Annotated in this window: 103 protein-coding genes, 3 tRNA genes and 2 pseudogenes (1 of these 108 running past the window's edge); 43 read left to right on the top strand and 65 right to left on the bottom strand. The window is 32.9% G+C overall.

From position 1 onward, the window contains the following. From EV196_RS11915 to nagB, 4 genes are all read left to right on the top strand, one after another. Positions 1 to 1,744, top strand: partial view of a SusC/RagA family TonB-linked outer membrane protein gene (locus EV196_RS11915; RefSeq protein WP_132217986.1) — the 3' portion only. The gene continues 1,592 nt to the left of window position 1, outside the view; 1,744 of the gene's 3,336 nt are visible here — the last part of the coding sequence; the start codon falls outside the window, past its left edge; the stop codon is at positions 1,742 to 1,744. A gap of 12 nt (positions 1,745 to 1,756) precedes the next feature. Continuing rightward, positions 1,757 to 3,472: a RagB/SusD family nutrient uptake outer membrane protein gene (locus EV196_RS11920; RefSeq protein WP_132217987.1), complete on the top strand. Its 1,716-nt coding sequence runs from the start codon at positions 1,757 to 1,759 to the stop codon at positions 3,470 to 3,472. Between the two features lie 199 nt (positions 3,473 to 3,671). After that, positions 3,672 to 5,000, top strand: a complete 1,329-nt coding sequence (locus EV196_RS11925) for a sugar MFS transporter (protein ID WP_132217988.1) — start codon at positions 3,672 to 3,674, stop codon at positions 4,998 to 5,000. A gap of 46 nt (positions 5,001 to 5,046) precedes the next feature. Then, complete coding sequence (gene nagB / locus EV196_RS11930) at positions 5,047 to 6,975, top strand: glucosamine-6-phosphate deaminase (RefSeq protein ID WP_132217989.1); 1,929 nt, start codon at positions 5,047 to 5,049, stop codon at positions 6,973 to 6,975. 130 nt (positions 6,976 to 7,105) lie between these two features. On the opposite strand, the gene EV196_RS11935 is transcribed toward nagB, so the two are convergent. From EV196_RS11935 to EV196_RS11980, 10 genes are all read right to left on the bottom strand, one after another. Further along, complete coding sequence (locus EV196_RS11935) at positions 7,106 to 7,996, bottom strand: universal stress protein (protein WP_165876157.1); 891 nt, start codon at positions 7,994 to 7,996, stop codon at positions 7,106 to 7,108. A 79-nt stretch (positions 7,997 to 8,075) separates the two neighbouring features. Continuing rightward, positions 8,076 to 8,315, bottom strand: a complete 240-nt coding sequence (locus EV196_RS11940) for a hypothetical protein (protein ID WP_132217991.1) — start codon at positions 8,313 to 8,315, stop codon at positions 8,076 to 8,078. Between the two features lie 26 nt (positions 8,316 to 8,341). Next, complete coding sequence (locus EV196_RS11945) at positions 8,342 to 8,800, bottom strand: pyridoxamine 5'-phosphate oxidase family protein (protein ID WP_132217992.1); 459 nt, start codon at positions 8,798 to 8,800, stop codon at positions 8,342 to 8,344. 314 nt (positions 8,801 to 9,114) lie between these two features. Beyond that, complete coding sequence (locus tag EV196_RS11950) at positions 9,115 to 10,020, bottom strand: mechanosensitive ion channel family protein (protein WP_132217993.1); 906 nt, start codon at positions 10,018 to 10,020, stop codon at positions 9,115 to 9,117. Between the two features lie 8 nt (positions 10,021 to 10,028). Then, on the bottom strand, positions 10,029 to 10,325 hold the full coding sequence (locus EV196_RS11955) for a chaperone modulator CbpM (protein WP_132217994.1): 297 nt from the start codon (positions 10,323 to 10,325) through the stop codon (positions 10,029 to 10,031). A gap of 2 nt (positions 10,326 to 10,327) precedes the next feature. Next, a complete protein-coding gene (locus EV196_RS11960; protein WP_132217995.1) occupies positions 10,328 to 11,215 on the bottom strand; it encodes a DnaJ C-terminal domain-containing protein in 888 nt (295 codons plus the stop codon). Between the two features lie 134 nt (positions 11,216 to 11,349). Continuing rightward, positions 11,350 to 12,024, bottom strand: coding sequence for an ABC transporter ATP-binding protein (locus EV196_RS11965; RefSeq protein WP_132217996.1), 675 nt, complete (start codon positions 12,022 to 12,024; stop codon positions 11,350 to 11,352). A gap of 1 nt (position 12,025) precedes the next feature. Beyond that, entirely contained in the window at positions 12,026 to 13,288 is a 1,263-nt protein-coding gene (locus EV196_RS11970; protein WP_132217997.1) for an ABC transporter permease, read from the bottom strand. Next, entirely contained in the window at positions 13,288 to 14,367 is a 1,080-nt protein-coding gene (locus tag EV196_RS11975; RefSeq protein WP_243652234.1) for an efflux RND transporter periplasmic adaptor subunit, read from the bottom strand. Before EV196_RS11975 ends, EV196_RS11970 begins: the two co-directional genes overlap by 1 nt. A 50-nt stretch (positions 14,368 to 14,417) precedes the next feature. Next, positions 14,418 to 14,804: a hypothetical protein gene (locus EV196_RS11980; protein WP_132217998.1), complete on the bottom strand. Its 387-nt coding sequence runs from the start codon at positions 14,802 to 14,804 to the stop codon at positions 14,418 to 14,420. A 148-nt stretch (positions 14,805 to 14,952) separates the two neighbouring features. On the opposite strand from EV196_RS11980, the gene EV196_RS11985 reads away from it, so the two are divergent. From EV196_RS11985 to EV196_RS12040, 12 genes are all read left to right on the top strand, one after another. Then, positions 14,953 to 16,839, top strand: a complete 1,887-nt coding sequence (locus tag EV196_RS11985; protein WP_132217999.1) for a sensor histidine kinase — start codon at positions 14,953 to 14,955, stop codon at positions 16,837 to 16,839. 62 nt (positions 16,840 to 16,901) lie between these two features. Continuing rightward, the gene (locus tag EV196_RS11990) at positions 16,902 to 17,954 is read left to right on the top strand and encodes a response regulator (RefSeq protein ID WP_132218000.1); all 1,053 of its coding nucleotides are present in this window, start codon (positions 16,902 to 16,904) and stop codon (positions 17,952 to 17,954) included. Positions 17,955 to 18,030: 76 nt separating this feature from the next. Next, complete coding sequence (locus EV196_RS11995; protein WP_132218001.1) at positions 18,031 to 18,882, top strand: universal stress protein; 852 nt, start codon at positions 18,031 to 18,033, stop codon at positions 18,880 to 18,882. A gap of 6 nt (positions 18,883 to 18,888) precedes the next feature. Beyond that, the gene (locus EV196_RS12000; protein ID WP_132218002.1) at positions 18,889 to 19,275 is read left to right on the top strand and encodes a hypothetical protein; all 387 of its coding nucleotides are present in this window, start codon (positions 18,889 to 18,891) and stop codon (positions 19,273 to 19,275) included. Between the two features lie 438 nt (positions 19,276 to 19,713). Continuing rightward, complete coding sequence (locus EV196_RS12005) at positions 19,714 to 20,571, top strand: universal stress protein (protein WP_132218003.1); 858 nt, start codon at positions 19,714 to 19,716, stop codon at positions 20,569 to 20,571. Between the two features lie 16 nt (positions 20,572 to 20,587). Further along, entirely contained in the window at positions 20,588 to 21,430 is an 843-nt protein-coding gene (locus EV196_RS12010; RefSeq protein ID WP_132218004.1) for a universal stress protein, read from the top strand. A 12-nt stretch (positions 21,431 to 21,442) separates the two neighbouring features. Continuing rightward, positions 21,443 to 22,267, top strand: coding sequence for a universal stress protein (locus tag EV196_RS12015; protein ID WP_132218005.1), 825 nt, complete (start codon positions 21,443 to 21,445; stop codon positions 22,265 to 22,267). A gap of 68 nt (positions 22,268 to 22,335) precedes the next feature. After that, complete coding sequence (locus EV196_RS12020; protein WP_132218006.1) at positions 22,336 to 23,178, top strand: restriction endonuclease; 843 nt, start codon at positions 22,336 to 22,338, stop codon at positions 23,176 to 23,178. A 6-nt stretch (positions 23,179 to 23,184) separates the two neighbouring features. Then, positions 23,185 to 24,558, top strand: a complete 1,374-nt coding sequence (locus tag EV196_RS12025) for an MBL fold metallo-hydrolase RNA specificity domain-containing protein (protein ID WP_132218007.1) — start codon at positions 23,185 to 23,187, stop codon at positions 24,556 to 24,558. 164 nt (positions 24,559 to 24,722) lie between these two features. Continuing rightward, positions 24,723 to 25,250 carry an Hsp20/alpha crystallin family protein gene (locus EV196_RS12030; RefSeq protein WP_165876158.1) on the top strand — a complete coding sequence of 176 codons (528 nt, stop codon included), beginning with the start codon at positions 24,723 to 24,725 and terminating at the stop codon, positions 25,248 to 25,250. 66 nt (positions 25,251 to 25,316) lie between these two features. Beyond that, positions 25,317 to 25,760 (top strand): hypothetical protein, encoded by a 444-nt coding sequence (locus EV196_RS12035; protein ID WP_132218008.1) that lies wholly within the window; start codon positions 25,317 to 25,319, stop codon positions 25,758 to 25,760. A 294-nt stretch (positions 25,761 to 26,054) separates the two neighbouring features. Next, positions 26,055 to 27,269, top strand: coding sequence for a site-specific integrase (locus EV196_RS12040; protein WP_132218009.1), 1,215 nt, complete (start codon positions 26,055 to 26,057; stop codon positions 27,267 to 27,269). 207 nt (positions 27,270 to 27,476) lie between these two features. Here EV196_RS12040 and EV196_RS12045 read toward each other — a convergent pair whose 3' ends face one another. From EV196_RS12045 to EV196_RS12100, 12 genes are all read right to left on the bottom strand, one after another. Continuing rightward, entirely contained in the window at positions 27,477 to 28,562 is a 1,086-nt protein-coding gene (locus EV196_RS12045) for a PepSY-associated TM helix domain-containing protein (protein ID WP_132218010.1), read from the bottom strand. Positions 28,563 to 28,629: 67 nt separating this feature from the next. Next, on the bottom strand, positions 28,630 to 31,014 hold the full coding sequence (locus tag EV196_RS12050) for a TonB-dependent receptor (protein WP_132218011.1): 2,385 nt from the start codon (positions 31,012 to 31,014) through the stop codon (positions 28,630 to 28,632). Positions 31,015 to 31,169: 155 nt separating this feature from the next. Next, the gene (locus EV196_RS12055; RefSeq protein WP_132218012.1) at positions 31,170 to 31,484 is read right to left on the bottom strand and encodes a DUF6730 family protein; all 315 of its coding nucleotides are present in this window, start codon (positions 31,482 to 31,484) and stop codon (positions 31,170 to 31,172) included. 16 nt (positions 31,485 to 31,500) lie between these two features. Beyond that, positions 31,501 to 32,364 carry a relaxase/mobilization nuclease domain-containing protein gene (locus EV196_RS12060; RefSeq protein WP_132218013.1) on the bottom strand — a complete coding sequence of 288 codons (864 nt, stop codon included), beginning with the start codon at positions 32,362 to 32,364 and terminating at the stop codon, positions 31,501 to 31,503. Next, positions 32,361 to 32,879, bottom strand: coding sequence for a mobilization protein MbpA (mbpA, locus tag EV196_RS20155; protein ID WP_243652235.1), 519 nt, complete (start codon positions 32,877 to 32,879; stop codon positions 32,361 to 32,363). Before mbpA ends, EV196_RS12060 begins: the two co-directional genes overlap by 4 nt. Next, positions 32,863 to 33,735: a toprim domain-containing protein gene (locus tag EV196_RS12070; RefSeq protein WP_132218014.1), complete on the bottom strand. Its 873-nt coding sequence runs from the start codon at positions 33,733 to 33,735 to the stop codon at positions 32,863 to 32,865. Before EV196_RS12070 ends, mbpA begins: the two co-directional genes overlap by 17 nt. Positions 33,736 to 33,942: 207 nt before the next feature. Beyond that, positions 33,943 to 35,148, bottom strand: a complete 1,206-nt coding sequence (locus EV196_RS12075; protein ID WP_132218015.1) for a primase-helicase family protein — start codon at positions 35,146 to 35,148, stop codon at positions 33,943 to 33,945. A gap of 69 nt (positions 35,149 to 35,217) precedes the next feature. Continuing rightward, positions 35,218 to 35,490, bottom strand: coding sequence for a helix-turn-helix domain-containing protein (locus EV196_RS12080; protein WP_132218016.1), 273 nt, complete (start codon positions 35,488 to 35,490; stop codon positions 35,218 to 35,220). A 533-nt stretch (positions 35,491 to 36,023) separates the two neighbouring features. Beyond that, positions 36,024 to 36,107, bottom strand: a tRNA-Leu gene (locus tag EV196_RS12085). A gap of 29 nt (positions 36,108 to 36,136) precedes the next feature. After that, positions 36,137 to 36,208, bottom strand: a tRNA-Gly gene (locus EV196_RS12090). Positions 36,209 to 36,303: 95 nt separating this feature from the next. After that, a complete protein-coding gene (gene mutS, locus EV196_RS12095; protein ID WP_132218017.1) occupies positions 36,304 to 38,883 on the bottom strand; it encodes a DNA mismatch repair protein MutS in 2,580 nt (859 codons plus the stop codon). Between the two features lie 229 nt (positions 38,884 to 39,112). After that, positions 39,113 to 41,125 (bottom strand): LruC domain-containing protein, encoded by a 2,013-nt coding sequence (locus EV196_RS12100; protein ID WP_132218018.1) that lies wholly within the window; start codon positions 41,123 to 41,125, stop codon positions 39,113 to 39,115. A gap of 261 nt (positions 41,126 to 41,386) precedes the next feature. Here EV196_RS12100 and EV196_RS12105 point away from each other — a divergent pair, with 261 nt between their 5' ends. The 7 genes from EV196_RS12105 to EV196_RS12135 all read left to right on the top strand — a co-directional run bounded on the left by EV196_RS12105 (position 41,387) and on the right by EV196_RS12135 (position 47,808). Further along, entirely contained in the window at positions 41,387 to 41,917 is a 531-nt protein-coding gene (locus EV196_RS12105) for an RNA methyltransferase (RefSeq protein ID WP_132218019.1), read from the top strand. Positions 41,918 to 42,020: 103 nt separating this feature from the next. Further along, positions 42,021 to 42,845, top strand: a complete 825-nt coding sequence (locus EV196_RS12110) for a hypothetical protein (protein WP_132218020.1) — start codon at positions 42,021 to 42,023, stop codon at positions 42,843 to 42,845. Positions 42,846 to 42,921: 76 nt separating this feature from the next. Further along, positions 42,922 to 43,578, top strand: a complete 657-nt coding sequence (locus EV196_RS12115) for a class I SAM-dependent methyltransferase (RefSeq protein WP_243652236.1) — start codon at positions 42,922 to 42,924, stop codon at positions 43,576 to 43,578. Between the two features lie 260 nt (positions 43,579 to 43,838). Further along, complete coding sequence (locus EV196_RS20045; protein WP_132218021.1) at positions 43,839 to 44,246, top strand: hypothetical protein; 408 nt, start codon at positions 43,839 to 43,841, stop codon at positions 44,244 to 44,246. Between the two features lie 437 nt (positions 44,247 to 44,683). Next, positions 44,684 to 45,166 (top strand): Crp/Fnr family transcriptional regulator, encoded by a 483-nt coding sequence (locus EV196_RS12125; protein WP_243652237.1) that lies wholly within the window; start codon positions 44,684 to 44,686, stop codon positions 45,164 to 45,166. A 57-nt stretch (positions 45,167 to 45,223) separates the two neighbouring features. Further along, on the top strand, positions 45,224 to 46,915 hold the full coding sequence (gene ilvD, locus EV196_RS12130; RefSeq protein WP_132218023.1) for a dihydroxy-acid dehydratase: 1,692 nt from the start codon (positions 45,224 to 45,226) through the stop codon (positions 46,913 to 46,915). A gap of 179 nt (positions 46,916 to 47,094) precedes the next feature. Then, the gene (locus tag EV196_RS12135) at positions 47,095 to 47,808 is read left to right on the top strand and encodes a DUF3667 domain-containing protein (protein WP_132218024.1); all 714 of its coding nucleotides are present in this window, start codon (positions 47,095 to 47,097) and stop codon (positions 47,806 to 47,808) included. A gap of 181 nt (positions 47,809 to 47,989) precedes the next feature. Here EV196_RS12135 and folK read toward each other — a convergent pair whose 3' ends face one another. Then, entirely contained in the window at positions 47,990 to 49,120 is a 1,131-nt protein-coding gene (folK, locus tag EV196_RS12140; RefSeq protein ID WP_132218025.1) for a 2-amino-4-hydroxy-6-hydroxymethyldihydropteridine diphosphokinase, read from the bottom strand. Between the two features lie 72 nt (positions 49,121 to 49,192). Here folK and EV196_RS12145 point away from each other — a divergent pair, with 72 nt between their 5' ends. The 4 genes from EV196_RS12145 to rpsU all read left to right on the top strand — a co-directional run bounded on the left by EV196_RS12145 (position 49,193) and on the right by rpsU (position 53,883). Then, positions 49,193 to 49,897: a queuosine precursor transporter gene (locus tag EV196_RS12145; protein ID WP_132218026.1), complete on the top strand. Its 705-nt coding sequence runs from the start codon at positions 49,193 to 49,195 to the stop codon at positions 49,895 to 49,897. Positions 49,898 to 49,977: 80 nt separating this feature from the next. Then, entirely contained in the window at positions 49,978 to 52,677 is a 2,700-nt protein-coding gene (locus EV196_RS12150) for an AsmA family protein (protein WP_132218027.1), read from the top strand. A gap of 111 nt (positions 52,678 to 52,788) precedes the next feature. Continuing rightward, positions 52,789 to 53,652: a sigma-70 family RNA polymerase sigma factor gene (locus tag EV196_RS12155; RefSeq protein ID WP_132218028.1), complete on the top strand. Its 864-nt coding sequence runs from the start codon at positions 52,789 to 52,791 to the stop codon at positions 53,650 to 53,652. Positions 53,653 to 53,688: 36 nt separating this feature from the next. Beyond that, complete coding sequence (gene rpsU / locus EV196_RS12160) at positions 53,689 to 53,883, top strand: 30S ribosomal protein S21 (protein ID WP_132218029.1); 195 nt, start codon at positions 53,689 to 53,691, stop codon at positions 53,881 to 53,883. Between the two features lie 345 nt (positions 53,884 to 54,228). Here the strand turns inward: rpsU and EV196_RS12165 are convergent, their stop codons facing one another. Further along, the gene (locus tag EV196_RS12165) at positions 54,229 to 55,023 is read right to left on the bottom strand and encodes a DUF2797 domain-containing protein (RefSeq protein ID WP_132218030.1); all 795 of its coding nucleotides are present in this window, start codon (positions 55,021 to 55,023) and stop codon (positions 54,229 to 54,231) included. A 42-nt stretch (positions 55,024 to 55,065) separates the two neighbouring features. Between EV196_RS12165 and EV196_RS12170 the strand changes: the two genes are divergently transcribed. Beyond that, on the top strand, positions 55,066 to 56,580 hold the full coding sequence (locus EV196_RS12170; RefSeq protein WP_132218031.1) for a GH3 auxin-responsive promoter family protein: 1,515 nt from the start codon (positions 55,066 to 55,068) through the stop codon (positions 56,578 to 56,580). Positions 56,581 to 56,592: 12 nt separating this feature from the next. On the opposite strand, the pseudogene EV196_RS12180 reads toward EV196_RS12170, so the two are convergent. The 8 genes and pseudogenes from EV196_RS12180 to EV196_RS12215 form a co-directional block, all read right to left on the bottom strand. Next, positions 56,593 to 58,940: pseudogene (locus EV196_RS12180) on the bottom strand (TonB-dependent receptor domain-containing protein). Positions 58,941 to 59,310: 370 nt separating this feature from the next. Continuing rightward, the gene (gene clpX, locus EV196_RS12185) at positions 59,311 to 60,543 is read right to left on the bottom strand and encodes an ATP-dependent Clp protease ATP-binding subunit ClpX (RefSeq protein ID WP_132218033.1); all 1,233 of its coding nucleotides are present in this window, start codon (positions 60,541 to 60,543) and stop codon (positions 59,311 to 59,313) included. 73 nt (positions 60,544 to 60,616) lie between these two features. Beyond that, positions 60,617 to 61,291, bottom strand: coding sequence for an ATP-dependent Clp endopeptidase proteolytic subunit ClpP (clpP, locus tag EV196_RS12190; RefSeq protein ID WP_132218034.1), 675 nt, complete (start codon positions 61,289 to 61,291; stop codon positions 60,617 to 60,619). A gap of 177 nt (positions 61,292 to 61,468) precedes the next feature. Further along, the gene (gene tig, locus EV196_RS12195) at positions 61,469 to 62,797 is read right to left on the bottom strand and encodes a trigger factor (protein WP_132218035.1); all 1,329 of its coding nucleotides are present in this window, start codon (positions 62,795 to 62,797) and stop codon (positions 61,469 to 61,471) included. A 131-nt stretch (positions 62,798 to 62,928) separates the two neighbouring features. Next, positions 62,929 to 63,288: pseudogene (locus tag EV196_RS12200) on the bottom strand (phage holin family protein). 17 nt (positions 63,289 to 63,305) lie between these two features. After that, on the bottom strand, positions 63,306 to 64,418 hold the full coding sequence (locus tag EV196_RS12205; RefSeq protein WP_132218036.1) for a hypothetical protein: 1,113 nt from the start codon (positions 64,416 to 64,418) through the stop codon (positions 63,306 to 63,308). 41 nt (positions 64,419 to 64,459) lie between these two features. Then, positions 64,460 to 65,224, bottom strand: a complete 765-nt coding sequence (locus EV196_RS12210; RefSeq protein ID WP_132218037.1) for an alpha/beta fold hydrolase — start codon at positions 65,222 to 65,224, stop codon at positions 64,460 to 64,462. Between the two features lie 36 nt (positions 65,225 to 65,260). Further along, positions 65,261 to 65,974: a pyridoxine 5'-phosphate synthase gene (locus tag EV196_RS12215; RefSeq protein WP_132218038.1), complete on the bottom strand. Its 714-nt coding sequence runs from the start codon at positions 65,972 to 65,974 to the stop codon at positions 65,261 to 65,263. 88 nt (positions 65,975 to 66,062) lie between these two features. On the opposite strand from EV196_RS12215, the gene EV196_RS12220 reads away from it, so the two are divergent. From EV196_RS12220 to EV196_RS12260, 9 genes are all read left to right on the top strand, one after another. Continuing rightward, positions 66,063 to 66,722 carry a CBS domain-containing protein gene (locus EV196_RS12220; RefSeq protein WP_132218039.1) on the top strand — a complete coding sequence of 220 codons (660 nt, stop codon included), beginning with the start codon at positions 66,063 to 66,065 and terminating at the stop codon, positions 66,720 to 66,722. Then, positions 66,719 to 67,603, top strand: coding sequence for an NAD kinase (locus EV196_RS12225; RefSeq protein ID WP_132218040.1), 885 nt, complete (start codon positions 66,719 to 66,721; stop codon positions 67,601 to 67,603). The genes EV196_RS12220 and EV196_RS12225 overlap by 4 nt, the downstream gene beginning before the upstream one ends. A gap of 99 nt (positions 67,604 to 67,702) precedes the next feature. Beyond that, positions 67,703 to 68,389 (top strand): type IX secretion system protein PorG, encoded by a 687-nt coding sequence (gene porG, locus EV196_RS12230; protein ID WP_132218041.1) that lies wholly within the window; start codon positions 67,703 to 67,705, stop codon positions 68,387 to 68,389. 1 nt (position 68,390) lies between these two features. After that, entirely contained in the window at positions 68,391 to 69,131 is a 741-nt protein-coding gene (locus EV196_RS12235) for an isoprenyl transferase (protein WP_132218042.1), read from the top strand. Continuing rightward, complete coding sequence (locus EV196_RS12240) at positions 69,064 to 71,685, top strand: BamA/OMP85 family outer membrane protein (RefSeq protein ID WP_132218043.1); 2,622 nt, start codon at positions 69,064 to 69,066, stop codon at positions 71,683 to 71,685. The genes EV196_RS12235 and EV196_RS12240 overlap by 68 nt, the downstream gene beginning before the upstream one ends. 351 nt (positions 71,686 to 72,036) lie before the next feature. Continuing rightward, complete coding sequence (locus EV196_RS12245) at positions 72,037 to 73,056, top strand: OmpH family outer membrane protein (protein ID WP_132218044.1); 1,020 nt, start codon at positions 72,037 to 72,039, stop codon at positions 73,054 to 73,056. 31 nt (positions 73,057 to 73,087) lie between these two features. Next, positions 73,088 to 73,594 (top strand): OmpH family outer membrane protein, encoded by a 507-nt coding sequence (locus EV196_RS12250; RefSeq protein ID WP_132218045.1) that lies wholly within the window; start codon positions 73,088 to 73,090, stop codon positions 73,592 to 73,594. Between the two features lie 217 nt (positions 73,595 to 73,811). Next, positions 73,812 to 74,591, top strand: a complete 780-nt coding sequence (gene murI / locus EV196_RS12255; RefSeq protein ID WP_132218046.1) for a glutamate racemase — start codon at positions 73,812 to 73,814, stop codon at positions 74,589 to 74,591. 254 nt (positions 74,592 to 74,845) lie between these two features. Beyond that, entirely contained in the window at positions 74,846 to 75,565 is a 720-nt protein-coding gene (locus EV196_RS12260) for a 3-ketoacyl-ACP reductase (RefSeq protein ID WP_132218047.1), read from the top strand. Between the two features lie 236 nt (positions 75,566 to 75,801). On the opposite strand, the gene mgtE is transcribed toward EV196_RS12260, so the two are convergent. From mgtE to EV196_RS12295, 8 genes are all read right to left on the bottom strand, one after another. Further along, entirely contained in the window at positions 75,802 to 77,175 is a 1,374-nt protein-coding gene (mgtE, locus tag EV196_RS12265) for a magnesium transporter (RefSeq protein WP_132218048.1), read from the bottom strand. A 12-nt stretch (positions 77,176 to 77,187) separates the two neighbouring features. Further along, entirely contained in the window at positions 77,188 to 77,961 is a 774-nt protein-coding gene (rsmA, locus tag EV196_RS12270; RefSeq protein WP_132218049.1) for a 16S rRNA (adenine(1518)-N(6)/adenine(1519)-N(6))-dimethyltransferase RsmA, read from the bottom strand. 120 nt (positions 77,962 to 78,081) lie between these two features. After that, positions 78,082 to 78,969: a ThuA domain-containing protein gene (locus EV196_RS12275; protein ID WP_165876161.1), complete on the bottom strand. Its 888-nt coding sequence runs from the start codon at positions 78,967 to 78,969 to the stop codon at positions 78,082 to 78,084. A gap of 6 nt (positions 78,970 to 78,975) precedes the next feature. Next, on the bottom strand, positions 78,976 to 79,302 hold the full coding sequence (locus EV196_RS12280) for a DUF4286 family protein (RefSeq protein ID WP_132218051.1): 327 nt from the start codon (positions 79,300 to 79,302) through the stop codon (positions 78,976 to 78,978). Between the two features lie 56 nt (positions 79,303 to 79,358). Continuing rightward, complete coding sequence (locus tag EV196_RS12285) at positions 79,359 to 81,134, bottom strand: tetratricopeptide repeat protein (protein ID WP_132218052.1); 1,776 nt, start codon at positions 81,132 to 81,134, stop codon at positions 79,359 to 79,361. A 275-nt stretch (positions 81,135 to 81,409) separates the two neighbouring features. Further along, positions 81,410 to 81,532: a hypothetical protein gene (locus EV196_RS20240; RefSeq protein WP_262711340.1), complete on the bottom strand. Its 123-nt coding sequence runs from the start codon at positions 81,530 to 81,532 to the stop codon at positions 81,410 to 81,412. Positions 81,533 to 81,791: 259 nt separating this feature from the next. Then, positions 81,792 to 83,063, bottom strand: coding sequence for a serine--tRNA ligase (gene serS, locus EV196_RS12290; RefSeq protein WP_132218053.1), 1,272 nt, complete (start codon positions 83,061 to 83,063; stop codon positions 81,792 to 81,794). 73 nt (positions 83,064 to 83,136) lie between these two features. After that, positions 83,137 to 84,072 (bottom strand): bifunctional riboflavin kinase/FAD synthetase, encoded by a 936-nt coding sequence (locus EV196_RS12295; protein WP_132218054.1) that lies wholly within the window; start codon positions 84,070 to 84,072, stop codon positions 83,137 to 83,139. Positions 84,073 to 84,154: 82 nt separating this feature from the next. Here EV196_RS12295 and EV196_RS12300 point away from each other — a divergent pair, with 82 nt between their 5' ends. Then, positions 84,155 to 87,235, top strand: coding sequence for a zinc-dependent metalloprotease (locus EV196_RS12300; protein ID WP_132218055.1), 3,081 nt, complete (start codon positions 84,155 to 84,157; stop codon positions 87,233 to 87,235). Between the two features lie 47 nt (positions 87,236 to 87,282). Here the strand turns inward: EV196_RS12300 and pth are convergent, their stop codons facing one another. Both pth and EV196_RS12310 read right to left on the bottom strand, forming a co-directional pair. Continuing rightward, positions 87,283 to 87,909: an aminoacyl-tRNA hydrolase gene (pth, locus tag EV196_RS12305; protein WP_132218056.1), complete on the bottom strand. Its 627-nt coding sequence runs from the start codon at positions 87,907 to 87,909 to the stop codon at positions 87,283 to 87,285. A 171-nt stretch (positions 87,910 to 88,080) separates the two neighbouring features. Beyond that, positions 88,081 to 88,533, bottom strand: a complete 453-nt coding sequence (locus EV196_RS12310) for a 6-pyruvoyl trahydropterin synthase family protein (RefSeq protein ID WP_132218057.1) — start codon at positions 88,531 to 88,533, stop codon at positions 88,081 to 88,083. 114 nt (positions 88,534 to 88,647) lie between these two features. On the opposite strand from EV196_RS12310, the gene EV196_RS12315 reads away from it, so the two are divergent. Next, the gene (locus EV196_RS12315) at positions 88,648 to 89,289 is read left to right on the top strand and encodes a 2OG-Fe(II) oxygenase (RefSeq protein WP_132218058.1); all 642 of its coding nucleotides are present in this window, start codon (positions 88,648 to 88,650) and stop codon (positions 89,287 to 89,289) included. 100 nt (positions 89,290 to 89,389) lie between these two features. Here EV196_RS12315 and EV196_RS19920 read toward each other — a convergent pair whose 3' ends face one another. The 3 genes from EV196_RS19920 to EV196_RS12325 are packed head-to-tail and all read right to left on the bottom strand — an operon-like array spanning position 89,390 to position 91,426. Then, positions 89,390 to 89,566, bottom strand: a complete 177-nt coding sequence (locus EV196_RS19920) for a hypothetical protein (RefSeq protein ID WP_165876162.1) — start codon at positions 89,564 to 89,566, stop codon at positions 89,390 to 89,392. A 28-nt stretch (positions 89,567 to 89,594) separates the two neighbouring features. Continuing rightward, a complete protein-coding gene (locus tag EV196_RS12320; protein WP_132218059.1) occupies positions 89,595 to 90,929 on the bottom strand; it encodes an MATE family efflux transporter in 1,335 nt (444 codons plus the stop codon). Further along, positions 90,926 to 91,426: a GNAT family N-acetyltransferase gene (locus EV196_RS12325; RefSeq protein ID WP_132218060.1), complete on the bottom strand. Its 501-nt coding sequence runs from the start codon at positions 91,424 to 91,426 to the stop codon at positions 90,926 to 90,928. Before EV196_RS12325 ends, EV196_RS12320 begins: the two co-directional genes overlap by 4 nt. Positions 91,427 to 91,471: 45 nt before the next feature. Here EV196_RS12325 and EV196_RS12330 point away from each other — a divergent pair, with 45 nt between their 5' ends. The 3 genes from EV196_RS12330 to EV196_RS12340 all read left to right on the top strand — a co-directional run bounded on the left by EV196_RS12330 (position 91,472) and on the right by EV196_RS12340 (position 93,798). After that, positions 91,472 to 92,266 carry a universal stress protein gene (locus EV196_RS12330; RefSeq protein ID WP_132218061.1) on the top strand — a complete coding sequence of 265 codons (795 nt, stop codon included), beginning with the start codon at positions 91,472 to 91,474 and terminating at the stop codon, positions 92,264 to 92,266. Between the two features lie 6 nt (positions 92,267 to 92,272). Next, positions 92,273 to 92,346 (top strand) — tRNA-Ala (locus EV196_RS12335). Between the two features lie 240 nt (positions 92,347 to 92,586). After that, positions 92,587 to 93,798: a site-specific integrase gene (locus EV196_RS12340; RefSeq protein WP_132218062.1), complete on the top strand. Its 1,212-nt coding sequence runs from the start codon at positions 92,587 to 92,589 to the stop codon at positions 93,796 to 93,798. 4 nt (positions 93,799 to 93,802) lie between these two features. Here the strand turns inward: EV196_RS12340 and EV196_RS12345 are convergent, their stop codons facing one another. The 14 genes from EV196_RS12345 to EV196_RS12410 all read right to left on the bottom strand — a co-directional run bounded on the left by EV196_RS12345 (position 93,803) and on the right by EV196_RS12410 (position 106,201). Beyond that, complete coding sequence (locus EV196_RS12345) at positions 93,803 to 94,492, bottom strand: hypothetical protein (protein WP_132218063.1); 690 nt, start codon at positions 94,490 to 94,492, stop codon at positions 93,803 to 93,805. Then, on the bottom strand, positions 94,492 to 94,902 hold the full coding sequence (locus EV196_RS12350) for a BfmA/BtgA family mobilization protein (RefSeq protein WP_317128016.1): 411 nt from the start codon (positions 94,900 to 94,902) through the stop codon (positions 94,492 to 94,494). Before EV196_RS12350 ends, EV196_RS12345 begins: the two co-directional genes overlap by 1 nt. Before the next feature lie 1,133 nt (positions 94,903 to 96,035). Further along, positions 96,036 to 96,611, bottom strand: a complete 576-nt coding sequence (locus EV196_RS12355; RefSeq protein ID WP_132218064.1) for a hypothetical protein — start codon at positions 96,609 to 96,611, stop codon at positions 96,036 to 96,038. Between the two features lie 27 nt (positions 96,612 to 96,638). Then, complete coding sequence (locus EV196_RS12360; RefSeq protein WP_165876163.1) at positions 96,639 to 97,079, bottom strand: thioredoxin family protein; 441 nt, start codon at positions 97,077 to 97,079, stop codon at positions 96,639 to 96,641. Between the two features lie 33 nt (positions 97,080 to 97,112). Further along, the gene (locus tag EV196_RS12365; protein ID WP_132218066.1) at positions 97,113 to 98,192 is read right to left on the bottom strand and encodes a DUF3179 domain-containing protein; all 1,080 of its coding nucleotides are present in this window, start codon (positions 98,190 to 98,192) and stop codon (positions 97,113 to 97,115) included. Then, positions 98,189 to 99,160 (bottom strand): hypothetical protein, encoded by a 972-nt coding sequence (locus tag EV196_RS12370; RefSeq protein WP_132218067.1) that lies wholly within the window; start codon positions 99,158 to 99,160, stop codon positions 98,189 to 98,191. The genes EV196_RS12365 and EV196_RS12370 overlap by 4 nt, the downstream gene beginning before the upstream one ends. A 168-nt stretch (positions 99,161 to 99,328) precedes the next feature. Then, positions 99,329 to 99,541, bottom strand: coding sequence for a GDCCVxC domain-containing (seleno)protein (locus EV196_RS12375; RefSeq protein WP_132218068.1), 213 nt, complete (start codon positions 99,539 to 99,541; stop codon positions 99,329 to 99,331). A 100-nt stretch (positions 99,542 to 99,641) separates the two neighbouring features. Next, positions 99,642 to 101,048 (bottom strand): FAD-dependent oxidoreductase, encoded by a 1,407-nt coding sequence (locus EV196_RS12380; RefSeq protein ID WP_132218069.1) that lies wholly within the window; start codon positions 101,046 to 101,048, stop codon positions 99,642 to 99,644. 53 nt (positions 101,049 to 101,101) lie between these two features. Next, on the bottom strand, positions 101,102 to 101,482 hold the full coding sequence (locus tag EV196_RS12385) for a hypothetical protein (protein ID WP_132218070.1): 381 nt from the start codon (positions 101,480 to 101,482) through the stop codon (positions 101,102 to 101,104). Between the two features lie 16 nt (positions 101,483 to 101,498). After that, complete coding sequence (locus tag EV196_RS12390; RefSeq protein ID WP_132218071.1) at positions 101,499 to 103,178, bottom strand: CRTAC1 family protein; 1,680 nt, start codon at positions 103,176 to 103,178, stop codon at positions 101,499 to 101,501. After that, complete coding sequence (locus tag EV196_RS12395; protein ID WP_132218072.1) at positions 103,168 to 103,836, bottom strand: DUF6796 family protein; 669 nt, start codon at positions 103,834 to 103,836, stop codon at positions 103,168 to 103,170. Before EV196_RS12395 ends, EV196_RS12390 begins: the two co-directional genes overlap by 11 nt. Positions 103,837 to 103,930: 94 nt before the next feature. Then, entirely contained in the window at positions 103,931 to 104,389 is a 459-nt protein-coding gene (locus EV196_RS12400; RefSeq protein ID WP_132218099.1) for a DUF2062 domain-containing protein, read from the bottom strand. Between the two features lie 200 nt (positions 104,390 to 104,589). Beyond that, on the bottom strand, positions 104,590 to 105,279 hold the full coding sequence (locus tag EV196_RS12405) for a DUF547 domain-containing protein (RefSeq protein WP_165876164.1): 690 nt from the start codon (positions 105,277 to 105,279) through the stop codon (positions 104,590 to 104,592). Between the two features lie 7 nt (positions 105,280 to 105,286). Then, the gene (locus tag EV196_RS12410) at positions 105,287 to 106,201 is read right to left on the bottom strand and encodes a patatin-like phospholipase family protein (protein ID WP_132218074.1); all 915 of its coding nucleotides are present in this window, start codon (positions 106,199 to 106,201) and stop codon (positions 105,287 to 105,289) included. 174 nt (positions 106,202 to 106,375) lie between these two features. Here EV196_RS12410 and EV196_RS12415 point away from each other — a divergent pair, with 174 nt between their 5' ends. Continuing rightward, positions 106,376 to 107,500, top strand: coding sequence for an inorganic phosphate transporter (locus tag EV196_RS12415; RefSeq protein WP_132218075.1), 1,125 nt, complete (start codon positions 106,376 to 106,378; stop codon positions 107,498 to 107,500). A 40-nt stretch (positions 107,501 to 107,540) separates the two neighbouring features. On the opposite strand, the gene EV196_RS12420 is transcribed toward EV196_RS12415, so the two are convergent. The 6 genes from EV196_RS12420 to EV196_RS19925 form a co-directional block, all read right to left on the bottom strand. Continuing rightward, a complete protein-coding gene (locus tag EV196_RS12420) occupies positions 107,541 to 108,299 on the bottom strand; it encodes an alpha/beta hydrolase family protein (RefSeq protein ID WP_132218076.1) in 759 nt (252 codons plus the stop codon). Next, positions 108,296 to 109,465, bottom strand: a complete 1,170-nt coding sequence (locus tag EV196_RS12425; RefSeq protein WP_132218077.1) for a Pycsar system effector family protein — start codon at positions 109,463 to 109,465, stop codon at positions 108,296 to 108,298. The genes EV196_RS12420 and EV196_RS12425 overlap by 4 nt, the downstream gene beginning before the upstream one ends. After that, a complete protein-coding gene (locus EV196_RS12430) occupies positions 109,458 to 110,531 on the bottom strand; it encodes a DUF2652 domain-containing protein (RefSeq protein ID WP_132218078.1) in 1,074 nt (357 codons plus the stop codon). Before EV196_RS12430 ends, EV196_RS12425 begins: the two co-directional genes overlap by 8 nt. A gap of 8 nt (positions 110,532 to 110,539) precedes the next feature. Next, positions 110,540 to 111,517: a DUF6268 family outer membrane beta-barrel protein gene (locus EV196_RS12435; RefSeq protein ID WP_132218079.1), complete on the bottom strand. Its 978-nt coding sequence runs from the start codon at positions 111,515 to 111,517 to the stop codon at positions 110,540 to 110,542. An 8-nt stretch (positions 111,518 to 111,525) separates the two neighbouring features. After that, a complete protein-coding gene (locus tag EV196_RS12440; RefSeq protein ID WP_132218080.1) occupies positions 111,526 to 113,034 on the bottom strand; it encodes an FMN-binding glutamate synthase family protein in 1,509 nt (502 codons plus the stop codon). 51 nt (positions 113,035 to 113,085) lie between these two features. Continuing rightward, a partial coding sequence (locus EV196_RS19925; RefSeq protein ID WP_317128017.1) for a ShlB/FhaC/HecB family hemolysin secretion/activation protein occupies positions 113,086 to 113,493 on the bottom strand: 408 nt, incomplete at its 5' end.

Genomic DNA, 113,493 nt, shown 5'->3' on the forward strand with positions numbered 1-113,493 from the left:
GGCGCATCAAATGATAGTTCCAAATGGCCTTGTTGATAGGGTTTCTCAAAAAGAATCGTCGTATTCACCAACGGTCTCAAGGACCGAATATTTTTCGCCAAATTTCTACGCCACGTATGATAAATCTATAAATAATCACAATTTTAATGTAACCACAGGTATTACGTCCGAGTTAAATAATTTTTATTCGCTTAATGGGAACACGGGCAATACTTATTTAATTTCTAACAGCATAGTCTCCTTAAATGCAACTGCAACAGATGCAGATACTCCAATTCAAGAAGTTAATGAATCCATAACCAACTGGTCAACCGTGGGTTATTTTGGTAGATTCAGATATAATTATAAAGAAAAATATTTACTGGAATTTACCTACAGAAGGGATGCGGCTTCACGATTTGCGCCAGAAGATAGGTGGGTAGGTTTACCTAGTTTTTCTGCTGGTTACAACATTGCTAAAGAAGATTTTTGGCCTATCGATGCCATCAATACCTTTAAACTAAGAGGTTCTTATGGGTCTCTTGGTAATCAAAATGTAGCGAATTACCTGTATCTGTCATTAATAAATACAGGCAATACAACAGGATTCTTATTCGATGGTCAACAAGCCAATTTTTCTCAAACACCCGGCTTATTAAGTGAAAGCTTAACTTGGGAAACAGTAAAAACCACAGATATCGGTTTTGATTTAGGTGCTTTTAATAATAAGTTAAGCATGGCGTTTTCTTGGTATAGAGTAGATACTGAAGACATGGCTGGTCCAGGTCTTGATTTACCCGCACAATTAGGAACAGCTCCTCCATTACGTAATGTTGGAACTTCTAGAGTACAAGGTTTTGATTTTGAAGTAAATTGGAGACAACAACTGGGAGACTTTGGCTATAATATTAGAGCTGTTTTAAATGATTATAAGCAGACTATTACAGAGTATCCAAATGATACCAATAACCTTAATAATTATTATGAAGGACAAAATTTAGGAGAAATCTATGGGTATGAAACAGACGGCTTATTTCAAACTAATGAAGAAGCTACGGCATATACTGATATGGTAGACCAATCATTCGTTAACGGTTTTGCCTACACCGCTGGAGATTTGAAATATGTAGATCAAAATGGAGATGGTGTCATTGATAATGGCAGTAATACTTTAGGCGATAGTGGAGACCTTAAAGTTATAGGTAACACGACGCCTCGTTACCAATATGGGATTACGCTTGGTTTTAATTATAAAAATTTTGATTTTAATGCCTTTGTACAAGGTGTGGGAAAGCGCGATGTTAATATGGTTCAAGGTAATTCTCAAGGGTTTAGAGGGCCATCTAACGGGCCATTCCACGCCTTTGTTTGGGAAGGTCATTTAGATTATTTTAGAGGAGAAGATACCGTAAACCCACTAGGCCCAAATTTAGATGCCTATTTCCCAAAACCTTATTTGAATGGTGGCGGTAGAACCAATAAAAACTATAGACTAAATACAACGCACTTTATACAAAGTGGTGCTTATACGAGACTTAAAAGTTTACAAATAGGATATACCATCCCTAAGAATGTTACAAAAGATCTCAACATCGATAATATAAGAATGTACGTTACAGGTGAAAATTTATTTACTGTAACTGATTTAATGTTTTTCGACCCCGAACAGGTAAGAGATTTTCCGGGTAATAATGATCTTTTAGGTAGTGCATCATCCTATCCATTATCTAGAATAGTTTCATTTGGAGTAAATGTATCATTTTAAAAAAGAATAATTATGAAAAATATATTAAAATTACTTATTCTAAGTTCAATTTTTACTTTAACATCTTGTGAAGATTTCTTAGATAAAATTCCCTTAGATACCGTTTCTGAAGCATCTTTTTATCAAAATGCTTCAGACCTACAAGCAGCCGTTAATGGCTTTTATAATGATTTACCGGGTTGGGCAAGTCTTGGTGTCGGTTATAATATTTTACCAGATAGCAATACTGACATGGGCTTGACCGAAGATCCTAGCAATAGACTCAGTGGCTTAAGTTATGACGTACCAAGCTCTGCTAATGCCTCTACATGGAGTTGGGATGAAGTAAGGGAAGTAAACTGGCTCATAGATCATTTAGATCAAGCATCAGCAAGTAGTGGCTCAGAGCAAACTTTAATTGACCAATACTCTGGTGAAGCTTATTTTTTTAGAGCGTATTATTATTTTGAATTATTAACGAGGTATGGGGATTTACCAATATTTGCTGAATATTTTGACAATAATGATACAGAATATGTTTTTGCAGGACGAGACCCTAGAAATGAAGTTGTAGATTTTATGCTTTCAGATTTAGACAAAGCGATAAGTCTCATGCAGTCCTTCCCAGAAATCTCAGGTCACCCCAGAATTAGTAAAGAAGTCGCTCAACTATTTAAAGCAAGAGTAGCCTTATATGAAGGTACTTGGGAAAAATACCATAACGGTACCCCTTTTGGTGTTGCTGGATCAGACGGAACCCGTTTTCTTCAAATAGCGGCAAGTGCTGCTGAAGCTGTAATGAATAGTGGTGTGTTTTCTTTACATGGCGACTATAGTTCCTTATTTAATCAAGTTGGATTAAGTGGTAATAGTGAGGTGATGTTGTGGAGAGATTTTAATTCTGTTACTCTAGGTATTGCTAATGTGTTACAAAAATCATGGCCTAATAGGTGTGGGTACACGAAGTTTGCTGTTGATAGTTATTTGGCTGCGGATGGCCTCCCTACTGCGATTAGTGCTGTCGACGGAAGCAATAAAGACTTAAATACTATCGAAATTGGTAGAGATCCTAGATTAGCTGCCTTAATAATGGTTCCAGGAGATGTAGTGGAAGTACGTGATGGTGTCACTACTGTATGGGAGTACCCAAACTTTAATGACGCTAACACCGGTAATACGGGTTATGAAAGCCAAAAGTATAGAAACGTAAACTATGTTGCTGCTTTTAACGATTTTACTGAGGATACATCAAAAATTATATTTCGTTACGCTGAGGCCTTATTGATTTTTGCTGAAGCAAAAGCTGAATTAGGTACTATTACACAAACAGATTTAAATAAATCTATTAACTTATTACGTGCTCGTGTTAATATGCCTGGAATTACTTTAGGAGCTATTGTTACAGACCCTAATTGGCCAAATTATGGTCACACATTAACACCTATTATCTACGAAGTACGTAGAGAACGTACTGTTGAATTAATGGCTGAAGGTTTTAGAGATGACGATTTGTATCGATGGAGAGCTCATACTTTATTTGATGGCGATCAACCAAGAGGTGCATTTTATAATGATGGTGTCGTAAATACCATTTCCATTACAACACCTGTAGATTCTGATGGGTTTCTACTACCTTTTTCAAACTTTGGAAATTACAATTTTGATGAAACCAAAGCTTATCTAAACCCTCTACCATTAGATGAATTACAGCTTAACCCTAACCTAACACAAAACCCAGGTTGGGAATAAATAAAAATATAACTTTTTAGTAAATATTAACCTGTTAAGTTAAATTTTATGAATTGCCCATGAGTTAGGTTCTATATGTATTATTTTTTATACGAAAACCTGATTTTTGGGCAATTCTTTTTTAAAAATTAGAATTTTAGTTTCTCAATAAACGAACAACAAAATAATATTTTACTAAAATTCATTTTAAATAAATTATATGACAGAACCTCAAAACCCATCAACAAAAAAGAATAATCTAGTTCCCATAATCATCATAGCCAGTTTATTCTTCATCTTCGGTTTTGTAACCTGGATAAACGGTGCGCTAATACCCTTCATGAAAACCATTAACGAGTTGACCGATGCGCAGTCCTATTTGGTAGCCTCTGCTTCGTATATATCATTTGTGGTGATGGCATTACCAGCTTCGTGGATTTTAAACAAAATAGGCTACAAAAAAGGCATGTCTCTAGGACTTATCATTATGGCCATAGGTGCGTTAGTTTTTATTCCAGCGGCCGAAGCAAGAACCTATTGGGTATTTTTAACTGGCATATTCATACAAGGTATAGGCATGACCTTATTACAAACAGCAGCCAATCCCTATATTACCATTTTAGGCCCCATAGAAAGCGGCGCAAAACGTATTGCCATTATGGGAATAGCAAACAAAGTAGCTGGTGCATTGGGATCTTTAATTTTTGGTGCTTTGCTCCTTTCGGGCATAGATAAAGTAAAAGAACAACTGGAAACGGCATCCGCAGAAGAAAAGGGCGTGCTTTTGGACACCATGGCAGATAGTGTTTTTATGCCTTATTTAATCATGGCTATTGTACTAGTCGTATTAGGGCTTTTGATTAGAAAAGCACCATTACCCCATGTGGAAGCAGCTGAAGTTGACGAACCCAAAAAAGGTACAACAGCAAAAACAAGCATTTTTCAATTTCCACATTTATGGTTGGGTGTATTAACTCTATTTGTATATGTAGGTGCCGAGGTTATTGCTGGCGATACTATTATAGCCTACGGTATATCCTTAGGTTTTCCTGCTGCCGATGCAAAGTTTTTTACCACATTAACGCTGTTTGCTATGGTATGCACCTATGCAGTAGGTGTTATATTAATACCAAAATATTTAAAACAGGTAACAGCCCTTAAAATCAGTGCTGTATTAGGAATCATTTTTAGTATTTGCATCCTGCTTACTACCGGATTTACATCTGTTTTGTTTGTAGCTGCATTAGGCATTTCCAATGCATTGGTTTGGCCGGCAGTATGGCCTTTAACTTTAGAGGGCTTGGGGAAATTCACAAAAACAGGTTCTGCATTATTAATTATGGCCATTTCAGGCGGTGCCATTATTCCGCCACTTTATGGCAGAATGGTAGACGCTAATAAACATACACTTATTTCCAATGGTATAAATGAAGTAGATGCTATTGCAACATCTTCCACACAAAGCTACTGGATCCTAATACCATGCTACGCTTTAATTTTATTCTTTGCCATGTGGGGTCATAAATATAAAAGTTGGTCAACAAAATAAGTTTTAAGAAAATAGGATATATAATTAAAAACACAAAACGAACACCATGTTACAAAGTAATATAGACAAATCGACAGATTTTGAAAAAAGGTTTGAGAACGCAGGAACTATTGTTTTTGAAAACTCCACGAGCGCATCAAAAGCAGTTGCAAAACAAATTGCAGACCTAATACGCGTTAAACAAGCCCAAAAACAACCTTGTATATTAGGGTTAGCAACCGGTTCATCTCCTAAAGGTTTGTATGCGGAATTAGTACGTTTGCATAAAGAAGAAGGGTTAAGTTTTAAAAACGTGATAGCTTTCAATCTAGATGAATACTATCCTATGGAGCCCGACTCCATAAATAGTTACGTGCGTTTTATGAAAGAATTATTGTTTAACCACGTAGATATTTTGCCAGAAAACTATCATATACCAGACGGCACCTTATCTAAAGATGATATTGCCGATTATTGCAGTAAATATGAAGCAAAAATAGAAGCTTTAGGTGGAATTGATTTACAAGTACTAGGCATTGGTGGTAATGGGCATATTGGGTTTAACGAATCTGGCTCATTACAAAACTCAAAAACGCGCTTAGTAGCCCTAGACCATATTACAAGAGTTGCAGCAAGTGGTGATTTTTCAGGATTGAATAATACGCCAAGAACCGCCATAACATTAGGTGTAAAAAAAATAATGGAAGCCAAAAGAGTGATACTTATGGCTTGGGGAGAAAGCAAATCCAACATCATCAGAGCATCTGTAGAGGGTCCCGTAACAAACCAAGTACCTGCTTCATTTTTGCAAGAACATAATAATGCCACTTTTGTACTAGATAAAGAAGCCGCATCTAAACTAACCCGTATTAACAGACCTTGGTTAGTTGAAAAAATTAATTGGACAGACAAACTGATAAGAAAAGCCGTATTAGGTTTAGCGCTTGACCTAAAGAAACCTATTTTAATGCTTACTGATGCCGATTATATAGAAAACGGTATGAGTGATTTGTTGGCAGATTCTGGGCCAGCTTACGATATTAACATTAAAATTTTCAACAGGCTACAAAACACCATTACCGGATGGCCGGGAGGCAAGCCAAATGCTGATGATAGCAAACGACCAGAGCGCGCAGAACCAGCCAAAAAACGTGTGCTTATTTTTAGTCCGCACCCAGATGATGATATCATTAGTATGGGAGGTACTTTTAGACGTTTACATGAACAAGAGCACGAAGTACATATAGGTTATCAAACCTCAGGAAACATAGCTGTAGCCGATGATGAAGCATTGCGTTTTGCAAGTTTTGTATGCGATTACAACACTAAATTTGGTATAGAAAGTAAAGAAGCCGAAGATATCTACAAAAAAGCGTTAACCTTCTTAAAAAACAAGAAAGCTAGCGAAATAGATATTCCAGAGGTGCGATACATTAAAGGGATTATTAGGCAAGGGGAAGCACGCTCTACCTGCCATTTTATAGGGATACCAGACGCTCAAATTCATTTTATGGAACTTCCGTTTTATGAAACAGGTACTATTGAGAAAAAACCTTTAGGCGAAGAAGACATCCAGATAACGATGGATCTTATCAAACAAATAAAACCACATCAAATATTTGCGGCAGGTGATTTAGCCGATCCACACGGCACACACAAAGTTTGTTTAGATGCTATTTTTGCAGCTGTAAAACAATTAAAACCAGAAAAGTTTATGAAAGACTGTTGGGTTTGGTTATACCGTGGTGCATGGCAAGAATGGAGTATTGACGATATTGAAATGGCAGTACCTATGAGTCCAGACCAAGTATTAGAAAAACGCAAAGGTATTTTTAAACATCAATCTCAAAAAGATGGTGTGGTATTTCAAGGAACCGATAGTAGAGAGTTCTGGCAACGTGCCGAAGATAGAAATAGAGAAACAGCCGATTTATACCACCAACTCGGGTTGTCTCGATACGCTGCTATGGAAGCCTTTGTAAGGTGGGAATATTAATAAATTAGGTATAACAAATTATTATATATTAACTAAAATAGCTTGGGTAAAAACCCAAGCTATTTTTTTATGGTTTATTGAGTGATAATACCGTGCAAAATTCTCAAACATCAAAATTTCGGAAGCAAATCTAATACGTTACTTCATTTTTAACGTTAGTTGTCTTTACCACTTTAAGTTTAGCACTTTGCTTATTAAAAGCAAGTACTGGAATTGTTACCACTGCCTCTAACTCTTTTACTAAATCTTTGTGAAATAGTCCGTTAAAGCTATTTTTGTTCGTGCGCTCTAGCATTACCAACATATTGGCATTTTCTTTTTTTAGAAAAGCCAATAACCCTGATTTAATTTTACCCGATGCAATGGTTCTAAAAGTGATTTCTGGATAAGAAACTTGTTTCAAAATAAGGTTTTTGAATATTTCCATACTTTTTTTTATGGAATCTTCATCATTTTCATATACATGTATTACTTCAATCAATGCGGAAAATGGCTTAGCAATTTCTACTAGTTTTTTAATGGATAAAATGTCTTCTTGTTCAAAAGCCGTAGCATATACTATGGTTGAAAGACTATTGCAACCAAAACTATTTGGAACGATTAATATAGGGACTTCAACTCTATCTAATAAAGCGTTAGCAATATTGCCAGAAAAATAGCCTCTTGTACTTTCAGGGTCTTTCATACCCAAAACAACTAAATCTGGTGACAGTTTTTTAGAAAGCTTAATAATACCATTAGTAATTGAATCATTTTCAACGGCATGAATGGTAATAGGTTTTTTTCGAAATTCATTTTTAAGATGTGTAGTACAATACTTGGTCACCATATCTTTTTGTTCATCATGTATGCGCTTACTCAAGGTCTCTTTGGGGTGAATAGTTGAAAGATTAATTGGCGGCATATCATAAACATGTATTACATGTAAATCGGCTTTCATCATAGAACTGAAACGATACGCGTAGCACAAAGATGATGAGGCATTGGTGCTACAATCTGTTGCATATATAATTGTTTTCATAATACCTTTTTTTAGGGACATAAAATTAAGAATATATATCATTTTTAGTAATGATAAATATCATAAAAACAAGATCTATTTATTTAATTTTAAAGTCCTTAGTACTCTTATCTTGATTTCTTACTTTTTTAATTCGAATATTAAGAATAGCCCCTACAATAAGCCCTATACTGAGTCCTAAAATCCCACCAGCTGTCATACCAACCGAACAATCTACTTTTATAATCATACTAACAATTATTCCTATAATACTACCGAGCGGTATGCCTATGGCAATTGCTAATGGTATTTTACTTTGTTGTTTATAAACATCATTCATAACCCTTGCTTTTAGTAGAAACTGTTCTAAATTGGCTTCCTTATTTTTCCAGTTATTTCTTCTATTTTTAAAATGTAAACTATAGGAACCGCTTCAAAATTAACTTTACCCGAAAATTCGTTAATAAAATTAAGATCTTTATCTTCTTTTTTAGAGACAAGTTTTTTTACTCCAAGTGAAAACTGATGTAATTGATATTTTGCAGTAGCTCCATCCAATTCATGAAAAGTTCCTTGTATTAATATAGATTGCCAATTATTAATTGATTGTATTTCGCAAACTTCAAGTGCAATAGCATTATTTAATCGTAATGCTTTTGTTTTGTGTCCTTCACCAGAATAACCTATAACCGTAATGTTTTTTTGGTCGTAATAATAAGTAATGGGAATTACAAAAGGTGAATTATTATATACGTATGCCAAGTGGCCAATGTAATTCTCACTTAGCATTTTTAAACATTCTTTTTTATTTAAATCTCTTATCATGGCTTCTAATAAATTTAATTTTTATAAGCACTGCTTCGGTATTTTTTCGTTTATCTCGATAGTTTTTTAGGGATGCATAAAGATAAACTCCGTTGAAATATGAAGATATTTATTATTTCAACAAAAAACCATGATAAAAATCAGTTTATAAGTTTAAAACTACAATATTGGTAATTTAAATCTGCAATTTTAATTCTCAAAGCTTAATATTCGGATGTACCGAAAAAGCATCAAAATATTGTTTTGTTGATTACTTTTTAATTCCTGTAAGTTGGAATGTGTAAGAGTAAAATTTTAAAACTTATTTTATGATGCTAAATTTTATTTTTAACATCAACTTTCAACTCAGGTATTTTAATAAGTTCAAAAGTTGTTGATGCCAAAGTAACTTTACCTTTGGTTTTTTCAACTTCCAAAAGAATTTTATCATTTAAAATATGTTTTGTTAAACGTCTTTTCTTATAGTCAACAATAAATCTTAAATTGAATTGTATCCAGTTATCTGTTAATGTAACGGCAAGTGTTGGGTCCACAACGGCATCTTCTATGTAATATTTATTTACTATTTCCGTCCATTGCGATTTTGAATTTGCAGTATATTCAGAAAGGGTTTCAGAAGCAATTTTAATGACGATGGATTTCGCCAATTCTATATCGGAACCATATTTAATGGGTAAATTAAATTCATCCCAAATAAAAGGAAAATCTTGCGAATAGTTGTAAATAGGTCCTTTAAAAACAAACGCGTTACTCAATTTTACGATGCGACCGCTATAATTATCGCTGCTTACCCACTGGCCAATTTCCATCATGGTGGTGTAGGTGCTATTTACATCTATAACATCGCCTTTAATACCGTTAATTTCAATACGGTCTCCAGGTTTGTAAACTTTAACTATAAATATAAAAAATGAACCTGCAATACTTAAAATAAGTTCTTGTAATGTAAAAGCGATGCCGGCTGAAAACAAACCTATGGCAAGGGTAAAATCTTCAATGCTTCCCGTAAAATACGAAAAAGACAAAACGATTAACACCATATAACCTATAATTTCTATGCCTTTTTGAGACTTATATCGGGCATCTGTATCGGTAACATGTTTTCTTAAAAACCGACGTAAAAGTTGAATTAAAATAAGCACAAAAGCAACTAACAACACATACTTAAAAACACTGTAAAGCGTTGGGTTTTCTATAGTCCATTGTTTTATTGCTTCCATTTTAATGTTTATAAATCTTCGTAAAGTCTTAATCTATTATGCAACATTGTAATTTCTTGTTTTAAGGATTTTACTTGTTTTAGTAAGTTATAAATAGCATCGACACCCTCTAAATTTATCTCCAAATCGTAGTGTAAACGTATCATTTTTTCAACCTCTTTTATTTGCTTGGTATGGATATAATAGTCTTCATTTTCAACTATAATTTCTACCAATTGAAATTCTTGTAACGTGTTTATAAAAGAAACCGGCACGTTATAACGATTGCAAATTAATTGAATGGGTATTAATTTCTGTGTTTCCATTATTAACGTAGTTTTTGAAGTTCTTCTATTAATGTTTTTTCTTTTTCGGAAAGATTAGTTGGTATTTTTATTTGATAGGTAATGTATAAATCTCCAAACTGATCTTCTTTTTTGTACTTAGGAAAACCTTTCCCTTTAAGTTTTACTTGAGTTCCGTTTTCTGTTTCTGGTTTTATGTTTAGTTTCACTTTTCCTTTAAACGTATCAACCATAAGTTCGCCTCCTAACATGGCTTTATACAAATCTAAATCTACAGTAACATAAAGATTGTCTTTGTCTCTTTTGAATTTTGTATTATTTACAACTGAAAACTGAATAAATAAATCGCCATTGGGCCCGCCATTAACACCTGCTCCTCCATGGCCTTTAATTTTAATGGTTTGCCCATTTTCAATACCCGCAGGAATGGTTATTCTAATATTTTTGTTATTAACTGTTAAGGTTCGTTTGTGTGCTTCGTAAACATCTTTTAGGTCTAGTTGTAATTCGGCATTAAAATCCTGACCTCTAAATTTTACTTGTCTGCCACCACTACCCGAAGCGCGACCACCAAACATATTTCCGAAAAAATCTGAAAAATCTTCTTCGGAGTATCCTCCTGAAGCTCCTTTATAATTTTGTTGATAAGCCCCCTGTTGCTGTTTTGCTTTTTCATATGCCTCGGCATTTTGCCAATGCTCACCATATTCATCGTATTTTTTTCTGTTTTCTTTATGGCTTAAAACTTCGTTAGCTTCGTTAATTTCCTTGAATTTTTTTTCGGAAACTTTATCATTCGGGTTTAAGTCTGGGTGGTATTTACGTGCCAATTTCCGATATGCTTTTTTTATATCGGACTCTGACGCTGTTTTAGGAATACCTAATATGCTATAATAATCTATATAAGCCATTTACTTGTTTTTTTATAGGTTCAAAAAGAATGCTTTAATAACTAAAAGTAAGTTTAAAAATACAAATTTTAAATGACAAATATCAGCTGTTTTTAAGCCAAGTTGAATAAAATAACCATTTAACAAATAAATAATTAAGCAATAATTTTACCATCTTCCATGGTAATAATTCGATCTGTTTTTTTTGCAAAATCCTCATCATGAGTTACAATTAACAGCGACAAACCTTGTTCTTTACTAAGCTGTTTAAAAATATTAAATACATTTTCAGAATTATGGCTATCCAAATTTCCCGTAGGCTCATCGCCCATAATTATGGAAGGATTATTAATTAAGGCCCTTGCAATGGCAACGCGTTGTTTTTCGCCACCCGAAATACGAGATGCTTTTTTTGTGGCAAGATGTTCGATATTTAAAATTTTAAGTTTTTGCATCGCGTCATTTTCAATTTCCTGATATGATTTTTCACCAAGTTTTTTCGCCGGAAGCATCACATTTTCTAAAACCGTAAATTCTGAAAGCAAATAATGAAACTGAAACACAAAGCCAATATGCTTGTTTCTTATATAGGATAATTGATCTCTAGTATTACCAGTTATCAATTCATTATTTAAAAGCAATTCACCTTCATAATCGGTATCCATGGTTGATAAAATGTATAGTAGCGTAGATTTTCCACAACCCGATTTCCCCATTATAGACACAAATTCACCCTTATTTATTTTGAAACTAATATCCTTTAACACATGAAAAAGCACGGGTTTTTTAAAGTATTTATTAACGTTTTTAGCTTCTAATACAGTGCTCATGTTATTGACCTCTAATAATGGTTACTGGATCTATTTTTTTAGCTTTTCGAGATGGTAAATAACCAGCAAAAAATGTGGATACCATAGCGAACAATATTCCTATAAAATAAAACCAAGGATTAAAATTTATAGGATACGTTTTTATTCTTGGTAATGCTTGCGTTTGAAAAGGAATGGTGCTGATTATGTTTGTGAAGATTAGCCCTATTAGCAAGCCTAAAACACCACCAATAAAACCAATTATCATGGCTTGACTCATAAAAATAAGCTGTACATCTTTACCTGAAAACCCCGTGGCTTTTAAAATGGCGATATCATTCATTTTCTCATAAATAAACATATTTAGAATGTTATAAATGCCAAAACCCGCTACAACAAGCAGTGTAATTGAAACCGCATAAGTTATCAAATTCCTAATATTGGTGCCTGTTTCAAATTGTGCATTGGCCGTATTAATGTCTACTGCTTTTAGTTTGAATTGCTGTTCAATTTTTTTTGACAAAGGCAATGCGTTCTCAATATTATAAAGTTTCACATTAATATCTGTAACATAATTTTCTGCTTCACCAAGAATACGCTGTACAGTTTTTAAATTTGAAAAGCTTTGCATGGCATCAATATCCGCAATACCACTTTGGTATAAACCAACAATTTTTAAAGGGAAAACTTCGCCTGTAATGGTACTAATTTGTATGCGGTCTCCAACATCTAAAGCCATTTTTTCGGCAATACCAATACCTAATAGAATGCCATTTTCAGTATTGAACAAAGCTTCAGGCGAACCTTTAACTATATAATCATTAAGATTGAAAAGTTTAGCTTCATCCAATATATTAACACCTAGTAAATTACCACCAATTTCAATAGAGCCAGCAATATAAAATATGGTAGCCTTTATCTGCGGAAGCGCCCCACGAACCTGCTCATTTTCTTCTAAATAATTAATAATTGGTAATGCATTATGGATTTTCTTCTGACTCAATTTGGGCTTTATAGAATGCACCACATTCATGCTATTTTTAAATTCATCATATAAAGAGATGGGCTGGTTTTTAGAAGGTTCTATTTCATTATAAATATGAATATGTGGCGTTTGATTCAGAATCAAATCGTCTAACATAGTGTTTAAACCCGTCATAAAACTTACTAAAGTAATATAAGCGCCAATGCCAAAAGTAACCCCTAAAGCAGCAATAGCCGTTTGCTTAATTTTGGTTAGCAAATGTGTTTTAGCAATGTTTAGTATGACTTTCCAATTAACCATTATTCAGGTTTATAAATACTAGTGGTTTCGGTAATTCCAGAAATAACCTCTATAAATTCCATGTTCTGCAAACCCGTAGTAATGGCTATTATTCCATCGTCTGTTTTCACTTTGTTATCATCAATAATATATTCTTTGGGTATGGTAAGCACCTGTTCTTTATTCGAAATAACAATATTAGCTTCTCCGGAAAGTCCTGGATAAAGGGTTTTTGGAGCTTCAATAAATAGCGCTTCTACCGTAAAAGTTTGATTGCGTTCGTCTTTTTTTGGATATATTTTTGAAACTTTTCCTGTGAATACGGTACCATTATATGCATCTAAAATAATGATTACTTTTTGGTCTTTTGAAATTTTTACAATATCCACTTCATCAACCAACATTTCGATAACAAATTTAGTAGCGCTACCTATGGAAGCAAGGGGATCCATAGTAGAAACGATTTCTCCGGGCTCTTTATACAAAGCATAAACTTTACCGTTTATGGTACTTTTTATGGTAAAATCTGTAGTGTTAATTAATGAAGATTGATAGTTGTTTTGTGCTTGTTTTAATGCTGTTTGTAGTTCGTTTTTGGTTCTATCGTATTTACTTTGTAAAAGTTGCAGGTTATTAGAAGCTAATTGATAATTAAGTTGCTTGGTATCATACTCTACTTTCGTACCAATATTTTGATTCCAAAGATTTTTTTGTCTGAAATAATTAACAGAATCATTTTTGTATTTCAGGTTTGCTGCAATAATTTCATCTTTAACACCTCTTAATACAGCGGCACTACCATTATAATTTTCTTTAGCTAATTCTAAGGATAATTTGGCATTTTGTGTGTTAAGTTTAGGTGTGCTATTGTTAATTTGCAACAACGCATTACCTTTTGAAACTAAATCGCCTTCTTCAACTAAATTTTTATCTAAAATTCCAGCTACAATAGCATGAACTTGATAAAGACTGTCTGGTTGAATGGTTATAGAACTATATACAGATTCTGTTAAATCTCGTTTTTCTGGATGTATTTGATCTGTGTTTTTAGAGCAAGATACCATCAATAAAAACAGACTTATTAATTGAAATAGTTTCATATTTAATTTGGGTTTTCTATAATATCATTAAAATCCGTCCTCATAAAAAATTAATTTTTTAATTCGATATCCAACTTTGCAAGCATAATCAATTCCGATTTATTTAACCCTGAAAAAGAAGTAGCAATGCCATTGGCTGTTTTCATAATAAGCATTTTAACATCCGCAGTAAATAAAGAAGGATGGTTCTTTTTGAAAGTTAAAAAATCTTCAAAACATGTTTCAGCATCAAGTGCTTTGTTTTTTAACCTATCAAAAACAATTTCTATGTGTTTCGCGGCATCTTTAGATTCATCATTTTCAGTTAAATCAACATCCAACCATTTTTCCTTTACAAGTCCTTTTAATTTACTTAACTCTGTAGGGTGTACTTTTTTATCTGCTGCAGCAATAGCATAAAACAGTTTACCAATATTTTGGTAAAATTCAAGTATCATCTTTTTTTAGTTTACGTTTTTTAAAAATTATTTTTCCTAAAATACGAACAAACTACAGGTTTACCTATGATAAAAATCAGTCATTAATAACTAAAAAACGTGCATTTTTCCTTACTTTTAAAGTGCTATTTTTAAAGGCCTCACTTTTATGTTCAGACAAGACCAAGAAATATTCAACATCTTACTGGAAACTGTTTCTGAAGGTGTCATTATTGTTGATGACCACCAAAAAATAGTTGAGGCAAATAGTGCTTTAGAACACATTTTTGGATATAGCAGTAAAAATTTGATAAACAATCAATTAAACCTCCTTATTCCATCTCATTACCACAATAACCTTTCTGAATATTTCAAAAAATTCCTTGAAAGAGGTAAACGCCGAAAACTGGGTGAAGCCACCGATATTTTTGCTTTAAAAAAAGATGGTGATATGTTTCCTGTTGAAGTAGAACTAAACCCTTTCTCAATCTATAACAAAACCTATGTGATGGTTTTGGTTAAAGATATTTCAGAAAAAAAAGAGATTGAAAGAAACCTCATGTTACGCACCAAGGCCTTACAATCTGCCAATAACGGCATCGTGATTACCGATGCTTTAAAATACGATAATCCCATTATGTATTTTAATGCGGCATTTCAAAAACTTACAGGATATGCTGATTATGAAATACTTAACCGAAATTGCAGGTTTTTACAGGGTATAGACAGAAACCAAGCAGACCTTATAAAACTTAGGGAAGCTATAAAAAATGGCGAAAGTTGTCAAGCCACTTTGCGTAATTACAAGAAAGATGGCACTATGTTTTGGAACGATATATACGTTTTTCCAATAACAAATATTGATGGTGTGGTTACCAATTTTATTGGCATACAAAACGATGTAACACTTCGTAAAAAAGTAGAAGACGAACGCCACCACCTAGCTGCTATTTTTGATGAATCTTTAAATGAAATCCATGTTTTTGATGCCAAAACATTAAAGTTTATCAATATGAATTTTGGCGCGCAAAAAAGTTTGGGATATACCATGGACGAATTGTTAAAAATGACACCCATTCATATTACTCCCTACAAAGATGAACTTGAGTTTAGAAAAGTGATTGACGTTTTGCTCGATAAAACGGTTGAAAAATTAGAGATTGAAACGGTTCAACAGCGAAAAGATGGCACAGAATATCCGGTTGAAGTGCATTTACAGTTGTCTAATTTAGGTGAACGCGAAGTTTTTGTTGCGATTATATTAGATATTACCGAACGAAAAAATTACACGGCAAAACTTGAAAAAACAGTTGAAGAGCGCACACAACAACTTAAATTGGCACTTAACAAAGAAAAAGAACTCAATGATTTGAAAACCAATTTTTTATCATTAGTGTCGCACGAGTTTAAAACACCTTTAAGTGGTATTTTATCATCTAGCGAATTGCTTAGCAGGTACCAATTAACAGAACACCAAGAAAAGCGTGATAAGTACATAAAAAACATTACCGATAAAGTCTATTATTTAAATAATATTTTAACCGATTTTCTATCCGTTGAAAAACTGGAAAAAGGAAAAGCCAGTTATAGTTTTACCCATTTTAAACTTAGCAAAGTTGTTAATGAGGTTGTTTACAATGCCAATATGCTTTTAAAAGATGGACAACAAATAAAATACCCAGAAAATGTTGATGAGATATCGCTATACCAAGACGAGAAAATTATTCAGCTCATTTTAACCAACCTATTACACAATGCCATAAAGTATTCGCCTGAAGGCGCATTTATATATATGTATGTAACTCAAGATGAAAACTTAACAACAGTAATAATTAAAGATAACGGGGTAGGAATCCCCGAAAAAGACCAAAAGAACATTTTTCAACGCTATTTTAGGGCGCAAAACGTGGTTAACACCCAAGGTACGGGCATTGGTTTAAATATCGTTAAAAGCCATTGCGAAAACCTAGGTGGCAGCATTTCATTTGAAAGCGAAGAGCACAAAGGCTCAACGTTTACCATCACGATTCCTAACAAAGCAATAAATGAAACTTAAACAACCTAAAAAAAGTTACATCACACAACAACTTAAGGATGTTTAAAATAAAAATATAACAGATGAAAACGATTTTACTTATTGAAGACGATGTGGTTTTAAGAGATTGCACGGTAGAACTTTTAGAACTATCAAACTATAAGGTTTTAAAAGCTTCAAATGGAAAAATAGGTGTTAAACTAGCCAAACAGTATGTACCAGATATTATAGTATGCGATATCATGATGCCCGAATTGGATGGTTATGGCGTACTTAAAGCCCTCTCAAAAGACAAAACCACCAAGTATATTCCCTTTATATTTTTATCCGCTAAAACAGAATTTAACGATGTTAGAAAGGGCATGAATTTGGGCGCAGACGATTACATAAGCAAACCTTTCGCCATAAAAGACCTTATAGACGCTATAGAAAGCCGTTTAGCCAAAGTCGCCATTTTACAAGAATTGGCCACCAACGAGAACGACTCTAAAGAAGATATGGAGCACGAAATAAAAACCCTTAACGATCTAAAAAACTTTTTTGACGATAATGGTACTGTTTTTACATTTAATAAAGATGATGTTATTTACCGTGAAGGCGATCATGCCAATTTTATATACTTAATAAACAAAGGCGCGGTTAAATGCCACCAGATACAAGAACAAGGGAAAGAGCTTGTAACCGCCCTATATAAAGAAGACGACTTGTTTGGCTATACTTCATTCACAAAAAACATACCCCATCAAGAAACCGTTACAGCGATTGAAGATGTTGAGCTAACAGGCGTTTCTACCATAGAATTTAATAAGATACTCAACAACAACCATAAATTAGCATTAGAACTTATGCAGTTATTGTCTGAAGACCTGATAAGTACTAAAAGCCAGTTATTAGAAAAAGCCTATGCTTCAGTAAACAAAAAAACAGCAGCCACCATTTTAAAATTTGTCGAAAAAATAAACAAGAAACCAGAAGATCCCATAAAAATTTCAAGAACAGATTTGGCAAATGTTGCAGGAATCGCAACCGAAACACTTATAAGAGCCCTTGCAGAATTTAAAAAAGATGGCATTATAACAACAGAAGGCAGAAACATAAAAGTAGTAGATATTGAAAAACTAAAAAACATAAATTAGTAATGGCCTAAATGATGAATATCATTTCAACTAACACTCATAGTACATAAATTAGTAGTTGTAAAATTGTTGTTAGATGAAAAAGATATTACTACCCACCGATTTTTCAAAAAACTCATGGAACGCCATTAAGTACGCCATCCATTTCTTTGAAAACGAAACTTGCGACTTTTACATCCTTCATGTACATAAATTAAGCAATATAGTTGCTATTGATTATTCTTATGCCAATGAAGATGATGTTATTACAGAAGATGTGCATACAAAACCTGCAATGCAACAACTACGCAAAGTTTTAAGACAGATTAAAACACAATTTCCCGCTAATACAAATCACAGATTTTATCCTTTATACGATTATAACTTCTTTGTAGAATCTATTAGGAAACATGTTGAAGAAAAAAAAATAGATATGATAGTTATGGGCACTAAAGGGACTTCTAGATTAAAAAAAATTATTGTGGGCAGCAATACAGGCGATGTTATCACTAAAGTAAAATGCCCTACGCTAGCCGTTCCAGAAAAAGCGCAATTTGTAAAACCCAAAGACATAGCCTTTCCTACAGATTTCTCTTTAAATTATGATATGCGCATGCTAGAACCACTATCCAACATATTAGAAAATTACAAACCCGCACTCAGAATACTTAATATAAGCCGAAATAAAACAGATTTGAATATGGAGCAAAAAAGAAACAGAGCCTTACTAGATGATTATTTTAGCTACATAACCCACAGTTTTCATTATTTAACGAATACAAACATAGAAAAAGCCATACAATTTTTTGTTGAAAGCAGGCACATACATATGGTATGCATGGTAGCGAAAAACCTAAACTATTTTCATCAAATTTTATTTCATTCAAAAGTTGAAGAAATTAGTTATCACACAGAAATTCCTTTTTTAGTACTACACGAAAAAAATTAAAACATTATGGATACTTCAATCTTTTTAGCCAAGTTTTGGGGCTGGTACCTCATCATATTCTTTTTTATTTTAACATTAAACCCAAAACGCATCAAGCAAATTTTTACAGATTTAAAAGATGAGAAATTTCTAATTATATCATCTTTTGTAGCCATTATTGTTGGGTTGCTCAATATTTTATTTCATAATATCTGGGAACCAAACTGGAAATTTATAATAACAATTATTGGATGGCTTTCCCTTTTTATTGGGTTATCGCTCTTTATATTTCCAAAACGGACTGTAAAAACTTTAGAGATTATTAATGTAAAATTGGTACAACTTATTTATATGTTACTGTTTTTGGTTGGTGTGTTTTTGTTGAATATTGTGTACGGAATTTTACCCATGTAATTTTTTCAAACTGATATTTATCATTCCATATTAAGATATTATAATATAAATTAGAGTCATAAACAAAGAAGTTCTTTTACATGTAATATAAGGTGTTGTTATTAAAAATGTTCAACACTGTTAAAAATGTTTGAAGCTATTTACCATCTTAACATTTAATATGGCTTTTAAGGGGTATTAATGATTAATGAAAGTTGGTTAATAATGTCGAACATTTTTACAAGGAAACAGGGAGCAAAACTTCCTGTTTCCGTTTACTATTTTCAATATGGCTATTAATCAATTCGCATAAAAATATGTGATATGGTGGGGAATGTTTTATAAGCATTCCCCTTTTTTATTTTAATTAAAAATAAGAAATCTACTAATCTTCAATCTGATAAATATCATTGTTTCAATTTGTTATAGTACTTAACTTTAGTAATAATACTTGAAGCGATGAGAAAAATATTAATTCCTACCGATTTTTCTGAAAATGCTATGAATGCTATAAAATTTGCTATGGACTTATTTAAATGTGAAGTAAGTGAATTTTACATCATGCATGTATATCAGGACGAGATTTATGCTGATGAATCTACATTAACCAACACAAAGTTGGATGATTTAAAAGCTATTGTGAGTAAGAAATCTGAGGAAGCATTGGAAAAAACGATAGCAAAAATTAAAGCCTTCTCTCAAAATCCCAGACACACTTATAATGCCATTTCTGCAAACAACTTACTTACAGAGGAAGCTGATAAAATAGTTGACGACCAAAATATAGACCTGATCGTAATGGGAACTAAAGGGAAAACCAACGATAAAAAAATAACCTTTGGTAGCCATACGCTTCAAGTTTTAAAATATGTACAATGTCCAGTACTAGCAATACCCGAGAATTATAAATACGCAAACCCAACACACGTTCTCTTTCCTACTAATTATATGATACCATACAAAAGAAGAGAGTTAAAATTACTTTGTGAAATGGTATCTCCTTTTAGAGTAGAATTAGATATGCTTTATATATCTAAAAGCGAACAACTATCTGTTAGACAACAAGACAATCAAAATTTCATAAAAGAAGAGTTGTGCAAAAATAAAATCAATTTTAAAATAATAAAAAGTAAACATATTATAAACACCGTTTACACATACATTAAAGAAAACCATGTAGATATGCTGGTTATGGTAAACACAAGACATTCATTTTTAGAAAATATTTTATTTCAATCTACCACTATAGATGAATTGAGTTTAAATCTTGACATCCCTTTTTTAACATTGCAAAACATGAGACGTAACATAATATAAATTAAAATTTAATATCATGAAAAATATTCTGCTTCCTACCGATTTTTCTGAAAACTCTTGGAATGCTATAAAGTACGCTTTACAGCTTTTCAAAAACGAAACTTGTAAATTCTATTTACTAAACACATACACACCCGTAATTTACCATGTAGAATATGTATTGGTAGAACCAGCACAATTTGGCATGATTGATAATGTAAGGGAAATAGCTTTAAAAAATTTAGAAGATTTTAAAACGCGCATAAAAAGCGAATTTAAAAACCCTAAACATACCATAGAAACCATAGGCGCCTTTAATATGCTAATTCCAGAAATTGTAGAAATTGTTAAAGATAAAGCCATCGATTATGTGGTAATGGGCACCAAAGGAGCTACGGGTACCAACGAAATTTTATTTGGATCGAATACAGTACATGTATTTAAAAACGTTAAATGCCCTGTACTAGCTATTCCAGATGGGTTTGAATTTGAAACACCACATGAAATTTTATTCCCAACAGATTATGCCATAACCTATGAAACACATCATGTAAAACCAATTATAGATATTAACAAGCTCTATCAAACTAGAATTCACATATTATACCTCACTTATGGTTATGATTTATCTGAAAAACAAGAAGAAAACAAACTAATTCTAGAAACACACTTAAAAAAAGAAACCTATTTAATTCATGAAGTGGGCAACCAAACCGTAGAAGAAGGCATCACTAATTTTCAGTCAAAAACACGTGTTAACATGTTGGTTATGATTAATAATAAACACTCGTTTTTTGAAAATTTATTTTTCAAAAACACCATTAATCAAATCGGTTTTCATTTAAAAATTCCATTTTTAGTTATTCCAGCGAAACTATAAAAACCACAAATCATGCAACGAAAAATTTTATTGCCAACCGATTTTTCCGATAACTCCTGGAGTGCTACCGTCTATGCCTTAAAACTGTTTAAGGATGAGTTCTGTACCTTCTATTTTTTAAACTCTGCAGCCATAAAAGCATCGATAATGTCTAATAAAAAACTAATCGAGTCCATGAAGGAAGACACCATGACAGAGTTAATGTCTTTAAAGGATTTAGCAGAAACATCAAACGCTAATGCAAATCATGATTTTCAAATAATTTTCAGTACAAAAGATTTAATAAATGCCATTAAAACCGCCATAGAAGAATTTAACATCGATTTGGTTATTATGGGTACCAAAGGCACTACCCCAACAAAAGAATTTCTATTTGGTAGCAACACTATAAACATAATAACGAACTTAAAACTTTGTCCTATTTTGGTAATTCCAGAAGAATACGATTTTGTTAAACCATCGCAAATAGCATTTCCAACAGATTTTAATCGTTTTTATAGCGAAAAAGAACTAAAACCATTAAAGGAATTAGCAGATTTATATAATTCTAAAATTAGAATTGTACACATTATTACTAAAGGCGAGCTTAATGAAACCCAGGAATATAACTTAATGATACTAAAAAGCCATTTAAAAAATTATGAGTTTGAACTCCATTGGATGCCCAATTATGCGAAAAAAGTAACCGAAATAAATGATTTTATTCAAGAGCTTGAAATAAACATGCTGGCCATGGTAAATTACAAGCACAGTTTTATAGAAAAAATAATGCATGAGCCAGTAATAAAAAAAATAGGATTTCATCCCGATATACCATTTTTGGTTATACCAGATTAAGTTAACTTTTATGGTTTTTTTTATTATTTCAATGGAACTACTTTGGTTTAATAACATAATCCCTAATCATGGAAAAAGACACTATCGATATCATTAAATCATCAGGTGAAAAAGCAAAATTTTCATTAAACAAATTAAAGGCATCCTTAAACCGAAGTGGTGCCGATAAACACACTGTTAATCAAATTATCGACAAGGTAAGAGACGAACTTTATCAAGGCATTTCAACAAAAGAAATTTACAACAGGGCTTATGCATTACTTAAAAAAAAGAAAAGCTATTTAGCTTCCAAGTATAAGTTAAAAAAAGCCATTTACGAACTCGGCCCTACAGGATTTCCTTTTGAGCGATTTGTGAGTGCTGTATTGCAATATTCAGGTTATAAAACCGAAGTGGGCAAAACTTTACAAGGGCAATGCGTCACCCACGAAATTGATGTTTTGGCACATAAAGACCACCAAACCATTGTGGTAGAATGTAAATTTCATAGCGACGAAGGCCTTAATTGTAACGTAAAAATTCCGCTATACATAAATTCACGCTATAATGATGTAAAAGCACACTGGAATGCCAACCCCAAAAACGGCTCTAAATTGGCTGAAGGTTGGGTTGTAACCAACACACGTTTTACACAAGATGCCATTCAATATGGTAAATGTGTTAATCTGTATCTTTTAAGTTGGGATTATCCTAAAAACGATGGTTTAAAAGATCGAATTGATCGCTTAGGCTTGTACCCAATAACCGTATCTACATTACTTACAAACCGAGAAAAACAGTTTTTATTAAGTAGAGATATTGTGCTTTGCAGAGAGTTAATTGGCGATGGTTTTTATTTGGACCATTTAGGTGTTTCAGAAATAAGAAAAGAAAAGATTTTAAATGAAATAAAAATGTTATGCGATAATTAATAAGCTATGGAACATATTGTAAAAATAAACTTTTTAGGAGCCGCTGGTGTGGTAACCGGCTCAAAATTTCTTTTGGAAACTTCAGAAAAAAACATATTAATTGATTGTGGTATGTTTCAAGGCTTAAAAGAATTGAGAGCACTTAATTGGGATGATTTACCCGTAAATGTTGAAAATATTGATGTGGTGCTGCTTACTCACGGGCATTTAGACCATGTTGGTTATTTACCTAGGCTAGTTAAACAAGGTTTTACAGGAAAAATTATAGGAACAGCGCCTACTTTAGCCATTGCCGAAATTATTTTAAAGGATAGTGCCAAAATCCAGGAAGAAGAGGCACAAAAAGCGAATAAGGAAAAATACACAAAACACAATCCCGCACTACCATTTTATACCATATTTGAAGCTGAAAAAACCATCAATCAGTTTCAAGTAGAAATGCCTGATAAATGGATTGCATTATCTAAAAACATATCTTACAGATTTCAGTATAACGGTCATATTATTGGTGCCACTTTTATCGAATTGGACGTAAACGGAAAGCGATTTGTATTTTCTGGAGACATTGGTAGACAAAATGATTACTTATTGAATAATCCTAAAAAACCAGAATGGGCCGATTATTTATTTATTGAAAGTACCTACGGAGACAAGTTGCATCCAACCGAAGATATCGATACTATTTTATCTGAACTTATAAACCAAACCATTCATAAAAAAGGAAATTTAATTATCCCCAGTTTTGCGGTAGAGCGTTTACAAACCCTCATGTATTTACTTTGGAAACTTTATATGAAGAACAAAATACCAAACATTCCCATTTTTATAGACAGCCCTATGGGCAACAATGTTTTGGAAGTTTTTAAACGCTATCCCAACTGGCATAAACTATCCGATTCGGATTATAATGCCATGTGTAAACACATGAATATAATTCAATCTTATAAAGAAACTTGGGAAACCATTGATGATAAACGCTCTAAAATAATTATTGCTGGTAGCGGTATGGTAAGTGGAGGGCGCGTACTTACCTATTTACAACAACTTATTGACGAACCTTCTACTACAGTATTATTGGTAGGCTACCAAGCGGAAGGCACAAGAGGTAGGCTATTAAAAGAAGGAGCTCATGAAATACGCTTTTTCGGAAAATATTATCCTGTAAAAGCTAAGATTAAAACCATAGAAAGTCTTTCGGCTCACGCAGATCAAAGTGATCTATTAAACTGGCTGAGCAACATTAAAAACACCCCAGAAAAGGTGTTTTTAATTCATGGAGAACCTACTGCTTTAGATGCCTTTCGTGTAAAAATAAAAGACACTTTTAATTGGAATGTTACCATTCCAAAATTAACAGATGTTGAAAAATTACTTATATAAATTTTAAGGTTTTAAATAATGGAAACACAATTAATTTGTAAAATCACAATCTAACAAAAAAACAGTTTAAACACCCCTAACCGACTGATATATATCATTGTAAAAACCCGTTAATATAAATACATTAGTGTTATAATATTTGTTTAACCTAAATGTTTATTATCATGAAAACATTAATGAAACGCAGAAAAAGAAACAAGTTATCTCCATTTAACAACTCGTTAATGACACCTTGGAATAACAGTTTCTTAAGACCTTGGGCAGGTGATTTTTTCAATTCAAATTTTGATAATATGGCCCTAGGTAGATTTGATGATATTTTTCGAAATGATTTTTTTGAAAATGATAGTTTAATGCCAGCAATGAATGTTCAAGAACATAAAGAAGGTTTTGAAATTGAATTAGCGGCTCCTGGATTTGATAAAAAAGATTTTGAAGTTACCATTGAAGAAGATGTACTTCACGTTTTTGGTGAAAAAGAAATAGAAGAAGAAGAAAAAGAGGATGATTTTTCACATAAAGAGTTTAGTTACAAATCTTTTAAAAGATCGATGATGCTTCCTCCTTCAGTAGATTTAAATCAAGAAATAAAAGCTACTTACAAAAATGGAATACTAAAATTAAAATTGTTAAAAAAACAGGAAACTATTGAAAAAGCGGCACCACCAAAAAAAGTTATTGAGGTGAATTAAATTTATTTAAAGCAGAAAGCTTTTAAACATGGCTTTCTGCTTTGTTAAATGCTTAAAAAAAACAAAATGAAAACAAAAGAAGTTAAAGTAAAATATGAAGCTTGGTTAAATACTGAAACTATGCATAATAGTTCTGTAAAATGGTTATCTGAATTAAAATTCGCTAAAGATGAACAGTTGTTTTTTGATGATTTAATTAAATCGTACACCCTACAGCTTATTGATTCAAAACACTATAAGGAAAGCAAAAAAATTATTGATAAATTAAGTGATTTCCAGACAAAAACCGATTCATTAATTAAAACCATCGTAGAACATGAAAAAGGTTTAAAAATTATGGCTGATGGAATTAACCAAATTGAACAAGAAGAAATTTATAAAAAAGAACACGGAAAATTAATAATTGTTGTGAGCTATTTTTTAGAAAAATACAGAGCATTAAAAGCAAAATTATTTTCACATATAAAAAGCATTATAAAAGAGGGCAAACAAAAACTTTTGCTTCAATAAAAAAATGCAAAATCCTGAAGTAACTATATAAAAAAAGCCTTTACAAGAAATTTTGTAAAGGCTTAGTACTGAGGACGGGACTTGAACCCGTACAGCCTAATGGCCATTGGATTTTAAGTGCAAGCATAAATTCGTCAAATTAAACTAAATTAACTTATTTTCAATTAGTTACGCTTAATTTAATTTTATTTGTTACCAATAAAACTCAAGTAAAACCAAAAAATGTTGTACCTATGTTGTACCTATCACTCCAAATAATTTAGTATATTTATAAATCAATAAAAATTCTGCAGTATGTCTTCTAATGCAAAAGTAGTCTTAAGAAAAAAGAAAAATAGTGAAGGGCATTATCCACTAGCAATTCGCATCACAAAAAATAGACGTTCTATTTATCATTACATAGGACACTATATTGATTTAAATCATTGGGACGAAAAAAATATTCGTGTAAAAAAATCCCATCCTAACGCCAAAAGCCTTAATCGCCTTTTAACAAAAGAACTTTCCGAAGCAACAAAAGCCCTCATAGAGCTACAAGCCGACAAAAAGGATGTTACAGCTAATCACATAAAAAACAAGTTGTATAACCATCCAAAATCAACAAGCTTTTTCGATGTAGCCCAGGATTATTTAAAGGAACTGGAAACTAATAAAAAACTGTCACGATATTATGCAGACAAAGTACGCGTGAATCATGTAATAAACTTTTCAAAATCAAGACAATTATCTTTTCCAGAAATAGACGAACAATTTCTAAGAAAATTTAAAAGCCATTTAAAAACAAAGGAGAACTTATCAGAAAGGTCTATAGTCAACAACCTCGTAGTAATAAGAACAATATACAATAGAGCTATAAAATTAGAAATTGTTGATAGAAAGCTTTACCCTTTTGGTTCTGAGAAAATACAGATTAAATTTCCTGAAACTCAAAAAATAGGACTAACTAAAAATGAAATAATCTCACTAGAAACTGTAGCTAACTTAACTCAAAATGAAATACATGCTCGAAACATCTGGCTATTCAGTTTTTATTTTGCAGGCATAAGGGTAGCAGATGTACTAAAAATTAAATGGAGTGATATTTATGACGAAAGGTTACATTACCGCATGGATAAAAATTCAAAATTATTGTCTTTAAAAATACCAGATAAAGTCCACCCAATTTTGGAACAATACAAAGAACTAAAAACACATAAAGATGATTTTGTTTTTCCAGAAATGAAATTGATTAACTTAAAAAGTCCTAAAGATATTTTTAAACAAACAAACGCAGCCACAAAGAAACTTAACAAACATTTGAAAAAAATTGCTGAAAAAACGAACATATCAAAAAAAATAACCATGCACATTGCTCGACATAGTTTTGGAAATATATCTGAAGATTTAATTCCTATTAAAATGCTACAAAAACTTTATAGGCATTCTTCTATCACTACAACAATTAATTACCAAGCAAACTTCATCCATAAGGATGCCGATGAGGCCTTAAATAAAGTCATAAGTTTTTGAAAATTTAACAATGGCTCTAAAGTCTTTTTTATACACTTTCAACTAGTTGTGAATTGCTTTCAGTTCTTTAAATTCTTATAGTGAAAATCTTTTGAATTATAGACAAAGACACAACGAACCTTTCTCTAGATGCCATTCTTTTCCCTTCATTATCACTAAAATCCAGAAAAAAATTACAGTCTGATAACTAAATAATTTTCTGAAACACTAGCTAAGTGCTTTTCTTTTCAAACCTTTCTTCTTTTTTAATCTATACATTCTGAAGCCGGTGATAAACAATACCAATGGTACAACTCCAGAGATAAAGACCAAAATCCTACCAAAAACACCTGCAATTTCCCCAATATGGATAGGATAGAACTGTGCAGCTATCCGATTGCTGTTAGAATCAAACCTAAAATCTGATAAAGTTGTTATGTCTCCTTTTTTAGTGATCTCTACCTCTTTCGTTTTTCGATATCCCGCTTTTATAAAACGGTTCTTTATATATCTTAATCGGTATTTATCAGTTTTGTCTTTTGGGAAATAAATAGCTCGTAAAGCATAACCTTTATTGGAGTTTAATAAGGTTTCATTCAGGCTTGAAAAGTTCTCGTTTTTTTGTTGTTTGATTAAGTTTGTATGTTGGCTATTAAAGACTTTTAAAACTGATTTATAAGTGGAATTAAAAGTAAAATAAGAACCCGTAAAAGCAATGATAAGAAGTGGTATAAAAAAATAGATTCCGAGTGCTTTGTGTAAATCGAAGTTAAACTTTCTTTTTTTTGCCTTCCATTTTACTTTAATTCCTTTTCTCAAGTTGTTGGCATAGGCTTTCCACCAAATATAAACGCCAGAAGTTATTAGGATTAGAAAAAATATGATGGCACTAGTTCCTATAATGTACTTGCCTATTAGGGGAATTCCCAAAGTACGGTGTAGATTTAGTAGGCTTTCAAAAAATGATATAGAAACCGATTTTTCACCTAGAGATTCACTGGTTACAGGATGGTAGTAATTCGTTTTTCCATTTTTAAACTGAATGGCTATGGTTTGCTGCTCACGATAAGGAAGAAAAATTTTATCTATACGATCCTTACGGGTTTCAATTAAAGATACAGCGGATTTTAAAATAGTGCCCTCTTTAATATTTTCTATGTTTTCAACTTGTAATAATTCGGGATTAAGGGCTGCTGTTATTTCTGGTTGCCAAACGTATAGCGAACCTGTAAGCCCCGAGAAGGACGCTATAAGTCCACAAGTAAGTCCTAGCCAAAGATGGATTTTCCGTATTGTTGTATTAAAAGATAGCAATGGGTATTGTATGAAATCTATAAAAAACCAATGCTAGCAAATATACTAGCATTGGTTCTAATTAATATTAAAAATTATAATGAATACTTAATTTAGCATTGGTACCTTCGCCTGCACCTGTAAAATCCCTTAAAGGCGCTGCCCATTGTGATCTTGCCGGAAGGTAATACGCATTCAATAGGTTATTGACGCCTAAAGCAACAGACATATTGGACGGTAATTGATAAGCTATAGAAAAATTAAGCAAGGTGTAGCCTGTAACAGGAAATTGTGTGTGCCTAAATGTGTAATCATCGTTGGTATTCAAATACGGATCAAATCGTTTTCTGTCTCCCAAATTGGTCATTCTTAAAGACGTATTTATTTTTTCAGTAGGTTTCCAAGTAACATAAGCAGTCCATTTTGGTGCGGCAATAACATCACCACCCAAATAAGTTAACGCATTTTTATTTGCTGCAGTGTGGGTTACACCTTCTACATATGAATAAGATGTACCTATCTGTAATGCATTGTTGTTTGAGATATAATCAATAGCTATTTCACCACCATAAATGTTCTGTGGCTGTTTGGAAGGCACAAAAGCATTGGTATTTTCATCAAAAACAACACCTGTACCTAAATTGGAGGTGCTATAATAACCTACCGCCTCAAATTTAAAATTATTGAATTTCGACAAAAATCCGAATTCATAGTTTTTAGTCACAGCAGGTTCTAACTGAATGTCATTTATATTATCGGCAGTTGCGGAACGTAAAACAGAACCTAAATCGGCAATAGAAAATCCTTGTGAATAACTTACATAAGGAATAAATTCTTGGTGTTCTATATAACGCAATCCTACATTAAATGCTAGGTTGTCAAATCCTATTTTACCACCTTCAACGGCAACCGAAGGATTGTAATTTCCGTCCCCTAGAGGTGAATAAGGCAGCGTGTTGTAATCTGCAATATCTATATTCATGTCATCATATCTTAGACCAGCTTTGACCACCCATCTGTTGTCAAATTTCAAAGTAGATTGCAAATAAGGCGCCCAACTTAACATTTCGGTATTTGGCACCCATAATCTCCCGTCTAAAAGACCTTGATTGGTTCTATCTTTAAGTAAATCAATACCATAGGTTAAAGAAACATCCATGGAACTATTGGTATCAATGCTTGTATTGAAATTAGGTCTTAGTCCATATTTTTCAGCATTGATAACGGATTGCCCACCATTTTCAAATTTATCAGAATAAAAGAAAATGTTTTCTGTTTTTTGATAATAGAGATCCGTCGTAAAATCAGTCGTACCAGAAAGAATATGGTCTAGGTTATATTTCAGTTGACCATTTATAAGAGTCGTTCCTGTTGGTTCTTGCCCTTCAACAGAACCTTCAACACCATAACCAGCAGTTAGTAAATACTCACCTTCCTCGTTAAGAACCTCAAATTCCGCAGGAACAGGAATAAAAGGTGTGTCTTGGGCGGACTTGTATAAATTTCCGGCTAAGGTGATTTTTTGATTATCAGCAATTTGATATTCTAATTTTGCTAGGGTACTGTAAATATGCGTGTTGTCAAGGCCGTAAGTAGGAAGAATGACAACACCATCAGCATCATATTTGTTCCCTGTTTTCTCATAACTTCCACTTATATAGTAATTAAACCTATCCAAATTACCCTTTAAGGATTGATATACCCCAAAGCCTAAGGCATCGTTTGTTTTAGCTAAGTTTGATGTACCCCAAACATTCGTTGCGCCCTCTATTTTTTTAGTAGCATTTGGCTTTTTGGTTATGTAATTAATAAAACCGCCATTACCGCCATTACCAAAAATGGATGTTGCGCCTTTAATAACCTCGACCCTACTGATATCATTTGGACTTATTGATTTTATCCCCAATTGCCCATTTCTTAATGGCGTAGATTGTGGAATTCCGTCGACCATGACCAAAAGCGAACGTCCACGTAAGGTTTGTCCCCAGTTGGAAAACGTACCCGTAGAAACAGCCAATCCAGGCACTGTAAACTCCAATATGTCACTAATATTTGTTGTGGAATTTGATAGCTCTTGGAGTTTAACTTCATTGACAACAGTTACTGAAGCGGGTATTTCTGAAAGATATTCTGAACGCCTACTTGCCGAAACAACGACTTCGTCCAAACTATTTAAATCTTCCTTTAATATCGCTGTATATGAAGTTGTGCCATCTTGTGTGAACGATAAATGTTCAGTTCGGGTTTGGTATCCCATCATTCTAATGGTTACTTTCCATGTTCCTTTTTCAATATTAGACAGTTCATAATTTCCATCATAATCTGTTGTTGTTCCTTGTTGCAGTTCTTCAATATAAACTGAAGCTCCAAAAAGGGGATGATTTTGTTCGTCTGTAACCTTTCCTTTTAAGTTTGATTGAGAAAAAGCGTAGAATGACAATAAAAGTGTAGCGGTTAGAGTAATAATTTTCATTTATATTTATTTAGATTTATTAAAAATAAGGCACAAATATATTTCCTAATATTAGAAAAACAAAGATTATTCTAATATTTTTTGCATTTTATTTTAGCAAAATATTCGACATAATTCACTCAAATCCATTAAAGATTAGAGCAAACAAAGGTGAGCTATAATACAAAGGACCGTAATATTGAACCTAAAGTATATAAAACTGCTATTATAAACACCACCACCGCCCAAGTAGGATAAATTTTAGCCTGGTCAATTTTAGCATTAAAACGGTTTTCAAAACTTTCGATCATGTTTTTATGCATGGCCATTTCTTTTTGATGGTCATCAACAAGAGCTTTATATTCCGATACATCCATCTTAACCTTTAAGTCAATTAATTGCTGGCTAATCGATTCCAGTTTTTCAATGTTCTTATTGAACTCATGGAGTTCATTGACCAGTAAAGCTGATAATTCTTCTAATTTTGTCATGGGTGTTATGTTTAATTTAATATCCTATATCGATTCCTTTATTAATGGCTTTTTTAATAATGAACTTCGTAATTTTCAGAGCTAGGTTAGGTGTTAGGTCAACCAGCTTTCCAGCGAGTGTAACACTTACCTTGTTGTCCTTTAGAATCTTTGCCCCTTGAATTCCGGACATCTGTTTTCCAATATTACCAAGCGACATGTTCCGATGGACTTCACTGCCCTTAAGATTATGGCCATCAAACTCAAATCGAAAACCCTGTAATTTGTTTTGGTTGTTAATGGTCGGGATGACCTTAACACCATTAACCTGCATAGCTTTGACATAATCATCAAAGGATTTGGGCTGGAACTGTTTCATGGTCAGGTCATGCCGGCGCTTGATTTCCGTTCGGATTTCTTTTAGATTGAACTCCTTTTCAAATTGGATCTGTTTTACGGTGGTCAGTCCCATGTGTTCCGCTACCTTTTCAGCAGCCTGTTGACTGCGCTTACCAATAAAACTATCGTTATAGGCAACCCCTCTAAAGTCAATGCGGTTCACATATAGATGGATGTGCTTATGATTCTTATCCTGATGTACAAAGGCAATCGCTTGTCGTTCACCTAATTTCATTTCATGTATAAAGCGCCTGGTTATAGCTTGTAGGTCTTCATTTCCCAATCGCTTGCCATCTTCAATGGTCGGACTAATCACAAAGGATAATGTGTTTTTAGTACAATGGAAATTTTGGTCCTGGAGCATTTTGAACTCTTGGGTAATCTCTTTTGGCGTATCGCCATGTAGAAACTCCTTTAGTACAATTTCTGCATCCTTTTCCTGGTTCCATCCGTAGGACATGGATGCCATGGTGTGCGATATGCTTTTGCCTTTGCCAATCATGGCTGGAATTTTTTAAGATGTTTCTTGATTTCATTCGCTAGGTCATAGACTTCTTGGGTCAATTTGGGATTCCGTTTTTTATACATGTTCCCAATCGACTTAAAATTGTTATTGTATTTGATCAACATTTTATAAATATCAATATGTTCTTCAGTAAACCGTTCCGTGATTTCCTGTTCAAAGAGACTGCGCCGGATGTATTCGCTCAAGGTCAATCCACTACGTTTAGATTTTACTTTTAGGAGCTTCTTTTCATAAACGTAACATCGAAACTTAACGAGGTCACCCTTCCCCTTAAACACTCTTTTTTTTTCTTTGCGACCTTCGGGAGCAAACGAGAATGTGCCCACAGGCACACATCTCGCGTTCCTACCCACAAGCATTTCGTTTTCCGATAGATCCTTTTCCAGATCAAGTTCCAAGCTATCGGATTGACCGAGTACTTCAGTAGGAATCTTTAATATCTGCTTCGATTCATCTTTGAAGTAAAAATCATTTTCATCTTCCTTTTTCATGGCTAATTAAGTCGTTTAAGTCTTTATGGTTTATATAGGTATCACTTTGGTCAATGACGTTTCGGTACGTTTCAGTTAAATACCGTGTAGCGTTTTCTCCAGCAGAATCATTATCCAAATAGAGGTGTACAAAATCATAGGTTTCGAAATACTTTTCAGCTTCCTTAATAAAGGCAATGGAATTTAAAACCAGAATATCAGATGTTTTCAAAAGGTTTTCATCCAACATGGCCAATGACAACAGATCGAACATGCCTTCCAATACAACTAGCTGTTTGCTGTTGTTTTGGATATAGGTAGAGGATTTGGGACTGCTACTATTCTTAAAAAGCCTGTTTCTAAGTTCCCACCCATTTTTAGAATTTCTTAATCCAATGGCAAAGAATTGAGTCTCCTTAAACCTATACCAAACTTCTTTGCAATAGGTATTGGCAACCATTAATGAAATACCTCTGGAATTCAAATATTGAATCAGGGCAGGGTGCATGATGTCTTGGAATTTAATGATTTTAATATCGGTACATGGGATTATGTCAATTGCCGTTGTATCCCACTGATACCGTTGTTCCATTATGTTAATTGGAATGGAATCACTTAAAAAATCCAAAGCTTCTTTTATGGAACATTTTAAAATTTTGCATACCAAATCAATCACGTTACCTCCGATACCTTCACCGTGGTCGTACCATCGGTTCTTGGTCCTAGAGACTTTGAAAGAGGCTTGGGTTTCTGACCTGAAAGGACTCAGAAACCAAGCTTCTTTCTCCGTTGTCCGATTGGGAAAGTGCCCTAATTTTTCCAGTGCCTTTTCCACTGAAAAATTACGGGCTGTTTCACAATTTATTTTTTCTTTCATAAGCCAATGTGTTTTTAGGTGTTTTTTTAATGATTTGATGATTTCACTTGTGAAGCCTTATAAACAGTACGTTTTCTGAGTCATCAAAATGTCATCATTTCATCATTCCAGGTTTTTTATGGCATTATCCTGTCATCATTATTTTTTTTGATGACAAAATGATGATACAATGATGACGGCCTTAGCCCAACAAATACAACAGGTTTTCTATTCTGTCATCAAATCATCAAAATTTTCAGTTAAAAATGATTTCTCAACGGTAAAATAGCGCCCCTTGGCATCTACCAACGTCATATCTCCGTCCGTCCAAATCACAAATTTTTGATAGCTATTGGAGTTGCCCTTGTTGCTCAATCTCCAATCCTTCTTCAGTAACCTCCGCAGTTGGGTCAGATCCGTTTTTATGCGAGTCCTGTTGAGTGCCAAAAGGGCATCCAATGGGCAAAGGTCAACGGCTTCCAAATCAAATTTTTCAATCACTCCCATCAGAATACTTGCCAGTTCCTTTTCAACCCGATTGCGATTGTTCTGTACCAACTTTATCAAGGCTTTGGTCTTGATCTGTTGGGCAGTGAACCACATGCGGGTTAAATGCTTTGAATGCAGTTTTCGGTTTGTTAGATAATAAAGGAAGGCTGGGATTTCTTCAATCAATTTTTCCAAATAGTTGGTCTGTTCTGCTTCCAGAACGGGAACTTTGATCACCCAAAAACGGGTTTCATTGGCATCAATCTTAATAAAGCTATCTTCATTGTTACTGCAAAGGATAAACTTGCCAAAGAACTCGACCTCGCGTTTATCCTTGCCCTTAGCTTCCAATTTATTGATATTGGTGGTACTGAGGTATTTGATGCGTTCAGTAAGTTCCTCCTTGTTGAACAACACTTCGTCAATACATATCAAAAGCTTGTTTGCCCAATCGGCATTGAACTGGCTGCTGAAACTGTCATTGGTCAAGTAGGTCAGGTTGTTCTCAAAGATTTCCTTGAGCCATTTTAAAAAGGTGCTTTTTCCCGTGGAGCGTTCCTTGGAGACCAAGCATAATATTGGGAGTACCTGAATAGGTTTTAGATATAACAATTGAAGGTAGTCCAATCCCAATTCGTAATGCTTACCAAAGATGTGTTTTATGAATTTTAGGGATAAGGTAATGTCTCCCTCTTTGGGCACTTTGACCAAAGGGGAGTAAATATTGTAAAAACCAAGGTATTCCTGTTTAAATTCTATATGGCTTGGTATGCAGGTAAAGCCATCATATTTAGAAATTTTGCTTAAATGGTCTTTTCCATGGTCTTGTTTGATGGTCTCCATGTTCCAATGCACAAGGATCTCGTTGAAGTGACCAGCTATGGTTGGGGCTTTGACACGTTTATAATAGGACGTGCCCACACGTATATAGGGTATCTGTTTCATAAGAATTGTTTTTATGCCATGGGAAATCACGGCAAATCGTTAGACTGTTTGATTTTGTCTTAAAAAAGTTTAGGCATTTTTCACCAGATCACCTGCTTGGGTGTTTAAGTTTGGTTCTCGCTTATGTTGTAGTAACCAATCCACAAGTTTCTTCTTATCGAAAAAGACCATTTTACCGTTGGGTTTGGAGTGTGGAATTTTTCCGGAAGCTGTAAGTTTGTAAAGATAACTTCTGGATATGCCCGTATAATCACTGGCTTCATCAAAGGTTAATACTTCTTTGCTTCCAACAAGTAGTTTTTCTAAACGATCCAATCGTTCCAGTATTAAAATAGTGTCCATTTTTATTGTTTTTTAGGTTAATAAAATGAACAAAAGCGCTTTTGTTATCCCTTATGGGATTATGGCAGTAAAGGTATAAAATGTGGCTATTGAAAGAAAAAATAAAATAAATAATTTATTCACAAATAATTGACAAACAATAAGTTAAACCAATAATCATCAAATTTAATTAAGTTTTTAGTCTGTGATATTTCCATATGTCATATGCCGTCAAACGGTATCAAATTTAATGTAAATAAAACGCCCTTTTTAGCTTTGATTTTGGGTTATTAACAATAAGAATTAAAGATTTTGATAAATGTTGGTTTCTGAAAACGCAGATTTTAAAAAATTTGACTTATTTATCAATAGATAGCTTGAAGTCTCGGGGAATTGAATTTCATCAACTATTACTAATTGAAATTAATAAGATTTTTTATTAAATAATGTTAATTGATATTAAATATTATGGCTCTATACAAAACATCAATATGTTGTACCTATGTTGTACCTAAAATAAAAAAGTCCTTACAAGAAATCTTGTAAGGACTTAGTACTGAGGACGGGACTTGAACCCGTACAGCCTAATGGCCATTGGATTTTAAGTCCAACGTGTCTACCAATTCCACCACCTCAGCATCTTGGTATATTTTTAAGAAAGTTTCAGAGCGAAAGACGGGATTTGAACCCGCGACCCTCACCTTGGCAAGGTGATGCTCTACCCCTGAGCTACTTTCGCAATTTTTAAGAACGTGCAACATCGCTATTGCGGATGCAAATTTAAAATTTTTCTAGGAACTGCAAAGCCTTTTTGTAAAATAAATTAAAAAAAAATTAAGCGCGTTTTTTCTTTACCAACATTCGCTTAATTTCATTCAATTTCATAAGTGCTTCAACAGGCGTAAGTGTATCAATATCAATATGTAATATTTCTTCTTTTATATTTTCCAATAGTGGGTCGTCTAAATTAAAAAAACTAAGTTGCAGATCGTCCGTTAGTGTTTTCACCTTATCGGTAAGCTCTTCACTGGAATGGGACTTCTCTAATTTCTTCAAAATAGCGTTTGCGCGATGCAAGACTTGCTGCGGCATACCTGCCATTTTCGCTACATGAATTCCGAAACTGTGTGCACTACCCCCTTCAACCAGTTTTCTTATAAAAAGCACATTGTCTTTTAATTCTTTAACTGAAACATTGTAGTTTTTTATGCGACCAAAAGTTTCCGTCATTTCATTAAGTTCGTGGTAATGAGTCGCGAATAATGTTTTTGGTTTTGCAGGATGCTCGTGCAGATACTCGCTAATTGCCCAAGCTATCGATATCCCATCATAGGTACTTGTTCCACGACCAATTTCATCTAAAAGAACCAAACTTCTATCGGAAATATTATTCAAAATGGAAGCTGTTTCATTCATCTCCACCATAAAGGTCGATTCACCCATCGAAATATTATCACTCGCTCCTACTCTAGTAAAAATTTTATCAACCAAACCTATTCTAGCTTCTTTTGCTGGTACAAAACTTCCTATTTGAGCTAATAATACTATTAAAGCGGTTTGACGCAAAATAGCCGACTTACCAGACATATTTGGCCCCGTAATCATAATGATTTGTTGATTGGTTCTATCTAAAAACACATCGTTTGCTATATAGGCTTCACCAATAGGCAGCTGTTTTTCAATCACTGGGTGGCGACCATCTTTTATTTCTAAATCATACGATTCATCAATAATTGGGTACACGTAATTATTATCGGTTGCCAATTGTGCAAACCCACACAAACAATCCAATTGCCCAATTAAAAAGGCATTTTGCTGTACTGGTTTTATGTATTGATTCATCCAAGTAACTAATTCAGCAAATAATTGCTGCTCAATCACCATTATTTTATCTTCTGCACCTAAAATTTTGGTTTCGTATTCTTTTAATTCTTCCGTGATATATCGTTCGGCACTCACCAAGGTTTGTTTACGAATCCAGCTTTCTGGCACTTTATCTTTATGCGTATTACGGACTTCAATATAATACCCAAACACGTTATTAGAATCTATTTTTAAAGAGGTGATGCCGGTACGTTCACTTTCGCGTTGCAACATTTTATCGAGATAATCCTTCCCAGATTTTGATAAACCTCGCAATTCATCTAATTCTGAAGAAAATCCTGGCGCAATGGTATGTCCTTTCAACACATTAACGGGCGCATCTTCATTAAGCATTTCTTTAATTTTTGCTCGCAGAATATCGCAACTTTGAAGGGTGTCCCCAATAATTTTTAACGAATCGTTATCACAATTACTTGCCAACGATTTTATAGGAACAATAGCTTCTAATGAATTTTTAAGCTGAATAACTTCACGCGGATTCACCTTTGCCGTTGCCACTTTAGAAATTAAACGTTCTAAATCGCCAATATGGTTGATGTGGTTTTGCACTTTTTGAAGCGTGCCGTTTTCATTTTTCAAATAATGAACCACTTCATGGCGCTGTTTTATTTTATCAATGCTTTTTAAAGGCAAAGCCAACCAACGTTTTAGCAAGCGCCCGCCCATAGGCGAAATGGTTCTATCAATAATATTTAAAAGCGTTACCGCATTGTTGTTGGTGGAATTGTATAATTCTAAATTTCTAATGGTGAATTTGTCCATCCACACATACGCTTCTTCCGAAATTCTAGAAATAGCGGTGATATGCTGAAGTTTGTTATGCTGCGTTTCACCCAAATAGTGAAGAATAGAACCCGATGCGATGATGCCTTCATACAAATCTTCAATACCAAAGCCTTTTAATGTTTTAGTGTTGAAATGTTTGATTAGGGTTTCATAAGCATAATCGGTTTGATATACCCAATCTTCCATGTAAAAGGTATGAAAATCTTTTCCGAAGGTTTCATTAAAAAGGGTACGTTTCTGCTTAGAAACCAACACTTCACTCGGATTAAAATTTTGCAGTAGTTTATCAATATATTCGGCATTTCCTTGAGACGTTAAAAACTCACCCGTAGAAATATCTAAAAATGAAATTCCTATATACTTCTTATCAAAATATACCGAACACAAAAAGTTGTTGGATTTCGACACTAACACCTCGTCATTAAAAGCAACACCTGGTGTTACTAATTCAGTGACGCCTCGTTTTACAATATTCTTAGTTAATTTAGGGTCTTCAAGTTGATCGCAAATAGCAACACGCTGTCCTGCTTTTACCAGTTTTGGCAAATAGGTATTTACAGAATGGTGCGGAAAACCTGCCAACTCAATTTCACTTTCGCTTCCTGCACCACGTTTTGTGAGCGTAATACCCAAAATACCAGCAGCTTTAATAGCATCTTCACCAAAGGTTTCGTAAAAATCGCCCACACGAAACAACAACATAGCATCAGGATACTTTGCTTTAATGGCATTGTACTGTTTCATTAACGGAGTTTCTTTTTTTGCCAATGGAATGTTATCGTTTAGTTTGCAAATATTGTAGGGCTGCTAAAGTAACTAATATTTAAGGGTTCTTAAAATAGTCTTATCACAAGTTATTTACAAAATATTAAATAGTTCATAAAAAGCGTATTTATGCCTTTTTTTAAATATTAAACTAAAAAGCCCGATTTTTTAAAAAAAATCGGGCTTTTATGAATCAAAACAATCTTATTTAATTATCAATCAGGTTTTCATTTCTATTTCCAGGGTTATCTTTATACCAATCTTGGTAATTTATTCCTCCCGAAGTAGCCCAATCGTTAAAAAAATTATAGGCACTATTAATGGCTATTTTTTCCTTTGGCACTTTAAAATCATGAATAATACTTATTGCCCATGGGAATCCTGAACTTGATATATAATCGCCGTCAGCATCCTTATTAACGCCTTCAATTTCAAAACTTTTTTTACCTAAACTTGTGGTATGTCCATTTGGCAAATGCACTTCTTTTTCTCTTATTTTATTAACTATCAAAAAAGGATTAAAAGGAGCTGTTCCCAAATCGTTAGTACTAATAGGCTCAGTAAACTTAATTGAAATGGTGGTTTCTTTAGATAGCATACTTTCTGTATTATCAAATAAGATGACTACAGCATTTTCTTGACCCGCTTCGGTTCCATTTGCATTTAAACTTACATAATCATGTTGTAAAACAGGCCCTGTAACACTTGCAATTTGAGATGGTGAAAGATTTTCAAATTCAATACCAAACCCGTTTGTATAACCCGCTCCATTAGCTTTAACAGTAAAAGTGAAATCAAGTTGTACGGCTAAGTTTTGTGAATTTAAAACAGCTATAGCCTGATAGTTTAAAGCCATATCATTAAAATCATAATCCCCTGTTGAAGGCCACAAATCTTCAAAAGCTAGGGTTCCTAAACCATATTTACTAGGTGTAAATACCTCAAAAGCTTTGTCTGCATCATTTGGAAATGAATCGTCTGAATCTAAAATACCATCGCCGTCAGTATCTACTTCTACCGGGTTTGTGGCGTAAACCCTAAAGGTTGTTAAATCATTAATGGTGCGTCCATAATTGGTATTATTCCCTGCACTTTTTCCGTAGTTATACTTCCAACCACCAGTTTGTGTATCCATAATGATTAAATTTGAACTACTACTATTCTCCGATAACCATAATTCTTGATTAGAATCAAAAGTCATCGATGTTGGCGAAAACGGTAAATTATCTGCACTTATTCTTGTACTACTATACTCATCTCCATTTAGCTCTAATTTATAAAGCCCTGAAAAAGTACACATATATAACTCGCCTTCATTATCAAAAGCCAAATCGCCACCAATATTATTGTGCAACCCATTTATGGTCCATGTATTTATAAAGGTTCCATTCGTTGGGTCTATTGTGTATAGAATATTAGCATCTGAAAAATAAAGTAATCCATCTCTGTAATTATATTCTAATCGCGGACCACCTTTTCCTAGGTTTTTAACTGTTTCCCAAGCATCTGTTTCAATATGATATTTCATCAAAGGATAAGGGCTACTTTTTCCAATGGAATAAAGCACTTTGTTTGGCTGGTCGATGGCACAGGTAAAGCTACCCATAGGCATATTAGATAAATATGTGAAATTACCATTTAGAGGATCTACTTGAAATAATTCTGCACTACCATTTACGCAATATAAATAGTCTGTAACATTTGAAGCAGAAGATTTTCCTGTAACAGATTTTCCCGTAGCAGATTTTCCTGTATAACTAACTTGTTTATTAGTAATATTTTGAATAACTGATGAATATTTAAGATTCTCTTTCCTTCTTAAATATAATTGCGTGTAATATTTTGGTAAGTTTATAGTTTGACTTATAACACCATTGTATGGAACTCCAGAAAAAATAAATTGGTTTAAAACATCCGATTTAAAAATAGAATCTGTAACCATCAAACCTTCTTCATTTTCATAAGTTTCCATACCTACAAAATAACGATCACTAGAATAAGCATAAACATCGTATTTTACATTAGGGGTCGCATCGTTAATGACTACTTTAACTTGCTGATCTGTACTAAAATCAAATCCTGCGGGTATAGACAAGGTATTTGAAGAAACTTCTTCTTCATCAATGGCTTCATTCTCAGAAAAATCTGGATTTACACTACAAGAATAAATAAAGATTACTAAAACATTAAGCAGAATGAAATTAAATTTTGGGGCTTTCATATCATTTACATTTTAATTTTTAATTCATTTTTTAACTTTCTATAAAAAAACAGCACAAATAGTCTTTTATAAATAAGAGCACCAAAAGTACATAATTTAACAAGTAAGCGTTTACATTTTTATTCAAATAATCAAAAAACATCGATGAAAACGCTTTTTTGTATCGACGAACGGTAAAAACTTGTAAAATAGAGTTTTAACAAAATTCATTATTTTAATATCTCATTTTAATTACAGCCATTTTTTTTTGAATATTTGCACATGAGAAAACTAAAAAACAGCGAATTAGATAGATTAAGCGTTGAAGATTTTAAGAATATAAAGAAAACACCCTTAATCATTATTCTTGATAATATTAGAAGTTTAAACAACATAGGTTCCGTATTTAGAACGAGTGATGCTTTTCTAATTGAAAAAATTTATCTGTGTGGTATTACGGCAACACCGCCACATAAAGACATCCATAAAACAGCATTAGGAAGTACCGACACGGTAGATTGGGAACATGTAGAAAACACGATAGATTTAATTGAAAAGTTAAAAGCTGAAAACGTAAAAATTTGTGCCATAGAACAAGCTGAAAACGCCACCATGCTTAACGACTTCAAACCCGAAGCAAATACAAAATATGCCTTAGTTTTTGGTAACGAAGTAAAAGGCGTCGCCCAAAACGTGGTTTCAGCAAGCGATGTGGTTATTGAAATACCACAATATGGGACCAAACATTCCTTAAATATTTCGGTGAGTTGTGGCGTGGTGGTATGGGATTTATTCAGTAAATTAGGCGTCTAAAACTAATTAGACACACACAAAAATAATCTCACAGATATACACAGTAAAGAATTAAAAAAATCAGCGACTATCCCTGAAATCTGTGGAAACAAAACTAAGACACATGAAACCACTATTTATTTTTTCGATTTTTACCGCCATAACGCTTTCATTCGCTCCAATAAACGCACAGGAAATTCCTATTGAATATCTGGCTATGGACATGCAAGCGAACAAGCAAGAGCAGAGCAAAACTATTTTAAATGAAGAAATTCCCGGTGTAACGTCAGAGCATGTTGCCATTACCAGTGCTATTACCCAAAAGGCAAACATTGACGATTCCCACAAAACCATTTACCTATTCATAAAAGGATATGGTACGCTAACTTCTGGAAGTGAAACTTATAACATTGTACCCGAAACCATTATGCTGCCAAACAATGTTGAAGGTATTACGTTTAAACCTGTTGAAAACGATACGCTTCATTATCTTAAAATATCCGTTTTCCAAACAGAACTTGATCGTGAAGACATCAAAACGTTTCCAAAAGAAAATATTGATAATATCTATTTTAAACAATTCACAGACTGCAAATCGTACACCGAGCCTATAAAAAGTCCGCAAACAACAAGCAGAACAATTTTACCTAACAAATACATACCAAGAATTGCTATGGGTACCGTTAGAACTATTGGACCAGATAAAGTTGGCGCCCATGTACACGGCATGCTAGAACAATTATTTTTAGGACTTGAAGATAACCATTCCATTGTGTATGCTGATGAAGCTCAGGTTAATTTCCCAGAATATTCTCTACTTCATATCCCACTAGCCTCAAGCCATTCTGTAAGTGTAGATGCCAACAAAGAAATGTATTATGTATGGATGGATTTCTTTAGAGATAAAGATGGTGAAGAATGGTTAAAAACCCATAACACAAAAGAATAATAAAAAACATTGTAAAAGTAAATCGCGAATATTTTATGCAATGGCTCCTTTTGCTAAAATTTCACATTCTTAATACGTGACAAAAAAAGCTAAAAACCCGTGGCCAACTAAAGATGCCATGAGTCAGATTTACGAACTGAAACTTTGGGGCGGAAAGGAATTCGATTTTTACTCTGGCGCAGGTTCTCATGCTCCTGAAATTACAAAGCCTTACTTAGAGGCTTTAACTACTTTTTTAACCGCTTTTAAAACACCTTTAACCGTCTGCGATTTGGGATGTGGCGATTTCAATATTGGAAAACACCTCGTTGCATACACCAAAAAATATGACGCTATTGATATTGTTGAAGACCTTATTAAAAGAAACAAAAAATTATTCAAGGAAAACAATTTAGAGTTTCAATGTTTGGATATGGCGAACGATGAGCTTCCAGATGCAGACTGCATCATTTTACGTCAAGTTTTACAGCATGTATCAAATTCCGAAATACAGAACCTTGTTAGAAAATTAAGCGTTTATAAATACATTATTTTAACAGAACATCTGCCTTTTGGAAACTTCAACCCCAACAAAGATATTATTTCCGGACAAGGCATTCGGTTAAAGCAAAATAGTGGTGTTAATTTACTTAAAGCACCTTTTCATTTTAAAGTGGAAGAAGAAACTGTTTTAAACGAATACATTATGGAAAATAATAAAGGGCGTATTGTTACTATGTTATACAAAACATAGCTTTTAACAAATGTATCGCTTAACAAACAAAAAAACTACTGAGATAAACAACCCTAGAAAAGGGATATCGAACAAAAGCCCCAGAGACCTTTTATAAAAAATCGATGAATGACAATGTATAGTGTGAAAAAAGATATTTTTTGTAAGTTATTATCTATTATATTCGTGTAGATATATTGCGGATATAGTCTATTGGTTATATTCATATATTGTGCTTAATGGTGAGAATGAAAAAATTGTAAACCTTAAATTTAAATATTTTGAACAGAAAATTTATCCCTTTAATAATTTTAGTAATAACGTTAACTGCATGTGCTCAAAATAAGAATACTAATCCACTAATTGGAAATTGGCTATTTGTTAATGGTTTTTCAAATGAAAAGCAAACTTTTCAGAATGAGAACAATAGAATGAAAACTTTTACTAATGATAATACATTTTATTTATCTCACTACCAAGATGGAAAAAGAGAAAAAACAATTCAAGGAGAATATGAAATTATAGATGAAAACCATTATTCCGAAAAATTAGGAAAAGACTTAAAAGTAACTTATAAGTTTACCATTAGTAATGACACTCTGAGATTTCAAGGAGAATTAAAAATACCTCTTGAAAATGGAAATTATAAAAAGGTAGCAGTAAAAGAAACTTGGGTGAAAAATAATTAAAAATTGAATAAATCACTAAGCAGTATATAAAAAATTGCTGTTTTGTGCTTAATCAATGTTAGTTACTTTGTTTACTAGCTTCTGATTTTCCTTTGGAAAATCCTCGCACAAAAACAAAAAATAAACATAAATTTTAAAGCCCTCAAAACAGATCAATGTATTATACCCTCTCAACAATTACAAAAAAAACTTAACTCCAAAACTTTCATTATTCTCTTTCAAACTTCTTACTTTCTAATCTAAAGATTGATTCACAGAAAAAACACACATCGATTAATTTGATATTGACATATATCAATGTTTTTCAAAATTATTTACCTCAACTTTGAGGTCGATAATTATATTTAGATTACGGAACAATGCTAGCAGACATCATTCGAGCAAAAACAAATCTTAGCGAAGAACAAATCAGTAATATATTATCTTGTTTCAAACCAATGCATGTTAAAAAAAACGAACTTGTACTGGAACGGAACGCTGTCGCTAACCAGTTGTTTTTCATTAAGAAAGGCTGTCTTCGCTTATATTATATTAATGAAGATGGCAATATATCGACCCGGTTTATGGCTTTTGAAAACACCTTCTTAACCTCCATTGTTAGTTTTATTTCTAGAGAACCTTCGCCTGAATATATACAAGCCGTAGAAAATTCGGAACTTTTAGTGATTAGCAATAGTGATTTTGTTCATTTAAGAAACACCATACCAGCCTGGGATAACATATACATCTATATTCTTGAATATGGCTTAACAGTAATAAACTCTAAACTTAGCAGCCTTTTAACACAAAATGCCACCGAACGTTATCTAAGCTTACTAAAAAACAACCCAGAACTCATTCAGAGGTTATCTAATTCAAACCTAGCGGCCTATTTGAACATTACACCAGAAACGCTCAGTAGGCTTAAATCTCAAATATAAATATTTAAACCAACCATATTAATAATTCACATAACCCCAATTAAAAAAAATAGCATTATGAGAAGTGATGAAGTAAAAAAAGGACATCAAAGAACACCACATAGATCCTTATTTAGAGCAACAGGCTTGGTAGACGAAGATTTTAACAAACCTTTCATAGGCGTAGCCAACTCATACATAGAGATAATTCCTGGACACTTTTTTTTAGACAGAGTATCAAAAATCATAAAAGAAGAAATTAAGGCAAATGGTTGTGTGCCTTTTGAATTTAATACCATTGGTGTTGATGATGGTATTGCAATGGGACATGATGGGATGCTTTTTTCACTACCTTCTAGAGAAATTATAGCGAATTCTATTGAAACCGTAATGAATGCGCATAAATTAGATGCGATGATTGCCATACCTAACTGTGATAAAATTGTTCCAGGCATGATTATGGGCGCTTTAAGAGTAGACGTGCCAACTATATTTGTAAGTGGTGGCCCAATGAAAAAAGGACACACAAAAGATGGTACGCCTATCGATCTTGCTACGGCTTTTGAAGCTGTTGGAAAACACGAAGCGGGTGAAATGACTGATGAAGAGTTAAATGATATTGAATGTAATGCCTGCCCAAGTGGCGGAAGTTGTTCGGGAATGTTCACTGCAAACTCCATGAATACCCTTATGGAAGTTATGGGAATAGCGCTTCCAGGAAACGGAACTATTTTAGCGCTTACCAAAGAGCGTGAAGCACTTTACAGACAAGCAGCGAGAAGAATTTGCGACATTGCAAAAGACAGTGCAAAAACCGAGCAATTTAAACTTAGAAATATCCTAAACGAAAATGCAGTAAAAAATGCATTTGCTGTTGACATGGCCATGGGAGGAAGCTCAAATACTGTTTTACACATGTTAGCAATTGCCAAAGAAGCTGATGTAAATTTTAATCTTGAAGATATTAATATCATTTCTAAAAAAGTATCTCATATTGCTAAAATTTCTCCTAGCCTTTCCACAGTGCATATGGAAGATATTAATAGAGCAGGCGGTGTAAATGCGGTGATGAGAGAAATGACAAAAAGAGGCGACAGCGTTTTATTAGATAACCTTACTATTACTGGTGAAACGGTATTCGAAAAAATTAAAGATGCCTATATTAAAGATACCGATGTTATTCACACTATAGACAATCCGTATTCCAAAGTAGGTGGACTAGCCATTTTATACGGAAATTTGGCTGAAGAAGGTGCTGTGATTAAAACCGCTGGTATTATAGGAAATAGAGTGTTTACAGGAACTGCTGTTTGCTTTGATGGACAACAAGAAGCGATTGATGGTATTTTAGAAGGTAAAGTAAAAGCGGGTAACGTGGTAGTTATTAGATACGAAGGCCCTAAAGGAGGTCCTGGTATGCAAGAAATGTTAGCACCAACATCATTAATTATGGGCATGGGGTTAGGAGCTAAAGTGGCTCTCATTACCGATGGTAGATTTAGCGGTGCCACTAGAGGTGCCAGCATTGGGCATGTAAGTCCTGAAGCTGCTGAAGGTGGTTTAATTGGTATTGTTAAAGATGGAGATGAAATTCATATTGATGTAGATCAGTATATTTTATCAGTGAATTTAACGGAAGAAGAAATAGCAAAAAGAAAAGCAGCGTTTGTTCCGTTAAAAAAAGAAATAAAGTCAAAATGGCTTCGTCAATATAGAGCATTAGTTACAAACGCAAGTAATGGCGCTATTTTAAAAACAGACTTATTTTAGATACAACATCTTGTTAGATTTAAACGGGTTAAAAAGTAAATGCTACACGTTTTGTGAAAATAATTACTTGATTTTGCCTTCCCAAGAAAGTCCTTAGGATTTTCTTGGGAAGAATCTATGCCTGTAAAATTATAAATTCGTTTATTGGGGTATAAAATCATGAATACTATTAAAAATCAATGAACTGCAAAAACTGTAACAGCGAAGTATCTCAAAATTATTGTTCGAACTGCGGACAACCTGCAACCCTTAAAAGAATTGACGGCCATTACATAGTTGGCGAAATTGGACAAATATTAAATTTTGAAAAAGGCATTTTTTACACCATCAAAGAGCTGTTAATTAGACCAGGCGAGAATGTAAGACACTTTATTTTAGAAAACAGAAACAGGCTTGTAAAACCCATTATTTTCATTATTGTAACTTCTCTAATTTATTCCCTTGTTAACACCTTTTTTCATATTGAAGACGGATATATAAAATATGATGAAGTTAATAAATCTTCCGTTGGATTAATTTTTAAGTGGGCTCAAAATAATTATGGGTATGCTAATATTTTTATGGGCGTATTTATTGCCCTTTGTACAAAACTCTTTTTTAGAAAGTACAACTACAATTTCTATGAAATTTTAATCCTTCTCTGTTTCGTTATGGGCATGGGCATGCTCATTTTTGCATTTTTTGCATTGCTTCAAGGTGTAACAAAACTTGACTTAATGGGAATTGCAGGTTTAATAGGCGTTGCTTACATTACTTGGTCTATAGGGCAATTTTTCGACAAAAAGAAACCTATTAATTATTTAAAAGCATTTGCTTCATATATACTGGGCGCTTTAATTTCAGTGTTTTTTGCAATTGCTATTGGGGTTTTAATTGATATACTTTCAAAATAAAAAAAAATGAACAACCTTAATTCACTTTACAATTAAATAATTTGTTTTGTCAGGTTGAGTGCTAACTACACCTATCTAAAAATCCAAACCATTAAAACCTTTGGACTGCGCTCAAGGAGACATAGGGTTACCTTGATATTCTTAATATAAGAACTTTAAAACTGAATATTCTAAAACAAAATCATTCCCCACAAATTTGCCCCAAAACCCATAAATAATCACTTCTATCTTCAATAAAATCTCTATCTGAAATATCAATAATTTTCACATTAAAGTCGGTTTGGGTTTTTAAAAATTCTAAATAGCCTGTATTTATTTTATCTAAATAATCATTCGCTATGTTTTGTTCGTAATCACGACCACGCTTTTTAATGTTTTCTTGCAAACGTTCAGTATTTTGGTATAAATACACATACAAATCAGGTTTACGCAACTCTTTGTACATGAGGTAAAAAAGCTTTCGGTATAATTTAAACTCGTCTTCCTGCAAAGTCACTTTTGAGAATATGAGCGATTTAAACACATCATAATCACTTACCATAAAGTCTTTAAATAAATCGAGTTGCGATAAATCGTCGCTGATTTGTTGGTATCTATCAGCAAGAAACGACATTTCCAACGGAAAGGCATAACGCGCTGCATCGTCATAAAATTTAGGTAAAAATGGGTTGTCTGCAAAACGTTCTAAAATAAGTTTTGCATTAAAATCGTGTGAAATTTTAGTTGCTAAACTGGTTTTTCCTGCACCAATATTCCCTTCAATAGCAATGTAATTATATTTAGAAAAATCAAAAACCTTGTTAGGGTTTTTCAACCATATATTAATGGGCTCTACAACGCTATCATCTTCACATTCCTCCAATAACACAGCCACTTCTTTACCTAATTTAGCATGTTTTACTTTTGCTGCAATATCATTAAGTGGCAACAAAACAAACTTACGCTTTTGCATTTCTGGGTGTGGTATTTGCAATGTTTCTGTGTTTATAATGGCATCTTCTACAAAAACTATATCCAAATCAATAGTTCTTGCTTCGTATTTGCTTGCATCGGTTCGTATGCGTCCTAAACTGGTTTCAATAGTTAGTAATTCTTGAAGTAGGGTTTCGGGTTCCAGATAGCTTTCTAAAACTAAACAGGCATTGTAAAAATCATCACTTTCAAAACCAAATGCAGGCGATTTATACACTTTTGAAATATGTGTAACGTTACCAATTTTTACATAAATTAAATCGATAGCATCCTGAAGATTTTTAAATTTATCTCCCTTGTTACTTCCTAATGCGATATAGAATATTGTTGGCTGTATCATAACTAACGGCAAAATAAGTAAAACAAATTTTATTCCTTTATATTTACAAGACCTATTTATTCACAATTATAAATGACTTTAAAAGACAAACTTGCTGCCCAACAAATTTACATGCTGCTAGGAGCGCTTTTTATAACATCACTAGTGGTTTCAAATCTAATTTTTCAAAAATTTTTTTACTGGTATCCACTTGATATTGAAATTTTTGGAAGCAAACTGTTTATTGTTTCGGTAGGTATTCTTCCTTATCCCATTACTTTTTTAATAACCGATTTAATAAGTGAAATTTATGGTAAAAAACGCGCCAACCAAGTAGTAGTAGCTGGTATTTTTGCGTCACTTTTCTCAGTTTTAATTGTGTATGTGGCTGATGCAGTACCTGCGTTTGCAACATCTCCCATTGATGACGACACGTTTAAACACGTGTTTGGCCGTACTATTTTAGCTGTAGGCGCTAGTATGACGGCCTATTTATTTGCCCAATTTATAGATATTCAAATTTATCATTTCTGGAAACGCCTTACTAAAGGCAAACATTTATGGTTGCGTAATAATTTCTCAACCTTTTTGTCGCAGTTTGTAGATACATTTTCCGTCGTGCTATTATTGTGCGTCTTTGAAGTATTGCCTTGGAGCATGTTTAAAGGCTTATTAATTAGCGGTTTCCTTTTTAAAGTACTTATCGCTATTTGCGATACACCTTTTATGTATTTAGGCGTTTATTTGTTTAGAAAGCGCTTTAAACTTAAACACAACGAAGAAATTCAACTTATTTAAAAACTATAAAACTTTATTAAATTTTAACAATTAACCATCATTTTGGTTATTTTTGTTTGAATATATTAGAACCCAAATCTATGAAAAAAGCGCTTAAAATCACTGGAATATCACTACTTGTCATTATTGTACTTTTAGTTGCAGCCCCTTTTATCTTTCAATCGCAAATAAAAGACATGGTTAAACGAACCATGAACGAAAACCTAAATGCTCAAGTCGACTTTACCGATGTAGACTTAAGTTTTATAAAAAGTTTCCCAAAAGCCAATGTAAGCATAAACGATTTGGCTATTACTAATTTTGAACCTTTTAAAGGAGACACCTTGGTTAGTGCTAAAAGCATTGCTCTTACCATGTCTATTAAAGAACTTTTTAAAAGTGCAGACGAGGCTATTATAGTAAATTCCATTTATGCAGATGGTATTCTTCTTAATTTAATAACCGATGCTACAGGTGCTGCCAATTACGATATCACCAAAGAAAAAGAAAATGCTTCAACAGAATCGAGCAGTTTTGCTTTTGATATTCAGGATTATCAAATAAAAAATAGTACCATAAATTATATAAGTATTAGTGAAGACTCAAAAATGGTTTTAAGTATTTCTGAATTTAACCATGAAGGAAAAGGCACGTTTTCAGCAGAAAAATCGGAATTGGACACAAAAAGTGATGCTAAAGTAAGTTTCACTATGGACGGTTCTAACTATTTAAATAACAACCCTATAAAACTGGATGCTTTAATTGGACTGGATTTAGAAAACAGTAAATACACATTTAAAGACAATAAAGGATTTATTAATCAATTGCCCATAGAGTTTCACGGATTTGTACAATTGCTAGAAGCAGGACAAGATGTTGATATCACCTTTGAAAACCCTGAATCGTCATTCAAAAACTTTTTAGCCCTTATCCCAGAGACCTATTCTAAAAATATAGAAAACGTTGAAACTACAGGTGATTTTAAAGTAAAAGGGATTATAAAAGGTATGGTTACCGATGAAACCATCCCAACGTTGGATATTAGCATTAAATCGAACAATGCTTCATTCAAATATCCAGACTTACCAAAAAGCGTTTCGAATATAGTGATTGACACGGAAATTAAAAATACTACAGGTAAAACTGAGGATACTTATGTCGCCATAAATACCTTGAATTTTAAGATTGACCAAGATGTTTTCAAATCTTCTGCAACCATAAAAAACATAACTGGCAATATGCTTGTCAATGCCGATATTGATGGTGTTCTCAATTTAGCAAATATTTCAAAAGTATATCCTGTTGATTTAGAAACACAGCTTACAGGTATTTTAAAAGCTAAAGTAAATACGGCCTTTGATATGGAAGCCATCGAAAAAAATGCTTATGACCGTGTTAAAGCCAGTGGAAATATGAATTTAAGTAATTTTAAATATGCTTCGGATGCTTTTAACAGTCCGTTACTAATTTCGGATGCTGCTGTTACATTCAACACTGCAACTGTAGCATTAAACTCATTTAAGGCTCAAACGGGCAAAACCGATTTAAATGCTACTGGAACCATTGAAAACTTGCTTGGATTTATGTTTAGCAACAAAACCTTGAAAGGTAATTTCAATTTAAATTCCAACACCTTTGCTGTTAACGACTTTATGAGTGATGACGTTCCTGCTTCAACAGAAAACAAAACGGAAACTACTAAAAGTTCTACAGCAACTAAAGAATCATTAAAAATTCCTGCGTTTTTAGATTGTACCATAAACGCCCAAGCTAACACGGTGCTTTATGACAATTTACAACTTAAAAACACTAAAGGCACTTTAATTATTAAGGATGAAGAAGTAAAACTGCAAAACTTAACCACCAATTTATTTGATGGTCAAGTAGCTGTTTCTGGCCTAGTTTCAACAAAAACCGATACACCAACTTTTAACATGGATTTAGGCATTAATAGTGTTGATATTGCCAAATCGTTTGAAGGCATGGAGCTTTTTCAAAAGCTAGCGCCATTAGCTAAAATTATACAAGGGAAATTAAATACAACTCTTAACTTAAATGGCAAGCTAACTGATGATATGACCCCTAATTTAAACAGTCTATCCGGAAGTGCTTTAGCTGAAATTTTATCTTCAACGGTAAACCCATCAAATGCCGAAGTCTTAAATAAATTAGGAAACTCTTTAAATTTTGTCGATTTCAAAAAAATAAATTTAAACGACTTAAAAACACAATTTGCCTTTAATGATGGCAAAGTAAGCGTGAAACCATTCAATATTAAATATCAAGACATCGATATTCAAATTGCTGGGTCTCACAGTTTCGATCAAACCATGGCGTATAATGCCGTATTTAATGTGCCTGCTAAATATTTAGGTACCGAGGTTACCAATCTTATTGCAAAAATTGATGATGCTTCTGCGAAAAATATCACTATTCCTATTACAGCAACTATTGGAGGCAACTATACAAGCCCAACCGTAAAAACCGATTTAACAAGTGGTATTACCAACTTAACCAAACAATTGGTGGAAATTCAAAAGCAAAAACTACTTAACCAAGGTAAAGACAAAGTAAGTGGTATGCTTGGTGATTTAATTTCGGGCAATAAAGCTAAAAAGGATTCGACTTCTACAGCACAAAGCAACTCGGTTAAAGATGTACTTGGAGGTATTGTGAGTGGCACTAAAACAAAAACCACAACCGATTCTACAAAAACAACGACACCAACAACTAAAGATGCTGTTAAAAATGTTTTAGGCGGATTATTAAACAAGAAAAAGCAAAAAGACACTGTAAAATAGCATTTTTTATGTTTTTTCATGCTTTTTAGCAAGAAAAAACCGTAATTATTAGGTTTTCTCAATAAAAAAGTTAGATTGTACATAGTATAATCTATAACTTAAAAACAATATATGAGGCAATTAAAAATTACGAAACAAGTTACCAACAGAGAATCTAAATCACTTGACAAATACCTTCAAGACATTAGCAAAATATCATTAATAACCGCCGATGAAGAGGTAGAATTAGCACAACGCATCAAACAAGGAGATCAAGAAGCTTTAGATAAACTCACCACCGCTAACTTACGTTTTGTGGTTTCAGTCTCTAAACAATATCAAAACCAAGGTTTAACGTTACCAGATTTAATAAATGAAGGTAATGCTGGATTGGTAAAAGCGGCCAAACGTTTTGATGAAACCAGAGGTTTTAAATTCATTTCGTATGCAGTTTGGTGGATTCGTCAAGCAATTCTTCAAGCTTTAGCCGAACAATCTCGAATAGTTAGGTTACCTTTGAACAAAATTGGGTCTATTAACAAAATAAATAAAGCCTATTCGTTTTTAGAACAAACCCATGAGCGACCGCCAAGTGCACAAGAAATCGCAAATTCATTGGATCTTTCTCTAAGTGACGTAAAGCAATCCATGAAAATTTCTGGCAGGCATGTTTCTATGGATGCGCCTTTAAAAGAAGGTGAAACTTCAACATTATATGATGTTGTAAACGCCAATGAATCGCCCAGACCAGATAAAGGCTTAATGAAGGCTTCTTTAAATGTGGAAATCAATCGTGCATTAAACACACTTTCTGAAAAAGAAGCGGAAGTTATTAAAAATTATTACGGCATAAGCAACAGCCAACCCATGAGCCTTGAAGAAATAGGCGAAGCTTTCGGCTTAACACGTGAACGTGTAAGACAAATAAAAGAAAAAGGCATACGCCGATTAAGACATACATCAAAAAGTAAAGTATTAAAAACGTATTTAGGATAAGCCTAAATATTCAAATCAATAAATCAAAAATTATACATGTTAAAAATTATTATTAAAGAAGGCGAAAATATAGAACGCGCCTTAAAACGCTATAAAAGAAAACACCGTAATATTAAAGTGATGCAAAATTTAAGAGAGGCTCAATTTTTTACAAAACCATCTGTTAAAAGAAGACGTGAAGTACAAAAAGCATCTTATATTCAAAATTTAAGAGATCAAGAAGATATTTAGACATTAGATGTTTAGATGTTTAGATGTTTAGATGTTTAGATGTTTAGATGTTTAGATGTTTAGATGTTTAGATGAAAATAGATAAATCCCATTTGCATTAAATTTGTAAATGGGATTTTTTTTTATTAATTTAGTTTATCAATAACACTTGAAATTATGACCATAATAACCAACAAATTAAGCAGATACCTCAAAGACAATTTATTGAGTTTTGTAATAACTCTACTTGCCATTGGGTTTGTTTTATTTGTATTAGGCTTCAATTTAGGCCGCTATATTTTTCATATATCTGCCTAACTAAAAAAGCTCCTATATAAGTTTAACATTAGGAATATTTTTTCTAATTTATAAAATACTAAGAGAAACTACCAAACCTTCGTTGCTACGAACATTAAAAACCGTATCATCTTCAAAAATAAGATACTGTCCTTTTATACCTGTAAGTTTTCCAGTGTAACTTTGGGATTTAATGATGTTTAAGCTATTTGGCTTTACTGGGTATTTTTCAACAGGAAACTCAATATTAGTTTCGGTATTGGTTTCAATAAAATAATCTTTAGCTTCATCTGGAATGTATTGTTTCAAGCGTTCGCGCCATTCTACTAAATTTTCATCTACAATATCATTTTTAAGCATGGTTCTCCAATTGGTTTTATCGCCTACATGGTCTTTTAAAGCCACCTCGGTAATACCTGCCAAATAACGGTTTGGCACTTCAACAATTTCAATAGCTTCGTGCGCCCCTTGGTCTATCCAACGGGTTGGCACCTGGCTTTTTCTGGTAACACCCACTTTTACATTACTAGAGTTGGCTAAATATACAATATGTGGTTGTAGCTGTACTTTTTTTTCATATTCTAAATCACGATCTTCTTTATTTAGATGTGCCGTACTTAATTCTGGGCGCATAATCCAATCGGCCGCTTGCGGGATTTCAAAAAAACAGCTCTTACAAAAGCCTTGTCTGTAAATAGGTTTATCCATTCCACAGCTTAAACATTGGTATTTAACAAACTGAATAGTAATGGTTTTACCCAATAACTGGTTCATATTTAAAAAGTCGTTTTCAAACACCAAATAGTAGGCGATAGGGCTTGAAAATTCTGTTTCCATTTTTGTTAAAACACCTTGGTAAGTCATAAAAAAAAGTATTATTTTTAAGAACTTAAAGATAAAACAAATATGCCAATCCCTATAGTAAATTCCATTGCTTCTTGGTTCTTAAAAAAGCGTTTTCACCAAATTGAATTGTTTTTAAAATACCCCAACGAAGTACAAAACGAATTACTACTAGAGCTTTTAGATATTGCGAAAGACACAAAAATTGGTAAAGAATACGATTTTGCTTCCATTAAAAATTATAGAACCTTTGCAGAGCGTATTCCTATAAAGAACTACGACGGTTGGCAAGATGTTATAGAACGTTCCATGAAAGGAGAAACCAATTTATTTTGGCCCACGCCTATAAAATGGTTTGCAAAATCCAGTGGTACAACACGTGCTAAAAGTAAATTTATTCCCGTTAGTGAAGAATCGCTTGAAGATTGCCATTATGCTGCGGGTAAAGATTTATTGTGCATGTACTTAAACAATAATGAAGATTCACAATTATTTACAGGTAAATCTTTACGCTTAGGCGGAAGTAAAGAATTATACCGAGAAAACGGGACTGTATTTGGTGATTTATCTGCCATTTTAATTGACAACATGCCATTTTGGGCCGAATTTAGCAGCACCCCTAGCAACAAAGTTTCTTTAATGAGTAACTGGGAACACAAAATGCAAGCTATTGTAAACGAAACCATGAATGAAAACGTAACAAGTCTTGCTGGTGTACCTTCTTGGATGCTTGTACTGCTTAATAACGTTTTAGAAACTACTGGAAAACAAAACCTGCACGATGTTTGGCCTAATTTGGAAGTCTACTTTCATGGAGGCGTAAGTTTCACGCCTTATAAAGACCAGTATAAAAAAATACTACCAAAAAAGGATTTCAAGTATTATGAAATTTATAATGCTTCGGAAGGATTTTTTGCTATTCAAGATCAAAATAATTCTAACGAACTACTTTTAATGCTAGATTACGGTATTTTTTACGAATTTATTCCCATGGATATTTATGCTACCGAAGCCGAAAAAGCCATTCCGCTTAGCGAAGTAAAACTTAACCAAAATTATGCTGTTATCATTACCACCAATGCGGGTTTATGGCGCTACAAAATTGGTGATACCGTTAAATTTACATGTTTAAATCCCTATAGAATTAAAGTTTCTGGCAGAACTAAACATTTTATAAATGTATTTGGTGAAGAACTTATTATAGAAAATGCCGAAGATGCTCTTAGAAAAGCGTGTAAAAAAACAAAAGCTGAAATTGTTGATTATACGGCGGCCCCTATTTTTATGGAAGGTAAAGAAAAGGGTGGACACGAATGGATTATTGAATTTAAAACACCCCCTAAAGACATTCATTATTTTAATGAATTGTTTGACAATGCATTGAAAGCATTAAATTCCGATTATGAAGCAAAACGATATAATAACATCACCCTTAACAAACCTAAAATACATATTGCCCGCAAAAATTTGTTTTACGATTGGTTAAAACAAAACAATAAATTAGGAGGGCAACACAAAGTACCTAGACTTTCGAACACACGTTTGTATTTAGATGATTTGATAAGGTTGAATTTTTAGTTTTAGGATTAATCAATTTTGCTTATCTAGTTTATAAGCTATTTTTAAGGCTACAGATGGCTTGTAACTATAACTTTGAGCTGTACTGAAATTAACCCCATTTTTTTTACTATCTATTTTATTGGTATCAAATATATTATTTCCAGACAATGTGAATGAACAGGATTCTTTCCAAAAGGATTTTTTTAATGATATGGATGCATTTAAAGCACTTTCTGTATAACTTTGGGCTGAAACCGATGGCCATTATAATCCATATTAAGTCTTAATGAATAGTCCCCAAGAAAATTAAATGTATTATTCCATTTAAAATTATGGTTAAATTGATTTTTTGAATAGTCATCATCCATAAAGTTAACATGTATTTTATACATAAAAAGCGAAATACTAACATTCGTTTCCCACCAAACATTACATTTAAAGTTTCCCATAAATTCCGATCCTGTACTATAAGAATCCCCTACATTTTCTGGTGTATTAATTAATTTACCTTCTTCGTCGGCATAATTAAAATATTCAATAACATCGATAGTTTTCCTATGAAAAACTTGAATGCTTAAAAAACTCTTATCGTTCCAAGTATTTTTAAATCCCATTTCATAAGCATTAATATATGATGGTTTTATGTCTGCGTTACCCGTATAATAGGTTGTAATATCCGCATACTCCACTACTGGTACTAGAGCGTAATAGGACGCCCTGTTAATTCTACGTGTATAATTTGCGACCCATTGTGTATTATCATTCAAATTATACAATAGATGTAAACTGGGGAAAAATTTAGAAAAATTATGTTGTGCAGGCACAAATATGTTCTCTCCATCAATAGAAACATATTGATAATTAGATTTTGTATCGGTATGTTCCATTCTTAAACCAAATTGATATTCAAACTTTTTCCAGCTACTTTTTATATTTAAAAATCCAGAATAAACATTTTGCATAAAATCGATACGCTGTTCATTTCGTTGGTTAGAAAACGGTATTAAGTTATCATCAGCATCAAACGTACCACTTGTTGATCCTATTTCAGGAATATCATCTAAATCCATTTCGATTCCTGCATCCAAAGTCGTTTCATCTGTAATAGGGTAATTATACTCTAATTTAGCATTTAAAACAAATTCATTTTTTTCATAATTGTAATAGCCAAGCCTTTCAGTTTCTGAAACAAATTGTTTTTCATCTAATTGTCTTTCAGTGTAAGGACTGAGATAACTAGACACGTCTGCATAAGCACTAAGTTTATGTGTTTTATCCTTATTAAAATAATGTGAAAAATTTAGATTTCCGCCTATGTAATGATATTTAGTAATGCGATTTGATTTAAGAAGATAGGATTCTATTTCTTGTAAACCAGTATCTATAATGCTGTTTTTTTGAGCAATAACAGCTCCTAAATCATCATTAAATTGATTCGTTTTGATAGGATTAAGTGTAAATGTTAAATCTAAATAATCTTTATCGGTAAGGTCATAATTAAATCCAGCCTCGATATATAGATTTTTTTGCCCATTTTTTTCACTTTGGTTAATGTTCGTGCTGTAAGACAATAAACCGTGAATAACTGTTTGTTCTTTAACCACATCTAATTGGGACCAAACGCTTTCTCCACCGGTCGCATTAAAATACCAGCCCCATTTTTCAGATTTTTTATCTAATGACAAATAACCATTGGCGTCTCCTAAAGTAGAAACCTTACTATTTGCATTTATAGCATAGCCTTGCAGTCTGTTCTTCTTCAATAAAACCTGTATAATACCCGCAGTACCTTCTGAACCATATACTACCGAAGGATTAGTAATAATTTCAATTTTATCAATTAAATCTGCAGATATTTGTCTTAGTTTATCAGTACCATTTTGTACGGGATGCCCATTAATGTACACCTTAAAAATACCATCGCCGCGATATTTTAAATTATCGTTTACATCTACTTGTAATGAAGGAATGTTAGTTAACAAATCCATAGCGACGCTTGCAGAAGGAAAGCTAGAAGCATTTATAACCTGCCTATCTACTTTATATTGAATTGAAGGCTTTGATGTTTTTACCAAAACTTCTGATAATTTTTCTGATTTTTCTTTTAACAAAATAGTTTCGAGTTCTAAAGTAGGTGTATTCACCATAATTTCTTTCTTATGGTTAGCATATCCCATAAAACTAACAACCAATTGGTAGGATCCATAAGGAATTTTTGAGATTTTAAAACTTCCCGCCGCATTTGTTATAACGCCATACACGCTATCTTTAGGTGTAATATTGCTTATTGTCACTTCGGCATACGGTAAGCCATTATGGGTTGTTTCATCTACTATTTTACCTTGTATCATAGCTTTTTGTGCATAGCACCAAGGCATTGAGAACAGAAAAAAAACACAAACGACAATTCTTATCACGTTACGTATTGTAAGTAGTTTACATGCAAAAATAATGTATTATATTACATTTTTATAAGATTTATAGAAATAAAAAACACCTATTCTATAATTAGGAAAATGAAGTAACGACAAAACACATTGCCTAAAAGTTATTAAACGAGTATTTCGTCCTATCATCTAAAAGCAGCTATAAGAACATTGTGAAGAACTAAAATAAATATACTTTTAAGAAAGTTTTTAAAAACACCATGAATAATCCTCGTAATGTCCTTTATTAATAATTAATTTCCATAAAAAACAAAAACCACGCTTATCAGCGTGGTTTTTTTATAAATGTTTTTTTTGAATTTTATGAAACCGCCTTTAGTTTCTTTAAAGTGGTTTTAACCAATTTATCTTCAACATAAGTTTTAGTAACATTTAATTTTTTATCGTTACTACTCGGCATTTCAAACATAGCATCTGTTAAAACCTCTTCACAAAGTGAACGTAAACCTCTTGCTCCTAATTTGTATTCAATAGCTTTGTCTACAATATGGTCTAAAGCGCCATCGGTTATGGTAAAGTCAATATCATCCATAGAAAACAACTTTTGATATTGCTTAATAATGGCGTTTTTAGGTTCTGTAAGAATAGCTCTTAATGTTTTGGCATCTAACGGATCCATGTATGTAAGCACAGGTAAACGTCCAATAATCTCTGGAATTAATCCAAAGTCTTTTAAATCTTTTGGTATGATATATTGAAGTAAGTGATCTTGATCTACAACCTCTTCAGATTTTGAAGCACTATATCCAACCGCTTGCATGTTTAAACGTTTTGATATGTGACGTTCTATTCCGTCAAAAGCACCACCTGCTATAAACAATATATTTTCGGTGTTAACTTCAATAAATTTTTGGTCTGGATGCTTACGGCCTCCTTTTGGTGGCACATTAACAATAGTACCTTCTAAAAGTTTTAAAAGGGCTTGTTGAACCCCTTCACCAGAAACATCTCTGGTAATAGATGGGTTATCACTTTTACGAGCAATTTTATCAATTTCATCAATAAAAACAATACCTTTTTCTGCCTTTTCTAAATTATAATCAGCCGCTTGTAATAATCGGGTTAAAATGCTTTCAACATCTTCACCAACATAACCTGCTTCTGTTAAAACAGTCGCATCAACGATTGCTAGAGGCACATTAAGCATTCTAGCTATTGTTTTGGCAACTAAAGTTTTCCCTGTACCTGTTTGACCGACCATAATGATATTACTTTTTTGTATATCAATATCATCCTTTGTAACAGGTTGTAATAAACGCTTATAATGATTATATACTGCAACAGACATCACTTTTTTAGTCATGTTTTGTCCAATAATATACTCGTCTAAAAATGCCTTGATTTGTTGAGGTTTGCGTAGTTTTAATTCTGCCGATAAATCGCTGCTTTCACTTTGCTTCGATTCTTCTAGCACAATACCGTGCGCTTGCTCTATACATCTATCGCATATATGAGCATCTAACCCTGCTATTAATAAATTCGTTTCTGGCTTTTTACGGCCGCAAAACGAACATTCCAATTCTTCTTTTGCCATTAATCTTTATATTTTAGGGGAATTAAAATTATAAATCCCTCTATAACAATTCTTTAAAATTACGAATTATTATTTAATTACGTGCTAAAATTTCATCAATCATACCGTATTCTTTAGCTTTGTCGGCTTTCATCCAGTAATCTCTATCGCTATCATTATATACTTTGTCGTAATCTTGTCCTGTATGCTTACTTATAATTTTATAAAGTTCTTCTTTTAAAATTAATATTTCTCTTGCTGTAATTTCAATATCACTTGCTTGCCCTTGTGCGCCACCTAATGGTTGGTGAATCATAACACGGGAATGTGTTAAACCACTTCGCTTTCCTTTAGCACCTGCACATAATAAAACAGCACCCATAGATGCGGCCATACCTGTACAAATAGTAGCAACATCTGGTTTTATGAATTGCATCGTATCATAAATACCTAAGCCTGCATACACACTTCCTCCAGGAGAGTTAATATAAATTTGGATGTCTTTTGACGAGTCTGTACTTTCTAAAAATAGTAGTTGTGCCTGAATAATATTTGCTACTTGGTCGTTAATGGCTGTTCCCATAAAAATGATACGATCCATCATTAAACGAGAAAACACATCGAAAATAGCGATGTTCATTTGGCGTTCTTCGATAATATTGGGTGTTAAGCTTGTTGGGTACATACTACTCATGATTTTATTGTAGTAGGTACTGCTTATTCCTTGATCTTTTATCGCGAATTTTTCAAATTCTTTTGCGTAATCCATAATTATTACTTGTTGTTATTTTAGGTTAAATTCCTAATTATCAAATGAGTGATTTTAAAACGAACACTTAAAAACTGATTTTAATATTTTGAAGCTAAATGTACTCAACAAATTAGGCGCTATAATTTGCTAATTATAGCGCCTAAATATAATGAATTATTCTTTAAAGGCACAGGATTATTTATCTCCGTAAACTTCCTTTACAAAATCTTCGTAACTTAATTCTTTTACTTTAAGATTTGCTTTCTCTTTGTAAAGCGCTAATAATTTTTGACTTACTAACTGTTCTGAAATACGACGTGCTTCTTCTTGGTTTGATAAAATACGAGCAGCAATATCATCCAATTCTTTATCAGAAGGATTCATTTGACCAAATTGTGCCATTTGTGCTTTTATCATGTCTCTTGAATGATTTTTAATGTCATCCATAGTTATTTGAATATTGTTATCCGTAATTAACTTACCTTCAATTAATTGGTAACGTAAGCTTTTTTCAGATTTTTCGTATTCTTCTTTTGCTTGATCGCTATCTAATGGTTGCTCACCAGCAGTTTGCATCCATTTTTGTAAAAACTCAGCAGGTAAATCGAACTTCGTGTTTTCAACTAAATACTCGGTAACATCATTTAAAAATTTCTGATCAGCTTGTTGAGCAAATTGTTTTTCAGCGTCTTCTTTAATTTTCTCTTTTACTTCTGAAACAGATTTTACAGTATCTTTTCCAAATAATTTATCAAATAATTCTTGATCTAAATCGGCAAGTTCACGTGTATTGATTTCAGAAATTGTAAAACTAACTTCAATATCTAAACCATGTACATCATCATGACCTAATTTTAAAGCGTGCATTAATTCATGATCATCTTCATAAAGACCCTTAGTTTGTAATGTAATAACATCGCCAACTTTAGCGCCAATAAATTGTTTTTCAGTAGCTTTTCCTTTAAATTTATCTAAAGTCAACGTTACTTTGTTCTCTATTTCGCGCTCTTCATTTTTATAAACACCTGTAATTTCACTATCTTTTTCTACTACAGATTGAGAAATTAATTTTCCGTATTGTTTTTGAATACGCTCAATTTGCTCGTTAATCATTTTATCATCGGCAATAATATTATATTGCGTGATAGCATCTTTAGCCTTTAAATTAACTTCAAATTCTGGAGCTAAACCTAATTCAAATTCAAACGATAATGTTTCTGCATCCCAGTTAATGGCGTCTTGTGGCTTTGGTAGTGGTTGCCCTAAAACATCTAACTTTTCTTCAGTAAGATATTTGTTTAACGCATCTTGCAATAATTTGTTTACTTCATCAACCAATACTGCTTTTCCGTATTGCTTTTTAACCATTCCCATTGGTACTTGACCTTTTCTAAAACCAGGGATGTTTGCTGTTTTACGATAATCTGTTAAGATTTTTTCCACTTTAGCGCTATAATCTTCTTTAGCGATATCTACTTTTACTACAGCATTTAATGCATCAACGTTTTCTCTTGTAATATTCATTTTAAATGATATAAAGCCCTTTAAGGCATTTAACAAATATTTATTCTTTTGTAACCGAAATTTATTTAATCAAAATCGGGTTGCAAAAATATAACATTTTTGCAACCCGACAAAGTTTTTAACCGCTTGATTTAAAGCGGTTTTTTATCTTCTTTTAAAAGCGAATGCAGAAAAGATTGAAGTATGGAAAGCAAAATACTAAACAGTATGGCTGTCCAGATACTACTCACTGAAAAACCTTCGATTAATTTATCGGCCAATAAAATAATTAACGCATTGATTATTAATAGAAATAAACCTAAAGTGACTACTGTAATTGGCAGTGTTAAAATAACCAATATGGGTTTTACCAATACATTTAATATAGCTAAAACAATAGCGACTATGATGGCATTAACCTAAACATCGCCAGATAAATCTACACCTGGCAAAAAATAGGCTAAAATAAATACGGCTAATGCGGTTAATAAAAGTTTAAGGATAACACTCATAATGTATTGTTTTAGTTTTATTTAGGTTTAACATTTTTTAAATCTAAGGTAATAGGCAAACTATAAGGCACAACTACGGGTTTACCACGAACAACCCCTGGCGTCATTTTTGGCAGTAAGCCTATAATACGAATAGCTTCTGCATTAAGAGAAATGTGATTTGATTTTGCATCTACACCTGTTACCCCTCCTGTTTTGTCTATTTTAAAGATAACATATATTTTTTGCTTTCCGGTTAAACCAAGTTCTGACCCAAATGATGTATTAAATCTTTCAGAAACAAAACGTGCTATATTTTGGGACATACATGTTTTTTTTAGCATATTACCTGAAAATCTTTCACAACCAGGAAATATTGGAACTCTTTCTATTACACCATCTGGAATTTCAGTATTGGTTAATGCGATTAAGCTACCTTCCGATTTAAGTTCTCCGTTTTTATATTTTACTTTTTCAATTAAACTACCATCAACACCAGAATGTTCCCAAACACCATCTAATTGGTTTTTTGAATAGTCTCCTGCCCATGTTAAATTACCACTTTCATTATACTGTTTTTCGTTACCGTCTTTTAAATCCTCTTTAGTTTCTCCTTCTAACTTTAACTTACCGTTTTCGTAAAATTGTTTATAAAAGCCTTCTTTATTGTCATTTTTATAAGTTACTTCCCATTCTAGTTGCCCTGTTGGATAATACTGTTTCCAAATACCCGACAAACTACCATCAACGTAATTACTTTCAATTTTTAATGCTTCATCTTCAAAATACTCTTTATAATATCCTTTGTTTAGTATTCTTTCGTAAAACAATTTTCCATTTTCGTAAAAACCTTTAACTACAAAAACATCATTTATTTTTTTTACTTCGTATCTAGCATTACCGTTTTTATAGTAGTTTGTAATTTCCTCATCTCTTTTTCCATCCGAGTAACTATAAGTAGATGAAATATTACCATTATCGTAATAGGATGTCCATTTACCAACACGTTCTTTATTTTTATATTGACCTACCGTTTTTAATTGCCCATTTTTGTGATATTGTTCAAAAGGACCGTCGCTTATATTTTCCTTTTGTCCTGAAACAGACATGGAAAACAGGAAAACCAACACAAAAAGAAAACATACTTTCATAATTTCTTAATAAAAAATTGAATATACTATATTAAGACTTTTTATCTTACAAACCGCATCACCGTGTCAAAAAAATCTTTAGGATTTTCGGCATGCAACCAATGCCCTGCATTTGATATAGTAACAATTTTAGCATGTGGAAAATGAGCTTTTATAATACTTTCATCATCAACACCAATATATTCTGAGCGATCACCTCGTAGGAACAAAGTATCTTTTTCAAAGGTTGCTTGCGATGGTAGTGGCTCGCCAACTTCGGCTACTTCTTCTTTTAAAACTTCCAAATTCATTCGTAACCCCAGCTTACCTTTTTCAACCCAATAGAGGTTTTTTAGTAAAAATTGTCGGATTCCAATATTCGAAATATAACCACTTAAAATTTTATCGGCTTCCCCTCTACTTTTAATGATATCAAAGTTCAAGGCACTTAAACCGTCTAAAATACCATCGTGATGTACGGGGTAGAAACGAGGTGAAATATCAGCAACAATTAATTTTGAAACTAATTCTGGGTATGTAGCAGCAAACAACATAGCGGTTTTTCCGCCCATAGAATGCCCTAGTAAAATAATGTTTTCAAGTTGATGCGCATCGCAATAATGCCTCAAATCCTCCACCAAAGCTTCATAACTAAATTCGTTATCATGAAAACTATGACCGTGATTACGTTGATCGACCAAATGCACCTGATAGTTCTGTTCACTAAATTGAATACCAAGTGTTTTCCAGTTATCACTCATTCCTAAAAATCCATGAAGAATAATAAACGGCTGTCCTTCGCCTATAATATTTGAATGTAAAAGCATTATCTGATTAACGATTTACGATTTTTTATTTACGAATTATTTAAGTTTATGAAGATACATTTGGATAACGTTCTCAATACCTAAATACAAACTTTCAGCAATTAAGGCATGCCCAATAGAAACTTCCAATAATCCCGGAATGTTTTCTTTAAAAAACTGGATATTATCCAACGATAAATCATGACCTGCATTAATACCTAAACCCAAACTATTAGCTAATTCAGCGCAAGCGGCATATGGCTCTATGGCTTCTTTATTTCCTAAACTGTATTGATGTGCAAAACCTTCGGTGTACAGTTCAATTCTATCGGTTCCTGTGGCTTTTGCTCCTTCAATTTGTTCTAAAACAGGGTCTACAAAAATAGAAGTTCTTATGCCATTTTGCTGAAATTCTTTAATAACATCCACCAAAAAATCTTTGTGCTTTATCGTATCCCAGCCAGCGTTACTTGTAATGGCATCTTCTGCATCTGGCACCAAGGTAACTTGGGTTGGTTTCACTTGTAAAACCAAATCTAGAAACGATTTTACAGGATTTCCTTCAATATTATATTCAGTATAAACAACTGGTTTTAAGTCGCGGGCATCTTGGTAACGAATGTGGCGCTCATCGGGTCTTGGATGTATCGTTACGCCTTCAGCACCAAAACGTTGCACATCTTTTGCAAACTGAACCACATTGGGCACATCGCCCCCTCTAGAATTCCTTAAAGTTGCTATCTTGTTGATATTTACACTTAACTTTGTCATGTATCACTGTTTTAAATGACAAAAATACAAAGTAGAACAGGCTTATATGCTTTTTTTTTGATTAATTTGCAATCATACAAATAGGAAAATGGAACTTTCAGAATTTATTATTAACGACATAAAGCCATTAAATAGTAATAGCAAAATAAGCGATTTGCAGCAATTGTTTAACCAATTAACTTATTCGCATATTCCTATTCAAGACGATGATAACATCTATTTAGGAAGTTTTTCTGAAACCGATGCCCATTGTTTTGACGGCGATAAAACGCTTAACGACTACAAATATGCTATTGAAAACTTTTTTGTACGCGACTCTACACAATGGCTCGATGTTTTAGAGGCTTTTGCTGTAAATTCCACTAATATTATGCCCGTTTTAAACAATCAAAACAAGTATTTGGGCTATTATGAATTGAAAGAAGTTATTAGCTTATTTAGCGATTCGCCTTTTTTCTCCGATCCTGGAGGCATATTGGTAATTGAAAAAGGCATTAACGATTATTCCTTTAGTGAAGTTAGCCAAATAGTAGAATCTAACGGCGGTAGATTGTTGGGCGCCTATGTATCTAAAATGGAGCCTGACTTAATTCAAATTACCTTAAAAATTGGTAATACTGGACTTAATGAAATTATTCAAACCTTCCGTCGCTACAGCTATGATATTGTATCTGGACACGAGGAAGATAGTTATTTGGAAAGCTTGAAAGAAAGATCGGATTATTTAAACAAATATTTAAACATATGAAGGTTGCCGTTTTTGGACGATTTTACAATAAAACCACTACAGATTCGGTAGAGCGGTTATTCGATTATTTATTAAAGAAAAACGCCGATGCCTATATTGAAACCGAGTTTTTCAATCTTATAAAAAAAGAAGCACCTAATTTTGACGATTACAAATCGTTTAAAACCTTCGATACTTTAGATAAATCGTTCGATTTCTTGGTAAGTGTTGGTGGCGATGGTACCATTTTACGCGCCATTATTTTTGTAAAAGATATGGACATTCCCATAGTAGGAATCAATACGGGGCGTTTAGGTTTTTTAGCTACCATACAAGTAAACCAAATAGAAAATGCCATCCAAAACATTATAGATGGTAAATATAAAATATCCGAACGCAGTTTGCTTTCCATAGAAACATCGCCAGAAAACGAGGATGTTAAATCATTAAATTTCGCCTTAAACGAAATTGCAGTAAGCAGAAAGAATACCACTTCCATGATTACTGTAGAAACCTATTTAAACGACGAATATTTAACCTCCTATTGGAGTGACGGCTTAATTGTTTCAACACCAACAGGATCAACAGGTTACTCTTTAAGCTGTGGTGGCCCCGTAATTACACCAGATACCAATAGTTTTGTGTTGGCGCCTATTGCTCCACATAATTTAAGTGCGCGCCCTTTAATTATCCCAGATTCAACCGAAATTCAATTAAGAGTAGAAGGTCGAGAAGAAAGCCATTTAATTTCATTGGATTCCAGAATAGCAACCTTGGAAAATGGTACTATCATAAAAATTAAAAAAGCCGATTTTAAAATTAAAATGATTGATCTTTTAAATGAAAGCTTTTTAGATACGCTTCGAAAAAAACTACTTTGGGGAGAAGATAAGCGGAATTAAACAATAATTTCATATAAATACTGTTTTACACTAATACAATTTAGCTCAAATTGCATTAGGCTAATCTTATTTATTATATTTGCAAACTTTTGAATATTTATGAGGCATTTAACCATATTGATATTAAGCATATTAACCATTCAATTAAGCCACTCCCAAATTAACGAATTAGGCATATTTGTAGGTGGTAGTAATTTTATTGGCGACGTAGGTGCTACCGATTATATTAACCCCAACAGTCCAACATTGGGCATTCTTTATAAATGGAATAGAAGCCCAAGGCATTCGTGGAGAGTTTCTTTAATGTATTCAGATTTAAAAGCAAGCGACAACAAATCGGATGATCCACGACGTATACAAAGAGATTATAAACTAGACACCAATCTATTAGAAATTTCTGCTGGTATGGAATTCACTTTTATGGATTTCAATTTACACTCAGGTCATAAAATTGGAACACCTTATTTATATACAGGATTAAGTGTTGCTAATCACCAAAACTATTATTTTATTAATGGTGTACAAACCAGTGAAAACAATTATAGTTGGGCATATGGCATCCCCATGGTTTTAGGTTATAAAACAAATATATTAGGAAATATTATTATAGGCGCTGAGGTAGGTGCACGTTATACATTTTCAGATGAGATAGACGGTAGTTTACCAGATAGTGTTGACCATCAACAATACCGATTTGGCAATATAAATAATAACGATTGGTATGTTTTTTCGGGCATCACCCTAACCTATACATTTGGTATAAAACCATGTTATTGTGTAAATTAAAATGGATTTAAAGGAAACAGTACAAAGCAAAAATTTACCCAAACACATTGCAATCATTATGGATGGCAATGGTCGTTGGGCAAAACAACAGGGCATGATGCGTGCTTTTGGTCATGAAAATGGCACAAAATCCGTCAAACAAACCGTAGAAGCTTGCGCTGAACTTGGAGTTGAAAACTTAACACTTTATGCTTTTTCAACCGAAAATTGGAATCGCCCAAAATTAGAAGTCCAAACACTTATGAAACTTCTAGTTTCTTCGCTGAAAAAAGAAATTAAAACACTTCAAGACAATAATATAAAACTAGCAGCCATAGGCAATTTAGGCACTTTACCTAAAAAAGTTTATAAGGAACTTCACGAAGTAATAGACCAAACAAAAAACAATACTCGAATGACTTTAACCCTAGCTTTAAGCTACGGCTCACGTGAAGAATTGCTAAATACTGTTAAAGAGATTAGTCTTAAAGTTAAAAATAATATAATTTCGCTCGAAAAAATTGATGAATCAATTATAAATGAGCATCTTTACACGCGAAATTTACCAGACGTAGATTTGCTTATTAGAACCAGTGGCGAACAACGTATAAGCAACTTTTTACTTTGGCAAATAGCTTATGCCGAATTGTATTTTACTAGCGTATTATGGCCAGATTTTACAAAACAGCATCTGTATGAAGCTATTATTGAATATCAAAAAAGAGAACGACGATTTGGGAAAACAAGTGAACAACTTAGCTAATATTTTATCTTTGACAACATTTTTAAAACATTGTAGTGCTGTGTTACTTTTAGTAAGCAGCATGAGTATTCAAGCGCAGGAATTACCATATAGCAACGGTAAAAAATACATTTTAGGAGAAGTTTCAGTTTCTGGAAACACCTCATTTAGCGAGCAAACCATTGTAACCTACTCCGGTTTAAGCAAAGGAAAGGAAATGTCCATTCCTGGTGAAGATATTGGCGATGCCATTAAAAAACTTTGGAACTCCAAATTATTTAGTGATATCGAGATTTACATTACCAAAATAGAAGGTAATGTTGCTTATTTAGAAATCAGATTATCCGACCTGCCACAACTTTACGAATTGAAAATTAATGGTGTAAAAAAAGGCAAACACGAAGGTATTATTAAAGACACCAAATTAAATAAAGGTGTAAAAGTTACCGAAAACCTACTCACAACCACAAAAAACTTCCTAAATAAAAAATATAAAAAAGAAGGTTTTTTAAACTCTAAAGTACACATAAATACTATTGAAGTTAAAGATTCTACGCCAACAGCCCGAGTTAATATGGTTCTTAATATTGATAAAGGTGAAAAAGTAAAAATAAAAGACATTGTGTTTAATGGCAACGAAGTATTAAGTGATAAATACCTTCGTAAAAGTATGAAAGGCACTAAAAAAATCAATCGTCTTCGTATTTTAAAACGTTCTAAATTTATTGACTCCTCTTATCAAGCAGATTTGGGCCATATTGTTGAAAAATACAAAGAGAATGGTTATAGAGATGCGCGTATTTTATCGGATAGTATTATTTATAATGATGATAAAACCATCTCCTTGAAAATAGGAGTTAGTGAAGGTACTCAATACTCCTTTGGCGACATTTCATTTATTGGAAACACCGTTTACACAAACGAGCAGTTAACCAGAATGTTACGCATTAGAAAAGGCGATACCTACAATGGTGTTTTGCTACAAAAGCGTATTGCAGATAATACGAAACCAGATGCAGATGATATAACTAACCTATATCAAAACAGCGGTTATTTGTTTTCCAGCATTAACCCAGTTGAAGTTAACGCAACCAACAATGTTATCGATATGGAAATTAGAATATCAGAAGGTAAACCTGCATATTTTAACAACGTATCCATAGTTGGTAACGACAAAACGAACGACCACGTTATATATCGAGAAATTAGAACCCGTCCTGGTCAACTATATAGCAAAGCTAATGTGGTACGTACCGTTAGGGAACTTGGTCAATTAGGATTCTTCGATGCTCAAGAAATATCACCTAACTTTAACAATCCAAATCCAAACGAGGGTACTATAGACATGGAATACTCGGTTAAAGAAACGGGGTCTAGCCAAATTGAGTTACAAGGTGGTTATGGTGGCGGTGGCTTTATAGGTACTTTAGGGTTGTCCTTCAATAACTTCTCTATTAAAGACATCTTCAAAAAAGATGCCTACAAGCCTATCCCAATGGGAGACGGTCAAAAATTAGCATTACGCTTACAAGCTAGCCGTTTTTATCAAACCTATAGTTTTTCATTTTCCGAACCTTGGTTAGGTGGCAAACGCCCTGTACAATTTTCAACATCTATATCACATACTAAGCAGTTTTTATATGATTACACAACTGGAAATGCTGATAAATCTAAAAGCTTCAACATTACAGGTATTACCTTTGGTTTAGCAAAGCGTTTACAAGTACCTGATGATTTCTTTGTATTATCACAAGCCATTAGTTATCAACGTTACGATTTAAATAATTATAACACTGGCTTATTTACTTTCGGTGATGGGTATGCAAATAACTTATCATATACAGTTGGTTTAAGTAGAGATAATACTAACATTGATCCCATTTATCCAACAGGAGGTTCAAAATTTGGTGTTACTGCAAAACTATCCATTCCTTATTCATTATTTGATGGTGTAGATTACTCACAATTAAAAGAGGATAGAGAACAAGCTGTTACAGATCAGGATGCTACAGAACTAGCTAAGATTGATCAGGAACGTTACAAATGGTTGGAATTCTACAAAGTAAACTTTAAAGGCGAATGGTACACTCAAATCACCAAAGATTTGGTATTAAGACCAAGTACAGAATTCGGTTTTCTAGGCGCCTATAATAATGACAGAGGCGTCATACCTTTTGAACGTTTCTATTTAGGTGGTGATGGTTTAGGTACTTATAGTTTAGATGGTAGAGAAGCGATTGCACTACGTGGTTACCCTAACCAATCATTATCTGATAACGATGGTGGCACTATTTACAATAAATTTTCATTGGAATTACGCTACCCTATTACATTAAAAGCATCTGCAAAAATTTACGCATTAGGCTTTTTAGAAGGTGGTGCATCCTATAATAACTTTAGAGACTATAATCCTTTTGAAATTAAACGCTCTGCAGGTTTAGGGATTCGCATCTTTATGCCAGCATTCGGTTTATTAGGAATTGACTTTGGTCATGGGTTCGATCCTTTAGAATCATTAGGTGAAACCAAAGCTCATGGATGGGAAACACACTTCATAATTGGACAACAATTTTAATTTGGCACGATTTTTTCTAATAACACTTTGATGATTTAAATGCCAAATAAAATTTTTGAAATTATATTTCGTTATTTTTGAAATGAGCAAGCTAAAATTTTTATTTAATCTGAAAATGTTTAATTTGCGAGTTGCATCTGACCATTGAAAAAATAATAAAATTAATCAGATGAAAATATAATTCAAAAAAGTGACAGAAGCATGAAAATTATCTGTCGATTTTTAGAATTTAAAACCAATTAGATATTAAAAACAGACACACATGAAATGAGCATAACGGGAGTTTCAAAAATTATAGAAATATTTTTATGCGAATTGCATCTGTCAGATAAAAACAATAAACACAACCAGATGAAAAATAACGTTCTTTATTTACTGACATTAGTTTTTATGGCAACCTCTTTTTCGGTGAATGCGCAACGTGGTTCAAGAATAGGATATATTGACACCGAGTTTATTTTAGAGAATATTCCAGAATACCAAGAAGCTACAGCGCAATTAAATGAAAAAGCTGATAAATGGAAAAAAGATATTGATGCCCAATTAAGTACCATAGAACAAAAACGAAAAGACTTAAGCAACGAAAAAGCTCTTTTAACAGCAGAACTTATTAATGAACGCGAAGAAGACATTTCTTTTGAAGAAAAGGAGATTTTAGATTATCAGCAAAAACGCTTTGGACCTAATGGCGATTTGTTCATTCAGAAAAAACAATTAATGCAGCCTATTCAAGACCAAATTTTTGCAGCGGTTCAAGATATGGCGGCAACAAAACAGTACGATTTTATTTTTGATAAATCATCGGATGCTGTCATGTTATATTCGGCAAAACAATTTGATTTAAGCGATCAAATAATACGAAGCATCACAAGAAGTGCAAAACGTACCCAAGCGGAAACAAAAGCTGAACGTAAAGCCGCTGAAGGTGAAGAATTAGTACCAGAAATTAATTATGAACTGGAAGCACGTGAAAAAGAATTAGAAGAGAAAAAAGCAGAACGCGAAAGTGCTGTTGAAAAACGCCGACAAGAAATTTTAGATGCTCGTGCAGCAAAAGTAAAAGAATCCGAAGAAAAGCGTCAAAAAATATTGGAAGAACGTGAAAAAGCAAAACAAGATAAGTTAGACGAAAGAAAAACAACTAATGATTCTGAAGTAAAAGCAGAAGAAACAGCAAAAACTGTTGAAACAAAAGCGGGAGCAACAGAAGAAACAGTTGAAGAAACCAAAACCCAAGCACAACTTATTGAAGAAAATAGACAAAAAAAATTAGCTGAAAGAGAAGCTAGAAAAAAAGAATTGGAAGACAGAAAAAAGAAAATTCTTGAAGAACGTCAAAAAGCAAAAGACAGTATAAATAACAACAGATAAACAATTTATAACACATTAACACTATTTAAAAATGAAACAAATTAAAACCCTATTATTAGCAACTGCATTATGTATTGGAACAGTAAGTTTCTCTAACGCTCAAGGCAAAATTGCTCATATAAATACGCAAGAATTAATTACGGCTATGCCAGAGATGAAAGAAGCACAAAAGCAACTTGAAACTTTAAGCAAAACCTACCAAACAGACATTCAAAGTTCTATTACCGAGTTTCAAACGTTATTAAAACAATACGAAGCTGAAGCCGCTACTAAAACAGAAGATGAGAACGCAAAAAGAGGTCAAGAAATTCAAGAAAAACAACAACGTATTCAACAATTTCAAGCAGATGCTCAAAAAGATTTACAGAAAAAAGAATTGGATTTGTTACAACCTATTACAGAAAAAGCAAAAGCTGCTATTTTAAAAGTAGGTAGAGCACAAGGTTTTGATTATGTATTGGATGCCTCTCAAGGTGTTACTATTTTAGCGGATGGTAAAAACTTATTGGACGACGTTAAAAAAGAATTAGGTATCTAATATCTAAATGAAATTTTAAAAGAGCAAAAAATCCAAATTCCATAAATGAGCAAGCATTGGGAATTAAAAAAATAAAATTACTAAAAGCTGTCTTATACAAGACAGCTTTTTTATTTTTGTTACATGTCCGTTCGAGCGCAGTCGAGAACTTAATGATTTTAAATTTATAAAAACATCTCGATAACGTACAATGTTACAAAAAATCAGTATTTAACCTATGAGCAAACAACCTATTGGCATATTCGATTCTGGTGTTGGTGGCACTTCTATTTGGAAAGAAATCAACTTGCTTTTACCAAATGAAAACACCATTTATTTAGCCGATAGCGCCAATGCGCCATATGGTTTAAAAACCAAGGAAACCATTATTAATTTAAGTATTAAAAATGTTGAACACCTTATTAACCAAGGTTGTAAAATTATTGTAGTAGCTTGTAACACCGCCACTACTAATGCCATTCATGTACTTAGAGAATCTTATAACATTCCCATCATAGGCATAGAACCTGCCATAAAACCTGCGGCGCTTAACACACAAACTAAAGCTATAGGTATTTTGGCTACAAAAGGAACACTATCCAGTGAGTTATTTCATAAAACAACCAACCTATTCGCCAACAACACTAACATTATTGAACGCATTGGTGAAGGCATTGTAGAACTTATTGAAAGTGGCCAATTGCATACCGAAGCCATGAAAGATTTGCTGAAAATCTATTTACAACCCATGATTGACGCTAATATCGATTACTTAGTTTTGGGTTGCACACATTACCCCTATTTAATGCCTTTATTAGTTGAATTACTTCCAAACAATGTGAAGATTATAGATTCTGGTGAAGCTGTAGCACGCCAAACTAAAGTGATTTTAGAAAAACACCATTTATTAAACACCCAAATAGCAAAAGGAAATTATCAATTTTTTACTAACGGAAAGACCGAAGTTTTGGCATCACTTTTAGATAATAAATTTGAGGTTGAATATTTGAATTTTTAATTGAACCCTGCCTCTGCGTAGGGATTAATGCCGTTCGAATATCTGTTGATATTCTTAACCCTTTTAAAACTTTGAAATAATGCACTTGATTAGAAATTAAATTAGTCAGGTTACCAAGCCCCATTTTATTCTAAAGTTAAGAATATCTAAATCCTTTCTCCTTATCGTAAAAAACCCCTAAATTTGTTTACTTCCGAGTGTGTTTCATTTAAACGAAATCCTACTCATTTCTAATAATTTCAATAAAAACGAATATGAATCATTTAAAAAATAAAAAAGCCATTATTACTGGTGGTAGTCGCGGTTTAGGAAAGGCAACTGCCATAGCTTTTGCAAAAGAAGGCATTGATGTTGCTATAACAGGTAGAAACGAAGCCGTTTTAAAGGAAACCGTCTCTGAATTAAAGGCTTTTGGAATTAAAGCTACCTATGCCGTTTTTGATGTTGGTAATTATGAAGAAGTAAAAACAGGTATTCATACCATTATAAAAACGCTGGGTTCTGTGGATATTTTAGTTAACAATGCAGGTATTGCGGCTTTTGGGACGTTTAATGACATGGAAGTGAGCCAATGGAGCCAGATTATTCAAACCAATGTGATGGGTATGTATTATGTGACTAAAGAGGTGCTTCCGTACTTGATAAATCAAAATGAAGGCGATATTATTAACGTGGCTTCTACCGCAGGGTTGAGCGGAAATGCATCGACTTCGGCCTATTCGGCTTCAAAATTTGCTGTTATTGGGATGTCGGAATCACTCATGAAAGAAGTGCGTAAAAACAATATTAGAGTTTGTACTTTAACACCAAGCACTATTGTGTCTGATATGTCGATTGACTTAGGTATTGCCAAAGAAGGGACAGAAGATAGTGTTTTACAACCCGAAGATTTTGCTGAATTAATTGTTGCTGGATTAAAATTACCAAGAAGAGCCATGTTAAAAAGCGCTGCTTTATGGTCTACAAATCCTTAATTTATAAATACTGAACTTAGAGGATGGCTGCTTTAGGAATTACGCATTGGTTTATATTTTAAATTAATGAATTCGTGAATTTTTCACATTTGAAGCGGTATCCTTTTGTTTTTCTTTATGGCTGAAATGACCTTCGGTATAAACTAAAATTTAGATAGTGGCTTCCTGCCTTCACAGGAATGACAAAAAAAAGATTAAGCCGAAGGCGCGACCCGATGGGGTAACGCCCAAATTATTTAAAAACCTAGAATAAGTTTGGCTATTAAAAAGTACATTAAAATACCAAACACATCGTTACTGGTGGTAATGAATGGCCCTGTAGCAACGGCGGCATCGATACCGCGTTTATCTAAAAATATGGGGATGAAGGTACCTATTAATGCTGCCATAATGATGACTGAAATTAGGGCGACGCATATGGTTAAAGATTCTAAATAGGTGGTTTGGAATACAAAATGACTGATGAGTAAAACGATGCATGCAATGGCGAGACCGTTTACTAAACCCAACAAAAACTCTTTAAAAAGTCTGCTTAAAACATTTCCATCAATGGAATCGTTTGCCAAACCTTGTACTACGATGGCTGATGATTGTACACCTACGTTTCCTGCGGTTGCTTGAATAAGCGGAATGAACATTAACAATGCCGGAAATTTTAACATGGCATCGCTAAATCCGTTAATGATACTTGCGGCTCCAATACCTCCAAACATACCTATTAATAACCATGGTAAACGCGCTTTGGTGAGTTCCCAAATGCTATCATCGGCCTCTACATCGGCGGTGATACCTGCGGCCAATTGGTAATCTTTTTCCGCCTCTTCTTTCATGACGTCCACAATGTCGTCAATGGTAATTCTACCTAAAAGTATTTGATTGTCATCTACTACTGGAATGGCTTCCAAATCGTATTTCTGCATGATTCTGGCAACATCTTCGGCATCGTCGTGTACGTTTACAGAATCAACACTAGAGTTGGATATTTCGGCTATTTTTTGGTCGCTTTTTGCAACAATAAGATCTTTTAATGATAGGCGGCCGACTAATTTATTTTTTTTATCGACCACATAAATGGAATGCACACGGGTTACTTCTTTGGCTTGTCCTCGAATACGGCGCAAACACCCTGCAACAGTCCAGGTTTCATACACCTTAACTAGTTCTTTTGCCATAAGTCCACCCGCAGTATCTTCATGATAAGCTAGTAATTCTTCAATTTCAGCCTGATGTTCTTTATCTTCAATATGCGAAATAACTTCGCGTTTTCTGTCTTCTGGTAATTCTGAAATGATATCGGCAGCATCATCGGTATCTAACTCGCCAATTTCGTCTGCGATTTCTTTTGAAGATAAGTTTCTTAATACTTTTTCTCGATTATCTTCATCGAGCTCCATTAAGATATCGGCAGTAGTCTCTGAATCTAAGAGTTTGATGATATAGATAGCCTCATCTAAATCTAATTCATCTAGAATTTCGGCAATATCGGCGTGGTGAAAGTCTTTTAAAAGTTTTTGAAGCGCTTTGTTATCCCGTGCTTCAATAAGACGTTCAACCTGACTGATTAATTCATCGGTTAGTTCAAATTGTATGTTTTCTATTTCTTCAGACAAAGTGTGCGATGTTTATTGGTCGTTTTCAATTAATTTTGTTAGCTGAATAAACTGCTGTACGTTTAATTGTTCCGGACGTTTGTCAAAGATACTATCTTCTCTCAAATTATCGCTTAAATTGAATGTTTTTAAACTGTTACGAAGTGTTTTTCTTCGTTGCTGAAAAGCTGTTTTTACAACTTTGAAGAATAGTGCATCGTCGCATGGTAATGAATAATCTGCTTTTCTGGTTAAACGCAATACACCCGACTCTACTTTTGGTGGCGGATTGAATACCGAAGGAGGCACGGTAAATAAATATTCGGCATCATAATAAGCCTGAGCTAAAACGGATAAAATGCCATACACTTTACTGCCTTCTTTGGAGCAAATACGTTCGGCAACTTCCTTTTGGAACATTCCCGAAAACTCGGGAATTTGGTCCCGCATTTCCAAAGTTTTAAAAACGATTTGAGTAGAAATATTATAAGGAAAATTGCCAATAATAGCAAAAGGTTCTCCTTTAAAAACAAGGTTTAAATCGTATTTTAAAAAATCTTTTTCAATAATTCTTGGCGCTAGGTTTAAATAGTTGGCTTGTAAATATTCTACCGATTCGGTATCAATTTCAATAACATGCGTAGTAACCTCTTTTTGCAATAAATATTTGGTAAGCACACCCATGCCCGGACCAATTTCTAAAACCGTTTTGTAATTTTTTAATGTAAGAGTATCGGCAATTTTTTGCGCAATAGTTTCATCATTTAAAAAATGTTGTCCTAAATGCTTTTTTGCTTTAACGGTCATTTCGTTTTGGGTTTTAGTTAATGGGAGTTGCCACAAATATATGAATATAAAAAAAGATTTCTCACAAAGGCGCAAAGGTGCAAAGAAACAAAGGTTTAAAGGTATACAAAATTACCTTTTTTAGTAGTCTTCAAGCTTTGAGTGGTTATTAAGTAATAATGCATTAGTAACTTCAAATGGATTTAAGCCTTTTTTAGGAACCTTTCCTGTGGCGATCCAAGCAACAGAATTAAGTAGTTGCTTTCTAATATTTTTTTCATTCCAAAAATTCCAGTGTATATGTCCAGCTGTAATGCCCACACTTAATCCACCACTTTCCCTCTTATAACTCCAATAAACAACTTTAGGGTTCGATTTGAATAAATACGCTTTATCTTTAAAATATCGCGTTTCTTCCTGCTCATTATTAAACAAAGGGGTTTTGTTAATTTGTATGGCTTTTCCAATGACTTTGCTTGTAGAATCTAAATCCATTTCGTAATAAATTTCATCAAATAATTTATACGAAGATACCCCGTTATTTATGGCGTGTTTTTTATTAGGTATAATCTTTACGTGTGTGAATTTTGTAATAGTCTTTGGTTCTTTAAACCTATTATAGAATCCTCCAAGCCATTTTTCAAAGTAAGGATATAGTTTTTCTTCTGGAACTGTAGCATAATGAAGAAATAAAACCCCTATTTTGGTTTTTTGCAATGAATTAAATTCCTCTACCTTATTATTAAGTATATGTTTTTCATCACCATCACAAATAATGACGATGGCATTAGCCGATTTTAGTTGTGTTGCATCAGGCCAGTCTCCATTTAAAAAAACTAAAGGGTTAAAATTTATTTCTGTTTGTTTTTTTAACAATTCTGCTAAAATGGTTATATCTGAGTTACATTCATGATAACCATAACCATGTGTTTTTTTGCCTGATAGTAAAAGTACGTTTTGAACTTCTTGACCTGATAGCAAACAACTGAACAGGGTTAAAAAAAAGACCAATGTTATTTTATTAAGCACGTACAATTAATTAAATGTTATAGAATACTCATCGATAATTTCAAGTTCGGTTCTAAAAGCTAATACTTTATCGGCAAATTTCCTCAGGGCCTCCCCTCTTAATTTCGGAGCATCTTCTTTATAATAAGCTTCTAAAACTTCACGCGATGGTGTTTTATATTGAACGGAATAGGTAACGCCACCCATATCTTCTTCAACTAAAACTCTTACCAATGTGGCTTTTTCAAACTTTCCAGTTCCTAAAACTTGTGGAATGTGTTCTTGTTTCATCCAAGTTAACCATTCATCGTGAATGGATTCATCTATGTTCGAAGTTACGTTGTATATTATCATGTTTGTTGTTTAGCTGTTTAGTTGTTGAAAATGAGACTGTAAACCGAGACTGCAAACTAATTTATAGCATCCCCACGTAAAGCTCTATACTTCTTTCTAGCCTCTATAAAATAAATACTATCGGCATGATTAAAAATAATTTTCTCGTATAAGGTTTTTGCTTTTTCTGGCTGATTTAATTTGTTTTCATAAAGTTCTGCGAGCTTAAAATAAGCATCGTCCACCAAAATACCATCACCATAATTTGTAATAATAGCATTGTAATTGGCTTCGGCTTTTTCAAACTGGGCTTTATCTTCAAATAATTGCGCTAGTTTAAATAAAGCTTGTGGTATGATAGGTTCAGTTTTATGTTCCTTTAAAATGGTTTCTAAAAGGGCGATGGCTTCTTCATTTCTATTTTGAAAAGATAATAAATCTGCTTTGGCGTATTTTTTTAAGGCAATTTGCAAGGAGTCTTCGTATTTATTATCGGTAATAAGCAGCTTTAAATCCAAGGCATCATTAGCAATAAGTTGTGATGTTGATGCTTTTAAAATTTTAAGTTGCGATTCTGCCCATTTAAAATCGCCTTTGTAATAACTTGCTTTGGCTACTTTAAAACGTGCTTCTTGCGAAATGGTGCTGTTTTTTACATTGCGTTGTATTTGTGTATAGTAAATTAAGGCATCGTTAAACTTTTCTTGTAATACTAAAATGTCTCCTAATTCCAATTTTACTTCGGCTTGTTGTATTTCGGAAAGTGGTAGTTCCAATGTTTTTTCTAAAAATGCTGTTGCTCTTTTTGTATCATTTTTATAAAATGCTAAAAAGTGGGCGTACGCTATTTGAAGCTGTAATGTTTGCGAAAATGTACCAAATTTATTAAACAGCTCTTGGTAATTTGCATCAATAGCATCGTAGTTTTCTTTTGTATTTTGTTTCGTTTCTAATTGAATTAAATTATAATGTGCTTCTAATAAAATATCTAAATCTTGTGCCGTTGCTGTAATATAAGTATAAATTTCTTTGGCAGTTTCTGGTTCGTTTTTACTCAATGCGATGCCTGCCAATTCCTCTATTCTATATAAACTTTCGGGGTATCTATTAAAAATAGCTTTCTCTTGGGCAAATGCTTTTTTAAAATCGTTTTGCTGAATAAACAACCAACTTAACCATTCATTCCAAAAAACATCTGGTTCTTGTTGTGCTTTTTTTAGCAGAATTTTCCTGAATATTATATTGTTTTCATTTTCACTGTCTTCACTTGTAAAATCACTAATGGCACGTTTAATATTCCCTAAAGAATTGGGATTTGATTTGGCAAAATCTATATAACTCGTAAACATTTTTTCTATGTTTCCCTGTTCGCCATATAACTGAGCCAATTGCAGATTATAATTATATTCTGGCTTTAAAACCATCGCTTTTTCATAAGCCAACACCGCTTCATTTATAAGTGAATGACTTTGAAAGCTTCTAACAATAGAATTAACATTTATAGGATTTGCATTAATACTCTCTAGGGCTTTGTTATAGTTTAAAGAGGCATTTTCCTGATCGTTTTTTAACTGATAATTATAGCCTAATTCTACCATAAAAGCTGGAGATTTAAAACGTTGAATTGTTTCTATTAAAAATGATTGTGCTTCATCATATTGCTCCAATTCTTGATATGAACTTACTAAAGGAAATACGTAATTATAATTTGGATATTGGGCATATAATTTTTTATATTCAAACAATGCCTTTTCAAAATCCCCATTTTTATAATATTCTCTAGCCAACATTTCATCGTCTTGTGAATACACATTGGTACAAAATAGAAAGCATAAAATAAATAGAATTTTCATGTGTTTTTATCTATTGTTTTTATTGGTCATCCCGATAGCTATCGGGAGATATCCATAGATACATTCCATTATGTATCGAAAATTTAGTTATGGATGGTTTATAGGGTAAAGATAGCAAATACGCTGTGTTGCTTTTGCTAATATAATTATAAAAAAATGCCCGAATAAAAATTCGGGCACTAACCAACCAAAATAAATGTTCCATTAACTACCGTTAATATAAAAAACGATGTAATACTGATTGGGGACAATCTTAATATAAAGAATGAAATCCCTTATTTACTTACAATTGAAGTAGTATTGTTTTCAGGTTTAGAAATATGAAAATCTGAAAAGAACACCATGCTGGTAAAAAAAACAAGTGCAATTAAAATCACGAAGCGTTTAATATTTTTCATGGCAAGTAGGTTTAATAGATTTGGTGCCTCTAACTTCTAAAATATTTTTAAAAACGCAAAAGAAAACAAAGTAAAATCGTTAAAAAACGTTAATATTTTACGGTTGGTCGGTTTTTTTAAACTTAGACTCATTAAATGTAAGCTTTTTATTCAAAATTTTGATTTATAACGCTTTACATATAAAACACGAATTTCACCAATCTACACGAAATTTAATTCATATAAATTGGTGAAATTCGTGTAAAAAAATTCTAAAAAACTAATCTATAATTTTAAAACCAGTATAAGCTTGTAAAACTTCTGGAATTACAATACCATCTTTAGTTTGATAGTTTTCCAAAATACCAGCTAAAACACGTGGTAAAGCCAAAGAGCTTCCGTTTAAGGTATGTGCTAATTCGTTTTTACCTTCGCTATTTTTAAAACGTAATTTTAAACGATTTGCTTGAAAGGTTTCAAAGTTTGAAACCGATGAAATTTCTAACCAACGGTCTTGTGCGGTAGAAAACACTTCAAAATCGTAAGTTAAGGCCGACGCAAAAGAAGTATCGCCACCACATAATCTTAAAATTCGATAAGGTAATTTTAATTCCTGTAAAATGCCTTTTACGTGGTCAATCATACCATCTAAAGCTTCATAAGATTTTGATGGATGCTCTACACGAATAATTTCCACTTTATCAAATTGGTGTAAACGATTTAATCCACGTACATGCGCACCGTAGCTTCCTGCTTCACGACGGAAACATGGTGTGTACCCTGTGATGCCAATAGGTAGCTCACTTTCATTCAAAACCACATCTCTAAAAATGTTAGTTCCTGGTACTTCGGCTGTAGGAATTAAATATAAATTATCTTCGGTTACATGGTACATCTGCCCTTCTTTATCTGGCAATTGCCCCGTACCAAAACCAGATGCTTCGTTTACCAAATGTGGTAATTGGTATTCTGTGTAACCCGCCGCTGTGTTTTTATCCAAAAAATAAGCGATTAATGCACGTTGTAATCTAGCACCTTTTCCTTTGTAAACCGGAAAGCCTGCCCCCGTAATTTTGTTTCCTAATTCAAAATCGATAATATCGTATTTTTTTGCTAATTCCCAATGCGGCAATGCACCTTCATGCAATACAGGTATAGCGCCTTCTTTAAAAACCTCAACATTATCGGTGTCTAATTTTCCAACTGGAACAATTTCATTTGGTACATTAGGAATTTTATATAACAGTTGATTTAAGGCTTCCGCTTTTTCGTTCAAAGCATCATTTAAATCTTTCGAAGTTTCTTTTAATTGACTTGTTTTTTCTTTTAAAAGATTTGCTTTTTGTGCTTCACCAGATTTAAATAAATTGCCTATTTCTTTTGAAAGTGCGTTCGATTCTGCCAAGGTATTATCCAACTCGGTTTGAATACGACGACGGTCTTCATCTAACGAAATAACATCATTTATCATTTCAGTAGCATCTATATTTCGTATTGCTAATCGGGTTATAACTAAATCTTTGTTTTCTCTAATAAAAGGGACTTGTAACATGTCTTGAAAATTTAAGCGACAAATTTAATGAATTGCGACTATAATTGGACTTCTTTTGAAAGTAAAATCAATGTTAATTAAAATGTGATTTTATAAAGCTAAGAGACACTTCTTTGTCTTTTAATAATTGATCTTTTAAAGCATCGACCGATTCGAACTTTTTCTCGTCGCGAAGTCTATGCAACAAATCTATTTGAATGGTTTTATTATAAATATTTTTGTTGAAATTGAAATAGTGTACCTCAATGGTTTCTTCTTCCCCATCAACGGTTGGGTTAAAACCAATATTCATCATACCGTAAACCAATTCTTCATTAATCAACGAACTAACAATATAAGAACCATGTTTTGGTATTAATTTATAATCTTCGGCTATTTGTATGTTGGCGGTTGGGTAATCAATTTGTCTACCTAAAGCTTTGCCTTTAACCACTTTTCCGGTTAACATAAACGGATAACCTAAAAAGGCATTGGCTTTTTCAATATCGCCTTCTTCTAAAGCTTGTCTAATTTTAGTAGAACTTACGGCAACATCATTAATGTCTTGGACTGAAATTTCTTCAACTTCAAAACCGTATTGATCTCCAAATTTTTTCAAATCGTTAATATCAGCATTTCTGTTTCGTCCAAACCGATGGTCGTAACCAATAATTACTTTTTTAGCATTTAGCTTTTCAACTAAAATCTTTTTCACAAAATCGTCCGCCGATAAGCGTGAAAAGGTTTTGGTGAATTTTTTAACAAGTAAGTAATCCAGACCTAAGGCGTCTAAAATAGTACCACGTTCGTTTAAGGTATTTATTAATTTTATACTAGAATCCTTTTGTAACACCATACGTGGATGTGGAAAAAAAGTAAGAATAACCGATTTTAAATGAGTTTGAGTGCCTATATTAATTAAACGCTTCACTATTTTTTGATGTCCCACGTGTACGCCATCAAAAGTACCTATAGTAACTATAGTTGGTTCTATAGATTTGTATGCGTTTATATTTTTTATTTTGCTCATAACAAGCAGTTAATTGCTAATTTGGTTAAAAATAGGTAATTTTGTTACTTGTGTTTATTAAAACCAGCCCCAAATATTTTTTATGAAAGCAAAACTACATTATGTTTTATCAATAGCAATGCTTTTAGTTATCTTTTCGGCATCTGCTCAAAATTCTTCTTGGAAAAAAAGTGAAACTCTTAAAGATTCTAAAATAATTTCAAAATTAAATTTAGATAAAAAAAAAGTTCACGTATTTGAACTTAATACCAGATCTTTAAAAGAATCGTTGTTTGGTACCATTTCACGAAGTTCAAAAGCAAAACAAAAAACAACAACCGTTTCTATTCCTGGTGATGCAGGTGAATTAGAAACGTTTCAAGTTTATGAAGCCTCTGTGTTTTCACCCGAATTAGCAGCAAAATATCCGAATATAAAATCGTATGTTGGCGTGAGTACTAATAATTCTGGCACGAGACTGCGCATGAGCGTTTCGCCGCAAGGTGTTCAAACCATGATTTCTTATACTGATAATTCTATGGTTTTTATGCAACCAACCTCGAAAGGCTCTAATGAATATGTGTTATATGACAAAAGCTCTAAAGAGTTTATAAAAGATCGATTTAAATGTAGCACACTTGATGAAGTAGCTAAAACATTCAATAAAAGTAGCAGCACTTCCAAAACAACACTAGATGAAGGTGGTGCAAACAACCAAAAACTCCAAAAGTTTAGAATAGCTATTTCTACAACTGCCGAATATACCGCATATCATAACGATGGTAACGATTTAAATGGCGATGCTGTTGCCGATGCTTTGGCTGCCATAAATGCTACGTTAAGCAGAGTTAACGACATATTTGAAACCGATATGGCGGTTACTTTTGAACTTATTGATGCGACGCAATTAATTTACACAAATGCCTCAACAGATCCCTATTCGGATGCCAATATTGGTGCAGATGAAGATGTAAATAGGGATATAAATAATCTTAATGGTTGGAGTATTCAGCTTCAAAACAACCTAACTAATACCATTGGAAATGCCGCTTACGATATTGGTCACTTATTTGGTGCTACCGGAGGTGGTGGAAATTCAGGATGTATAGGATGTGTTTGTGATGACGATTCCGCCAGTAATAATGATCGAAATAAGGGCAGTGCTTTTACTTCGCCATCTAATGGTGTTCCAGAAGGCGACACGTTTGATCTTGATTTTGTAATTCATGAAATAGGACACCAAATGGGAGCCAACCACACTTTTGCTTTCGATATTGAAAATACAAATGTAAACTCCGAACCTGGAAGTGGAACCACTATCATGGCATATGCTGGAATTACTGGACTTGACGATGTTGCTTTAAATAGCGACCCCTATTTTCACTATCATAGCATTAAACAAATTTTAAACACGTTAAGCACTAAAAGTTGTCAAACTAAAGAAGATATAACCAATAATCCGCCCATAGCCAATGCAGGGGCAGATTATAATATCCCAGCAGGAACCGCTTATATTTTAAAAGGTTCTGCAACCGATGCAGACGGTGGCGACAACTTAACATACTGTTGGGAGCAAATGGATAGCGGTTTGGTAAATTATTTAAATTTTGGTTCTGACTTAACTTCGGGGTCCACCAATAGGTCTTTACCTCCTTCAAGTGAGCCGAATAGATACATTCCAAAATTTAGTAGTGTCATTGCGGGTAATATAATACAAACAGAACCTACTTTAGGTAGCGATTGGGAAACGGTTTCAAGCGTTGGGCGTACCTTAAATTGGGCATTAACCGTTAGAGACAGAAACCCTTTAAACCCAAGCGGAGCCCAAAGCAGTTTCGATACCATGAAAATTACGGTTGAAGATGTAACACCATTTACTGTTTCTAACCCTATATCTTGGGCTCAGGGAAGTAACGTTACTATTAATTGGGAAGTTGGGCAAACCGCAAATGCCTCTATTAATTGCCAAAACGTAACTATTAAATTATCAATAGATGGTGGTTTAACATTCCCTATTACCGTTGCTTCAAATGCACCTAACAGCGGCACTTATATTTATACAGTTCCATCCATTACAAATACAAGCACCGCAAGATTATTGGTGGAAGCGGCGGATAATATTTTTTATGATGTGTCAGATTTTGATTTCTCAATTTCTCCAGAACAAGACTTTTTTATGGTTGACGAAACCTTAGACCCTATTGCTTGTGCTGAAACTACAGCAACTTTTCACTTTAATTATGTAACAGCTAATGGTTTTTCTGAAAACACGGTGTTTAGTGCTTCTGGAAACCCAGGAAGTTCTACGGTCACTTTTTCTCCTGCCAGTTTAAGTGCTTCAGGAAGCGTTACCATGACTATTAGTAATTTAGGAGGCGTTTCTTTAGATGATTATCCAATAACCTTAACAGGAACAGCAACCACTATAACCAAAAATAAAGATATAGATTTTCCTTTTTACAATGGTGTATGCAAGTCTGTTGCTAATAATCAATACAAAACAAGTACTACTTTGGTACAATTCAACACTATTAATAATACTTCTGGAAAAACATCAGGATACAAGAGTTATACTAATATTTCTACTGATATTAATCGGGATAGTGCTTATAACTTAGTCGTAAATGCAAATACCGATGGTGATTATACAACAGCAACAAAAGTGTGGATAGATTGGAACCAAAACTGTAGTTTTAATGATGCAGGTGAAGAATACGTTTTAGGTGACACAACTAATTCTGACGATGGACAAACAGGAAATTCGCCTTTTTCTATTACAGTACCAGTTACGGCGCTTTTAGGGAATACAACTATGCGTGTTTCTACAAAATTTAAAAGTAATGGGCAACCTACAGCATGCGAAAACGGTTTTGATGGTGAAGTTGAAGATTACACATTAAATATTGTGCCTACACTAGCTATTGAAGAATTTGGTTTTGAAAATTTTATAGTCTTTCCAAATCCTAATACAGGCACCTTTAGCATTCAATTAAATGGTTCGTTGGAACGCGCTATTAATGTGTCCGTTTTTGATATGAGAGGAAGATATATTTTTGAAAAAGAGTTTCCTAATGTGGGCGATTTTCGTCAGGAAATACAATTAAACAAAGTGCAATCTGGCATGTATTTATTAATTGTAAGTGACGGTGTTAGAAAATCAACAAAGAAAATTGTTATTGAGTAAAATTTAGTTTCATCCCGCTGGCTTTCGGGAGCGCTCATCCTCTCAATTTACTTTCTGTTAAAAGTATTCATGGTAATATTGATACCTGCCAACCCAAAAGATTTAATAATCTCGACAGATTTATCTAAACGTTCTTTTAGTTTTTCATTTTCTTCATCGGTCCATTCTCCTAAAACGTAATCAACCTGTTGCCCTTTGTTGAAAGCGTCACTTATACCAAATCGAAAGCGATTATAGTTTGTGGTATTTAGTTTTGCTTGTGTATCTTTTAACCCATTGTGCCCACCATCGCTTCCTTTTGTTTTTACGCGGATGCTTCCGAAGGACAGATTTAAATCATCTGTTATTACCAATAAATTTTCTAACGGAATGTTTTCTTTTGTTAACCAATACACAATGGCTTTACCGCTTAAATTCATGTAGGTGCTTGGTTTTAAAAAAATGAAGGTTCTACCTTTTAGTTTATAGCTAGCAACATCGCCTAGTTTTTGGGTTTCAAAGGTTATGCTTTCTTTATTTGCAAAATGGTCCAATATTTTGAATCCTATATTATGGCGGGTGTTGGCATATTCTGCGCCAATATTTCCTAAGCCTACTATTAAATACTTTTTCATTGGGTCTTGATAATCGCTTTGAGGTTTCTTTTTAAACAATTTTGATAAAAATGACCACATAGTTTTACTTTTTTTATTTGCTAAAGTCTGCGTTAGGATTACTCGTATACTTTACTTTAATATTGAAACCGTGAATGTTCCACATTATTTGAAGTGGAAAGCCCACTGCCACTCACAAGCGAGGACATGCTACGGAAAGCACGACATAGGTTTCAGGATAAAATTAATGCCCTAAATATTATCGTAAGCATACCATTCTGCAAACGAACTGTCGGTTTCTTGAAGTTTTAAGGAATGCAACTCGATGTTTTCTGGCAAGCGACGTTTTATCTTTTTTGCAAAATCGATAACCATCATCTCGCTAGTTGGCTGATAATCAACAAGCAAAACATTATGACCTCTATTTTCAAGTTCTTTAGCAAGTTCAACATGCGGTGTGTTTTTATTGAAAACCGTGGCATGGTCGAAAACATTTACAATATCTTCCTTCACTATTTTTTTTAAATCGCCAAAATCTATCACCATACCATACTTTACGTTTTTAATATCGGAAATAGGTTTCCCAATAACCGTAACCGAAAGTTTATAGCTGTGACCGTGTACGTTTTTGCATTTGCCATCGTACCCGTAAAGGGCATGACCGGTTTCGAAAGAAAATTGTTTTGTGATGCGAATAAAACTCATTAGGGATACATTTAAAGTGCAAATATAGTGGTTTTGTAAAAGCAATTCGTTTTTAGATTACATTTGGCCAATAATTGGCTTTTTTTTAATGAAAACCCATGAAAGCAAGTAGGTATGAGTCATCTTTTTGAGGCTATTGATTTTGTTGAAAATCCACTTTACGAACAAATAATTTCGGATATAGGAATTCAGCAATTTAGTATTATTGAAAACTTTTTCACCGATGAAGAAGTTAATATTTTAAGACAATCGCTTATAGAAAAGTATGAAGAAGATGCTTTTAAAAAGGCAGCCATTGGTAATAGAGTCAATGAAACTATTATAAAATCTGTAAGAGGTGATGTTATTTTGTGGATGGACGAAACCAAAGCAGATGCTACCGAAATGTTGTTTTTTAATAAAGTAAACGATTTGGTTAGTTACTTGAACAGAACTTGTTTTTTAGGTATTTTACAAAAAGAATTTCATTATGCCATTTACCCTAAAAACACGTTTTATAAAAGGCATATTGATACCTTTCAAAATGATGATAGACGTAAATTATCGGTAGTATGTTATTTGAACGAAGATGGCTGGTTGCCAGAAAATGGTGGCGAATTAGTGCTTTATTTAAATGAAGATGGCGAAGAAATAGAAAAAGTTATCTATCCATTTCCTGGGCGTGTGGTTATTTTTGAAAGTCAAATAATTGAACACGAAGTAAAACCTGTAAACACCCAACGATTAAGCATAACAGGTTGGTTAAAAACACGTTAATTAGCGTCTTTTTCTTCGGTTTATATAATAAACAATTATTAAAGCAATACCTAAAATTAAAAATAAACCTCTGCCACTTATAAAACTTAAAATATCCATATTATTCTTTATTAATTCTGTTTTTATTGTATCTGTAAATAAAATAAGCTAGTAAAACAAGAACAACAAAAGGCAGGATTGAGCCAATAAAAACACCTATTTCATATTCGTTATTAGGTGCCTTTTGTATTTTTTCTTTAATATTGATATCTTGTAATAAAGCAAAAAAAAGCTGCATATTAAAAACTTGTTATTTTATTACAAAGTTAGTCGTTTTCTGAAAGCTTCGTAAATGTTTTTCTAAATTTCACAATTAAGGGAATACCTCTTGCAATAATCCAGAATGTAAGTGCGATAAAAATACCGTGAAGTTTATATCCTAAACTATCTAACCAAAAAAGAATCGGTATAAAAACTATAAATGTGGAAAACATTAATACATTTCTTAAGTGCTTCATTTCACCTAATCCTTTAAAAATGCCATCAAAAATAAATGCTATCGCACATAAAGGTTGCATGATAAGAATTATCCAAAATGAATCATAAAAAAGGTTTAAAACTTCGGGGTCTTTAGAAAAAAGTTGTCCTAAAGGAAAATAGAAAATAGCTCCCATTATGGCTAAAGAAATACCGATAATAATGCCGTATTTCATTAATTTATTACTTAATTTAAGAAGGGAGCTATAGGTTTTAGCACCCAATAATTTTCCAGATAAAATATTGCCAGCACTAGCATAACCGTCAATAAAGAAGGCACAAAAAAACCATAAATTTATAGATATGGTATAGGCTGCAATATATGCAGCGCCATAACCTGTAGCAAAACGCGTAGCAAAATAAAGTGTTGTGTTTAATGCTATTGTTCTAATAAACAAGTTGAGAATCATGATAATGAACCTGTTAATTTCTTTATTTAAAGGGAAACTTAATTTTAAAGGGATACTTGTTTTTTTAAGTAAATAATAGGCCGATAATAATGCCATTAAACATTGTGCAGCAAGACTTGCATAAGCAGCGCCTTTTATATTCATGGCTGGAATATAATTTTGAATGCCAAATACCAGAATATAGTCTAAAATAATATTTGTTAAGGCTCCAATAATTGCAATAACCATGGGGTAATAAGTATTTTGCAAACCTCTAAACGTTCCAAAAACGGCTATTGTAAATAAGGTAAAAGGAAAGCCAAAAACACGTATTTTGTAATAATCTACACTATATTCTAAAATTAAATTGGAGGCATTATAAAGTTTAAAAATAGTTTCAGCGAAGGGATAGGTGAATAGAATAATTAGAATACTTAACGACGTAATTATAAAAATAGCTTGAGCAGGTAAGTTTTTTATCTTTTCTAGTTTATTGGCACCTACATATTGAGAAACTATAGATGAAATAGCACTTCGTGTTTGCCCTAAAACCCAAATAAGCATGGAAATGAAGGCTCCAACAATTCCAACAGCAGCTAAAGATTCGGTGGCATTTACATTAATATTCCCAACGATAGCCGTATCTGTAATAGATAAGATAGGTTCAGATATGCCAGCAATTAGAGCTGGAATAGCTAATTTATTTATATGTTTTAAACTGATATTTATACTCATATAATAAGTTCGTAACAATAAAAAGGATATTCACTTTGCTTCGGAAAACAAATACCATCTAAACGTGTATAGCCTCTTTGCTCGTAAAATGTTAGATTTCTTGTGTTTTGCGAAAATGTGTCTAATCGAATAGAGGTGAAATTATTTTTTCTCGCATAAGCTTCTGCAAAACTCATAAGTTTTTGAGCATAACCATGTCCTTGATAGTTAGGATGTATGGCTAAACGATGAATGTATAAATTGTTTTTATTAGTTGTAAGCCATGTTAATGGTTCGTAAAACGGATCCATAAATGTTGATATTGTAATGCAACCAATTAAATTAGTATGTTGTTCCAATACAAACAATTCTTTGCGTTTTAGATCTTCAAAAAAGACTTCTTTATTAGGGTAGTGTTCATTCCATTGAAAAATATTTTTTTCAATTAAATGTGCAGCGCACAAGTTCGTAGTCTCTAAAATTTTATCGATATCTACGTAAGTTCCTTTACGAATCATTTATTTGATTACTTTTGCATCAAAATTAGTTGAAAATTTTTAACCATGAAAAATATTTTAGTCCCTGTTGGATCTTCAATAAATGCTTTAAGTAATTTACAATATGCTGTAGATTTTGCTGACGCCTTTGGAGCAAAACTTTACGTTGTGCAAGTATATAATGTTTACACCAAAGCAGGAACCATGATAAAGATTGATCATATTCTAGAAGAAGATACGATTAATTATTTAAACGATTTAGTATCTAAAGTGGATACCAAAAATGTTGAGGTTGTTGTAAGAGCGCTAAAAGGAAAATTTATTGACACCATTGAGTTGGCTTGTAAATCAGCGGAAATTGATTTGATTTTGATTGAGCCAAGAATTTATTCTGAAGATGAGGATTTGTTTTTAGGAAAAACGTCAGGAAAAATTGTTAAACAAACAGGTATTCCTACGTTAATTATACCGGAAGGTTATGTTTACAAACCAATCGAAAATATTTTAATGGCTGTAAAATCGGCCATAATAAAAAAAGAAGGTGTTTTAAACCCGCTTAAAGCAATAAAAGATAATTTTAAGGCTGTTGTAAATCTTTTGTTAGTAAAAACTCCATTTTATAATGAAGGAGATTTTAATATAAACGATGAATTGTCTAATATTGTATCGGAAATAATTTATTCTGAAAACCCTACGACGTATCATGGTGTTTTAGAGCATTATAAATTGCACAATCCAGATATGCTTTGTGTAGTAAGAAGAAAAAGAGGGTTTTTCATGAAAAAATGGGAGAAAAACCAGATTTACAAAAAGGATTTTAACAGTAGCTTGCCAGTTTTAGTGCTAAGCGAATTAAAATAATAAATTGGGGATGTAGCTCAGTTGGCTAGAGTGCTTGACTGGCAGTCAAGAGGTCGTGGGTTCGAATCCCATCTTCTCCACTGAAAGGTGTACAATTGACACCAAAAACCCTGTAAATAATTGATTTACAGGGTTTTTAATTTTATTTGTATTCATTTGATATCAAATGAATACAATCAAAAAGGGGCAAATTCGGTGTCACTTGATTGGCTAAAAAAAGTTCCACCAGACACTTATAAATAACTGAATATTAGTTATTTAACCTTGTGGTAAAGTCGATATTTTTTACTACATTGGTGGAAATCGATGCACAAATTATTATGTCACTTTCAATATCTCTTCTATTTTATATAAAAAAAAGCAAAACAGATGCTTCAGGAAAGACCAACATTTACCTGAGAATAACACTTGACAGACATCGCTCAGAATTCAGCATCCACCGCAAAATTCATATAGATTGGTGGAATTCTAAAACTCAACTTGCACTTGGCAATTCTGCTGAAGCTCAAGAAATCAACAGGCATTTAGGTGTTATAAAAAATAAGGTTTACTCCATACAGCAAAATTTTGAACGTGATAATGAATCATACTCTGCAACAGATATTCGAAATGTTCTTCTTGGAAAAGATAAAACCAAAAAAATGCTTCTTGAAATCTTTCAAGAGCATAATGACAAAGTTGAAAGCCTGATTGGAAAGGATTTTTCCGCAGGTACTGCTCAGCGTTACTGTACTTGCAAAAAGCATGTGTCAGAATTTATAAAGAAGAAATACAAAAAAAACGATATTCCTGTACAAGATGTCAATCATCAATTCATAAATGGATTTGAATATTACCTTAAAACTACACGAAAATGTGCCCATAACTCTGCCATAAAATACGTAACAAACTTTAAGAAGATTATCCGTATTGCTCACGCCAATGATTGGATTGATAAAGATCCTTTCCTTCATTGGAAAGGAAAACTAAAAATAGTTGATCGCGAATTTTTAACGCAGGAAGAAATTCAAAAAATAATTGATAAGGAATTACGAATAGAACGTTTGGACCAAGTGCGTGATATTTTTATATTTTGTTGTTTTACAGGTTTGTCTTATGCTGATGTAAAAAAACTAACCAAAGATGATGTTGTTATTGGTGTTGATGGTAAAAACTGGATTAAAACAAGACGAACAAAGACAGATACCCGAAGTAATATCCCAATCTTGCCTATTGCTCAAACAATTATAGAAAAATATAAGGACAATGAGCTGATGAAAATAAAAAATGTGGTATTACCAGTGTTAAGCAATCAAAGAATGAATGCCTACATAAAAGAAATTGCCGACCTCTGCGGAATCACTAAAAATTTGACATTCCATTTAGCCCGACATACATTTGCAACAACGGTCACCCTGTCTAATGGTGTGCCAATTGAATCCGTTAGTAAAATGCTTGGGCACACCAATTTGAAAACCACACAGCATTACGCTAAAATTCTCGATATGAAAGTGAGTAAGGATATGGAAATTCTGCGATCAAAATTCAAATGAGAGATTATAGAGGTATCCCATAATCTTTATCACTATTATCATATTTTCGCAAATTATCCACATAGTCAGAAGATGGACTAGTGTATTTCGCCTTTATTATAATACCTTTTTCAACAAAATTTTTAGCGTTCTCTTTCCAGTTTTGAATGTTCAATCCTCTACTCAGTTTCCAATTTTTTGTTTCATAATATGCATAGAATTTTTTTCCTTCAATAGCTGGCCAATTGTTTTCTTTAAAAAACTCTAAAACAACTAATTCATTTTTTGGCCTTGCCAGTTTATTAAAGTTTTCTTTTGTTTTAAGTTTATAAGAAGATACCAAATTTTGGCTAGGTTCTGGGACGCTGTTGTCCAAATTTTGAACCTCCTGTGTACCAATGGTTGTACCACTTTTGATACAAGCTCTGGTTATCTTAATTTTAGAACCTCTAGATGGATGATATGATGGATAATATATAAGATAACCCCAGGCATCAAGATCGCGCACATGATTATGATAAGTTGTTTTTGATTTGATTTTTGCACGTTCCATTATTAGCTCACGATTTATGGTTAAGGTCTCTTTGAAAAACTTTCGGTTCCATAACTGAAAGAATGCCAGATACAAAGTGATATGCCCTTGCTTAATTCGCTCATCGTTATTAAACGTTTCCAAGATAGTATTGAGATGTGATATGTAGTTTACCGTCTCCATTATTCATCAATTTTTGGGTTTTTGATTTCTCGAAAACGTACTTCTTTTTTTTCTTCTACATTTTTTTCTAAAATCAATTTCTTTTTAGGTGGTTCAGCTTGTTCAAAAAGAGATTGCAGCATTGCTGCAGTCGGTTTGGTTTGGTGCTTTTCAATATTCTTTAAAATGGCTATCACAGCATTGATGCGTTTGTTTGTTCTATTGTTATTGATTCCTAAATCCTCGTCTGGTGACAAATCATTCCGTTCAAAGAAATGGAGCATGGCTTCCAAGGCATCTGTATGGGATTTAGAAATCTGTTTTGAGAATTTTCTAAATTTTATGGCAACGTCCTTCTTTACATTGATCCCAGAAAAGCTGTATTTTGAATATCCTGTCATTTTTTGCTGCAAATAAATGCCTGTTTTCAAGGGTTTTAAAGCGTTTTGCTGCAAAGCGTTTGCTTTCAATATTTTTTTAAATTTATAAATAATTGATTTTCAATAATTTACATAATAATCTCAACTGTAACATCGCGTGAGCGTGTTACCCTCTTGCTACTCCATCCCTTCATTTCATTTCGGTCTTTCATACTTTTTACCAAAAGCTAAATAGCCTAATTTGGATGAATGGTATCAATACATTTTTTAACAGGACTTATATTGATTTTTTAAACTTTCCACAATAAAACCGACGAAAAAATGATTTTAATTTTTTGACCTTACTTAAAATAGAACAATATTTACGCCATATAATTTGGTTTAAAATGCTGTCAATTGGTTGCCATAATGGCATATATCCATATACTTATTATATCCAGAGCGTTTTCCTTTTTAAAAAAACTTGATTAAGCAGAGTTTTAATATTTAGAGTAGTTTGGTACAATTGTATCAGAACAATGAACGTACGATTCATTCTATTCCATTTACTTCCCATAGTGCCGGCACGTTACCTTTTCAGTAACCAATACTAAAATTCAGTATGAGTAAGGACTTATAAAAGGGAGTGCGCGACTGGTTATGCAGTCCGTCTCGTTCAGAATTTTAAAACTTTGTGAAGAAAAAGGATGAAGTGATTTGTTTCTAAAGCGGACGCTATTCCAAAGTTGAAATCTTTGTTGTAATGACAAGATTTGATATTAATCGTTGATTATAAATGGAACCTCCTTTCAACTTTGGGATTGTGTACAAGATTTTTTAAGTGAAGTGCTTTCCCAGAAATGTAGCTTTTCGCGGAATGGAAGGGAATGTACTGGATGACTTTTAACGGCGTTATATCTAATACGTTAATGGGTCTGATTTTAATGTTATAGTATCTCCTATATCAAATATCTCCTTTTTCATAATTCTATTTACTTGTTAAATTACCTCATTAACTTTTTCCTTTTTGGATTATTATCATATAATTCAACACAAAAACTCTAACCTAAATATATCCAAACCCAAAACTTATTTTTTTTGATTTTTATCAGGGTTTAAAGAAGTCGGTGGTTTTGGTATAGTTGCCCCTGCATTTGGACTTTCTATAGGGGTGGTAGGATTTCTTAAAAATAGAATATTAGGAATTAATTTAAAATATAATTCAATGAAAATGTCGCAATACCCATCCAACCTTCACCTACATTTTCACCGCGAGTTATGATATTTATTTCTCTTCCAAGTCCTACTGAAATTCCTGCATTCCATTTATTTGATAGATTATATAAATAGCCAGCATTTACCCAGGGTTGTATGACTAAATTGTATGTGGTTCCAGATGTAGGGTTTGATGTGTTTATACCATCCTTCCATTTGGTCCACATATTCCAAGTGTCTAATGAAGCTCCAAAAATAAAATTACCTTTCCAGTAAGAAACGTATTTTACTAAACCAAAACTTCCTCCAAAACCTTCCGCAACTTCGTCATCATTAAACCCACTAAAATCTTCTCGGTTAGCGAAATTACCACCTAATCTAAATCGAAGCGCTAAATCTTCCTTTATGAAAATATTCGAAGTTATCATAGTCATATAACCAACTGGGTATACCTGTAATTCGGTTCCTATTTCTATTTTTCTCTTAGAAGTATTTTCATCAGATTGTGAAAACAATTGTATTGAAACTAAAAAAAATAAAATAAAAAATGGTGTCTTAAAATTCATTTAATAAAAGGTTTAAATTATTAACGATTAAGGAATTACACGTCTTCCAAAATTGATTAAAACTCTTGGTTTCTTAAATCCAACTTCTCTAGTTTTTACCTCGCCATTACTGTCAATTATTAGCAATGACGGATAAGCACTAATATTATATTTTTTCATTATTTCATTTCCTTCTTTAGTTTCACCATTGATAGCTATGCTTATAAAATTGTTATTAAAGTACGTACCAACCTCTTCATCTTTAAAAGTGGTTCGCTTTAGTAATTTACAGGGCCCACACCACTTAGCATACACATCTAAAAAAATGGGCTTATTTAAATCTTTAGCTTTAACCAAAGCTTCGTTAAAAGTACCGTCAAAAAAATGAATTCCTTTAAGTTCATCAATTTCGTCGATTTTAGGTTCTTTAAAGCTGTATAATCCAACAGCCACAAAGAAAATTAAGCTTATAAATAATATTGTTTTCATTTTTAAATATTTTAATTGAATAACAAACATGGTTTAGATTCCATATATTACAGTTGTATAAAATGCAGGTATTGAAAACCAAAACCCCATAAATGCAGGAGCGGGTTTCAAAAATTGCCCTGTTCTTGGCCCAGATACAGCTTCTCCGAATATATTCCATTCAGTACCTTCATTGTCCTTTAATATTACTTCAGTTCCTGAATAAACATATTCAAATAGTAACTCGGCTGTATTACTCTCTAGTTCAAAAGAAAGTATAAAGTTTTGATTCCCAGTTAATACATAATTTTTTCCTTTAAAGGAATCTTTAATTATATTATTTGATGTGAAACTTTGAAATCTGTATGCTTTTGCATCACCATTGTCTATAATAGCAAGCACCCTTTCTTTTGATGGCAACCTCGAGTCCTTGGGAACTGGAAATAAAAAGCGATCATTATTTGTGTTGTAGTCTCCATAAGGTGACCGACCATAGGTTCTAGAAAACCCTGTATTGGTAGTTAACACCTTTGAATTTGGATATATAGTTTTCCATGTTTTCCAATCGGTTTCAAACAACTTAATTAATTTAGCCTTTTCACCTAATAAAGACCCGTTAACAGATTCATTCAAAATCTGAGACCAATTACTATTGGTCTCCCTATCATAAGGAATTAAATTGGTATTATACAATAATCCTGAAACACCAAATGTAGTTTCCTTTCCTTTTATAACTCTATTCCATCCAATACCGGTGCCTGTAAGAGGGCAATAGGTAACCGCGACAGAAACAGTTCCTATATTATCGTTTACTATTTCATGCCAATCCAAAATAGCATGAGGATATGCCCTGATGTCATCGTCTTGCTTAAACCCGATAACTAAATCAGTATCCAACAAATAATTTATAGACCCAATTGCACCAAAGTTTGGATTTATCAATGCTGGTATCCCATCTTTTCCTGGACCGCCATCCAAAACTTCGGACTGTGGAATACTCCAAGTAACAGTTCCTGGTTCTGGAGTTGGATTATCGTTTGGGGTTTCATTTGAATTTGAGTCTTGTGTGCTATCTGAACTACAGGAAATCAATAAACCAGCAGCACATACGAATGTGATAATTTTCTTTTTCATGGTATTATATTTAAACTGTTTTCTTTTTTTGTTTTAATCTTTATTGTAATTCCAATAGTAAATCTAACTGTTGGTGTGAGTTGCGTTCCTACGACGTTACTGTATAAAGGCAACTCAACTCTTGAAACGATATTCATTTGAGGTGATAATTTCACGCCTAATTCTGGACGAATAAAAACCCATTCTCCACCTGTATTAGGGATACCTATATCATCAATCTTATCTTCAAAAGCTTTACGATACTTAAAAATTAATCCAGGATTGAATAGGGTATTAAGCATAAAGAACTGATCTGAGTATCCTAAATTTGTTTGTATTTCATTTCCAAATTCATAAGTTGCTGCATTGTTTAAATAAGAGTCATTTACGCCCGTAAATCTATAAGTAGCCGTTGCAGAGACGGTTGCCGATGGCCTGAAATTCATCTGCTTGGATGCAGATAACCATCCTATTCCATCCCAAGCACCGCTACCTGGTTGCAAATCTGCAGTAAGTTGAATGCCTTGATCACTAAGTATATCAGATTTACCAAAAGGCACTTTAGTTCCTGCTCCAATATTTAAAATGGTTCTCTTTCCCAGTAAATCAGGAATCGAGTATTTAACCAATAAAACAGCATCCCCAATGCCTGAAGTTTCTGTAACATTCTCATTCCCAAATTGTGTAATGATTCTAGTTTGGTTTACCCAGGTAAAAAGAGTCTCAACTGACAATCTATCGGTAAAAGAGTACCCAAAATTTAGCAATAGGGAGTTTGTTATCCGTTGTCTAGAATTATCATCTAATTTTTCGGTTCCTGCATTTAATGTGTTTAGGTTGTTATAATCATAATTTAAACCCATTACAAATACACCTTTCCCTTCATTGGGTAATCCTAGATTATTTGATAGTGGGACACCCCCAGAACAACAAGTTTGCGAAAACATGCTAACTGAAAATAAAAAAAAGAATAAAAAGAGTGCTTTCATTTAGATTTCTATTAGATTACGTGATATATAAACAGACGCAACTTTCAGAAATCCTGACAGATAGTTTTTATTTTAATATTTAACTGTTATGATCTAATATAGATAATCCTTATAGTTATTTTAAGTTATTCTCAATCAAGAAATATTTAGTTCTTAAGCGCTTTCCTTTTAGCAACAATCCTTTTTCTCTTGAATTGATGGACAGGCAACTGTTCCGAAACTGCAATACACACAGCAATCTCCTTCCAATGGACGTAAAACATTTTTACAATTTTCACATTCATAAAAAAACTGACATGCATCTTTTGGCATATCTTCTTCTTTTTTATGTCCGCAGTTCGGACAGGTGATTTCTGATTTTAATTTTTTGGATTTTAACATGTATCACTTATAATTTCGGTGCTTTCTTTGAAGAAATATTTTTAGGCTTATAATAATACATTGATTTTCCACCTTTAAGTTTCATAATGAAGACAGCACTCTAACTAAAATATTGCCGTACGCCATAACTTGCCAAAACACCTTCTCCTGTAGCAGCGGCTACCTGTGCAATAGCACCTTCTCGACAATCTCCAGCGGCAAATATGCCTTTTACATTGGTTTCAGCCAATCCAGTAGTAGTAATAAAACCTTGTTCATTTAGTTGTATAAAATCCTTTATACTGTCTGTATTTGGGATAAGCCCAATAAATATAAACGCACCATCAGCATATAATTCTTGTGTTTCTCCAGATTCCACGTCTTTTATCTTTAAACCTTTGAAATTGCCTTTTTCATTTTTAATAAATTCTACCGACTCCTTGTTCATATAGGTTTCGATGTTTTTAATTGAAGGCAGCTTTTCAATATAAGTTTGTGACGCAGTAAATTCAGTGCCTCGGTTTACAATAGTGACTTTTTTACAAAATTTAGCTAAAAACACCCCTTCTTCTAAAGCGCTATTTCCACCACCAATAACAATAATCTCCTTATCTCTATAAAATGCACCATCGCAAGTTGCACAAAAATGAATACCCGCTCCAATTAAATCTGCTTCATTAGGGATTCCTAATTTTCGATATGTTGAACCCAATGCCAATACAATGGTTTTACTTTCGTATTGCCCCATATTTGTTGTTACAGAAAAAGTTGTGCCTGTTTTTTGAATAGCGTTTACTGAAACTCCTGTTTCAATTTTTGCCCCATAAGTTTTAGCCTGTTCAGCCATCTTTTGCGTGAGCTCCGGTCCTGAAATGGAAGTAAAACCTGGATAGTTTTCAATTTTTTCAGTTAGAAAAGCATTTCCGCCAATGTTCTTTTTTTCAAGGATTAACGAATTAAAACGATCTCTTTGAATATAAATGGAAGCCGTTAAACCAGCAGCTCCGGCGCCTACAATAATACTATCATATACTGTTTTTTCTGTTTCATGACCAATTGATAAAACGTCTTTCAAAATAGCATTGTCAGGATTCGTATACGCAACATCATCTATGAAAATTGTTGGAATAATGCGTTTTCCTTTATTGGTTTCTTCAACCAATTTTGCAGCCCAATCGTGTTTATCTACTTCAATAAATTGAAAATTAATATGGTTGTCCTGTAAATATGATTTTGCACGTTGACAGTCTGGACACCAGTTGGCCCCATATAGTACCACTCTTCCATTTTTGTTGATTCCTAATGTATTGGCAAGTATGGCATTATCAGGATTAGTGAATGGTTTATCATTAATAATTATGGTCGGGATTATCCGTTTTCCATTATTGATTGCTTCAACCCTAGCAGTTGCCTCTTTATCTAAATCAACATCAACAAAATTAAAATCGATCTTGTTTTCTTTTAAATATGCTTTTGCTCTTTGGCAATCAGGACACCAATCGGCTCCAAAAAATTGTATTGTATTCATTTAGTGATTTTTAATATTATTATAGTTTCTTGAATAATTTAAACGATTTCATATTAGTGGTTTTCTTTATTCAACAAGGTTATTTTTAATCCGATTAACGTGGAAAATATAAGGAATGACAAGTAACACATTGGTGTTCCATTATCTAATTTTGGGCATTCTCCATTGCCCGTAAATTGCATGAAAGATGCAATAATGGCAATAGTTAATGCAAGTCCTGTAAAAACAAAATACAGTCGATTCCATTTATTTAAAATATGTGCAATAAGAGGAATTAAAAAGCAAATAAACACTATAACACATGCCGGAATAATCCAAATTTTAGGGCATCCATTTCCTGTTTGGATTTCATTCCATACCAATCCACCTGTTCCCCAAATACCTATGAGCAGTAGAATTGTTATAGCAATTGACAATACTTTTTTTGTAACCATTTCTTAATAATTAATTTTAATTTAGATTAATCGAATCTTTAATTTTCAGTTTTTCTCTTTCAGATTTTATATTTAAAATCGTATTGATTTTAGGATTAATTACTTCGTCCGTCTTTCCGTTTAAATATTGTACCAGAACCTTTTTTACTTCCGTATCTTGTCCTAAACCAAAATGTAACAAAGCTGTTTGGTCACTTGCTAAACCTTCACCAGTTACTAACCACTCCGTTATTGTTTTTGTTGCTGTTGTAATAGTGACTTTCGCTCCTTGGTCTTTAGCAGAATCTTCTAAATCTATTTGAATAAAATTATTGACACCTCCTTTATTAATATAGGCTAATGATGGTGTATCAATATTGGTCCAAATCATATCTAAATAGCCATCTTTATTAAAATCACTCACCAAAGCCGTAATTCCAAAATGCGGATTTACAACGCCACTTTCCGCTTCGGTAGGTGCAAATGTTCCATCTTCTTTTTGCACTAAAAATCGACTTTTTAAACGAAATATTTTATTTGGAGCCAAATCCACATAATTTTCGGCCACCATTAAATCCTGAAGACCATCATTGTTCATGTCGGAAAATGTACAGCCCCAAGAAAATTCATAATCTGCAATTTTAGTTTCGGCGGCAACATCGGTAAATTTAAAATGACCATCATTGCGTAATAAAATCCATTTTTCATTAAATTTTGAGGCATCTTTAATATCTCCTTTTGCCAACGCCCTTGGCAAGGTACTCCCAGTATTAGAGAACATAAAATCTACCAATCCATCATTATTGTAATCCCCAACAGCAATTCCCATAGGATACGCAAATTTGTTAGTTGTTGGGTTCTCTTTCATTGTAAACGTAAGATTTCCATTGTTTTTATACGTTCTTACTTCTCCTGTATCATGCGCTACAACTAAGTCTATATTAGTATCATTATCTATATCTACAAAAACAGCCATAAAGGTGTTATGTACATATTCAAGTCCTGATTGTTTAGTAATGCTGGTAAAATTTTCATGGCCATCATTTAATAATAATTCACTGGTAGAACCGTAGGTTTTATCTTCAAAAATGGTTTGACCTTCCATCAAGTTCTTTTTTAGGTATGTGGACATAAAAATATCTAAATCACCATCCTTGTCAATATCTGCAACAGTTAACCCTGCTGGGATAGATTTTTCATTCATTGGTGTATCAATAACTTTTTCGGTGAATTTGCCATCAAAATTGTAGTAAATTCGAAGTCCATCTTCACGACTTAATAGCAAATCTGTAAATCCATTATTGTCAAAATCGGCTGAAACTACACCAGTACTTGTGGTTTCCGTTCCTTTTTTAGGTAAGTTGACTTCAGAAGAAATATTAACAAATTTGTTGTTTCTAAATGCTAAAATGGCATCTTCCTGATTCATTCCTCCTCCAAAAAACACTTCATCAACATTATCATTATCAATATCAATTAACGCAGAAGGTGCTATTGGAAGCGATTTATCGCCATTATATTGATGAGCAAAATCTAATTCTACTTGACTAAAACTGGGTATTTTATCTTCACTTATTGTAATATCATATTTATCTGAAACGGCATCATTCCAGAAAAAATAAATGACCACAGCAATAAGTGCTAATAGTATAACTCCTATTATCTTAAAGATTTTTTTAAAGACGCTTGTTACATTTTTTTTGTTTTTACTTGACATTGCAATTGCTTTTAGTTAGTTTATTTAATTGATAAAGTGAAAGTGAAAAGAGTATAAAATGTGTTACATTCATTAATATTGGCAACAAATATTTACCAATTGTAGGAATGAGTTTCCCTAAGATAACTAATAATAAGAGAATGGCTATAGGGCTAAAAATGGCCATCCATTTTTTATAATATGTGCTCCCTTTTAAAATGGCTATAACAAAAACTATGGAAAGTACAGCTATAACAACACGTAGTGCTTTTACTAGAACCTCCAAATGATTGGTATAATTGTCTATAATATTTTGATAATTCACTGCATCAAAGGCGCCTTTTAAATGAACAATATTCCCTATTGAAGCGCGAGAACCAATCCAGACACCTCCTATTGCAAATGACACAAAACCCAATCCTAAAACTATTCTAGCTAAAGTTTCGTTACCGGATTTAAGCATTCTGTAAATATGAATGTAACCGGCAAAATAAAAAGGTAAACCAATAACGGAAAGAAAATGCCCTGTTGTTAAGTTTTCAAGTGATACAAATTTGAAAAATTCATAATCTGTCGCGGAATCTAAAATATGAGGGGAATAATGTAAATAGAATTCACCTATCCCTACTAATATTGCTCCTAGAAGACCCAGATACCCTAAATTTTTTGTGAGTTGCATGTGCTATATTTTATTGACTGTTGTAATTTTAAAAATTAATTGCTTTTGAGAAAAACTTAAAAACAACATGAAATAATTCTTTAAAAAAGTAACTTCAGATTGTTTCATTTTTAGATATATATATTTTATTTATTAACATAATACTCATCAAAGCAATTGGTAACGCCAATACCACCCACCCACTTACACCACAAACTAATTCAAAAACAAGCTGTTTTATGGTATGGAAAAACGAGGATTCAAAAGCATTTTTAATTTCTATAACTGTTAATAGGGTGTGTTTTGTATTAAAAATGGTCTCTCCCACATGAATAAATGGTATAAAAAATATATACTGCAAAGGGGTTGCAGTATAACCGACGGCAACCATAATTGGTAAGTTAAGCTTAAATTTAACTGCTAAAAAAGTTAAAAGAATTGTAGTAACGCCAAATATAGGAAGCACCGTAACCAATAAACTCACAATTATGGCTTTTGCAATTTGATTTCTACTTAACCCTTGTCTGAAAGGTAGTTTGATTTTTTGCCATAAAGTCTGAAAGGTGAGTTGCATCTGTAAAATATAACTTATTTTATAAACAGACTGACAAACGCTACAATCCTGACAAACTCTAATCATTATTTAATTTACTTGATATAGTGGATGTATTGAAAGTACCTCTGTCCTGATTGAAGGACTCATAAAATGAACATCATAATTTGTTAAAAATTGTCATTTCTAAAATCAATTAAAAAAAAAACAAAACTTTTATATCACATGAAATTGTTTAATTGGGTTTCCCAACTATAGGCATTAAATGAGAGTTTATAGTTAGTGAAATCTCGATTTAAAACATCTTTCAGAACATTTTTTATTTTGAAGTAACCACCAAAATCAGCACAATACCAATACAGTAATTTTGATGTGGATACGGTTTTATTATTATCGTCAATAGAAGTTTCAGAATAAAGGAATGATTCCGTGACAAAATTTAATTCTTCATCCAATTTTTCAAGAGTATAAAAAGCTATGGGCGGACAGCTTTTGGCACCGCAATTTAGAGCAAAATGAATGCGATAGTCTATTGTTTGAACTGCTAAAGCTTTAATTAATGACGACACTAAAGGATTCGACAGATATCCAAAACTCCATTTCCATCTAAACCTTCTTAAAATACCATGTTCTATGTCGTCTAGACTAAATGTATTCTGTGCAATCTCAATTGATTTTTGCGTGAAAATGGTTTTCCGTTTCGCTTTTCCTGGATTAGACAACAACTGAAAATACGCATTGTATATATTAATCCAAAAGGTTTTCTTAGACTCATCCCTATTTAATTGATGTTGTAATTCTTCAAAAGAAAGGACTCTTAGTTGCTGCTTTAGAGCGGTTGTATCCTTATTTAATTTCACATTAAGCAATAATGCGCTTGAAAGTTCTACTAAAGATTTTTGGCTTTTCATACTTGTATTAATCATTACTATTTGGAATAAGGCAAAAACTAACTGGGTTTTTAGATTTAGCAAATGCATACCCATCTTTCCACCATTGTGTCATTTCTTCTGCATCAAAAATTAAAGGGTTTTCTGTTAATTGATATGGTGTATAATAAAAATTGATATTCACCTTTCTATTTAATCCTATAAGCTTCCCAATAATTATATCCTTCGTACTATTTTGATGGTTCATAAATTTAAAGGTTCTAAATAATAATGAGAATGGATTTGTAATCCTAGGATATTTTGTACTGCTATTTTCATTTTCTAAAATAATGACATCAATTTCACAAGCTCCATTTTCTATGGCGCATAAAATAGGCACATAACTACCAAAACCACCATCGGCATATTGATAATTATTTTTATCCAAAATACTCATAAATGGCGTAAAATTACAGGAAGCCCAAGCCCAATCGCAATAATCTTCATAATTACAATCGTCTGAATTGAAATATTCTATCGTATCTAACGTAAGATTTGAAACCGTAAAAATTACTTTTTTGTTATGCTCTTTTATAGTATTAAAATCTTCGTGTGATATGCTGTTTCTAATTAGCTTTCTTAAGTTATCACTTTCACCAAATGTTGGACATCCTTTTATAAATGTTCTAATGGTATTAAAATGATGTATAGAGGTTTTATAGCCTGTTTTTGTTTTTTTTATCTTGAAGGGATTAATGCTAAAAATATCATTTTGAGAAACAGAAGTATAAACTTTTTTAATTTTGTCTATTTTTCCAATGGCCAAATGAGATAATAATAAACTACCTGTAGAACAACCAACAAACAAATCGTATTGATGACAGCAGTCGTCGATAAGGTATTCTGCCACACCTCCAGCAAAAGCACCTTTGCTACCACCACCAGAAATTACAAGTGCTTTCATTAGTTTGTTGTTTAAACAAACAGACGTGTAAAAACTTGAATACTGACAATTCTTAAAAAATATAAACTAGTTGGACTAGGTATGAATATTTAAAATGTAATTAATCTAATTCTACTTCGACTACTATTTTATTTTCATTCGGGCTAAACGACTACTCATACAATATAATAGCATATGATTTTAATCTTTCTTTTTTTAGCAGCTTGTTTTCTCGCCTTTAGTAATGGAGCAAATGATAATTTTAAAGGAGTCGCAACACTATTTGGTAGTGGTACTACAAACTATAAAGGAGCAATAACTTGGGCAACATTAACAACAATTTCAGGCTCAATTGCTGCTATTTTTTTTGCGAGCACTTTAGTTAAAAATTTTTCAGGAAAAGGTTTAGTTCCAGACACGTTAATCCAATCACCGGAATTTGCCATATCTATTGCTTTGGGTGCTGCCATAACCGTTTTTTTTGCAACTAAAATTGGAATGCCAATTTCCACAACCCATAGCTTAGTAGGTGCTTTATTTGGAAGTGGAATGGTTGCAGTCGGTGCTTCATTTAATTTTGCCAAACTTGGAGGAACATTTTTAATGCCTTTAATTGTAAGTCCGCTTATGGCTGCAATAGTTAGTCTGGTAACTTATACAATATTTAGAAAATTGAGAATTAATTTAGGAGTAACAAAGAAAACCTGTATTTGTGTTGGCAAAGAATATATACCTATAACAAAAACTATGAACTTTAATGGATTGATTACAGTAGAAGCTGAAACTCAAACAGGTGTTAGAATAAGTAACGAACAGGAGTGCATTGAAAGGTATCAAGGTGATTTTATTGGCATCAATTCACAAAAAATGTTAGACCTTGCTCATTATTTAAGTGCAGGAATTGTAAGTTTTGCAAGAGGGCTAAATGACACGCCAAAGATTGTTGGATTATTGATAGTAATCAACACATTAGACGTTAAATGGGGCATGCTAACTGTGGCCATAGCAATGGCTTTAGGAGGATTATTAAATGCAAAAAAAGTAGGAGAAATGATGAGTAAGAAGATTACTCCAATGAATAGTGGTCAAGGGTTTACTGCAAATTTAATCACAGGGCTTTTAGTTACAACGGCAAGTATACATGGTCTACCAGTTTCAACTACTCATGTATCTGTTGGTTCTATTTTTGGTATAGGAACAGTTACAAAAAAGGCCGATTTTAAGGTTATACAAAATATTCTGTTGTCTTGGTTATTAACACTACCTATTGCAGCAATTTGCAGCGCCATCATATATTGGTTACTTCTTAAAATTAATTAGTTATTGCGACTGCGACACTCAACTTCACTAGCCCAACACATTACAAATACCTATCTGCCCAAGTTGATATAATTTTGCCAACATATTCAGAGTCTCTTTTATCAGACAATAAATGATCAGCTCCATTTAAAGACACAAAACTTTTTGGATGACGTGCAGCTTTATAAATTTCGGCTGCATTATCTAAACCTACGGTTGTATCTTGAGGAGAGTGCATAATGAGAATTGAATTTCTAAATTCGTCTAAACTATGCTTTATGTTTTTATCTTGAATATCATCTAAAAAATGTTTTTGAATGGTGAATTCTCTTCCTCCTATGGATACAAGCGCTTTTCCTGAGGCATTAATTTCGTCAACGCTATTTTTAAAAAGATGTGCCACATGCTCAGGGTTTGAAGGTGCTCCTATCGTTGCAATTGCTTTAACTGATGGCATCTTTGCTGAAGCAAACAAAACCGCAGCACCACCAAGCGAATGACCTATTAATAAAGAAGGTGATTGATAATTTTCTTCTAAAAATTGAGCCGCACTATACAAATCTTCAACATTTGATGAAAAATTGGTGTGTTCAAAATCACCTTCGCTTTCGCCTAAACCTGTAAAATCGAAACGTAAAACAGCAATATTTTTTTGTATTAAAGTTTTACCAATAGTTCGAACTGCCGTTAAATTTTTATTACATGTAAAACAATGCGCAAAAAGAGCAAATGCTCTTGGTGTTTCATTTTCAGGCAATTCTAATCGAGCAGCTAAAATTTGACCTTTATTATTTTTGAATGTTACTTTTTTAGAAATCATACTACAACACATAAATATTTATAAGAAACAGCAAATGCTATTACAGAAACAATAATTCCAATCATAAAAATTGAATAGGTCCATCTTAAAATTCGATATTTCCTATCTAAAACTTTACCCAAAAAATATAAGTCTTTAGTCATAGAACTGTATAAATAATCTTTATCATTCATGACTTGAGTGATGCCTTCTTCAAATTCAGGCAAAGTCATTTTATGAAAATTTCCAAAAAATAAAAGATTTACTTTTTTGTTGGCCACATCTTCTTTAGTGAATTTTCCAGAAGTTATACTTGGTCTTGTCGCAATCACGGATAAAATTATTGCAACAACACTAAACACTACAAAAATAATAGTTGGATATATTAAAAAAGCATTTTTAGGATTATCAAACTTTGGAATTAAATTGGACAAAGCTATTGAAATAATGATTGCATTTACTGATAGTAAAATATTAGCTTTTGTATCAGCAATATCGCTTAATGTTATATGATTTTTTAAAGTGACTCTAAACAAAGTATCTACACTACGCTCCGAACGATTATCTGAATTCGTTTTGCTTTTTGCCTTTTTAACCTGTTTCTTTAATTGCTTATGTAATGCTTTTAGGTTTTCATTTTTTACAGAACTCCATTTCAAATTAGCCTCTTTGGTATAGTATTTATGGTTAGTAAAAACTTTTATGTTTTCATCAAGCCATTCTTCATTAGAATACATACCACAATCGGTGTTGGCAAATTCTAATCGAAGATTTTCTGATATGTTTTTATAATTGGTATCTGCTAAATGGGCAAAATCTGCATCAGAAATAATTTCTTCTAATAAATTAGATGGTTTTTCACCAAGTTTTGTAGCATTAATACACGCTAAAACTTGAGCCGTTTTAGCAGCATCATAATTCTGTTCTTCTAAATATTTTTTTGCAATAGCCATACTATGATCTTCATGTTTGGCTTTATTTACGGTATATCCTATATCATGAAACCAACCTGCTAAAAGTATAATTTCCTTTTCTTCAGTTGTTAAGTCAATAGATTGAAGTAATTCTTCTATTTTTGAAACTACATAATGCGTGTGTTTATAATTATGATAAATAAAACTTGTATTTAAATGATTGTTTAAATACTCAAGCACATATTGTGATGCGTTTTGAACTACTCTATTCATTGTGACTATTTATTATTGAATTTTCCTTTTTTGATATTTCGTGTAAATCATCTAATTTTTTATTCCACATTTTAGTAACTAATTTTAAAATATTATTTTTCATAAAAGTCCCAATAGTTGAAAATGTTATATAGATGTTTAAGACGACTTTAGTGTTGTTGGCATCAATTTTATTAAGCTTGATAAGATATGAAAAATCACGGGTAAACTTCATTTCCTTCGTTTTTTCTCCATAAGTTAAACTATCTGAAGAAGGTTCAGTAATCGTTTCAAACTTTAAACTTCCCAAATTTAAAATGCAGTTATGTTCTGTTCCAATGCGATTCACTTTGCTAGCATCATATTCAATTCGTTTGACTTCTTTGTCCCAAAGATGCCGATGTTTTAACTCTGTTATATAACTATAAATAGTTTCAATATTGGCATTGAATGTTTTTTCTATAGTTAAAATAGGTTTATCAATATGTTCTTCTGATAAAGGATTTAACTTTTGAATTTTAAATTTTACAGATCCTAAATTTTTATAAAAGTAAACCAAACTGATCAAATCATAGTCTTCGGTCGTTTTTTCCCAACTATCATGTGTTTGATTTTCAAATAATTCAAAAACAGAATTGGTAAAAAGAACATATTCATCATAGGTAATTTTATTTTTTAATAGTCTATGAATTTTAATAACATCCCTTCCATAAGGTTTGGTTATATGCTTCACCTTTATAAAATTTAAATCACCATAATGAACCAAAAATTTAAGTTCTAAATTGGTAGTTGTTTTACACGAACCGCAATTACAGATACGCAAAGAATCATAGTTTTGAGTATGTTTATGAAATGCTTCATGCATTATAGTTACTTGTTTCATCAGTTCATTATAACTCGGAATATTAGTGACATACATAAACAAGGCATCTCCCTCAATTTCGACCAACTCTAAACCTAAAGTGTTATTATCGAGTAAAATTTCAAGTAATTCGGCAATAATATGTATACTATGCTCTACTTCGGTGTTATTTACAAAATTTGTAAATCCACTAATATCAGGCATAAAGTAAATTGCTTTTTGCATAGCTCAAATTATTTTCTTGGTGATATAAATAAAGATACATTAAACAACAACGCTGTTTTAAGTGTATTATCAAAGATTATATCGTTATATGATTTGTTAGAATTTGTTAAATTGTAGGTTAAATTTTCTCTAAAACCTATTTCTGAAGCTGCCCAAAGCCAGCCTATTAATTTTTTTTCCACTCTTGTAGAAAATTGTATATCAGAACGATGCAAATGTAAATTGGTGTAACTATCAAATTCTGTACTTAAATTATCTAATTTATACGATGCCCCATCAAGTTCTACCGTGTTTCTCCAAATTAACCCACTGTTATATTGATATCGCAATCTTATAAACAACGGTAAAATAGCTTCCATATCCCATTTTTCGTTAAAAATAGAATTTAAAGCTACCACTGGAACAATAAGAGGGTCTCCGAAACGATAGTTATAGCTGGCTCCAAGTGCATAAGAAAAATTATCATTGACTTTCCAACCTAATGCTGGAGATATTGAAAATTTTAAATAATCGGAAAACGAATTTAAAGCCTTAAAATCACCATTTAAATCGGCACTTGCTCTTAAGACCCAAAACTTTTTAGATTTTGTGGGTTTTACCATAGAAACATTCATTCCTATACTTTTTAATCCTCTATCTTCTAAATTTTTATAAAATGGATTTAATTCTGCATCATTAAAATGAAATTCTTCTTTATTATATTTTAATCCTGCCATGATTCTTAAATAATCTTTATTTACAACAGGAATTTCAAGTTTTGCCAGAAAATGAGTGTTCGATTTAATGTTGCTTTTGGTGTTTGTAAAATTGCCGGTTTTATCAATCGTTTCCATTGAAATATTTGAAACGTTTTGGTATTCTATTACAAGACCTTTTCCAATAGGAAGGTCTTTTAAAACCGGAACGCAGTACACCGCAGTTGTATCGTTTTGTGCATAAGCCCAGAATATATTTAGAACTATAAGGGTGAAAATTATTTTTTTCATGGTAAATATTAGAATTCTGGATATAATTCTTTATAAGTTACCATTTTATTAGGCCCTAAACGGTGTAAAATGTGTTTTCGTTGAATCTCGTCGCCATTACTCAATCCTGCAGCAGCAATCATTTCTGAATAACTATCTACCGTTTTTTTATGAAAATTAGCTACTCGAACATATTTATCATTAACGTCTAACCCTTTCATTAAACTTTTATCTTGAGTTGCTACACCAGTAGGGCATGTGTTGGTATTGCACTGCAAGACTTGAATACAACCAATAGCCATCATCATGGCGCGAGCGCTGTTAACCGTATCTGCTCCCAAAGCAATTAATCGGATTATGTGAAAAGCCGAAAAAACTCTACCTGAGGCAATGACTCTAACATTTTCTTTAAAGTTATACCTAATAAGACTATCCACTACAAATGACAAACCTTCACGAATTGGCAACCCTATTGAATTAGTAAACTCGATAGGTGCGGCTCCTGTACCACCTTCACCACCATCAACGGTTATAAAATCTGGCAATATTTGTGTTTTTTTCATGGCCTCACAAACTTCAATAAACTCATCTTCACTACCTACACAAAGTTTAAACCCAATAGGTTTTCCTCCTGAAAGTTCTCGCAATTGTTTTACAAAATACAATAAACCTTCAGCATTATTAAAAGCTGTATGATATGGCGGAGAAAGTATATCCGTATGTGGTTCTACATGTCTTATTTTGGCAATTTCTTCAGTATTTTTTGCTGCGGGTAGAATACCACCATGACCAGGTTTTGCACCTTGTGAAAGCTTGATTTCAATCATTTTCACATTGTCTTTAATGGCATTTTTTTGAAAGGTATCCTGGCAGAAATTCCCATCTTTCGTTCTGCATCCAAAATATCCTGCACCAATTTGCCAAATTAAATCGCCGCCGCCTTCTAAATGGTACGGGCTTAACCCTCCTTCTCCCGTATTGTGAGCAAAACCTCCCAATTTAGCACCTTTACTCAAAGCCAAAATAGCATTTTTACTTAACGAGCCAAAACTCATAGCGGAAATATTTAAGATACTTGCACTATAAGGCTGCTTGCACTCTTTTCCTCCAAATAAAACTCTTGGATTTTGTTCTACTTCATCGTGATGTTTTGGATACATAGAATGAGCCATACATTCATATCCAACTCGATAAACATCTGATTTGGTCCCAAAAGGTGTGGTATCGTTTTGATTTTTAGCACGAGAGTAAATTAAGGATCGAAACATTCGGTTTATAGGAGTACCTTCCGTCTCTGTTTCTACAAAATACTGTTGAATTTCTGGTCGAAACGTTTCTAAAAGATATCTTAAACGCCCTATTACCGGAAAATTGTTTTTTATGGCATGCTTTCTTTGTATAATATCATAAACGCCTATAATTATTATTGGTAAAAAGACAATTAAACTCCATAAAACGGGTTTCCAAAATATAGAAACTATCCCGATTGTGAGTAAAGTAAATGTTGCAAATGCAATGAAAATTTCTCTCGGTTTCATATAGTACAAATTATTTTTTAATATAAAGTTGCTGTTTTAATATCCTGCAGATTAAAATCCAAAACCTAACCCAAACATAAATCGACCGCCATCATATGATGAAAAGTAGGAGGTTTGAAACGTAAAAAGTCCAGCAGTGTTTACGTATAAACCACCACCATAAGCTGTATGCCATTTGTTGGAATTGTCATTTTTCAACCAAACTCTTCCATAGTCAAACCCTGTAAAGGCACCTAACTTAGCTGGAAGTATTCCTGCATTAAAACGTGTAATATTCCAACGTAAATCGGTGTTTTGAAAGTAGGATGTTTGCCCAGAAAAGCGTTCATTTCTAAAACCTCTTAATCCATTCTTACCACCAATACTTGCTGCTTGATAGAATTCAAAACTTTGGTTAGAGATTATATGTCCCTTCCAAATAGTTGAAATCGTTAATTTATCGTCTTTTAAAACAGGGTA

The organism is Mariniflexile fucanivorans (assembly GCF_004341235.1).
In the GTDB taxonomy this organism is placed as follows: domain Bacteria; phylum Bacteroidota; class Bacteroidia; order Flavobacteriales; family Flavobacteriaceae; genus Mariniflexile; species Mariniflexile fucanivorans.

Excerpts from the sequence above, each read along its gene's own strand:
- EV196_RS11920 (WP_132217987.1), top strand. The coding sequence starts at position 1,757 with ATGAAAAATATATTAAAATTACTTATTCTAAGTTCAATTTTTACTTTA.
- EV196_RS11925 (WP_132217988.1), top strand. The coding sequence starts at position 3,672 with ATGACAGAACCTCAAAACCCATCAACAAAAAAGAATAATCTAGTTCCC.
- nagB (WP_132217989.1), top strand. The coding sequence starts at position 5,047 with ATGTTACAAAGTAATATAGACAAATCGACAGATTTTGAAAAAAGGTTT.
- EV196_RS11935 (WP_165876157.1), bottom strand. The coding sequence starts at position 7,996 with ATGAAAACAATTATATATGCAACAGATTGTAGCACCAATGCCTCATCA.
- EV196_RS11940 (WP_132217991.1), bottom strand. The coding sequence starts at position 8,315 with ATGAATGATGTTTATAAACAACAAAGTAAAATACCATTAGCAATTGCC.
- EV196_RS11945 (WP_132217992.1), bottom strand. The coding sequence starts at position 8,800 with ATGATAAGAGATTTAAATAAAAAAGAATGTTTAAAAATGCTAAGTGAG.
- EV196_RS11950 (WP_132217993.1), bottom strand. The coding sequence starts at position 10,020 with ATGGAAGCAATAAAACAATGGACTATAGAAAACCCAACGCTTTACAGT.
- EV196_RS11955 (WP_132217994.1), bottom strand. The coding sequence starts at position 10,325 with ATGGAAACACAGAAATTAATACCCATTCAATTAATTTGCAATCGTTAT.
- EV196_RS11960 (WP_132217995.1), bottom strand. The coding sequence starts at position 11,215 with ATGGCTTATATAGATTATTATAGCATATTAGGTATTCCTAAAACAGCG.
- EV196_RS11965 (WP_132217996.1), bottom strand. The coding sequence starts at position 12,024 with ATGAGCACTGTATTAGAAGCTAAAAACGTTAATAAATACTTTAAAAAA.
- EV196_RS11970 (WP_132217997.1), bottom strand. The coding sequence starts at position 13,288 with ATGGTTAATTGGAAAGTCATACTAAACATTGCTAAAACACATTTGCTA.
- EV196_RS11975 (WP_243652234.1), bottom strand. The coding sequence starts at position 14,367 with ATGAAACTATTTCAATTAATAAGTCTGTTTTTATTGATGGTATCTTGC.
- EV196_RS11980 (WP_132217998.1), bottom strand. The coding sequence starts at position 14,804 with ATGATACTTGAATTTTACCAAAATATTGGTAAACTGTTTTATGCTATT.
- EV196_RS11985 (WP_132217999.1), top strand. The coding sequence starts at position 14,953 with ATGTTCAGACAAGACCAAGAAATATTCAACATCTTACTGGAAACTGTT.
- EV196_RS11990 (WP_132218000.1), top strand. The coding sequence starts at position 16,902 with ATGAAAACGATTTTACTTATTGAAGACGATGTGGTTTTAAGAGATTGC.
- EV196_RS11995 (WP_132218001.1), top strand. The coding sequence starts at position 18,031 with ATGAAAAAGATATTACTACCCACCGATTTTTCAAAAAACTCATGGAAC.
- EV196_RS12000 (WP_132218002.1), top strand. The coding sequence starts at position 18,889 with ATGGATACTTCAATCTTTTTAGCCAAGTTTTGGGGCTGGTACCTCATC.
- EV196_RS12005 (WP_132218003.1), top strand. The coding sequence starts at position 19,714 with ATGAGAAAAATATTAATTCCTACCGATTTTTCTGAAAATGCTATGAAT.
- EV196_RS12010 (WP_132218004.1), top strand. The coding sequence starts at position 20,588 with ATGAAAAATATTCTGCTTCCTACCGATTTTTCTGAAAACTCTTGGAAT.
- EV196_RS12015 (WP_132218005.1), top strand. The coding sequence starts at position 21,443 with ATGCAACGAAAAATTTTATTGCCAACCGATTTTTCCGATAACTCCTGG.
- EV196_RS12020 (WP_132218006.1), top strand. The coding sequence starts at position 22,336 with ATGGAAAAAGACACTATCGATATCATTAAATCATCAGGTGAAAAAGCA.
- EV196_RS12025 (WP_132218007.1), top strand. The coding sequence starts at position 23,185 with ATGGAACATATTGTAAAAATAAACTTTTTAGGAGCCGCTGGTGTGGTA.
- EV196_RS12030 (WP_165876158.1), top strand. The coding sequence starts at position 24,723 with ATGAAAACATTAATGAAACGCAGAAAAAGAAACAAGTTATCTCCATTT.
- EV196_RS12035 (WP_132218008.1), top strand. The coding sequence starts at position 25,317 with ATGAAAACAAAAGAAGTTAAAGTAAAATATGAAGCTTGGTTAAATACT.
- EV196_RS12040 (WP_132218009.1), top strand. The coding sequence starts at position 26,055 with ATGTCTTCTAATGCAAAAGTAGTCTTAAGAAAAAAGAAAAATAGTGAA.
- EV196_RS12050 (WP_132218011.1), bottom strand. The coding sequence starts at position 31,014 with ATGAAAATTATTACTCTAACCGCTACACTTTTATTGTCATTCTACGCT.
- EV196_RS12055 (WP_132218012.1), bottom strand. The coding sequence starts at position 31,484 with ATGACAAAATTAGAAGAATTATCAGCTTTACTGGTCAATGAACTCCAT.
- EV196_RS12060 (WP_132218013.1), bottom strand. The coding sequence starts at position 32,364 with ATGATTGGCAAAGGCAAAAGCATATCGCACACCATGGCATCCATGTCC.
- mbpA (WP_243652235.1), bottom strand. The coding sequence starts at position 32,879 with ATGAAAAAGGAAGATGAAAATGATTTTTACTTCAAAGATGAATCGAAG.
- EV196_RS12070 (WP_132218014.1), bottom strand. The coding sequence starts at position 33,735 with ATGAAAGAAAAAATAAATTGTGAAACAGCCCGTAATTTTTCAGTGGAA.
- EV196_RS12075 (WP_132218015.1), bottom strand. The coding sequence starts at position 35,148 with ATGAAACAGATACCCTATATACGTGTGGGCACGTCCTATTATAAACGT.
- EV196_RS12080 (WP_132218016.1), bottom strand. The coding sequence starts at position 35,490 with ATGGACACTATTTTAATACTGGAACGATTGGATCGTTTAGAAAAACTA.
- mutS (WP_132218017.1), bottom strand. The coding sequence starts at position 38,883 with ATGAAACAGTACAATGCCATTAAAGCAAAGTATCCTGATGCTATGTTG.
- EV196_RS12100 (WP_132218018.1), bottom strand. The coding sequence starts at position 41,125 with ATGAAAGCCCCAAAATTTAATTTCATTCTGCTTAATGTTTTAGTAATC.
- EV196_RS12105 (WP_132218019.1), top strand. The coding sequence starts at position 41,387 with ATGAGAAAACTAAAAAACAGCGAATTAGATAGATTAAGCGTTGAAGAT.
- EV196_RS12110 (WP_132218020.1), top strand. The coding sequence starts at position 42,021 with ATGAAACCACTATTTATTTTTTCGATTTTTACCGCCATAACGCTTTCA.
- EV196_RS12125 (WP_243652237.1), top strand. The coding sequence starts at position 44,684 with ATGCATGTTAAAAAAAACGAACTTGTACTGGAACGGAACGCTGTCGCT.
- ilvD (WP_132218023.1), top strand. The coding sequence starts at position 45,224 with ATGAGAAGTGATGAAGTAAAAAAAGGACATCAAAGAACACCACATAGA.
- EV196_RS12135 (WP_132218024.1), top strand. The coding sequence starts at position 47,095 with ATGAACTGCAAAAACTGTAACAGCGAAGTATCTCAAAATTATTGTTCG.
- folK (WP_132218025.1), bottom strand. The coding sequence starts at position 49,120 with ATGATACAGCCAACAATATTCTATATCGCATTAGGAAGTAACAAGGGA.
- EV196_RS12145 (WP_132218026.1), top strand. The coding sequence starts at position 49,193 with ATGACTTTAAAAGACAAACTTGCTGCCCAACAAATTTACATGCTGCTA.
- EV196_RS12150 (WP_132218027.1), top strand. The coding sequence starts at position 49,978 with ATGAAAAAAGCGCTTAAAATCACTGGAATATCACTACTTGTCATTATT.
- EV196_RS12155 (WP_132218028.1), top strand. The coding sequence starts at position 52,789 with ATGAGGCAATTAAAAATTACGAAACAAGTTACCAACAGAGAATCTAAA.
- rpsU (WP_132218029.1), top strand. The coding sequence starts at position 53,689 with ATGTTAAAAATTATTATTAAAGAAGGCGAAAATATAGAACGCGCCTTA.
- EV196_RS12165 (WP_132218030.1), bottom strand. The coding sequence starts at position 55,023 with ATGACTTACCAAGGTGTTTTAACAAAAATGGAAACAGAATTTTCAAGC.
- EV196_RS12170 (WP_132218031.1), top strand. The coding sequence starts at position 55,066 with ATGCCAATCCCTATAGTAAATTCCATTGCTTCTTGGTTCTTAAAAAAG.
- clpX (WP_132218033.1), bottom strand. The coding sequence starts at position 60,543 with ATGGCAAAAGAAGAATTGGAATGTTCGTTTTGCGGCCGTAAAAAGCCA.
- clpP (WP_132218034.1), bottom strand. The coding sequence starts at position 61,291 with ATGGATTACGCAAAAGAATTTGAAAAATTCGCGATAAAAGATCAAGGA.
- tig (WP_132218035.1), bottom strand. The coding sequence starts at position 62,797 with ATGAATATTACAAGAGAAAACGTTGATGCATTAAATGCTGTAGTAAAA.
- EV196_RS12205 (WP_132218036.1), bottom strand. The coding sequence starts at position 64,418 with ATGAAAGTATGTTTTCTTTTTGTGTTGGTTTTCCTGTTTTCCATGTCT.
- EV196_RS12210 (WP_132218037.1), bottom strand. The coding sequence starts at position 65,224 with ATGCTTTTACATTCAAATATTATAGGCGAAGGACAGCCGTTTATTATT.
- EV196_RS12215 (WP_132218038.1), bottom strand. The coding sequence starts at position 65,974 with ATGACAAAGTTAAGTGTAAATATCAACAAGATAGCAACTTTAAGGAAT.
- EV196_RS12220 (WP_132218039.1), top strand. The coding sequence starts at position 66,063 with ATGGAACTTTCAGAATTTATTATTAACGACATAAAGCCATTAAATAGT.
- EV196_RS12225 (WP_132218040.1), top strand. The coding sequence starts at position 66,719 with ATGAAGGTTGCCGTTTTTGGACGATTTTACAATAAAACCACTACAGAT.
- porG (WP_132218041.1), top strand. The coding sequence starts at position 67,703 with ATGAGGCATTTAACCATATTGATATTAAGCATATTAACCATTCAATTA.
- EV196_RS12235 (WP_132218042.1), top strand. The coding sequence starts at position 68,391 with ATGGATTTAAAGGAAACAGTACAAAGCAAAAATTTACCCAAACACATT.
- EV196_RS12240 (WP_132218043.1), top strand. The coding sequence starts at position 69,064 with ATGAAGCTATTATTGAATATCAAAAAAGAGAACGACGATTTGGGAAAA.
- EV196_RS12245 (WP_132218044.1), top strand. The coding sequence starts at position 72,037 with ATGAAAAATAACGTTCTTTATTTACTGACATTAGTTTTTATGGCAACC.
- EV196_RS12250 (WP_132218045.1), top strand. The coding sequence starts at position 73,088 with ATGAAACAAATTAAAACCCTATTATTAGCAACTGCATTATGTATTGGA.
- murI (WP_132218046.1), top strand. The coding sequence starts at position 73,812 with ATGAGCAAACAACCTATTGGCATATTCGATTCTGGTGTTGGTGGCACT.
- EV196_RS12260 (WP_132218047.1), top strand. The coding sequence starts at position 74,846 with ATGAATCATTTAAAAAATAAAAAAGCCATTATTACTGGTGGTAGTCGC.
- rsmA (WP_132218049.1), bottom strand. The coding sequence starts at position 77,961 with ATGACCGTTAAAGCAAAAAAGCATTTAGGACAACATTTTTTAAATGAT.
- EV196_RS12280 (WP_132218051.1), bottom strand. The coding sequence starts at position 79,302 with ATGATAATATACAACGTAACTTCGAACATAGATGAATCCATTCACGAT.
- EV196_RS12285 (WP_132218052.1), bottom strand. The coding sequence starts at position 81,134 with ATGAAAATTCTATTTATTTTATGCTTTCTATTTTGTACCAATGTGTAT.
- EV196_RS20240 (WP_262711340.1), bottom strand. The coding sequence starts at position 81,532 with ATGAAAAATATTAAACGCTTCGTGATTTTAATTGCACTTGTTTTTTTT.
- serS (WP_132218053.1), bottom strand. The coding sequence starts at position 83,063 with ATGTTACAAGTCCCTTTTATTAGAGAAAACAAAGATTTAGTTATAACC.
- EV196_RS12295 (WP_132218054.1), bottom strand. The coding sequence starts at position 84,072 with ATGAGCAAAATAAAAAATATAAACGCATACAAATCTATAGAACCAACT.
- EV196_RS12300 (WP_132218055.1), top strand. The coding sequence starts at position 84,155 with ATGAAAGCAAAACTACATTATGTTTTATCAATAGCAATGCTTTTAGTT.
- pth (WP_132218056.1), bottom strand. The coding sequence starts at position 87,909 with ATGTGGTCATTTTTATCAAAATTGTTTAAAAAGAAACCTCAAAGCGAT.
- EV196_RS12310 (WP_132218057.1), bottom strand. The coding sequence starts at position 88,533 with ATGAGTTTTATTCGCATCACAAAACAATTTTCTTTCGAAACCGGTCAT.
- EV196_RS12315 (WP_132218058.1), top strand. The coding sequence starts at position 88,648 with ATGAGTCATCTTTTTGAGGCTATTGATTTTGTTGAAAATCCACTTTAC.
- EV196_RS19920 (WP_165876162.1), bottom strand. The coding sequence starts at position 89,566 with ATGCAGCTTTTTTTTGCTTTATTACAAGATATCAATATTAAAGAAAAA.
- EV196_RS12320 (WP_132218059.1), bottom strand. The coding sequence starts at position 90,929 with ATGAGTATAAATATCAGTTTAAAACATATAAATAAATTAGCTATTCCA.
- EV196_RS12325 (WP_132218060.1), bottom strand. The coding sequence starts at position 91,426 with ATGATTCGTAAAGGAACTTACGTAGATATCGATAAAATTTTAGAGACT.
- EV196_RS12330 (WP_132218061.1), top strand. The coding sequence starts at position 91,472 with ATGAAAAATATTTTAGTCCCTGTTGGATCTTCAATAAATGCTTTAAGT.
- EV196_RS12340 (WP_132218062.1), top strand. The coding sequence starts at position 92,587 with ATGTCACTTTCAATATCTCTTCTATTTTATATAAAAAAAAGCAAAACA.
- EV196_RS12345 (WP_132218063.1), bottom strand. The coding sequence starts at position 94,492 with ATGGAGACGGTAAACTACATATCACATCTCAATACTATCTTGGAAACG.
- EV196_RS12355 (WP_132218064.1), bottom strand. The coding sequence starts at position 96,611 with ATGAATTTTAAGACACCATTTTTTATTTTATTTTTTTTAGTTTCAATA.
- EV196_RS12360 (WP_165876163.1), bottom strand. The coding sequence starts at position 97,079 with ATGAAAACAATATTATTTATAAGCTTAATTTTCTTTGTGGCTGTTGGA.
- EV196_RS12365 (WP_132218066.1), bottom strand. The coding sequence starts at position 98,192 with ATGAAAAAGAAAATTATCACATTCGTATGTGCTGCTGGTTTATTGATT.
- EV196_RS12370 (WP_132218067.1), bottom strand. The coding sequence starts at position 99,160 with ATGAAAGCACTCTTTTTATTCTTTTTTTTATTTTCAGTTAGCATGTTT.
- EV196_RS12375 (WP_132218068.1), bottom strand. The coding sequence starts at position 99,541 with ATGTTAAAATCCAAAAAATTAAAATCAGAAATCACCTGTCCGAACTGC.
- EV196_RS12380 (WP_132218069.1), bottom strand. The coding sequence starts at position 101,048 with ATGAATACAATACAATTTTTTGGAGCCGATTGGTGTCCTGATTGCCAA.
- EV196_RS12385 (WP_132218070.1), bottom strand. The coding sequence starts at position 101,482 with ATGGTTACAAAAAAAGTATTGTCAATTGCTATAACAATTCTACTGCTC.
- EV196_RS12390 (WP_132218071.1), bottom strand. The coding sequence starts at position 103,178 with ATGTCAAGTAAAAACAAAAAAAATGTAACAAGCGTCTTTAAAAAAATC.
- EV196_RS12395 (WP_132218072.1), bottom strand. The coding sequence starts at position 103,836 with ATGCAACTCACAAAAAATTTAGGGTATCTGGGTCTTCTAGGAGCAATA.
- EV196_RS12400 (WP_132218099.1), bottom strand. The coding sequence starts at position 104,389 with ATGCAACTCACCTTTCAGACTTTATGGCAAAAAATCAAACTACCTTTC.
- EV196_RS12405 (WP_165876164.1), bottom strand. The coding sequence starts at position 105,279 with ATGAAAAGCCAAAAATCTTTAGTAGAACTTTCAAGCGCATTATTGCTT.
- EV196_RS12410 (WP_132218074.1), bottom strand. The coding sequence starts at position 106,201 with ATGAAAGCACTTGTAATTTCTGGTGGTGGTAGCAAAGGTGCTTTTGCT.
- EV196_RS12415 (WP_132218075.1), top strand. The coding sequence starts at position 106,376 with ATGATTTTAATCTTTCTTTTTTTAGCAGCTTGTTTTCTCGCCTTTAGT.
- EV196_RS12420 (WP_132218076.1), bottom strand. The coding sequence starts at position 108,299 with ATGATTTCTAAAAAAGTAACATTCAAAAATAATAAAGGTCAAATTTTA.
- EV196_RS12425 (WP_132218077.1), bottom strand. The coding sequence starts at position 109,465 with ATGAATAGAGTAGTTCAAAACGCATCACAATATGTGCTTGAGTATTTA.
- EV196_RS12430 (WP_132218078.1), bottom strand. The coding sequence starts at position 110,531 with ATGCAAAAAGCAATTTACTTTATGCCTGATATTAGTGGATTTACAAAT.
- EV196_RS12435 (WP_132218079.1), bottom strand. The coding sequence starts at position 111,517 with ATGAAAAAAATAATTTTCACCCTTATAGTTCTAAATATATTCTGGGCT.
- EV196_RS12440 (WP_132218080.1), bottom strand. The coding sequence starts at position 113,034 with ATGAAACCGAGAGAAATTTTCATTGCATTTGCAACATTTACTTTACTC.